Source organism: Rhodanobacter sp. OR87, from assembly GCF_000473345.1.
Classification (GTDB): Bacteria; Pseudomonadota; Gammaproteobacteria; order Xanthomonadales; family Rhodanobacteraceae; genus Rhodanobacter; species Rhodanobacter denitrificans.
This window is the reverse complement of record NZ_AXBJ01000005.1, coordinates 56701-172043: the sequence shown is the minus strand read 5'-3', so window position 1 is coordinate 172043 and position 115343 is coordinate 56701. Positions and strand designations below refer to the sequence as shown.

General features: G+C 67.5%; 93 protein-coding genes, 1 tRNA gene, 1 other RNA gene and 2 riboswitches (1 of these 97 running past the window's edge). Of the genes, 54 read left to right on the top strand and 41 right to left on the bottom strand.

Translation table 11 applies throughout. From position 1 onward, the window contains the following. Positions 1 to 48 precede the first annotated feature (48 nt). The 5 genes from RHOOR87_RS0106650 to RHOOR87_RS0106630 are packed head-to-tail and all read left to right on the top strand — an operon-like array spanning position 49 to position 3572. The gene (locus RHOOR87_RS0106650) at positions 49 to 885 is read left to right on the top strand and encodes an ATP-binding cassette domain-containing protein (RefSeq protein WP_007509543.1); all 837 of its coding nucleotides are present in this window, start codon (positions 49 to 51) and stop codon (positions 883 to 885) included. Further along, complete coding sequence (mlaE, locus tag RHOOR87_RS0106645) at positions 882 to 1658, top strand: lipid asymmetry maintenance ABC transporter permease subunit MlaE (RefSeq protein WP_007509541.1); 777 nt, start codon at positions 882 to 884, stop codon at positions 1656 to 1658. Before RHOOR87_RS0106650 ends, mlaE begins: the two co-directional genes overlap by 4 nt. Positions 1659 to 1692: 34 nt before the next feature. After that, positions 1693 to 2544, top strand: a complete 852-nt coding sequence (mlaD, locus tag RHOOR87_RS0106640; RefSeq protein ID WP_027484570.1) for an outer membrane lipid asymmetry maintenance protein MlaD — start codon at positions 1693 to 1695, stop codon at positions 2542 to 2544. Positions 2545 to 2595: 51 nt separating this feature from the next. Then, the gene (locus RHOOR87_RS0106635; RefSeq protein ID WP_027484569.1) at positions 2596 to 3270 is read left to right on the top strand and encodes an ABC transporter substrate-binding protein; all 675 of its coding nucleotides are present in this window, start codon (positions 2596 to 2598) and stop codon (positions 3268 to 3270) included. Then, a complete protein-coding gene (locus RHOOR87_RS0106630) occupies positions 3267 to 3572 on the top strand; it encodes an STAS domain-containing protein (protein WP_007509534.1) in 306 nt (101 codons plus the stop codon). Before RHOOR87_RS0106635 ends, RHOOR87_RS0106630 begins: the two co-directional genes overlap by 4 nt. A 73-nt stretch (positions 3573 to 3645) precedes the next feature. On the opposite strand, the gene RHOOR87_RS0106625 is transcribed toward RHOOR87_RS0106630, so the two are convergent. Continuing rightward, on the bottom strand, positions 3646 to 4476 hold the full coding sequence (locus tag RHOOR87_RS0106625; RefSeq protein WP_027484568.1) for a VacJ family lipoprotein: 831 nt from the start codon (positions 4474 to 4476) through the stop codon (positions 3646 to 3648). A gap of 199 nt (positions 4477 to 4675) precedes the next feature. Between RHOOR87_RS0106625 and rpoZ the strand changes: the two genes are divergently transcribed. The 7 genes from rpoZ to RHOOR87_RS0106590 all read left to right on the top strand — a co-directional run bounded on the left by rpoZ (position 4676) and on the right by RHOOR87_RS0106590 (position 12995). Next, positions 4676 to 4966: a DNA-directed RNA polymerase subunit omega gene (rpoZ, locus tag RHOOR87_RS0106620; RefSeq protein ID WP_007509529.1), complete on the top strand. Its 291-nt coding sequence runs from the start codon at positions 4676 to 4678 to the stop codon at positions 4964 to 4966. Positions 4967 to 5092: 126 nt separating this feature from the next. Next, positions 5093 to 7258 carry a bifunctional (p)ppGpp synthetase/guanosine-3',5'-bis(diphosphate) 3'-pyrophosphohydrolase gene (locus RHOOR87_RS0106615; protein ID WP_015448763.1) on the top strand — a complete coding sequence of 722 codons (2166 nt, stop codon included), beginning with the start codon at positions 5093 to 5095 and terminating at the stop codon, positions 7256 to 7258. Between the two features lie 102 nt (positions 7259 to 7360). Continuing rightward, entirely contained in the window at positions 7361 to 7744 is a 384-nt protein-coding gene (locus tag RHOOR87_RS0106610; RefSeq protein WP_007509521.1) for a RidA family protein, read from the top strand. An 82-nt stretch (positions 7745 to 7826) separates the two neighbouring features. Further along, a complete protein-coding gene (recG, locus tag RHOOR87_RS0106605) occupies positions 7827 to 9941 on the top strand; it encodes an ATP-dependent DNA helicase RecG (RefSeq protein WP_015448762.1) in 2115 nt (704 codons plus the stop codon). 222 nt (positions 9942 to 10163) lie between these two features. Next, positions 10164 to 11099 (top strand): nucleoside hydrolase, encoded by a 936-nt coding sequence (locus RHOOR87_RS0106600; RefSeq protein WP_015448761.1) that lies wholly within the window; start codon positions 10164 to 10166, stop codon positions 11097 to 11099. 70 nt (positions 11100 to 11169) lie between these two features. Continuing rightward, positions 11170 to 11424 (top strand): type B 50S ribosomal protein L31, encoded by a 255-nt coding sequence (locus tag RHOOR87_RS0106595; protein WP_007509511.1) that lies wholly within the window; start codon positions 11170 to 11172, stop codon positions 11422 to 11424. A gap of 275 nt (positions 11425 to 11699) precedes the next feature. Next, entirely contained in the window at positions 11700 to 12995 is a 1296-nt protein-coding gene (locus tag RHOOR87_RS0106590) for a citrate synthase (protein WP_015448760.1), read from the top strand. A 70-nt stretch (positions 12996 to 13065) separates the two neighbouring features. Here the strand turns inward: RHOOR87_RS0106590 and RHOOR87_RS0106585 are convergent, their stop codons facing one another. Continuing rightward, the gene (locus tag RHOOR87_RS0106585; protein WP_027484567.1) at positions 13066 to 13737 is read right to left on the bottom strand and encodes a hypothetical protein; all 672 of its coding nucleotides are present in this window, start codon (positions 13735 to 13737) and stop codon (positions 13066 to 13068) included. Positions 13738 to 13798: 61 nt separating this feature from the next. After that, positions 13799 to 16327, bottom strand: a complete 2529-nt coding sequence (locus tag RHOOR87_RS0106580) for a penicillin-binding protein 1A (protein WP_015448758.1) — start codon at positions 16325 to 16327, stop codon at positions 13799 to 13801. Between the two features lie 272 nt (positions 16328 to 16599). Here RHOOR87_RS0106580 and RHOOR87_RS0106575 point away from each other — a divergent pair, with 272 nt between their 5' ends. From RHOOR87_RS0106575 to RHOOR87_RS0106525, 11 genes are all read left to right on the top strand, one after another. Continuing rightward, positions 16600 to 17658 carry a pilus assembly protein PilM gene (locus tag RHOOR87_RS0106575; RefSeq protein ID WP_007509502.1) on the top strand — a complete coding sequence of 353 codons (1059 nt, stop codon included), beginning with the start codon at positions 16600 to 16602 and terminating at the stop codon, positions 17656 to 17658. Continuing rightward, positions 17658 to 18383 carry a PilN domain-containing protein gene (locus tag RHOOR87_RS0106570; RefSeq protein WP_015448757.1) on the top strand — a complete coding sequence of 242 codons (726 nt, stop codon included), beginning with the start codon at positions 17658 to 17660 and terminating at the stop codon, positions 18381 to 18383. Before RHOOR87_RS0106575 ends, RHOOR87_RS0106570 begins: the two co-directional genes overlap by 1 nt. Then, complete coding sequence (gene pilO, locus RHOOR87_RS0106565; RefSeq protein ID WP_007509498.1) at positions 18380 to 19033, top strand: type 4a pilus biogenesis protein PilO; 654 nt, start codon at positions 18380 to 18382, stop codon at positions 19031 to 19033. Before RHOOR87_RS0106570 ends, pilO begins: the two co-directional genes overlap by 4 nt. After that, positions 19033 to 19575 carry a pilus assembly protein PilP gene (locus RHOOR87_RS0106560; protein WP_007509495.1) on the top strand — a complete coding sequence of 181 codons (543 nt, stop codon included), beginning with the start codon at positions 19033 to 19035 and terminating at the stop codon, positions 19573 to 19575. Before pilO ends, RHOOR87_RS0106560 begins: the two co-directional genes overlap by 1 nt. A 55-nt stretch (positions 19576 to 19630) precedes the next feature. After that, positions 19631 to 21775, top strand: coding sequence for a type IV pilus secretin PilQ (locus RHOOR87_RS0106555; protein WP_027484566.1), 2145 nt, complete (start codon positions 19631 to 19633; stop codon positions 21773 to 21775). A 184-nt stretch (positions 21776 to 21959) separates the two neighbouring features. Then, the gene (locus tag RHOOR87_RS0106550) at positions 21960 to 22955 is read left to right on the top strand and encodes a MoxR family ATPase (protein ID WP_015448754.1); all 996 of its coding nucleotides are present in this window, start codon (positions 21960 to 21962) and stop codon (positions 22953 to 22955) included. Next, positions 22952 to 23887 carry a DUF58 domain-containing protein gene (locus tag RHOOR87_RS0106545; RefSeq protein ID WP_015448753.1) on the top strand — a complete coding sequence of 312 codons (936 nt, stop codon included), beginning with the start codon at positions 22952 to 22954 and terminating at the stop codon, positions 23885 to 23887. Before RHOOR87_RS0106550 ends, RHOOR87_RS0106545 begins: the two co-directional genes overlap by 4 nt. Then, entirely contained in the window at positions 23884 to 24411 is a 528-nt protein-coding gene (locus RHOOR87_RS0106540; RefSeq protein WP_015448752.1) for a DUF4381 domain-containing protein, read from the top strand. The genes RHOOR87_RS0106545 and RHOOR87_RS0106540 overlap by 4 nt, the downstream gene beginning before the upstream one ends. After that, the gene (locus RHOOR87_RS0106535; RefSeq protein WP_015448751.1) at positions 24404 to 25390 is read left to right on the top strand and encodes a VWA domain-containing protein; all 987 of its coding nucleotides are present in this window, start codon (positions 24404 to 24406) and stop codon (positions 25388 to 25390) included. Before RHOOR87_RS0106540 ends, RHOOR87_RS0106535 begins: the two co-directional genes overlap by 8 nt. Further along, positions 25387 to 27273: a VWA domain-containing protein gene (locus tag RHOOR87_RS0106530; RefSeq protein ID WP_015448750.1), complete on the top strand. Its 1887-nt coding sequence runs from the start codon at positions 25387 to 25389 to the stop codon at positions 27271 to 27273. The genes RHOOR87_RS0106535 and RHOOR87_RS0106530 overlap by 4 nt, the downstream gene beginning before the upstream one ends. Continuing rightward, a complete protein-coding gene (locus RHOOR87_RS0106525) occupies positions 27270 to 28961 on the top strand; it encodes a BatD family protein (RefSeq protein ID WP_015448749.1) in 1692 nt (563 codons plus the stop codon). Before RHOOR87_RS0106530 ends, RHOOR87_RS0106525 begins: the two co-directional genes overlap by 4 nt. A 50-nt stretch (positions 28962 to 29011) precedes the next feature. On the opposite strand, the gene RHOOR87_RS0106520 is transcribed toward RHOOR87_RS0106525, so the two are convergent. After that, positions 29012 to 29533: an O-acetyl-ADP-ribose deacetylase gene (locus tag RHOOR87_RS0106520; RefSeq protein ID WP_015448748.1), complete on the bottom strand. Its 522-nt coding sequence runs from the start codon at positions 29531 to 29533 to the stop codon at positions 29012 to 29014. Between the two features lie 60 nt (positions 29534 to 29593). Between RHOOR87_RS0106520 and RHOOR87_RS0106515 the strand changes: the two genes are divergently transcribed. The 4 genes from RHOOR87_RS0106515 to RHOOR87_RS0106500 all read left to right on the top strand — a co-directional run bounded on the left by RHOOR87_RS0106515 (position 29594) and on the right by RHOOR87_RS0106500 (position 34940). Continuing rightward, on the top strand, positions 29594 to 30046 hold the full coding sequence (locus RHOOR87_RS0106515) for a MarR family transcriptional regulator (protein ID WP_007509473.1): 453 nt from the start codon (positions 29594 to 29596) through the stop codon (positions 30044 to 30046). A gap of 218 nt (positions 30047 to 30264) precedes the next feature. After that, a complete protein-coding gene (locus tag RHOOR87_RS0106510) occupies positions 30265 to 31377 on the top strand; it encodes an efflux RND transporter periplasmic adaptor subunit (protein ID WP_015448747.1) in 1113 nt (370 codons plus the stop codon). Positions 31378 to 31381: 4 nt separating this feature from the next. Then, on the top strand, positions 31382 to 34489 hold the full coding sequence (locus RHOOR87_RS0106505; RefSeq protein ID WP_027484565.1) for an efflux RND transporter permease subunit: 3108 nt from the start codon (positions 31382 to 31384) through the stop codon (positions 34487 to 34489). Positions 34490 to 34547: 58 nt separating this feature from the next. Next, complete coding sequence (locus tag RHOOR87_RS0106500) at positions 34548 to 34940, top strand: hypothetical protein (RefSeq protein WP_015448745.1); 393 nt, start codon at positions 34548 to 34550, stop codon at positions 34938 to 34940. Positions 34941 to 35112: 172 nt separating this feature from the next. Here the strand turns inward: RHOOR87_RS0106500 and RHOOR87_RS0106495 are convergent, their stop codons facing one another. The 3 genes from RHOOR87_RS0106495 to RHOOR87_RS0106485 form a co-directional block, all read right to left on the bottom strand. After that, positions 35113 to 36546: a M20/M25/M40 family metallo-hydrolase gene (locus tag RHOOR87_RS0106495; RefSeq protein ID WP_027484564.1), complete on the bottom strand. Its 1434-nt coding sequence runs from the start codon at positions 36544 to 36546 to the stop codon at positions 35113 to 35115. 119 nt (positions 36547 to 36665) lie between these two features. Next, positions 36666 to 37076: a large-conductance mechanosensitive channel protein MscL gene (gene mscL / locus RHOOR87_RS0106490; protein ID WP_007509463.1), complete on the bottom strand. Its 411-nt coding sequence runs from the start codon at positions 37074 to 37076 to the stop codon at positions 36666 to 36668. Positions 37077 to 37165: 89 nt separating this feature from the next. Continuing rightward, positions 37166 to 37852, bottom strand: a complete 687-nt coding sequence (locus tag RHOOR87_RS0106485; RefSeq protein ID WP_027484563.1) for a fumarylacetoacetate hydrolase family protein — start codon at positions 37850 to 37852, stop codon at positions 37166 to 37168. Between the two features lie 211 nt (positions 37853 to 38063). On the opposite strand from RHOOR87_RS0106485, the gene RHOOR87_RS0106480 reads away from it, so the two are divergent. From RHOOR87_RS0106480 to RHOOR87_RS0106465, 4 genes are all read left to right on the top strand, one after another. Next, positions 38064 to 39305 carry an efflux RND transporter periplasmic adaptor subunit gene (locus RHOOR87_RS0106480; RefSeq protein ID WP_155950920.1) on the top strand — a complete coding sequence of 414 codons (1242 nt, stop codon included), beginning with the start codon at positions 38064 to 38066 and terminating at the stop codon, positions 39303 to 39305. Positions 39306 to 39450: 145 nt separating this feature from the next. Continuing rightward, the gene (locus tag RHOOR87_RS0106475; protein WP_007509457.1) at positions 39451 to 40137 is read left to right on the top strand and encodes an ABC transporter ATP-binding protein; all 687 of its coding nucleotides are present in this window, start codon (positions 39451 to 39453) and stop codon (positions 40135 to 40137) included. 10 nt (positions 40138 to 40147) lie between these two features. Next, the gene (locus RHOOR87_RS0106470) at positions 40148 to 41314 is read left to right on the top strand and encodes an ABC transporter permease (RefSeq protein WP_015448741.1); all 1167 of its coding nucleotides are present in this window, start codon (positions 40148 to 40150) and stop codon (positions 41312 to 41314) included. Between the two features lie 10 nt (positions 41315 to 41324). Then, positions 41325 to 42644 carry an ABC transporter permease gene (locus tag RHOOR87_RS0106465; RefSeq protein ID WP_027484562.1) on the top strand — a complete coding sequence of 440 codons (1320 nt, stop codon included), beginning with the start codon at positions 41325 to 41327 and terminating at the stop codon, positions 42642 to 42644. Positions 42645 to 42732: 88 nt separating this feature from the next. Here the strand turns inward: RHOOR87_RS0106465 and RHOOR87_RS0106455 are convergent, their stop codons facing one another. From RHOOR87_RS0106455 to RHOOR87_RS0106445, 3 genes are all read right to left on the bottom strand, one after another. Next, positions 42733 to 44121 (bottom strand): TIGR00366 family protein, encoded by a 1389-nt coding sequence (locus RHOOR87_RS0106455; protein ID WP_027484561.1) that lies wholly within the window; start codon positions 44119 to 44121, stop codon positions 42733 to 42735. Between the two features lie 179 nt (positions 44122 to 44300). Beyond that, the gene (gene yedA, locus RHOOR87_RS0106450) at positions 44301 to 45227 is read right to left on the bottom strand and encodes a drug/metabolite exporter YedA (RefSeq protein WP_027484560.1); all 927 of its coding nucleotides are present in this window, start codon (positions 45225 to 45227) and stop codon (positions 44301 to 44303) included. A gap of 42 nt (positions 45228 to 45269) precedes the next feature. Further along, positions 45270 to 45539 carry a hypothetical protein gene (locus RHOOR87_RS0106445; protein WP_027484559.1) on the bottom strand — a complete coding sequence of 90 codons (270 nt, stop codon included), beginning with the start codon at positions 45537 to 45539 and terminating at the stop codon, positions 45270 to 45272. A gap of 78 nt (positions 45540 to 45617) precedes the next feature. Between RHOOR87_RS0106445 and RHOOR87_RS0106440 the strand changes: the two genes are divergently transcribed. Continuing rightward, positions 45618 to 45986: a Rieske 2Fe-2S domain-containing protein gene (locus tag RHOOR87_RS0106440; RefSeq protein WP_050980815.1), complete on the top strand. Its 369-nt coding sequence runs from the start codon at positions 45618 to 45620 to the stop codon at positions 45984 to 45986. Positions 45987 to 46006: 20 nt separating this feature from the next. Here the strand turns inward: RHOOR87_RS0106440 and RHOOR87_RS0106435 are convergent, their stop codons facing one another. Next, entirely contained in the window at positions 46007 to 47275 is a 1269-nt protein-coding gene (locus tag RHOOR87_RS0106435; RefSeq protein WP_015448736.1) for a nucleotide sugar dehydrogenase, read from the bottom strand. 97 nt (positions 47276 to 47372) lie between these two features. After that, on the bottom strand, positions 47373 to 49214 hold the full coding sequence (locus tag RHOOR87_RS0106430) for an SLC13 family permease (protein ID WP_007509440.1): 1842 nt from the start codon (positions 49212 to 49214) through the stop codon (positions 47373 to 47375). A gap of 331 nt (positions 49215 to 49545) precedes the next feature. Here RHOOR87_RS0106430 and RHOOR87_RS0106425 point away from each other — a divergent pair, with 331 nt between their 5' ends. After that, positions 49546 to 49893 carry a DUF559 domain-containing protein gene (locus RHOOR87_RS0106425; RefSeq protein WP_015448735.1) on the top strand — a complete coding sequence of 116 codons (348 nt, stop codon included), beginning with the start codon at positions 49546 to 49548 and terminating at the stop codon, positions 49891 to 49893. A gap of 175 nt (positions 49894 to 50068) precedes the next feature. Here RHOOR87_RS0106425 and trmB read toward each other — a convergent pair whose 3' ends face one another. Together trmB and RHOOR87_RS0106415 are read right to left on the bottom strand one after the other, a co-directional pair. Then, positions 50069 to 50770, bottom strand: a complete 702-nt coding sequence (gene trmB / locus RHOOR87_RS0106420) for a tRNA (guanosine(46)-N7)-methyltransferase TrmB (RefSeq protein ID WP_015448734.1) — start codon at positions 50768 to 50770, stop codon at positions 50069 to 50071. A gap of 107 nt (positions 50771 to 50877) precedes the next feature. Further along, positions 50878 to 53139 carry a DUF6600 domain-containing protein gene (locus tag RHOOR87_RS0106415; protein WP_027484558.1) on the bottom strand — a complete coding sequence of 754 codons (2262 nt, stop codon included), beginning with the start codon at positions 53137 to 53139 and terminating at the stop codon, positions 50878 to 50880. Between the two features lie 251 nt (positions 53140 to 53390). Between RHOOR87_RS0106415 and RHOOR87_RS0106410 the strand changes: the two genes are divergently transcribed. Continuing rightward, positions 53391 to 53464, top strand: a tRNA-Gly gene (locus tag RHOOR87_RS0106410). A gap of 144 nt (positions 53465 to 53608) precedes the next feature. Next, on the top strand, positions 53609 to 55171 hold the full coding sequence (locus RHOOR87_RS19580) for a site-specific integrase (RefSeq protein WP_027484557.1): 1563 nt from the start codon (positions 53609 to 53611) through the stop codon (positions 55169 to 55171). Positions 55172 to 56480: 1309 nt separating this feature from the next. On the opposite strand, the gene RHOOR87_RS20590 is transcribed toward RHOOR87_RS19580, so the two are convergent. Both RHOOR87_RS20590 and mobV read right to left on the bottom strand, forming a co-directional pair. Further along, complete coding sequence (locus RHOOR87_RS20590; RefSeq protein ID WP_162129407.1) at positions 56481 to 56858, bottom strand: hypothetical protein; 378 nt, start codon at positions 56856 to 56858, stop codon at positions 56481 to 56483. Between the two features lie 133 nt (positions 56859 to 56991). After that, positions 56992 to 58119 (bottom strand): MobV family relaxase, encoded by a 1128-nt coding sequence (gene mobV, locus RHOOR87_RS19575; RefSeq protein WP_051357934.1) that lies wholly within the window; start codon positions 58117 to 58119, stop codon positions 56992 to 56994. 107 nt (positions 58120 to 58226) lie between these two features. Here mobV and RHOOR87_RS0106390 point away from each other — a divergent pair, with 107 nt between their 5' ends. Next, complete coding sequence (locus RHOOR87_RS0106390) at positions 58227 to 58514, top strand: hypothetical protein (protein ID WP_027484555.1); 288 nt, start codon at positions 58227 to 58229, stop codon at positions 58512 to 58514. A gap of 70 nt (positions 58515 to 58584) precedes the next feature. Here RHOOR87_RS0106390 and RHOOR87_RS20260 read toward each other — a convergent pair whose 3' ends face one another. Then, positions 58585 to 59388 (bottom strand): hypothetical protein, encoded by an 804-nt coding sequence (locus RHOOR87_RS20260; RefSeq protein WP_155950919.1) that lies wholly within the window; start codon positions 59386 to 59388, stop codon positions 58585 to 58587. Positions 59389 to 59723: 335 nt separating this feature from the next. Continuing rightward, positions 59724 to 60182, bottom strand: a complete 459-nt coding sequence (locus RHOOR87_RS20255; RefSeq protein WP_155950918.1) for a hypothetical protein — start codon at positions 60180 to 60182, stop codon at positions 59724 to 59726. 160 nt (positions 60183 to 60342) lie between these two features. On the opposite strand from RHOOR87_RS20255, the gene RHOOR87_RS0106385 reads away from it, so the two are divergent. From RHOOR87_RS0106385 to RHOOR87_RS0106365, 5 genes are all read left to right on the top strand, one after another. Then, positions 60343 to 60699, top strand: a complete 357-nt coding sequence (locus tag RHOOR87_RS0106385; RefSeq protein WP_007509422.1) for a helix-turn-helix transcriptional regulator — start codon at positions 60343 to 60345, stop codon at positions 60697 to 60699. Between the two features lie 289 nt (positions 60700 to 60988). Next, complete coding sequence (locus tag RHOOR87_RS0106380; protein ID WP_027484554.1) at positions 60989 to 61438, top strand: RimK/LysX family protein; 450 nt, start codon at positions 60989 to 60991, stop codon at positions 61436 to 61438. A 13-nt stretch (positions 61439 to 61451) separates the two neighbouring features. Next, complete coding sequence (rimK, locus tag RHOOR87_RS0106375; RefSeq protein ID WP_027484553.1) at positions 61452 to 62372, top strand: 30S ribosomal protein S6--L-glutamate ligase; 921 nt, start codon at positions 61452 to 61454, stop codon at positions 62370 to 62372. 329 nt (positions 62373 to 62701) lie between these two features. After that, a complete protein-coding gene (locus RHOOR87_RS0106370) occupies positions 62702 to 63388 on the top strand; it encodes a response regulator transcription factor (protein ID WP_007509416.1) in 687 nt (228 codons plus the stop codon). Further along, on the top strand, positions 63372 to 64655 hold the full coding sequence (locus tag RHOOR87_RS0106365) for a HAMP domain-containing sensor histidine kinase (protein ID WP_007509414.1): 1284 nt from the start codon (positions 63372 to 63374) through the stop codon (positions 64653 to 64655). The genes RHOOR87_RS0106370 and RHOOR87_RS0106365 overlap by 17 nt, the downstream gene beginning before the upstream one ends. Positions 64656 to 64765: 110 nt before the next feature. Here RHOOR87_RS0106365 and RHOOR87_RS0106360 read toward each other — a convergent pair whose 3' ends face one another. The 8 genes from RHOOR87_RS0106360 to dgcA form a co-directional block, all read right to left on the bottom strand. Continuing rightward, positions 64766 to 65683 carry a branched-chain amino acid transaminase gene (locus RHOOR87_RS0106360; protein ID WP_007509412.1) on the bottom strand — a complete coding sequence of 306 codons (918 nt, stop codon included), beginning with the start codon at positions 65681 to 65683 and terminating at the stop codon, positions 64766 to 64768. 65 nt (positions 65684 to 65748) lie between these two features. Beyond that, positions 65749 to 66327, bottom strand: a complete 579-nt coding sequence (locus RHOOR87_RS0106355; RefSeq protein ID WP_007509410.1) for a DUF4124 domain-containing protein — start codon at positions 66325 to 66327, stop codon at positions 65749 to 65751. A gap of 25 nt (positions 66328 to 66352) precedes the next feature. Further along, on the bottom strand, positions 66353 to 67177 hold the full coding sequence (gene metF / locus RHOOR87_RS0106350) for a methylenetetrahydrofolate reductase [NAD(P)H] (protein ID WP_007509407.1): 825 nt from the start codon (positions 67175 to 67177) through the stop codon (positions 66353 to 66355). A 203-nt stretch (positions 67178 to 67380) separates the two neighbouring features. Next, positions 67381 to 69081 (bottom strand): D-aminoacylase, encoded by a 1701-nt coding sequence (locus tag RHOOR87_RS0106345; protein ID WP_027484552.1) that lies wholly within the window; start codon positions 69079 to 69081, stop codon positions 67381 to 67383. A 116-nt stretch (positions 69082 to 69197) separates the two neighbouring features. Then, positions 69198 to 71738, bottom strand: a complete 2541-nt coding sequence (locus tag RHOOR87_RS0106340; RefSeq protein WP_007509403.1) for a TonB-dependent receptor — start codon at positions 71736 to 71738, stop codon at positions 69198 to 69200. Positions 71739 to 72044: 306 nt separating this feature from the next. Next, the gene (locus RHOOR87_RS0106335; protein ID WP_007509401.1) at positions 72045 to 73097 is read right to left on the bottom strand and encodes a DUF1611 domain-containing protein; all 1053 of its coding nucleotides are present in this window, start codon (positions 73095 to 73097) and stop codon (positions 72045 to 72047) included. 1 nt (position 73098) lies between these two features. Then, positions 73099 to 74613: a D-aminoacylase gene (locus RHOOR87_RS0106330; protein ID WP_007509399.1), complete on the bottom strand. Its 1515-nt coding sequence runs from the start codon at positions 74611 to 74613 to the stop codon at positions 73099 to 73101. Positions 74614 to 74642: 29 nt separating this feature from the next. Next, positions 74643 to 75632: an N-acetyl-D-Glu racemase DgcA gene (gene dgcA, locus RHOOR87_RS0106325; RefSeq protein WP_027484551.1), complete on the bottom strand. Its 990-nt coding sequence runs from the start codon at positions 75630 to 75632 to the stop codon at positions 74643 to 74645. Between the two features lie 71 nt (positions 75633 to 75703). On the opposite strand from dgcA, the gene RHOOR87_RS0106320 reads away from it, so the two are divergent. Further along, positions 75704 to 77143: an amino acid permease gene (locus RHOOR87_RS0106320; protein ID WP_231381738.1), complete on the top strand. Its 1440-nt coding sequence runs from the start codon at positions 75704 to 75706 to the stop codon at positions 77141 to 77143. A gap of 63 nt (positions 77144 to 77206) precedes the next feature. Here RHOOR87_RS0106320 and RHOOR87_RS0106315 read toward each other — a convergent pair whose 3' ends face one another. Together RHOOR87_RS0106315 and ahcY are read right to left on the bottom strand one after the other, a co-directional pair. Further along, positions 77207 to 78268, bottom strand: a complete 1062-nt coding sequence (locus RHOOR87_RS0106315) for a MurR/RpiR family transcriptional regulator (protein ID WP_231381737.1) — start codon at positions 78266 to 78268, stop codon at positions 77207 to 77209. 23 nt (positions 78269 to 78291) lie between these two features. Further along, on the bottom strand, positions 78292 to 79731 hold the full coding sequence (ahcY, locus tag RHOOR87_RS0106310; protein WP_027484548.1) for an adenosylhomocysteinase: 1440 nt from the start codon (positions 79729 to 79731) through the stop codon (positions 78292 to 78294). A gap of 73 nt (positions 79732 to 79804) precedes the next feature. Next, positions 79805 to 79898: riboswitch (S-adenosyl-L-homocysteine riboswitch) on the bottom strand. A gap of 112 nt (positions 79899 to 80010) precedes the next feature. Here ahcY and ppc point away from each other — a divergent pair. The 8 genes from ppc (at position 80011) to RHOOR87_RS0106270 (ending at position 95246) form a co-directional block, all read left to right on the top strand. Then, the gene (ppc, locus tag RHOOR87_RS0106305) at positions 80011 to 82713 is read left to right on the top strand and encodes a phosphoenolpyruvate carboxylase (protein ID WP_027484547.1); all 2703 of its coding nucleotides are present in this window, start codon (positions 80011 to 80013) and stop codon (positions 82711 to 82713) included. Between the two features lie 149 nt (positions 82714 to 82862). Continuing rightward, positions 82863 to 84116 (top strand): HlyD family efflux transporter periplasmic adaptor subunit, encoded by a 1254-nt coding sequence (locus tag RHOOR87_RS0106300; RefSeq protein ID WP_027484546.1) that lies wholly within the window; start codon positions 82863 to 82865, stop codon positions 84114 to 84116. Positions 84117 to 84266: 150 nt separating this feature from the next. Next, positions 84267 to 85031 carry an ABC transporter ATP-binding protein gene (locus tag RHOOR87_RS0106295; protein ID WP_027484545.1) on the top strand — a complete coding sequence of 255 codons (765 nt, stop codon included), beginning with the start codon at positions 84267 to 84269 and terminating at the stop codon, positions 85029 to 85031. Beyond that, positions 85028 to 87454, top strand: coding sequence for an ADOP family duplicated permease (locus RHOOR87_RS0106290; RefSeq protein WP_027484544.1), 2427 nt, complete (start codon positions 85028 to 85030; stop codon positions 87452 to 87454). Before RHOOR87_RS0106295 ends, RHOOR87_RS0106290 begins: the two co-directional genes overlap by 4 nt. A 51-nt stretch (positions 87455 to 87505) precedes the next feature. Further along, entirely contained in the window at positions 87506 to 89953 is a 2448-nt protein-coding gene (locus RHOOR87_RS0106285) for an ADOP family duplicated permease (RefSeq protein ID WP_027484543.1), read from the top strand. After that, positions 89954 to 92371 carry an ADOP family duplicated permease gene (locus tag RHOOR87_RS0106280; protein ID WP_231378354.1) on the top strand — a complete coding sequence of 806 codons (2418 nt, stop codon included), beginning with the start codon at positions 89954 to 89956 and terminating at the stop codon, positions 92369 to 92371. A 129-nt stretch (positions 92372 to 92500) separates the two neighbouring features. Beyond that, a complete protein-coding gene (locus RHOOR87_RS0106275) occupies positions 92501 to 93898 on the top strand; it encodes a sigma-54 dependent transcriptional regulator (protein ID WP_027484541.1) in 1398 nt (465 codons plus the stop codon). A gap of 37 nt (positions 93899 to 93935) precedes the next feature. Next, positions 93936 to 95246 carry an ATP-binding protein gene (locus tag RHOOR87_RS0106270; protein WP_027484540.1) on the top strand — a complete coding sequence of 437 codons (1311 nt, stop codon included), beginning with the start codon at positions 93936 to 93938 and terminating at the stop codon, positions 95244 to 95246. A gap of 9 nt (positions 95247 to 95255) precedes the next feature. Here the strand turns inward: RHOOR87_RS0106270 and RHOOR87_RS0106265 are convergent, their stop codons facing one another. The 13 genes from RHOOR87_RS0106265 to RHOOR87_RS0106205 form a co-directional block, all read right to left on the bottom strand. Next, complete coding sequence (locus RHOOR87_RS0106265) at positions 95256 to 95525, bottom strand: GIY-YIG nuclease family protein (RefSeq protein WP_027484539.1); 270 nt, start codon at positions 95523 to 95525, stop codon at positions 95256 to 95258. A 4-nt stretch (positions 95526 to 95529) separates the two neighbouring features. Further along, entirely contained in the window at positions 95530 to 96159 is a 630-nt protein-coding gene (locus RHOOR87_RS0106260; protein WP_027484538.1) for a glutathione S-transferase family protein, read from the bottom strand. A gap of 148 nt (positions 96160 to 96307) precedes the next feature. Further along, positions 96308 to 98170, bottom strand: a complete 1863-nt coding sequence (locus RHOOR87_RS0106255) for an ATP-binding cassette domain-containing protein (RefSeq protein WP_027484537.1) — start codon at positions 98168 to 98170, stop codon at positions 96308 to 96310. A gap of 101 nt (positions 98171 to 98271) precedes the next feature. Beyond that, entirely contained in the window at positions 98272 to 99471 is a 1200-nt protein-coding gene (metK, locus tag RHOOR87_RS0106250) for a methionine adenosyltransferase (protein ID WP_027484536.1), read from the bottom strand. 180 nt (positions 99472 to 99651) lie between these two features. Then, a complete protein-coding gene (gene metE / locus RHOOR87_RS0106245) occupies positions 99652 to 101946 on the bottom strand; it encodes a 5-methyltetrahydropteroyltriglutamate--homocysteine S-methyltransferase (protein ID WP_027484535.1) in 2295 nt (764 codons plus the stop codon). Between the two features lie 192 nt (positions 101947 to 102138). Next, a riboswitch (cobalamin riboswitch) is annotated at positions 102139 to 102349 on the bottom strand. 138 nt (positions 102350 to 102487) lie between these two features. Beyond that, a complete protein-coding gene (gene dusB / locus RHOOR87_RS0106240; RefSeq protein ID WP_027484534.1) occupies positions 102488 to 103474 on the bottom strand; it encodes a tRNA dihydrouridine synthase DusB in 987 nt (328 codons plus the stop codon). A 55-nt stretch (positions 103475 to 103529) separates the two neighbouring features. Next, the gene (locus tag RHOOR87_RS0106235) at positions 103530 to 104639 is read right to left on the bottom strand and encodes a PepSY-associated TM helix domain-containing protein (protein ID WP_027484533.1); all 1110 of its coding nucleotides are present in this window, start codon (positions 104637 to 104639) and stop codon (positions 103530 to 103532) included. A 1-nt stretch (position 104640) separates the two neighbouring features. Continuing rightward, entirely contained in the window at positions 104641 to 106755 is a 2115-nt protein-coding gene (locus RHOOR87_RS0106230; protein WP_027484532.1) for a TonB-dependent receptor, read from the bottom strand. A gap of 80 nt (positions 106756 to 106835) precedes the next feature. Next, positions 106836 to 108116, bottom strand: coding sequence for a nucleoside permease (locus RHOOR87_RS0106225; protein WP_027484531.1), 1281 nt, complete (start codon positions 108114 to 108116; stop codon positions 106836 to 106838). A 107-nt stretch (positions 108117 to 108223) separates the two neighbouring features. Next, on the bottom strand, positions 108224 to 108808 hold the full coding sequence (locus tag RHOOR87_RS0106220) for a uracil-DNA glycosylase family protein (protein ID WP_007509368.1): 585 nt from the start codon (positions 108806 to 108808) through the stop codon (positions 108224 to 108226). Between the two features lie 62 nt (positions 108809 to 108870). Further along, positions 108871 to 110244 (bottom strand): FAD-linked oxidase C-terminal domain-containing protein, encoded by a 1374-nt coding sequence (locus RHOOR87_RS0106215; RefSeq protein WP_027484530.1) that lies wholly within the window; start codon positions 110242 to 110244, stop codon positions 108871 to 108873. A 73-nt stretch (positions 110245 to 110317) separates the two neighbouring features. Further along, positions 110318 to 110674, bottom strand: a complete 357-nt coding sequence (locus RHOOR87_RS0106210; RefSeq protein ID WP_007509363.1) for a YraN family protein — start codon at positions 110672 to 110674, stop codon at positions 110318 to 110320. Further along, positions 110674 to 112608, bottom strand: coding sequence for a penicillin-binding protein activator (locus tag RHOOR87_RS0106205; protein WP_007509361.1), 1935 nt, complete (start codon positions 112606 to 112608; stop codon positions 110674 to 110676). Before RHOOR87_RS0106205 ends, RHOOR87_RS0106210 begins: the two co-directional genes overlap by 1 nt. 81 nt (positions 112609 to 112689) lie before the next feature. On the opposite strand from RHOOR87_RS0106205, the gene rsmI reads away from it, so the two are divergent. The 4 genes from rsmI to rsmH all read left to right on the top strand — a co-directional run. Beyond that, positions 112690 to 113514: a 16S rRNA (cytidine(1402)-2'-O)-methyltransferase gene (gene rsmI, locus RHOOR87_RS0106200; RefSeq protein ID WP_027484529.1), complete on the top strand. Its 825-nt coding sequence runs from the start codon at positions 112690 to 112692 to the stop codon at positions 113512 to 113514. Between the two features lie 70 nt (positions 113515 to 113584). Beyond that, positions 113585 to 113947, top strand: an RNA gene (rnpB, locus tag RHOOR87_RS19585) — RNase P RNA component class A. Between the two features lie 326 nt (positions 113948 to 114273). Beyond that, positions 114274 to 114720, top strand: coding sequence for a division/cell wall cluster transcriptional repressor MraZ (gene mraZ, locus RHOOR87_RS0106195; RefSeq protein ID WP_007509356.1), 447 nt, complete (start codon positions 114274 to 114276; stop codon positions 114718 to 114720). Positions 114721 to 114762: 42 nt separating this feature from the next. Then, positions 114763 to 115343 carry the 5' portion of a 16S rRNA (cytosine(1402)-N(4))-methyltransferase RsmH gene (rsmH, locus tag RHOOR87_RS0106190; RefSeq protein WP_027484528.1) on the top strand. It continues 361 nt past the right edge of the window, so 581 of the gene's 942 nt are visible here — the first part of the coding sequence; it begins with the start codon at positions 114763 to 114765; its stop codon lies off the right edge, out of view.

Genomic DNA, 115343 nt, shown 5'->3' with positions numbered 1-115343 from the left:
CCGACGCTTCCGCTACCTTGTCCGCTTCCCCTACCGTTGCTGTCGCCCATGAACGAAACCGCCCGCGCCACGCCTGACGACGCCATCCTGGTGCGCATCCGCGGCCTGACCACGGTGCTCAACGGCAAGACCATCTTCGACGCGCTGGATCTGGACATTCCGCGCGGCAAGATCACGTCGATCATGGGCCCCAGCGGCACCGGCAAGACTACCCTGCTCAAGCACATCACCGGACAGATGTACGCCGACGCCGGCAGCATTCACCTCGACGGCCGCGACGTGGCCGGGCTGTCGCGCGAGCAGCTGTACAAGCTGCGCGAAGGCGTGGGCTACCTGTTCCAGAACTCCGCGCTGTTGACGGACTTCGACGTGTTCGAGAACGTGGCGTTCCCGCTGCGCCAGCACACGAAGCTGCCCGAGGTGCTGATCCGCAACCTGGTGCTGATGAAGCTGCAGGCGGTGGGCCTGCGCGGCGCCGCGCGGCTGATGCCGAACGAACTGTCCGGCGGCATGGCGCGGCGGGTGGCGCTGGCGCGGGCGATCGTGTTCGACCCGCAGCTGATCCTGTACGACGAACCGTTCGTGGGGCTCGACCCGGTGGCGCTGAATCAGGTGCTGAAGCTGATCCAGACGTTGAACCAGACCCTCGGCATCACCAGTGTGCTGGTCTCGCACGAACTGCCCGCGGTGCAGCGCATCGCCCACCACGTGGCCCTGCTTTCCAACGGCAAGGTGGTGGCACAGGGCGACCCGGCGACGATCGCCGACGACGGCTCGCCGTGGACGCGGCAGTTCTTCGGCGGCGAGGCGGATGGGCCGATCCCGTTCCGCTACCCGGCCGCCGACTACGCCACCGAGCTGGGTTTTGCCGGAGCGGCGAAATGAACGCACGGGCGCCGCAAGGCAACAATGTGGTGACCCAGTCGCTGGCGCAGATCGGCGCCTGCGGCCTGTTCCTGCTGACCCTGCTGGGGGCGGTGCCGCGCAGCTTCCGCTACCTGCGCGAAACCGTCCGTCAGCTGTGGTTTGTCGGCGCGATGAGCCTGACCATCATCATGGTCTGCGGCCTGTTCGTCGGCATGGTGCTGATGCTGCAGCTGTACCACGTGCTGTCGATCTTCGGCGGCACCTCGGCCAGCGGCATGGTGGTGGCGCTGTCGGTGTACCGCGAGCTGGGGCCGGTGGTCACCGCGCTGCTGTTCGCCGGGCGCGCCGGCACCGCGATCACCGCCGAGATCGGCCTGATGCGCGCCACCGACCAGATTTCCGCGATGGAAATGATGGCGGTCGACCCGATCGCCTACGTCGCCACGCCGCGCTTCCTGGCCGGGCTGATCGCGATGCCGCTGCTGTGCTGCGTGTTCTGCGCCATGGCCATCTTCGGCGGCCACCTGGTCGGCGTGACCTGGCTCGGCATCGACAACGGCACGTTCTGGTCGAACATGACCGCCCAGGTCGACGTGCACACCGACATCGTCAACGGCGTGCTGCTGAAGAGCCTGGCGTTCGGCGCGGTGGTCTCGCTGATCGCGGTGTTCCAGGGTTTCACCACGCCACCGACCAGCGAGGGCGTGGCCTATGCCACCACCCGCACCGTGGTGGCGTCGTCGATCGCCATCCTGGCGCTCGATTTCGTCCTTACCGCCTTCCTGATGTGACTGCCATGACCTGTCGTTTTCCGAGGATCCTGCCGTGAGCCAACCGAGAAGTTCCTACGCCGTCGGCACCGGCCTGTTCATCGTGCTGGGCTTCGCCGCGCTGGCCTACCTGGCGACGCAAACCAGCTCGGTTGCCAACGTGCGCCAGGGCGACAGCTACGTCGTCGAGGCGCAGTTCACCAACATCGGCCAGCTGAAGGAGCGCGCGCCGGTGAAGATCGCCGGCGTGCGGGTCGGCCAGGTGCAGTCGATCGCGCTGAAGCCGGGCGGCGACGTGGCCGACGTGAAGCTGTCGATCGACAAGACCTACGACCGCATCCCGCAGGATTCGGTGGCGACGATCTTCACCAGCGGCCTGCTCGGCGACCAGTACGTGGGTATCGAGTACGGCAGCGCGAAGCAGGCGGTGGCTGCCGGCGGCACGCTGGCGCGGACCAGGTCGACCCAGCCGCTGGAGGAGATGCTCGGCAAGTTCTTCGGCGCCGGCGGCGTGGTCGACAATGTCGGCGGCAGCTATGCGGTCAAGGCGGCCTTCACCAACGTCGGCACGCTGTCGGCCGGCGCGCCGGTGAAGATGGCCGGCGTGGTGATCGGCAGCGTGCAGTCGGTGCATGCCGACCCGGTCAAGCTGAATGCCGAGGTGGTGCTGTCGATCGACAAGCGCTACGACGCGATTCCCGACGATTCGTCCGCCGCGGTGTTCACCAGCGGTTTGATCGGCAGCCAGTATGTTGCGATCCAGCCGGGCGGTTCGCCCGATGCGCTCAAGGACGGCGACGAGATGATCCTGACCCAGTCCGCGTTGCAGCTGGAGGACCTGATCGGCAAGTTCCTGGTCAACGGTTCGCCCGGCGACAAGAAAGATGCCGGCAACGGCAACAAATAGTCCGCCATTCCCCGCCGGCTCGCCGAGCCGGCTCTGCCCAAGGAGTTACCCATGTTGCGCAGTCTGGCTCTTGCCACCGCCATCGCATTCGGTGCCGTCATCGCGGCCCCGGCCTTCGCCCGGGCGGATGCCGTGGCCCCGGCCGCCGCACAGCAGGCTCCGGTGGCGGTCGTGCAGACCATCGCCGACCAGCTGGCCACGGCGATCGAGGGGCATCGCGACGAGTTGAAGAAGAACCAGGAGAAGCTCATCAGCGTCATCGATGAGGTGTTCCTGCCGCACTTCGACATCGACTACGCCTCGATCCTGGTGCTCGGCCAGCATGCCCGCGAAGCCAGCCCGGCACAGCGCGAGCGCTTCGCCCGGGCGTTCTACAACTCGATTACCCACCGTTACGCCGAAGGCCTGCTCAACTACACCCGCGGCCGGGTCAAGGTGCTGCCGTTCAAGGGCGACCTCAACGACAAGCGCACCGTGGTGCGCACCCAGGTGGTGCTGGACGACGGCAAGCTGGTGTCGGTCGACTATGCCTTCCGCAAGGGGCGCAACGGCGACTGGAAGGCCTACGACGTGATCATCGAGGGCATCTCCTACGTCACCAACTACCGCAACCAGGTGGACGCGGAGATCCGCAAGGTCGGTATCGAGCAGCTGATCAGCAATATCGAAAGCCTGGGCTCCAAGGCGCTGGACACGATGGCCAAGGACAACAAGGACAAGTCATGACGCAGACCGCCGCCGGTTTCCAGCTGGATACCGGCACGCCCGGCACGCTGGGCGTGCGCGGCGAGCTGAGCTTCGATACCGCGGCTGCCGCGTGGCAGGCGATCCGCTCCGCACTGGCGGGTGCTCCGGTGTCGCAGCTGGACCTGGCCGACGTGCGGCACAGCGACAGCGCCGGGCTGGCCTGCGTGCTGGCGATCGCGGCCGATGCGGCCCGGCGCGGGCAGACGCTGCGGGTCGTGCGCATGCCGGCCGGCATGCAGTCGCTGGCGCAAGTCTGCGAGGTCGACCGGCTGCTCGCCTGACCTAAGGCCCCGGGCCACGCAAGGAAAGAAGGGGCCGCAAGGCCCCTTCTTCATGTCCGCCGTGCGGTCGCGGTCACTGCTGCTTGCCGGTCTTGTCCGGGTGCTTGTTTTCCCACTGGTGCTGCTGGTCCAGCAGTTCTTCGGGGTCGAAGTTCTGCTCGTCCAGGCCCTGCATCCGCTGGATGATCTCCACCGGCGGGTTGCCATCGTAGATCTTGTACAGGCGCTGCTGCCGGTACGCGTCGCGAATGAACACGTACGGATCGTAGGCGGACTGCAGGAAGCTCTCCGCGTCGATGGCGCGCGAGCGCAAGGTCACCAGATACATAGCCTGCGGCAGGTACTGCAGGCCGTTGTAGTGATGGTTGTTGGCGTACAGGCTCAAGGGGTCGAAGAAGTAGCTGTCGACCGGCAGGCGCCAGACGTCGCGGGCGGTATTGGGACCGAAGAACGGCAACATCAGGAAGTCGCCTTCCGGGGCACCCCAGCGCGCCAGGGTGATGCCGAAGTCGTTGTCTTCGATCGGCAGGCCGAGCTGGCTGGCCGGGTCGAAGAAGCCGCCGATGCCCAGGGTCAGGTTCACCAGGAAGCGACCGGTGCTCTGCAGCGCCTGCTTCGGGCGCGCCTGCAGTACGTCGTTGGCGACCGTGACCGGCATGCGGATGTTGGTGAAGAAGTCGCTGAACGAGCGGCGCACCGGCGGATTGGTCACCTTGCGGTAGCCCAGTGCGACCGGACGGATCACCGCCTGGTCCACGGCGTCGTTGAATTTGTAGGCGCCGCGGTTGAATTTCTCCAGCGGATCGTCGGTGCGCGGCTTGGCAATGGTGCAGCCGGCCAGCAGCGCGATCGCGAGCACGGGCAACCAGCGGCTCAACTTGGGTAATCGAAGCGGTGAGTGCATCGGTGCGGGGATTCGCGTCGGGGAAGAGTAAGTGTACTGTCTGGTTTTATATCGTGCACGGCTTTCAGCTTGCTTCCATCGGCGGCATCCCGCGGTGCGGCCAGCCCGCCATGATACGCGTCGCGCGCATTGCCAGCAAAGCATCCGCTCCTCTACACTGTCAGGCCATATAAGTCATTTTATTCTCTAAGGATTTCGCATGGCACGCATTACCGTGGAAGACTGCCTCGAGGTGGTCGACAACCGTTTCGAACTGGTATTGATGGCGACCAAGCGCGCCCGCCAACTGGAAAAGGGCGCCGAGCCGGCCGTCAACCCGGACCATGACAAGCCGACCGTGCTGGCGCTGCGCGAGATCGCCGCCCGTCGCATCGACCAGGCCACGATCGACCAGATCGACAAGGCCGAGCGCGAGCGCGCCGAGCGCGAGGCGCTGGAATGGGCCGCGGCCGAGGTCGACGACGACCTGTCCAAGGGCGGCGACGACTGATGGACGGCGGCTGCTGTAGCAAGCGTCCCTGTCGCGCCGGCGCGTCCGGTGCGACGGTCGGCGCACGCCGCGCAGCCACCCGTTACACCTGCCGCGAGGTAGGCGCCTGAACAGGCGCCGGCACCGATGACTGCGGCCACCCCCTCCGCCACGGTCGACCTGTCCGCGCTGCCGCCTTACGCGCTGGCGCTGAAAGAACGCATCGCCTATCTGCCCGAAGCGCAGATCGATCGTGTGCTACGCGCGTTCCAGCTCGGCGCGCAGGCACACGCCGGGCAGGAGCGCAAGAGCGGCGAGCCGTACATCACCCACCCGGTGGCGGTGGCCGGCATCCTGGCCGAACTTGGGCTGGATGCCGAGACGATCATCGCGGCGATCCTGCACGACACCCTGGAAGACACCGAGCTCAGCCGCGAGACGCTAGCCACCGAGTTCGGCGAAGTGGTGGCCGAGCTGGTCGACGGCGTCACCAAGCTGGACAAGATGCGCTTCGGCAGCCGCCAGGAAGCCGATGCGGAAAGCTTCCGCAAGATGCTGCTGGCGATGGCGCGCGACATCCGGGTGATCCTGATCAAGCTGGCCGACCGCCTGCACAACATGCGCACGCTCGGCGCCAAGGACGCGCCCTCGCGTCGCCGCATCGCGCGCGAGACGCTGGAGATCTTCGCGCCGATCGCGCAGCGCCTGGGCATGAACAAATTCAAGGCGGAGCTGCAGGACCTGGGCTTCCGCGCGCTGTACCCGGACCGCTACCGGGTGATCAGCGAACGCATCCGCGCCGCGCTGGGCAACCGGCGCGAGGCGATGGGCAAGATCGAGGCGGCGCTGTCCGCGCGGCTGGCCGCCGACCACCTGCCGGCGCGCGTGGTCGGCCGGATCAAGTCGCCGTGGAGCATCTATTCGAAGATGCGCAACGACCACAAGAGTTTCGCCCAGCTGATGGACGTCTACGGCTTCCGCGTGGTGGTGGACAGCGCGATGAGCTGCTACATGGCGCTCGGCGTGGTGCATGCGCTGTACAAGCCGGTCGACCGCCGCTTCAAGGACTTCATCGCGATCCCCAAGGCGAACGGCTACCAGTCGTTGCACACCGTGCTGCTGGGGCCGTTCGGCGCGCCGATCGAGGTGCAGATCCGCACCGCCGAGATGGATTCGGTGGCCGAGCGCGGCGTCGCCGCGCACTGGGCCTACAAGACCGATTCGGGGCCGGCCAACAGCGCGCAGGCGCGCGCGCGCGAATGGCTGTCCTCGCTGGTCGACAGCTCGGCGAGCACGGTGTCGTCGTCGGAATTCATCGAGAACGTCAAGATCGACCTGTTCCCCGACGAGGTCTACCTGTTCACCCCGCGCGGCGACATCCTGTCGCTGCCGCGCAACGCCACCGCGCTGGATTTCGCCTACGCCGTGCATACCGACGTGGGCGACCACGCGGTGGCCGCGCGCGTGGACAAGAAGCTGCTGCCGCTGCGCGCGAAGCTGGAGTCCGGCCAGCTGGTGGAGATCATCACCGCGCCGTCGGCGGTACCGAACCCGGCGTGGCTGGAAGTGGTCGTCACCGGCAAGGCGCGCACCGCGATCCGCCAGTACCTGAAACACCTGCAGCACGAGGACGCGGTGGATTTCGGCCACCGCATGCTCGACCGCGCGCTGGACGCGCAGGGCAGCAGCCTGGACGGCATCCCGCCGGCGGTGCTGGACCGGTTCCTGGATACCTCCAAGCTGAAACGGCTGGAGGAGTTGCTGTCCGACATCGCGCTGGGCAACCGCATGCCCGACGTGGTCGCCAGCCAGCTGCTGGCGTCGCGCGGGCGGAAAGCCGGCAAGCCGCAGGCGTCGGCGCACGCACACGAGAAGATCCGCATCACCGGCGCCGAGCGCGGCGTGCTCAGCTTCGCCAATTGCTGCCATCCGCTGCCGGGCGACGAGATCATCGGCTACCTGTCCTCGGGCAAGGGCATCGTGGTGCATCGCGAGGAGTGCCCGAACGTGGTCGAGCTGCGCAAGTCGCCCGAACGCTGCGTGGCGATCGAGTGGGACCGCGACGTGCAGGGCGACTACCGCGCCGAGCTGCGCATCGAGGTGATCAACCGCCCCGGCGTGCTGGCCACCGTGGCCGCCGCGATCGCCGCCGCCGACTCGAACATCGAGAACGTGGAATACGTCGAGCGCGATGCCGCCGCGGCGACGCTGCTGTTCGCGATGGAAGTGAAGAGCCGCAAGCATCTGGCCGACGTGATCCGCCGCGTGCGCCGCACCGGCGTGGTCAGCGGCGCCTATCGCTACCCGCTGTAGCAGCGCACCGCGTGCGCGAAAGCCGGCAGGCGATTGAACCCGGCCTTTCCGCGCACAGGGCGCGCTCCTACAATCATGTCCATCTTCACTCGAGGCAAGCCCATGTCCCGCAGCATCATCTCCACCGAGCAAGCCCCCGCCGCGATCGGCCCGTATTCGCAGGCCGTGCGTGCCGGCCAGACCGTGTACTTCTCCGGCCAGATCCCGCTGGACCCGGCCACCGGCGCGCTGGTCGACGGCGACATCAGTGCGCAGACGCGGCGCGTGTTCGACAACCTCACCGCGGTGGCGGCGGCGGCCGGCGGCTCGCTGGCGCAGATCGTGCGCGTCGGTATCTACGTTACCGACCTGGCGAACTTCGCCGCGGTCAATGCGGTGATGGCCGAGTACTTCCAGCAGCCGTACCCGGCGCGTTCCACCATCGAGGTGTCCGGTCTGCCGAAGGCGGCGCAGGTCGAGGTCGATGCGGTGATGGTGCTGGACTGAACCCGGTCGGCGCCCGGCGCCGACACTCATTGTCGGCGTGCGGCTTACGACAGGAGACGGTGCTCGGTTAGGCTTGCAGGCCATGGCCACCCGCCCCGTTCGTCCCGCTCCCGCTATCGGTACCGACCCGGGCATCACGTCTGTCGGTGCGCTGCCGGGCGTCGGACCGGCGCTGGTGGCGTCACTGGCGCGGCTCGGGCTGGAGCGGGTGCAGGACCTGTGGTTCCACCTGCCGCTGCGCTACGAGGACAAGACCCGGATCAGCACGATCGCCGACCTGCGCGCGGGCGATCGCGCGCAGGTCGAGGGTGTGGTCGAGGCGGTCGAGCGCGGCTTTCGTTATCGCCCGCAGCTGAAGGTGGCGATCGGCGACGCCAGTGGGCAGACTCTGCTGCTGCGCTTCTTCCACTTCAACCGCGCACAGGCCGAACAGCTGCTGCCGGGCACGCGATTGCTCTGCTACGGCGAGGTACGCCATGCCGCGCAGGGCCTGGAGATGGTGCACCCGAACTATCGGCGCCTGGACGGGGCGACGGTCGCCGCCGTCGACGAGTCGCTCAGCCCGGTCTATCCGACCACCGAGGGGCTCGGCCCGAAGCGGCTGGCCGGGGTGATCGGCAAGGCGCTGGCGCTGCTGCCGCCAGCGGCGCAACTGGAGCTGATCCCGCCCGAGCTGTGCGCGAAGCACGGGCTCACCTCGTTGCGCGACGCGTTGCTGTACGTGCACCGTCCGCCGCCGGATGCGCATCTGGGCCAGTTGATGCTGGGCCGGCATCCGGCGCAGCAGCGCCTGGCGTTCGAGGAACTGTTGACCCAGCACCTGAGCCTGAAGCGCATGCGCGCGGCGGTGCGGCGGCGGCGCGCGCCGGAACTGGGCGGCACGGGCGAGTTGCGCCGGCTGCTGCTGCAGGGGTTGCCGTTCCGGCTGACTGCGGCCCAGCAGCGCGTCGGCGAAGAGGTGGCGCGCGACCTGGTCCGGCCGCAGCCAATGCTGCGGCTGGTGCAGGGCGATGTCGGATCCGGCAAGACCGTAGTTGCCGCGCTGGCGGCGCTGGCGGCGGTGGAATCGGGGCACCAGGTCGCGCTGATGGCACCGACCGAACTGCTGGCCGAACAGCACCTGCACAATTTCCGGCATTGGCTGCAGCCGCTCGGCATCGAGGTGGAGTGGCTGGCCGGCAAGGTCACCGGCAAGGCACGCAAGCAGGTATTGGCGCGGGTGGCCGCCGGCGCGCCGGTGGTGGTCGGCACGCATGCGCTGATGCAGGAAGGCGTGGCGTTCGCGCGGCTCGGCCTGGTGATCGTCGACGAGCAGCACCGCTTCGGCGTGCAGCAGCGGCTGGCGCTGCGCGACAAGGGCAGGGACGGCGAACGGGTGCCGCACCAGCTGGTGCTGACCGCCACGCCGATCCCGCGCACGCTGGCGATGAGCGCCTATGCCGACCTGGACGTGTCCTCGATCGACGAGCTGCCGCCCGGGCGCACGCCGGTGCAGACCATCGCGATCTCCAACGCGCGGCGCAGCGAGGTGATCGAGCGCATCCATGCCGCTTGCGGCGAGGGTCGCCAGGCGTACTGGGTGTGCACGCTGATCGAGGAATCCGAGCAGCTGCGCGCGCAGGCGGCCGAGGTGGCGCATGTGGAGTTGTCCGCCGCGCTGGCCGGCTTCCGGGTCGGCCTGATCCACGGCCGCATGAAACCGAAGGAAAAACAGGCGGTGATGGACGCGTTCAAGGCCGGCGAACTGGCCGTGCTGGTGGCGACCACGGTGATCGAGGTGGGCGTGGACGTGCCGAACGCCAGCCTGATGGTGATCGAGAACAGCGAACGGCTCGGCCTGGCCCAATTGCACCAGCTGCGCGGGCGGGTCGGCCGCGGTGCGGTGGCGTCGAACTGCGTGCTGCTGTACCAGCCGCCGTTGGGCCAGCTGGCACGTGAGCGGCTGCAGGTGATGCGCGACACCAACGACGGCTTCCGCATCGCCGAGAAGGATCTCGAACTGCGCGGCCCCGGCGAGGTGCTGGGCACCCGTCAGACCGGCCAGCTCAGCTTCCGTATCGCCGATCTCGCCCGCGACGCGCACCTGCTGCCGGCGGTGCAGCAGGTCGGGGAGCACATGCTGGCGGAGCACCCGCGGCAGACCACACAATTGATCGAGCGCTGGATCGGCGGCGCAGCACGCTACGCACATGCGTGATTTTTGCGATCATCCCTGATCGCGAAAAAATCGCCCGGAGCGATTTTTGACATCGCGCCAGCGATGGCCCCAAGGGCGGCCGCCAAGGATGGTGGCCGCAAGATCAAACGGGCGGCCATCCTTGGCCGCACTTTTCAATGTTTTTGCAATCATCCCTGATTGCGAAGATCAAACGGGCGGCCATCCTTGGCCGCACTTTTCAATTCCTGCGACTATCCATCCATGAGCAAGCCGCAACTCCTGATCGACACCGATCCCGGCGTGGACGACGCGCTGGCCATCCTGATGGCCTACGCCCACGCCGATATCGCCGGCCTCAGCATCGCCGCCGGCAACGTGGGCCTGGGCCATACCGTGCGCAACGCGCGCACCCTGGTTGACCTGGCCGGCGCGGCCACACCGGTGTTCGCCGGCTGCAGCACGCCGCTGGTGCGCGCGGCGGACGAGGATGCCGCGTTCGTGCATGGCCAGGACGGCTTCGGCGATATCGGCTTTGCCGAGCCGGCCGCCGCGCTGGCCGACGAGCCGGCCGCGCTGGCCCTGCTGCGGCTGACCCACGAACGGCCGGGCGAGCTGACCCTGGTGGCGCTGGGCCCGCTGACCAACCTGGCGCTGGCGCTGCGGCTCGACCCGGGCCTGCCCGGACGGGTGGCGCGGCTGGTGGTGATGGGCGGCGCGGTCACCGGCCACGGCAACACCGGCAAGGTACCGGCCGAGTTCAACGTCGGCTTCGACCCGGAGGCGGCGCACGTGGTGTTCGAGGCGTTCCCGGCGTTCGACCTGGTCGACTGGGAAGCCACCCTGCGGCATGCGTTCGACGATGCCGAGTTCGATCGCTGGCTGGCCGCCGGCGACCGGCGCGCGGCGTTCTTCGGCAAGATCATGGGCGCGGCGCGCCGCTACAACGCGAAGCACGATCGCCGTGGCGTGATCGCCGCCGATGCGCTGGCGATGGCGGTAGCGCTGGATCCCTCGATCGTGACCCGCCGCGAGACCCGGGCGGTGGCGGTGGAACTGGACGGTCGCCTGACCCGCGGCGCCACCGTGGTCGATTGGAGCGCACGCTTGGGCTGGCCGGCCCGGGCGAACATCGTGCTGGAAGTCGACCAGATCCGCTTTGCCGCGATGGTGCGGCGTGCGCTGGGCGTGCCGGGCTGACGCGGACTTGCGGGCACAGCCGCTTCCTCGTTACAATGCCGCTCTTTTCACCACCGCTTTAGAGCCAGCCATGAAGCCTGATATCCATCCGAACTACGTCCCGGTGGTGTTCCAGGACCTGTCGTCCGACTTCGCGTTCCTGACCAAGTCGACCATGTCCAGCAAGGAAACCATCAAGTGGGAAGACGGCAATGAGTACCCGCTGATCAAGGTGGATATCTCCAGCCATTCGCACCCGTTCTACACCGGCAAGCAGAAGACGCTGGACGTCGGCGGCCGCGTCGACAAGTTCCGTCGCCGCTACGCGGGTTCGGTCAAGGAATAAGTGACGGCGACGGCCGGCGCCTGGCGCCGGTCGTGCGGATCCCGTTCGGGACACGGGGCAGGCGCAGGCCTGCCCCGTGTCTTTTTGCGTTTGCCATTCGACCATTCGCCATCGAATGCAAACCTGACCTTGTGCGATAATGGTCGGTGAACTGGCGTTGCCACGCCGGTCGCATCGCGTGTTTCCCCGGCACGCCATGCCCCAAGCATTCCTTCGCCGGCCGGCGCCACCCTTGCGGTTGCCGGCGGCGACGACCCACATGTCAGGAGGTTTCCGTGTCCGATCCCAAGACCGTCAAGCTGGTGGATGAATCGAGCAAGCGCAGCAGCGAACTGCCGCTGGTCAGCGGCACGCTCGGTCCGGCGTGCATCGACATCGCCACGCTGTACAAGGACACCGGCCACTTCACCTACGACCCCGGCTTCGGCTCGACCGCCAGCACCAAGAGCGCGATCACCTACATCGACGGCGACCAGGGCGTGCTGCTGTATCGCGGCTATCCGATCGAGCAGCTGGCGGAGAGCTCCAGCTTCCTCGAGGTGGCCTACCTGCTGCTCAACGGCGAGCTGCCGAAGCCGGCCGAGTTCGCCACCTTCGAACACGACGTTGCGCACCACACGATGCTGCACGAGTCGCTGAAGAACTTCTTCCAGGGCTTCCACCACGACGCGCATCCGATGGCGATGCTGGCCGCCGCGGTGGCCTCGCTGTCGGCGTTCTACCACGACGACCTCAACGTGGACGACCCGGCCGACCGCAAGCTTGCCGCAATCCGCCTGATCGCCAAGATGCCGACGATCGCCGCCGCCTGCTACCGCTACTCGATCGGCTGGCCGATGCGCTATCCGCGCAACAACCTGGAATACGTCGACCGCTTCCTGCACATGATGTTCGAGGTGCCTAGCGAGCCGCTGCAGATGAATCCGGTCGCGGCCAAGGCGCTGGACCTGCTGTTCATCCTGCACGCCGACCACGAGCAGAACGCGTCCACCTCGACCGTGCGCCTGGTCGGCTCCACCGGCGCGAACCCGTACGCGTCGATCGCCGCCGGCATCACCGCGCTGTGGGGCCCCGCGCATGGCGGCGCCAACGAGGCCGTGCTCAAGCAGCTGCAGGAGATCGGCACGCCGGACAACGTCGAGTCGGCGATCCTGCGCGCGAAGGACAAGAACGACAGCTTCCGCCTGATGGGCTTCGGCCATCGCGTGTACAAGAACTTCGATCCGCGCGCGAAGATCATCCGCGAAATGTGCCACAAGGTGCTGGCCGAGCTGGGCGTCAACGATCCGCTGCTGGACGTGGCGATGAAGCTGGAGGAGGCGGCGCTGAAGGACGAGTACTTCGTCGAGCGCAAGCTGTACCCGAACGTCGACTTCTATTCCGGCATCATCTACAAGGCGCTGGGCATTCCCACCGAGATGTTCACCGTGATGTTCGCGATCGCGCGCACTGCCGGCTGGATCGCGCACTGGATCGAGCAGCATGAAACGCCCGGATCGCGCATCGGTCGCCCGCGCCAGGTCTATACCGGCGCCGACGTGCGCAACTACGTGCCGACCGCCAAGCGCTGATCGCCCGCGCCGTGCCAACAAAAAGCCCCGGCCTCAGCCGGGGCTTTTTTGTGCAGCAAGCCGGGCCGGCTCAGCGCAAGGCTGCGCTGAGCCGCTGCTCGAAGGTATCGTCGACGTCCTCGTCGAGCAGCATTTCCACCTGTGCCAGCGAGGCGCGCCGCATCGGCCGGTCGTCGGCGCGGTCCAGCGGGGCCTGGCGCAGCGCATCGCGCGGCAGCACGGTGAGGTCGAACGGCAGCTCGTCGGCGGCAAACAGCAGCACCGGATATTCGGGCTGCTCGTCGCGGCTGTAGCGCAGCCGGCGCACCTGGATCTCGATCGGCACGCCGCGCTCGCGCAGGTACAGCGTGACCGCCTCCGGGTCGTCGCTGTACACATGCAGGCAGACCGCCGAATGCGCGTCGGCGGTGCCTTCGAGCACGCTGCCGACCAGGCGCGGCTCGAACGCGGCCAGGAAACGCATCGCCTCGACCGCCGCCTCGCGGCGCTGGCGCAGCAGTTGCGGCTGGCTGTCGGCGAGGAACAGGCGCTGGTGTTCGCGCAAGGCCTGCTCGACCTCCAGGTTGCGCGGCAGCGCTTGGCTGTCGAGGATGCCCAGCCGCTCGGCGGCCTTCAGCTTGGCGTGGTGGAAGTCGCGGATGCCGTGTTCGCTCATCAGCCTTGCGGCTTCCTGGGCGACCCGCAGGCGGTTGCGCTGCAGGCGGTCGTGCGCGTGGATGCGGTGGTGGTCGCCTCGGGACATGGCGCGCTCCTCATCGATCGGTAACCGGCAGCTTCCTCTTGCCGGAAGCCGCGTCGAAGGCTCAGAAGATGTCGTAGGCGTGCTGCTGGTCCTGTTCCTTCTGCTGGGCGGCCTGGCTGCGCAGCCGGTCGACGTCTTCCACCTTGAACATCTCGTTGATGCCGTCCGGATCGTCCGACGAGGCGGGCAGGCCGCTGTCGCGGTTGATCCATACCGTACTGATTCCCGGCGGCATCGGCAACGTGCTCGACGGCTGTCCCTTCAGCACACTGCCCATGTAGGACATCCAGATCGGCAGCGCGGCCCTGGCGCCGAACTCGCCGCGGCCGAGCGAGTTGTAGTTGTCGAAGCCCACCCACACGGCGGTCGACAGCTCGCCGTCGAAACCGACGAACCAGGCGTCGCGGTGGTCGTTGGTGGAGCCGGTCTTGCCGGCCAGATCGTCGCGACCCAGCGCGCGTGCGGCCGAGCCGGTGCCACGCAGGATCACGTCCTTCATCAGCGAGGTCACCAGGTAGTCGTTGCGCGCCTCGATCACGTGCGGCGCGAGCACCGGCGGGTGCGCGCCGTCGCCGTGCGCGTCGGCAGGCAGTACCGCGTCGCCGACGCCATCGATGCTGCTGGATTCAGCGGGTGCCGCAGACGAGGTGCTGGCGAGGTTGTTGGCCGGTGTGGGATTCATTCCGGCCGGTGGCGGCCCGGGCGGCTGCGTGTCGAGCAGGCGCTCCTGGCAGTTGCGGCAGGCGCGCGCGGGGTTGGCCACGTAGACCGCCTGGCCGGTGCGGTCGTCGATTTCGTGGATGAAGTACGGCGTGACCAGGTAGCCGCCGTTGGCGAACACCGCGTAGCCGCGCGCCATGCCCATCGGTGACACCGAGGCGGTGCCCAGCGCCATCGACAGGTTGGCCGGCATCGCGTCCTGCGAGAAGCCGAAACGGGTGGCGTACTCGCGCATGTAGCGCACGCCGACGGCATCGAGCAGGCGCACCGAGACCAGGTTCTTCGACTGCACCAGCGCTTCGCGCAGGCGCATCGGCCCGGCGAACTTGTCGTCGTCGTTGGAGGGCGTCCAGATGCCGTTCGGGCGCGAGGGGTCGGGCAGGGCGAGCGGCGCATCGTTGATGATCGAGGCCGGGGTGAAGCCGCGCTCGAACGCTGCCGAGTACAGGTAGGGCTTGAAGCTGGAGCCGGGCTGGCGCGCCGCCATCACGGCCCGGTTGAACTTGCTGCGCACGAAGTTGAAGCCGCCCACCAGCGCCTGGATCGAGCCGTCCTCCGGCGCGATCGAGGCTAGCGCGGCCTGCGCCTCGGGGATCTGCGCCAGCTGCCACTCGCCCTTGTCGTCGCGCGCCAGCCGGATGATGTCGCCGCGCTTGAGCACGCCGTCGACGCGGGTCGGCGCCGCGCCGACACGGTCGTCGCTGATGTGCGGACGCGCCCAGCTGACGGCGGCCAGGTCGAGGATGACGCTCTCGCGGCTGGACAGGTAGACCGTGGCCTGCTTCGCGTCGCTGGCGGTGACGACGCCCGGCTGCATGCCGGAGACGCTGGCGTAGGCGGACAGCAGGCCGTCGAGGTCCGCCTCGCCGGCGCCGGCCGGCAGGTCCTGGTGGGCCTCCGGTCCGCGCCAGCCGTGCCGGCGGTCATAGGCGACCAGCCCGTCGCGCAGTGCTTCCACGGCGGCTTGCTGGCGGCTGCTCTGCAGCGTGGTCCTGACCACGTAACCCTCGGTCAGCGCATCGTTGCCGAAGCGGTCGAGCACCTGCCGGCGCACCATCTCGGCCAGGTAAGGGGCATCCACCTCGATCGGCTGCTCGTGCGGGTAGGCATGGTTCGGCTCGGCGATCGCCTGTTCGTACACGGCCCGGGTGATGTAGTCGTGGCGCAGCATTTCGCCCAGTACCCAGTTGCGCCGGGCCATCGCCCGCTTCGGGCTGTTGATCGGATTGACCGCCGAGGGCAGCTGGAAGGTCGAGGCGATCAGTGCGCATTCGGCCACGGTCAGCTGGTCCAGCGTCTTGCCGTAGTAATACTCGGCCGCCGCGGCCACGCCGTAGGAGCGGTGGCCGAGGAACATCTTGTTGAGATACAGCTCGAGGATCTGGTCCTTGCTCAGCTCATGCTCGATGCGCAGCGCGATGAAGATCTCGGTGAGCTTGCGCGAATACAGTTTTTCGGGGCTCAGGAAGAAGTTGCGGGCCACCTGCTGGGTGATGGTGGAGCCGCCGGGGCCCTTGTCGCCGCCGGTTACCAGCACATGCCAGCCGGCGCGCGCGATGCCGTGCCAGTCCACGCCGGGGTGGTGGTAGAAGTCCGCGTCCTCGGCCGACAGCACGGCGTGCTTGAGCCGGTCCGGCACGTTCCCGATATCCACCGGGATGCGCCGGGTCTCGCCGAAGCTGGCGATCAGCTTGCCGTCGGCGCTCAGCACGCGCAGCGGCACCTGCATCGGGTAGTTCTTCAGTTCGGCCACCGAGGGGAGCCTCGGGGCGATCAGCCAATACGCCACACCTACCGCGACAACTGCCAGGAGCAAACCGGAAAAGGCCAGGACCAGAGCCCAGCGCAGCAAGCGTTTGAAAATTTGCATGGTGTGGGGATAGCGAGACCTGAGTCAAAACATGACAGAGTATAGATGTAGGAGTATTCCCGGCATGAGGCGCGGTCGAGCAATTGCAAAGGCCGGTCCGCAAAGCAAGGGTCGAGCCAAGGGCGGGGTTCCCCCAAATGTGGCGAGGATCACGCCAATTACTTGAGAAAGTTCCCGTAGACCGTTGCTATTGCGTTATTTTTTCGATTTAATGCCACTGCGTACCCCGCCAGGATTCTGGCTACGGGCGTCAGCGGCAAGGGGGAAACACCGTGGGGCTCTTTACACCGAAGAAGCCGGCGCTGATTGGTGTCGACATCAGTTCGACTGCCGTCAAGCTGCTGCAGTTAAGTCAGGCGGGCGGCCGTTATCGCGTTGAGCATTACGCGGTCGAGCCGTTGCCGCCGAACGCCGTGGTCGAAAAGAACATCGTCGAGATCGAGGCGGTGGGCGATGCGATCCGCCGCGCGCTGGCACGCTCGGGCTCCAAGCTCAAGCACGCCGCCGCCGCGGTGGCCGGGTCGGCCGTGATCACGCGCATCATTCCGATGACCGGCGATCTTTCCGATGACGACCTGGAAGGCCAGATCCAGGTCGAGGCGAACCAGTACATTCCGTACCCGATCGACGAGGTCAGCCTCGACTACGAGGTGCTCGGTCCGGTCCGCGACAACCCCGACATGAACAACGTGCTGCTGGCCGCCTCGCGCACCGAGAACGTCGACATGCGCGTGGCCGCGCTGGACCTGGGCGGGCTCACCGCCGCGGTGATCGACGTCGAGGCGTTCGCGATGGAGAACGCTTTCGCGATGATCGCCGACCAGCTCAACGTGGGCCGTGACGCGTTGGTGGCGGTGGTCGACATCGGTGCCACCATGACCACGCTGTCGGTGCTGCGCAACCAGCGCACGATCTACTCGCGCGAACAGGTGTTCGGCGGCAAGCAGCTGACCGACGAGATCATGCGTCGCTTCGGGCTGTCCTACGAGGAAGCCGGCCGCGCCAAGCGCAAGGGCGGCCTGCCCGAGTCCTACGAGACCGAGGCGCTGGAGCCGTTCAAGGAATCGCTGATCCAGCAGATCAGCCGGCTGCTGCAGTTCTTCTTTGCCGGCAGCGAGTACAGCAAGGTCGACCAGGTGGTGCTGGCCGGCGGTTGTGCCTCGATCGAGGGGCTCGGCCAGATGCTGGAAGAGCAGCTCGGCGTGCCCTGCGTCGTCGCCAATCCGTTGGCCCGCATGTCGCTGTCGCCGCGGGTCCAGGCACAGTCGCTGGCGCAGGACGCCCCCGCGTTGATGATTGCGGTCGGCCTCGCCCTGAGGAGCTTCGACTGATGGCACACGTCAACCTACTTCCGTGGCGCGTCGCACGGCGCAAGCAACGTGAACGCGAGTTCTACATGCAGCTCGCCGCCGCCTTCGTGGCGGGGCTGGGTGTGCTGTTGCTGTGGGTGTTCTGGATGGATCAGCGCATCGACAACCAGAACGATCGCAACACCTACCTGCAGACCGAGATCAAGCAGCTCGACGTGCGCATCGCGAAGATCAAGGATCTGGAGAAGGTGCGCGAACACCTCTTGGCGCGCAAGCAGATCATCGAGCAGCTGCAGGCCGATCGCTCGCAGATGGTGCACCTGTTCGACGAGCTGGTGAAGACGATCCCCGCCAGTGCCCGGCTGAGCGGGCTGAAGCAGAACGGCCAGTCGATGTCGCTCGATGGCGTGGCGCAATCCAACGCCAGCGTTGCCGAATACATGCGCAACATCGAGGGCTCGCCGTGGATGGGGCACGCCGACCTGCGCAAGACCGAAAATACCCATAACGGCAGCCGCATGCCGTACGTGTTCGGCCTGAACGTGACGCTGAGCAAGCCGAAGGCCGACGAGGCCGACGGCAAGACCCCGGTGTTGCCGAACGCTGCCGGCACCGCTGCGGCTTCGACGGCGCCCGCTGCGGCAGCCAAGGCGGCGACCGCTTCGCCGGCGAAGCCCGCGGCAACGACCGCCCCGGAAGTCAAGCCGGTGAGTGCGCCAGCCGCCACGGGAGGTGCCCGGTCATGAGTTTCCTCCACGATATCCAGAACCTCGACCGCAACAACGTCGGTGGTTGGCCGCAAACGGTCAAGATTTTCTTCACCGCGCTGCTGTTCGGCTTCGTACTGCTGGTCGGCTGGTACTTCTTCGTCAGCGACCAGCAGGACAGCCTGAATTCGTTGGCCGGCAAGGAAAACCAGCTCAAGCAGGAGTTCTCCGCCAAGCAGGCCAAGTCGGTCAACCTGGAGGCGCTGCAGCAGCAACTCGACGAGATGCAGGACATGCTGCGCCAGCTGCTGCGCCAGCTGCCCAGCAAGACCGAGATGCCCGAGCTGCTGATCGACATCTCGCAGACCGCGCAGGCCGCCGGCCTGGAGAGCGACCTGTTCCAGCCCGGCCCGGAGACGCCGAAGGACTTCTACGCCGAGAAACCCATTGCGCTGCGCTTCACCGGCACCTACCACCAGTTCGGCACCTTCATCAGCGGCGTGGCCTCGCTGCCGCGGGTGGTGATCCTGACCCTGCACGACGTCTCGCTGACGCCGAAAGCAGCGGGCAAGGACGGCACCTCGGGCGGCCAGCTGGTCCTGCAAGGTACGGTGAAGACCTACCGCTACCTGGATGACGAGGAAAGCGCCGCCGCGAACAAGGGCAAGCCGGCCGGGGGGGCGAAGTGATGAAGAACCTTGCTGTCGTCAAACCCGCCAACGTCGCACGGCTGGTGCTGATGCTTGGCGCCGCGCTGGTGCTGGCCGGTTGCACCCGCGGCATGTCGGATCTGCGCACCTGGGTTGCCCAGGAAAAAGCCAAGAAGGGCGCACCGATCCAGCCGTTGCCTGTGATCAAGACCTTCGAGACCTTTACCTACAGCGACCAGGACCGGCGTGACCCGTTCAGCCCGAGCACGGCCGAGCTGGACAACAGCGTCGCCACCAGCGGCCCGCGGCCGGACGCCAATCGCGCCAAGCAGCCGCTGGAGCTGTTCGCGCTGGACAGCCTGAAGATGGTCGGCACAGTCGGTACCGGCGCGAGCATGGAAGTGCTGGTCAAGGACCCGGGTGGTGTGATCCATCGCGTCCATGTCAACGAATACATGGGCCAGAACTACGGGCACATCACGGCGATCAGCGAAGACCATATCGACCTGGTCGAGCTGGTATCCAACGGTAATGGTGGCTGGATGGAACGTCCGGCCAGCATCGCGCTCGACGCGAAATAGGTAGACAGGGGCTGATGCAATGACCAACCAAATCCAATCCGTCCGGGGCCGTGTCATGCGCCATGCGAGCCGTTACATGTTGATGGGCCTGCTGATCGCCGGCGCCACCTGGGCCAGCGCTGCGATGGCAGCCACCACCACGCTGAAGAACATCAGCTACGACGCACTGCCCGGCGGCAGCGTCGAGCTGCACATGGACTTCGGCGATGGCCCGGTGCCGCAGCCGAAGATCTTCACCACCGGCAATCCGCCGCGCATCGCGGTCGACTTCGCCGACACCGACAATGCGGCTCCGCGTCACCTGGACATCGGCAAGGGCTCGACCTCCGGCGTATCCGCCGTGGCCGCCGGCGGCCGCACCCGCGTGGTGGTCGAGCTGATGCGCGAGTCGAGTTACCGCTCGCGCGTCGAGGGCAACAGCCTGGTGCTGACGGTCAACAACGGCAGCACGGACCAGTCGGTGACCACCGCCTCCACGATCGACCCGACCAAGGCCTTGCCGTCGTCGTCGGCCGGTCCGGCCATCTCCAACATCGACTTTCGTCGTGGCCCGAACGGCGAAGGCCGCGTGCTGATCGACTTCAGCGGCAGCGGCGCGAATGCCGAAATGACCCGCAAGGGCGACAAGGTGCTGGTCACCATCGACCATGCCAACCTGCCGGCCAACCTCGCCCAGCGTCTGGATACGCTGGACTTCGCCACCCCGGTGCAATCCATCGTCACCCGCGCCGGCATGGGCGGCGGCGCGCGCATGGAGATCGCGGTCAAGGGCAACGTCGAGACCTCAGCCTACCAGACCGCCGACCAGTATGTGGTCGAAGTGGCGCCGAAGAAGGCCGACGCCAGCAAGGACGCCAAGCTGGCCCGGCTGGGCCAGGAGCCGAGCTACAACGGCAAGCGCGTCACCTTCAACTTCCAGGACATCCCGGTGCGCTCGGCGCTGCAGCTGATCGCCGACATCTCCGGGCTCAACCTGGTCGCCTCCGACAGCGTCGGCGGCAGCGTCACCCTGCGCCTGGTCAACGTACCGTGGGATCAGGCGCTGGACGTGATCCTGCGCGCCAAGAGCCTGGACAAGCGCCGCAACGGCAACGTGGTGTGGGTCGCGCCGCAGGCCGAGCTGGCCAAGTACGAGCAGGACCTCGCCGACGCCAAGCTGAAGGCGCAGGACACCGCCGAACTGATCACCGACTACGTGCCGATCAGCTACGGCAAGGCGTCCGACATCGCCAAGCTGCTGACCAGCGGCAGCATGCAGGGCGGCGGCGGCAGCAGCGGCGGCAACACCCAGCGCGGCTTCCTGTCGCCGCGCGGCAGCGTCTCGTTCGACGAGCGCACCAACACGCTGCTGCTCAACGACACGCCGGAGAAGATCAGGCAATTGCGTGAGCTGATCGCGGTGCTGGACAAGCCGGTGCAACAGGTGCTGATCGAGTCGCGCATCGTGGTCGCCAGCGACGACTTCACCCGCGAGCTGGGCGCGAAGTTCGGCGTCAACGGCCGCATCAATAACACCGAGTTCCAGAACGCCGCCGCCGCCACGCCGGCGCTGACCGCCGGCCTCGGCGGCGGCAACGTGACCTCGGGCGGCCTCAACGTGAATCTGCCGGCCAGCCCAGTAGCGGGCAGCTTCGGCCTGGCCATCCTCGGCGCGAACTACGCGATCGACCTGGAACTCTCCGCGGCGCAGACCGAGGGTCGTGGCGAAGTGATCTCCAGTCCGCGCGTGATCACCGCCAACCAGCAGGAAGCGGTGATCCGCCAGGGCCAGGAAATCGGCTACGTCACGTTCCAGAACAGCGCCGGCAGCGGCGCCGGCAGCGGCACCGCCACGGTGCAGTTCAAGGACGCCGTGCTGGAGCTGAAGGTGACCCCGACGATCACCGCCGACAACCGCGTCTACCTGATGATCAACGTCAAGAAAGATGCGCTGGCCGGCTACGTGGACGCCCCGGGTAGCGGCAAGATCCCGACCATCGACACCCGCGAGATCAACACCTCGGTGCTGGTCGACAACGGGCAGACCGTGGTGCTGGGCGGCATCTACGAGATCAACAAGGCCAATACCACGGTCAAGGTGCCCGGCTTGGGTGACATCCCCGGCGTCGGCGTGCTGTTCCGCAAGACCTCGCGGACCAACACCAAGGCCGAGCTGCTGATCTTCGTGACGCCGCGCATCCTCAGCGACACGCTGCAGTAAGCGCGCAAGCGTGCAGTGAAAGAGGCGGCTTCGGCCGCCTCTTTTTTTGTGCGCGCCGGCCAGGCTGCCGGAGGCCGATTAAACTTCCGGCGTTGCCGATGGTCTGTAGCACGCCATCCGGTCCGGCCTGCGCCCCGCCGCGTGTCGGGTCGCGCCGCTGTCACGTCAAGAACGGAACCCGCTCATGGATATGCCCGAAACTCCAGCACCAAGCCGCCTGCAACAGTCGTTCGCGCAGCTGCGCGACGACCTGCAGCAATGCATCATCGGCCAGCCGCACCTGATCGACTGCCTGCTGGTGGCCTTGCTGGCCGACGGCCACCTGCTGGTCGAGGGCGCCCCCGGCCTGGCCAAGACCACCGCGGTGAAGGCGCTGGCGGCGCGGATCGAGGCGGATTTCCACCGCGTGCAGTTCACCCCCGACCTGCTGCCGGCCGACCTCACCGGCACCGACGTGTTCCGCCCGCAGTCGGGCAGCTTCGAGTTCGAGCATGGCCCGCTGTTCCACAACATCGTCCTGGCCGACGAGATCAACCGTGCGCCGGCCAAGGTGCAGTCCGCGTTGCTGGAGGCGATGGCCGAGCAGCAGATCACCGTCGGCCGCCGCACTTGGCAGTTGCCCGAACTGTTCATGGTGATGGCGACGCAGAACCCGATCGAGCAGGAAGGCACGTTCGCCCTGCCGGAGGCCCAGCTCGACCGCTTTCTGATGCATGTGACGATCGGCTATCCGGATGCGGTCGCCGAACTGGCGATACTCAAGTTGGCGCGTGAGCAGGCCAGTCGTCGCGCGCATCCGGTTGCCGCGCCACCGGCGTTGCTCAGCCAGACCGACGTGTTCGCCGCGCGCGATGCGGCGATGGCGGTGCACATGGCGCCGGCGCTGGAGGAGTACCTGACCCAGCTGGTGCTGGCCACCCGCGATGCCGGCCGCTACGGGCCGGAACTGAAGCGCTGGATCGCCTGGGGTGGCAGCCCGCGCGCCACCATCGCGCTGGACCGCTGTTCGCGTGCGCACGCGTGGCTGGCCGGTCGCGATTACGTGCTGCCGGAAGACGTGCACGCGATCGCCCACGAAGTGCTGCGGCATCGCGTGCTGCTCAGCTACGAGGCGGAGGCCGAGGGCGTGCGGCCGGACCAGGTGATCGATCGCCTGCTGGATCTCGTGCCGCTGCCGTGAACGCCGTCGCTTCACATCACGCGGACGGCGACGGCCGCAGCCGGGTTGCGCTGGCCGAACTGATCGCGCTGCGTGCGCGGGTCGGCCGCGTGCGCATGGCGCCGCTGCTCAGCCGTGCCGCGCGCAGCGGTCAGCAGTCCAGCCGTCTATACGGCCGCGGCATGGACTACGCCGAGTCGCGCGTCTACCAGGCCGGCGACGACGTGCGTCGGCTCGACTGGCGGCTCACCGCGCGCAGCGGCAAGCTGCACACCAAACTGTTCCAGGAAGATCGCGAAGGCTGCCTGCTGATCCTGCTCGATACCCATGCCAGCATGCGTTTCGGCACGCGGGCGCGCTTCAAGTCGGTGCAGGCGGCGCGCGCCGCCGCCGCCGCCGCGTGGTACGCGGTGCGCGCCGGCGAGCGGGTCGGGGTGATGGCGTTTGGCCACGCCGATCAGTTGCTGCGGCCGCAGGCCGGGTCGCGCGGTGCCCTGGCGGTGTGCGGCGCGCTGGCCGAGTGGGATGCACAGGCCGCGTCCGATCGCCTCGAGCCGTTGTCCGATGCGCTGGCCCGTGCCAGTCGCGTGCTGCATGGTGCCAGCCGCGTGCTGCTGGTCAGCGACGGATTCAGCTGCGACGCATCGGCACGGCAGCGCTTGCTCGACCTGGGCCGGCATGCCGGGGTCAGCGTGCTGGTGGTGGCCGATGCGCTGGAACTGGCGCCGGCCCCACCGGGGCGCTACCCGCTGGAGCATGCCGGCGAGCGCTGCGAAGTGCTGCTGCAGTCCGAGCGTCAGCGCAGCGATTTCCAGCGTGCGCTGGGTGCCGGTCCGGCCCGGCTTGGTGAGCTGGCGCAATCGCTGGGCTTGCGCTGGAACAGCATCGACACCACCGCCGATGCGTTCGACGCGGTCAGCGGCCTGCTTGGCGCGCGGAGGCCGGCGCGATGATGCCGTCGTCCGCCCAGCCCGCGTCGTTGCCCGGTCCGCCATTGCGCGATATCCACCTGCCGCCCGAGCCGTTCTGGTGGCCGCCGGCGCCGGGCTGGTGGACGCTGGCCGTGCTACTGTTGGCGCTGCTGCTGGCCGGCGTCTGGTGGTGGCGACGGCAGCGCCGCACGCTTCGTCAACGCCGACAGGTGCTCGGCGAACTCGATCGACTCGCACAGCAGCATCGGCACGACGGCGATGGGCTTGCGTTGGCGAGTGCGCTGCACCAGTTGCTGCGCCGGGTGGCGCGCCAACATGATGCGCAGGCCACGCGACAACGCGGCGACGCCTGGCGGCAGACGCTGATGCGGGTGCCGGTCGATGCCGCCACGCTGCAGCAACTGCTGGCGCTGGACCAGCAGATCTATCGACCCCCCGCATCGTTCGACCATGCAGCCAGCGTGGCGGCCGTGCGGGCGTGGCTGCGGCTGGCGTTGAAGCCGGCGAGCTGGAAGCCGGCCGCGATGGAGCACGCCGATGGCTGAGTTCGCCTGGCCCTGGGTGATCGTGCTGCTGCCGCTGCCGTGGCTGCTGCGCCGCTGGCTGCGTCCGGCCGCGCCCGGGCAGGCGCTGCATCTGCCGCAGCCGGGTATGCGATTGGCTACCGTCGTCGGCAGCCGCGCGCATGGCACCACACCGTGGCTGCTGGCGCTGGCCTGGTTGTGCCTGCTGGCCGCGGCAGCGCGGCCGCAGTGGGTGGGGCCGCCGCAGGCGCAGCAGCGCAGCGGGCGTGCGCTGATGCTGGCGGTGGACCTGTCCGGCAGCATGCGCACCGGCGACATGCAGCTGGCCGGCCAGGACGTCAGCCGCTTCGGCGCGGTCGAGGCGATCGCCGGCGATTTCATCAGCCGTCGCAGCGGCGACGAGATGGGGCTGATCCTGTTCGGCAGCCAGGCCTTCCTGGTGACGCCGCTGACCTACGACCTCAGTGCAGTGCGCGCGCAGCTGCAGGGCGCGGCGGTGGGCCTGGCCGGCACCGAAACGGCGATCGGCGACGCCATCGCGGTGGCGGTGAAGCGGCTGGCCGCGCTGCCCGAGCAGGCGCGCGTGCTGGTGCTGCTCACCGACGGCGTCAACAACGCCGGCAGCATCGCGCCGCGCGATGCGGCGCGCGCGGCGAAGGCGGCCGGCGTGCGCATCTACACCATCGGCATCGGCGCCACGCGCATGCGCATCCCCGGTTTCTTCGGCAGCCAGCTGGTCAATCCCTCGGCCGACCTCGATGCGGACATGCTCACCGACATCGCCACGCAGACCGGCGGGCGCTTCTTCCGCGCCACCGACAGCGGCGAGCTGGCCGATGCGTATCGCGCGATCGACGCGCTGGAACCGATGCCGCAGCACGGCCCCAGCCTGCGTCCGCGGCATGAGCTGTTCCGCTGGCCGTTGCTGGCCGCGATCGCGCTGCTGTTGCTGGTGATCGTGCCGCGCCGCTTCACGCGCACGCGGAGGTTGCTCGCATGAGCGAGCTGCTGCAGCAATTCCATTTCCTGCGGCCGTGGTGGCTGGCTGCGCTGCTGTTGTTGCCGCTGCTGGGTTGGCTCGGCGTGCGCCGCAACGTGGCGCAGGTGGAGCTGTCGCGGCTGGTCGACGCCGAGTTGCTGCCGCATCTGTTGCGCGGGCGTGCTGGCAACCGCAGCCTGCCGCTGTGGCTGTTCGCGCTGGGCTGGACGCTGTGCGCGCTGGCGCTGGCCGGGCCGACCTGGAGCCGCGTCGAGCAGCCGCTGTACGCGAGCCGTGCGGCGCAGGTGGTGGCGATCTCGCTGTCGCAGCGCATGCTGGCGCGCGACGTGGCGCCGAGCCGACTCGACCGCGCGCGCTACAAGGCGCGCGACCTGCTGCACGCCAACCAGGATGGGCTCAACGCGCTGGTCGGCTACGCCGGCGAGGCCTTCGTGGTGGCGCCGCTGACCTCCGATGCGCACAGCCTCGACGACCTGCTCGAGGCGATGGCGCCGGACACCATGCCGGTGGACGGCGACAACGCGGCGGCGGCGATCGAGCGCGGCGTGGCGCTGATCCAAGGCGGCAAGGTCAGCGGCGGTTCGCTGGTGCTGATCACCGACCAGGCCGATGCCGCGGCCGAGGCTGCGGCGCGCAAGGCGAACGCCGCCGGTGTGCGGGTCTCGGTGCTTGGCGTAGGTACGCCGCAGGGCGGCCCGGTGCCGTTGCCCGATGGCGGCTTCCTGCGCGATGCGCAGGGCGGCATGCTGCTGGCCCGCCGCGACGATGCCGCGCTTGCAGCGCTGGCCGCGGCCGGCGGCGGCCGCTATGTGGCGATGAGCGCGGACCAGCGCGACGTCGACGCGCTGCATGCGCAACTGCGCAGCGCGAAGGCGACCTTGGCCGACGGGCAGGTCGGCGACGCCTGGCAGGATCGCGGCGCGTGGCTGCTGCTGCCGCTGCTGCCGCTGGTGGCGCTGGCGTTCCGCCGCGGCTGGCTGCTGGTGCTGCCACTGGTCGTGCTGCCGTTGTGGCCGGGAACGGCTGCGGCGACGACGTGGCAGGACTTGTGGCTGCGTCGCGACCAGCAGGCTGTGCAGGCCTTGCACGCGGGCGATGCGAAGCAGGCGCAACAGCTCGCGCGCGACCCGGCCTGGCGTGGCGCCGCGGCGTATCGCGCCGGCGACTATGCGGCCGCGGCGCAGGCCTTGCGGCAGGCGCCCGGCGGCGGCGCGGCGTACAACCTCGGCAACACGCTGGCGAAACAGGGCGCATACCAGCAGGCGCTCGCGGCCTACGACCATGCGCTGCAGCTCGACCCGGCCAACGCCGACGCGAAGGCGAACCGCCAGGCGGTCGAGGACTGGCTGCGCCAGCAGCAACAGCAGCCGTCGGACCAGAAGGAACACGAGGGTCACGGCGGCAAGCAGAATCAGTCGTCGCAGGGCGAGCAGGGCAAGAGCGGCAAGCAGGGTGCGAAGGATCAGTCGTCCGCAGCGGACGATGCCGAGCCATCCAGCCAGTCGGGCCAGGATGGCAAGTCGCAGGCGCAGGATCCGTCCGGCAAGAATGCATCGCAGCAGGGCAAGTCCGCGCAGGGCGGTGCCGATCAGCCCAAACCGCAGACCGCGCAGCAGCAGGCCGAGCAGCAGGCGCAGGTGGAACAGGCGCGGCAGGCGTTGAAGCAGCAGATGGACGCCGCGCTGGCGAAGCCGGGCGACGGCAACGCGGGGCACCAGCTCGGCGCGCTGGCCAAGGACGATCCGCAGGCGAAACTGCCGGCCGACCTGCGCCATGCCCTGCAGCGCGTGCCGGACGATCCCGGGGCCCTGCTGCGGCGCAAGTTCGAACTGGAATACCAGCAGCGCCACGGCGGCGCGCCGAGCGAGGATGGACAGCCGTGAAGTTCCGACATGTCGTGTGCAGCTGCCTGCTGATGCTGGCGTCGCTACCGGCGCTGGCCGCTGCCGCCGAGGTGACCGCCACGCTGGATCGCGACCACGTGCAACTGGGCGAGACGGTGACGCTCAACCTGCGCGTGCAAGGCGACGCTGGCGCCAGCGCGCCCGACCTGCGCGCGCTGAACCAGGATTTCCAGTTGCTCGGCACGTCGCAGAACAACAGCCTCAGCGTGATCAACGGCCAGGCCAGCTCCGAACTGACCTTCGGCGTGGCACTGCGTCCGCGCCACGTCGGCGTGCTGCAGATCCCCGCGCTGAGCGTGGCCGGCCAGCGCACGGCGCCGCTGCAGCTCACCGTGACGGCGCCGGATCCGGCCGCGGCCGCCGCCACGCAGCGCGACGTCTTCATGGAGTCGCAGGTTGAGCCGGCGCATGGCTACGTCGGCCAGCAGCTGACCTATGTGGTGCGGCTGTACTACGCCAACCGCATCGGTGGCGACGCGCCGCCGCCGCCGCAGGTCGACGGCGTGGAAGTCAGCGCGCTCGGCAAGGGCCTGAACTACGACGCCGAGCGCGGCGGGCGTACGTATCACGTGCTGGAACAACGCTACGCGCTGATTCCGCAGCACGCCGGACAGGTCGAGATTCCGCCGGTGGATTTCCAGGGCGAGGCCGCCGACCCGCGCGATCCCAACAGCTTCTTCGGCGCCACCGTGCCGGTCAGCGCCAGCGCACCGGCGCAGACGATCACGGTGAAACCGGCGCCGGCCGACTGGGGCGGCAGCGCGTGGCTGCCGGCGCGCCAGCTGAGCCTGAGCCTGGACGGCTGGCCCACCGCGCAGGATGCGCCGCCGCGGGTCGGCCAGCCGCTCAACCTCACCATGAACCTGCAGGCCAGCGGCCTGTCGTACGAGTCGCTGCCGGCGCTGAGCCTGCCGCCGCTGGACGGCGCCACGGTGTACCCGGACAAGCCGGTCACCGGCAACCGCCAGGACGGCGAGTGGATCATCGGCCGGCGCCAGCAGTCGTTCGCGATCGTGCCCGAACGCGCCGGCACGCTGACCATCCCCGCCACCACGCTGAAGTGGTGGAACGTGCTGACCGACAAGATGGAAGTGGCACAGATTCCGGCGCACAGCGTCAGCGTGCTGCCAGCGATCGGTGCGGCGGCCACGCCGCCGCCCGCCGCACCGGCGGCGGTGCACGGCGCCGCGGCCGCGCCAGCCGGCACCGCCGCCGCGCCAGCCTCCACGCCATGGCGCTGGATCGCGCTGGCCAGCCTCGGCCTGTGGCTGCTCAGCGCGCTGGCCTGGTGGCTGTGGCGGCGTCGCCGGCGCGCGTCGTCGGTGACGCCGGCGGCGGCGCGCACCTCGGTGCGCAGTGGCCAGCTGGCCTTCCTCGCCGCGGCGCGCGGCAGCGATCCGGCCGCGCAGGCGCGCAGCCTGCTGGCATGGGCGCGGGCGGAGCGGCCGGCGATCCAGCACCTGGGCGAACTGGCCACGGTACTGGACGACGCGGCGCAGCGCGCCGTCATCGACGCCTTGCAGCAGCGCCGCTACGCCGACACAGCGCCGCCGGACGCCGGGGCGAACCTGGCCGAGGCGTTCAAGCGCGGCTTCGCCTGGCGTGCCACGGCGGTGGCCAGCGAGGACTCCGGGTTGCCGCCGCTGTATCCGTTCAAGCTGCACTGAGCGGCTTGCGCTGCGGGGGCGCTGCCTCGCCTGGTCGGGGCGGTGTCCGCCTACGGCGCCAGCGCCTGCTGAAACACCGCGCGCATGGCGTCGCTGAAGCAGCACAGCGTCACCTCGATGTCGTCGTCCGCAGCAGCCAGCGCGTCGCGCAAGGTGGCCACCGCCACCGCGGCGGCCTGCGCGGCGGGGTAGCCGTAGACGCCGCAGCTGATCGCCGGAAACGCGATCGTGCGCAGCGCCCGTTCGCGCAGCAGGCGCAGCGCGTTGCGGTGGCAACGCGCCAGCAATTCGGCTTCGCCCTCGTCGCCGCCGTGCCAGACCGGACCCACCGTGTGGATCACCCAGCGCGCGGGCAGCGCGAAGCCGGGCGTGATGCGCGCCTCGCCGATGGGGCAGCGCACGCCGGTGGCGGATTCGGGCAGCGCGCGGCAAGCCTGCAGCAGGGCCGGGCCGGCGGCGCGGTGGATCGCGCCGTCCACGCCGCCGCCGCCGAGCAGGCCGGGGTTGGCCGCGTTGACGATGGCGTCCGGCGCCAGGCGGGTGATGTCGGCATGAACGACTTTGATGGGCATGGATCGACGGCTTACCTTATGCTTCGGGCAGGCATTGGCGCGGCGGAGCGGCAACGGATCATGGCGAAAACGGAAGACCTTTCCTTCGGCTACCTGCTCAGCGACGTGACCTTGCTGTTCCGCAAGCACTTCGACCGGCGCGCGGTGAAATTCGGCCTGACCCGCGCGCAGTGGCGTGCGACCAAGGTGTTGTACCACCGCGAAGGCCTGCGGCAAACCGAGCTGGCCGAGTTTCTGGAAATGGAGCCCATTGCGGTGGGCCGGGTGATCGACCGCCTGCAGGCGGCCGGCTTCGTCGAGCGCCGGCCGGATCCGAAAGACCGGCGCGCCTGGCGGCTGTACGTCACCGAGCAGGCGCGCGTGATCGTGGGCGACATGGAGATCATCGCGCGCGAGCTGCGCAAGGATGCCACCCGCGGCATCGACCACGACGAGCTGCAGCAGGCGCTGGCGGTGATCGGCCGGATCAAGGACAACCTGCTGGCGCTGGAGCAGGGCGACGGCACGTCCTGAGGCGCGCCTGCGGCGGTGCTGGCCAGTGCCATCGGTCGGGGGCCTGCGCAGCGGAAATCGCGGCATAGTGGCGCTTGGTGCGTCTCGCGCCGGGTCAACCCGAAGCCGCTGGGCGCGTTGTCACGGGCTTGGTGCGTGCTCATCCGCCTGGCGGTTCCCCGACCGCACCAACCCGCATCGCCACCGCGCGTGGCGCGAAGATCGAGAAGCTCTCGCGCATGTCCTGGAAAAAAATCGCCCTCGTCGTGGCCGCCTTGCTGGCGGTCGCCCTGGCCATGCACTTCAGCCGCGGCCGCGGCGACAGCAGCAAGGCCGCCAGGGCACCGGCCGCGGTGCCGGTCGAGGTGGCCAGCGCCACCCGGGGCGACGTCGAGCTGTCGCTGAAGCTGGTCGGCCGGGTCGAGGCCTGGTCGACGGTGAGCCTGCGCGCGCGGGTCTCCGGCCAGCTCCAGTCGCTGTCGTTCACGCCCGGCGCGCTGGTGCGCAAGGGCAGCATGCTGGCGCAGATCGACCCGCGGTTGCTGCGAGCGCAGCTGGACCAGGCACGCGGCAGCGTGGCGCGCGACCTGGCACTGCTGCAGAAGGCGCAGGCCGACCAGCGGCGCTACGCCGACATGCTGGGCAAGGGCTTCGTCTCGAAGGCGGACTACGACCTGTACCAAGCCAACCTGGCGGTGGCCCGCGCCACCCTGCAAAGCGACCGGGCCGCGCAGGAGCTGGCGCAGACTCAACTCGACTACGCGCGCATCGTCGCCCCGTTCGACGGCATCGCCGGGGCGCCGCTGGTCTGGCCGGGCGCGCAGATCAGTGCCGACAGCACCGACATCGTGGTGCTCAACCAGGTCGAGCCGGTGCGCGTGGCGTTCAACATTCCCGAGGACAGCCTGCCCGCCGTGCGCGCCGCGCTGGCCAGCGGCGCGGTCGCTGTGCAGGTGACCGTTTCCGGCGACAAGGGCACGCCGCTGGCCGGCACGCTGGAATTCATCGACAACGCGGTCGACGCCACCACCGGCACGATCGTGCTGAAGGCGCGCTTCGACAACGCCGGGCATCGGCTCACCCCCGGCCAGTTCGTGCAGGTGAGCCTGCCCACCACGCGCCTGGCCAACGTGGTCAGCGTGCCGGTGCATGCGCTGCAAAGTTCCAGCAGCGGCAGTTTCGTGTTCGTGCTCGGTGCCGACGGCAAGGTGCAGCAGCGCTACGTCACCCCCGGCCCGACCAGCGCCGGGCGTACCGTCATCGACAAGGGCCTGAAAGGCGGCGAGCAGGTGGTCACCGAAGGCCAGATGCTGCTGGTCGACGGCAGCGCCGCCGTCGTCCGGCCGGGTTGAGCCGATGAATATCCCCGAGCTCTGCATCCGCCGCCCGGTGATGACCACGCTGCTGATGACGGCGCTGCTGGTGTTCGGCATCGTCGCCTATCCGCAGCTGCCGGTGAACGAGCTGCCGAACGTCGATTTCCCCACCATCAGCATCAGCGCCAGCCTGCCCGGCGCCTCGCCGGAGACGATGGCATCGGCGGTGGCCACGCCGCTGGAAGGCCGGCTGTCGACCATCGCCGGGATCAGCTCGATGAGCTCGACCAGCGCGCTCGGCTCCACCTCGATCACGCTGAGCTTCGAGCTGGATCGCAACATCGACGCGGCGGCGCAGGACGTGCAGGCGGCGATTTCCTCGGCGCTGCGCCAGTTGCCGAAGGAGATGACCACGCCGCCCACGTTCCGCAAGGTCAACCCGGCCGACGCGGCGATCCTGTACCTGGCGATGAGCTCGTCGACGATGCCGCTGACCCAGGTCGACGAATACGCCGAGACCGAGCTGGCGCAGCAACTGTCGATGATCGACGGCGTGGCCCAGGTGAACGTGTACGGCTCGCAGAAATACGCGGTGCGGATCAGCGTGGACCCGGACCGGCTGGCCGCCAGCGGCATCGGCATCGACCAGGTGCAGAACGCGATCGCCGACGCCAACGTCAACCAGTCCACCGGCTCGCTGTACGGCAAGCGCCAGCAGCTGCCGATCCGCAGCGACGGCCAGCTGCTGCGCGCGGCCGCCTACAACGACGTGGTAGTGGCGTACCGCAACGGCGCGCCGGTGCATGTGGGCGACATCGGCCAGGCGCGCGACAGCGTGCAGGACGACCAGCGCGTCAGCTCGCACAACGGCAAGCAGGCGATCGTGCTGGCAATCCAGCGCCAGCCGGGTGCGAACACGGTGGCCACGGTGGACCGGATCAAAGCCGTGCTGCCCAGCTTCCGCGCCGGGCTGCCGCCTTCGATCACGCTGGACACGCTGTACGACCGCTCGCAGTCGATCCGCGATTCGGTCGACGACGTGCAGTTCACCCTGCTGCTGGCCGGCGCGCTGGTGGTGTTCGTGATCTACCTGTTCCTCGGCAACCTGTCCGCCACGCTGATCCCGGCGGTGGCGCTGCCGATCTCGGTGCTGGGCACGTTCGGCGTGATGTACGCGCTGGGCTACAGCCTGGACAATCTCTCGCTGCTGGCGCTGACTCTCGCGGTCGGCTTCGTGGTGGACGACGCGATCGTGATGCTGGAGAACATCGTGCGCCACATGGAAGCGGGCGTGCCGCCCTACGAGGCGGCGCTGCAGGGCGCCGCCGAGGTCGGCTTCACCATCTTCTCGATGACGCTGTCGCTGATCGCGGTGTTCATCCCGGTGATGTTCATGGGCGGCATCGTGGGTCGGCTGTTCCATGAATTCGCGGTGGTGATCAGCGTGGCGATCCTGATCTCCGGCATCGTCGCGATCACGCTGACGCCGATGCTGTGCAGCCGCTTCGTCAAGGCGCACGACCATGAGGACGGGTCTCACAAGAGCAGGAACTGGCTGATCGCCGGCTTCGATCGCGGCTTCGGTGCCGTGCAGCGCGGCTACGCGGGCAGCCTGCGCTGGTGCATGGAGCGTCCGCGGCTGGTGCTGGCGGCTTTCGGCGTGAGCCTGCTGGCCACCGCGCTGCTGTTCTATGCGACGCCGAAGGATTTCATCCCGGCCGGCGACAACGGCCAGTTGCGCATCAACACGGAAGGACCGGAGGACGTGTCGTTCGACGGCATGCTGGCGCGCCAGCAGCGGCTGGTCGAGATCGTGGCGCAGGACCCGAACATCGCCGGCTACATGTCCACCGTGGGCGCGGGCGGCCCGCGCAGCACGATCAACAACGGTTCGATCCTGCTGCTGCTGAAGCCGGCGCATCAGCGCAAGCTTGGCCCGGACGGCATCATTCAGGAGCTGCGGCCGAAGCTGGCGTCGGTGGCGGGCATCCGCAGCTATATCCAGAACACGCCGGCGATCCAGATCGGCGGGCGCCAGTCCAAGGCGCAGTACCAGTACACGCTGCAGTCGGTGAGCCTCGACCAGTTGTACGAGTGGAGCGGCAGGGTGACCCGCGCGTTCGCCGCGCTGCCGGGCTTCGAGGATGTCACCAACGACCTCGACCTCAACAGCCCGTCGATCATGGTCAAGGTCGACCGCGCCAAGCTGGCGCCGCTCGGCCTCACCATGGCGCAGGTGCAGACCGCGCTGGGCATCGGCTTCGGCCAGAACCAGGTTTCCACCATCTACGGTTCGGCCACGCAGTACTGGGTGATCCTGCAGGTCGAGCGCAAGCTGCAGGACGACCCGGCGGTGCTGTCGCAGCTGTACGTCACCTCGAACCGCGGCAGTCTGGTGCCGCTCAGCGCGGTGGCCAGCTTCGATCGCGAGCCGCAGGCGCTGACGGTGAACCACCAGGGCCAGCTGCCGGCGGTGACGGTATCGTTCAACCTGGCGCCCGGCGTGTCGCTCAGCGACGCGGTGGCGAGCATCGACGGCGCGATGGGCAAGCTAGGCCTGCCGGCGACCATCAGCGGCAGCGTGCAGGGCACCGCGCAGGCGTTCCAGCAGTCCATGCAGGGCATGGGCATGCTGTTGCTGCTGGCGGTGTTCGTGATCTACCTGGTGCTGGGCATCCTGTACGAGAGCTTCATCCACCCGCTGACCATCCTGTCCGGCCTGCCGGCGGCGGCGGTCGGCGCGCTGCTGACCCTGGCGATCTTCCACGCCTCGCTGGACCTGTTCGCCTTCGTCGGCATCGTGATGCTGATCGGCATCGTCAAGAAGAACGCGATCATGCTGATCGACTTCGCGCTGGAACGTCAGCGCGAGGAAGGCATGGCGCCGGCGCAGGCGATCGCCGAGGCCTGCCGCGTGCGCTTCCGCCCGATCATGATGACCACCATGGCCGCCTTCGCTGGCACCCTGCCGATCGCGCTGGGCATCGGTGCCGGCGCCGAGGTGCGCCGCTCGCTGGGCCTGGCCGTGGTCGGCGGTCTGGTGTTCTCGCAGATCCTCACGCTGTACCTGACGCCGGTGATCTACATCTACATGGACCAGCTGCAGCAACGCTTCGCGCGATCGGGCCGGGCATTGCCGGCGCGGTAGCTTGCAGCGTTCAGCCGTCCGCGACTAGGCTGGCCGCTCCGTCATCGAGGGAGCGGACATGCGCAGCCTGACATCGGTCGTCACTGTATTCGCCGCCGTCGCCGGCATGGCCATCGGCGCCACCGCCTGCGCCGGCACCCCCGCGCAGATGGACGCCGCCACCCTGCAGGCCTGGGCCGGCAAGCCGTGGGACAAGGCCACGCTGATGAACACCACGGTGGAATTGGGCCGCTACCGCAACGTGCCGGTGGTCGCCGAATTCCCCTGTTCGGACGTCTGCCCGCAATACACCGTGCGCATCATCCACTACCAGCTGCCGCCGGAAGCCTCGTGCGCCAGCGTGGGCGGCGTCGAGAAGGAAGTGCTGGTGCCGGTCGCGATCGCCGTGATGCCGAAGACGTTCTGCATCCCCGAACCGCTGGTGGCGTCGGGTGCGTACTACGCGAAGTGAGCGTCGCTGTGCTCCTCCCCCTGCAACGCAAGGGGAGGCAGGCGACCGGAGAAAGTCTTTCAGGTGAGGGGCTTTTGATCTTGCGGCGAAGAGCGACCCCACCCCAACCCTCCCCTGCGAGCAGGGGAGGGAGCAAGGCAGGGCTCCCTGCTTGCGGGAGAGGGAGGCGGGGTTACTCGCCGGCGCCGTCCTTGGCGAACGCGCCCGGCGCGGAGCCGAAGTCGCCGTGGGCCTGGGCGGCCATGTACGAGAACGCGGCGTACACCGCCACGTTCTGCGCCAGCTCGGCGGGATCGATCTTGTCCAGCGTGTCGTTCGGCGTGTGGTGCCAGTCGAAGTACTTCGTGCCGTCCTGGGTCAGCGACAGCGCGGCCATGCCCTTGGCATGCATCTGCGACAGGTCCGAGCCGCCGCCGCCGGGACGCGTGGCGTCGTAGGCCACGCCGACCGGCTCCAGCACCCTGGCGATCTGGCCGATCGCGTCGCGTGCCTCGGGCTTCACGCTGGCGCTCATGCGCCAGATCGGGCCGGCGCCGAAATCCGACTCGGTGCCGAGCTGGAACTTCGCCACTTCGCCCGCGTGCTTCTCGGCGTAGGCGCGGCCGCCCCACAGGCCCATCTCCTCGTTGGCGAACGCGATCACCCGAATGGTGCGGTCGGGGCGCTGCGGCAGGTCGTGGATCAGCTTGCCGGCGGCCATCGCGATCGCCACGCCGGCGCCGTCGTCGATCGCACCGGTGCCCAGGTCCCACGAGTCGAGGTGGCCGCCGATCGCCACCACCTGGTGGGGATGCTTGCGGCCGGTGATCTCGCCGATCACGTTGGCTCCGGTGTATTCGCCGACGATGCCGCAGTCGAGGTCGAGCTTCAGCGTGACCGGCTTGCCGTAGGCCAGGACGCGGGTGAGCTGGTCGGCGTCGGGGTTGGACAGCGCGGCGGCGGGGATCGCCTTGGCCGGATCGCGGAAGCCGGTGACGCCGGTGTGCGGCGCGCGCTCGTGCGCGTCGGTGCCGGCCGAGCGCAAGAGATAGCCGGCCGCGCCCTTCTCCGCGGCGAGCACCGGACCGGCCACGCGCACCGCCGAGCCCATGCCGTAGCCGTGGCCGTCCTTCGCGCGTTCCATGCGGTAGTCGACGTAGACGATCTTGCCCTTGATGGCGGCCGGATCGGCTGCCTTCAGCGCGTCGAGGCTGTCGAACCTCACCACCTCGGCGCGCAGCCCGCCCTTGGGCGTGGCGGGCGAATAGCCCAGCGCGGTCAGCGCCAGCGGCTGCGGGAACGGCGCCACGATCGCGGCGCGCTCGCTGCGGCGCACCCACAGCGGGTACGTGACCGGCTCGGTGTAGACCTTGTCGTAGCCCAGCTCCTTGAACTTCGCCACGGCCCAGTCGACCGCGCGGCGGTCGGCTTCGCTGCCGGCCAGGCGCGCGCCGACCTCGGTGGTCAGCGAGGCGGTGACCTGGTACGCGGTGTCGTCGTGCAGCGCACGGTCACGCAGCTGTTCGGCCGTCTTTACGGCCGTGGTGGGAATCGTGGTGGTGGCGGCACTGGCGATGCCGCTGGCCAGCAGGCCGGCGGCAAGCAGGGTGAGGGGTAGACGGCGCATCGGGGAACTCCGCGTGGGGGAACCCCGATTATGGCGTGCCTGCCGTTGGCCGCTTAGGCCAGAAGTCACGGATGGCCGAAGGCCGGCACAGGAGCGCACAAGGTGCGCTCCTGCACGGACTACGGCCGGTTCTTCAGCAGGTCGCGGATTTCGGTGAGCAGGGCCACGTCGGCCGGCGGCGCGGCGGGTGCTTCTTCCTGCTTGCGGCTGAGTTTGTTGATCGCCTTGACCACCATGAAGATCGCGAACGCGATGATGATGAACTGGATCAGCGTGTTGATGAAGGCGCCGTACTGGATCGCCACTTCGGCGATCTTGTGCTTCGGATCGCTGTCGTCGCCGGGCTTGAGCACCCACTTCATGGCGGAGAAGTCGATGCCGCCGGTGAGCCAGCCGATCGGCGGCATGATGATCTGGTCGACCAGGGAGGTGACGATCTTGCCGAACGCGCCGCCGATGACCACGCCGACCGCCAGGTCGATGACGTTGCCACGCATGGCGAAGGCCTTGAACTCGCTGATCATGCTCATGCTGCGGGTACTCCCTCTGATGGGCCGGATGGCGGGGCGACTTTAGCGCGCCAACGTAGACGCGCACAGATGAAGGTGGTGTGGAAGCGTCAGGCGATGCGCCCGTCCAGTGCCGCCACGCCGACCAGCTCGGCGTGGAAGCGGTCGCCGCGCTGTAGCGCTGCCACGCCGGCGGGGGTGCCGGTGAAGACCAGGTCGCCGGCCTTCAGCTCGAACAGCGTGGACAGCGCCGCGAGGATGTGCGGCACGTCGTGCACCATTTCGCCCAGCATGGCCCGCTGGCGCAGCTTGCCGTTCACGTGCAGCCGCAACACGGTCTGTGCGCCTACCGTCGCCGCGCCGACCGGGCGCAGCGCGGAGACCGGCGCGGAGTGGTCGAAGCCCTTGGCCACGTCCCACGGGTGGCCCTTCGCCTTGGCCTGCGCCTGCAGGTCGCGACGGGTCAGGTCCAGTCCCACGCCATAGCCCCACACCAGCGCCGCGGCCTGGTCGGGGCTGAGATCGCGGCCGCCGGCACCCAGCGCCACCACCATTTCCACTTCGTGATGCAGGTCGGCGGTGGCCTGCGGGTAGGGCACGTCGGCGCCGTCGGCGACCACCGCGTCGGCCGGCTTGCAGAAGAACATCGGCGCGGCCGGGTCCACGCTGGCGCCCATCTCCCGCGCGTGTTCGGCGTAGTTGCGGCCGATGCAAAATACCCGGCGGATCGGGAAGCGCTGGTCGGAGCCGGTGATCGGCAGGCTGGGGACGGCGGGCGGGACGAAGGCGTAGTTCATGGCCGCAAGCGTAGCAAAGCCGGGCCGGGTGCGGCGCCGGATGCCGTCCGCCGCGGCGTGTCGATCCGCGGCGCTCCCGTTCGTCGTGGGCAGGGGACGCCCGGCTGCGGGTGACAGCTGTCATCGGCGATGGTTGATGCCATGCTCTGGCAGCGCGCCGGCAGGGCGTCCATGATGTACCCATGCCTCGAACATGGCCGTTGAAGCGGGAGTGGATGTGGACAACGCGGAACTGTTGAAGGAACTGCGCATCGAGCGCCATCAGCGCGAGGACCATGGGCGCAATCCGGGTCGCTGGCTGTGGATCGGCGGCGCCGCGGTGGTGTTGCTGTTGCTGCTCGGCGGCCTTGCGCAGCTGTTTTTCGGCCAGCATGCGGTCACCGTGCAGACCGCCACCGCGGTGGCGCCCAGCGCCGGCGGCGAGGCCGGCGCGGTGCTGCAGGCCACCGGCTACGTTACCGCGCGGCGCAGGGCCACGGTGTCGGCGCAGATCACCGGCACGCTCACCGCGGTGCTGATCGAGGAAGGCGACCATGTGCAGCAGGGCCAGGTGCTGGCGCGGCTGGACGACCACGCCTGGCGCGCCGCGCTCGATGCCGCCAGGGCGCAGGCCGCCGCCGCCCACGCGCTGGTGGCGCAGTACCAGGCGCAGCTGGCACAGAACGAGCGCGACGCCGCGCGCCAGCAGGAACTGGCAGTGCGCGGACTGGTGCCGAAACAGGCGGCCGAACAGGCGCGCACCCTGCTCGACGGCACGCGCGCCCAGCTCGCCGCGCAGCAGAAGCAGGTGGCCGCCGCCGACGCGCAGGCCGCGGTGGCGCAGGTCAACTTCGACTATTGCGTGGTGCGCGCGCCGTTCAGCGGCGTGGTCACCACCAAGGACGCGCAGGTCGGCGAGATCCTCTCGCCGCTGTCCGCCGGCGGCGGCTTCACCCGCACCGGCGTGGGCACCATCGTCGACATGGACTCGCTGGAGATCGACGTCGACGTCAACGAGGCCTACATCGGCCGGATCAAGCCCGACATGCCGGCCGAGGCGGTGCTGGACGCCTACCCGGACTGGAAGATTCCCGCCCACGTGGTCGCCATCGTGCCTACCGCCGACCGCGGCAAGGCCACCATCAAGGTGCGCGTGGCGCTGGAAAAGAAGGACGCCCGCGTGGTGCCGGACATGGGCGCGCGGGTGTCGTTCCTGGAACAGCAGCCGAAGGCCGCCGTCAGCGTGCCGCAGGGCGTGCTGGTGCCGGCCGCGGCGATCGTGCAGCGCAACGGCCACAGCGTGGTGTTCGTGCTCGATGGCAGCCGGGTGCGCCAGCGCACGGTGGCTCCCGCCACGCAGACCTATGGCGACTTGCGCCTGCTGCCGACCGCGGTGAAGCCGGGTGACAGCGTGGTGGTGTCGCCGCCGGCCGAGTTGAAAGATGGTTCGGACGTCCAGACCAAGAAACCGTAACTGCTTCACTCCATTCATGTAGGAGCCCGCTCGCCGGCGATGCTTTTGGAGCCGGGATTCGGGACTCTGGATTCGGGATTCGCAAAGGCGACAGCATCGCCCACGAGCGGGTTCCTGCGGCATCGCCATCATCGGAGAACCACCCATGTCCACGCTGATCGAGATCAAGGACCTTGCCAAGACCTACGAGCGCGGCAAGCAGAAAGTCGAAGTGCTGCACCACGTCAACCTGGACATTGCCGAAGGCGATTTCCTGGCGCTGATGGGGCCGTCCGGTTCGGGCAAGACCACCTTGCTCAACCTGATCGGCGGGCTCGATGCGCCGAGCGCCGGCAGCATCAGCGTGGGCGGCCAGCGCATCGACCAGTTGGGCGGCGGCGCGCTGGCGAAGTGGCGCGCGTCGAACGTCGGCTTCGTGTTCCAGTTCTACAACCTGATGCCGATGCTGTCGGCGCAGCGCAACGTGGAGCTGCCGCTGCTGCTGACGAAGCTGTCCGGTGCGCAGCGCCGGAAGAACGCCGCGATCGCATTGCAGTTGGTGGGACTGTCCGATCGTGCCGGCCACAAGCCGAGCGAATTGTCCGGTGGCCAGCAGCAGCGCGTGGCGATCGCCCGCGCGATCGTCTCCGATCCCGCCCTGCTGGTCTGCGACGAGCCCACCGGCGACCTCGACCGCCAGAGCGCCGAGGACGTGCTCGGCCTGCTGCAGCAGCTCAACCGCGAGCACGGCAAGACCATCGTGATGGTCACCCACGACCCGAAGGCCGCCGAGTACGCCAGCCATACGCTGCATCTGGACAAGGGCACGCTCGTCGAACAAGCCACGGCATGAGGACGGCGCCATGAAATATCTCCATCTGATCTGGGCCGCGTTGTTCCGGCGCAAGACCCGCACCTTCCTCACCCTGGTCTCGATCGTCGCCGCGTTCCTGCTGTTCGGCATGCTCGATGCAGTGCGCACCTCGTTCGACCAGGCCGGGCAGAGCGCGAACGGCGCCGAACGCCTGCAGACCGGCTCGCGGCTGTCCTTCATCCAGACCCTGCCGTCGTCGCTCGGTGCGCGGATCGCCCAGGTACCGGGCGTGCAGGCGGTCACCTCGGCGAACTGGTTCGGCGGCGCCTACCAGGACCCGCACAACCAGGTGTTCAGCTTCGCGGTGGAGCCGAACTATCTCGACCTCTATCCGGAGATCGCGGTGGATCCGGCCCAGCGCAAGGCCTTCGACGACACCCGCACCGGCGTGCTGGTGGGCGAGACGCTGGCGCAGCGCTTCCACTGGAAGGTGGGCGACAGGATTCCGCTGCAGTCCACCATCTTTCCGGACAAGAACGGCAACAAGACCTGGACCTTCGACATCGTCGGCATCATGCAATCGAAGGACAAGAAGTCGAACGGCTTTGCCGACCAGATGCTGCTGCTGCACTGGAAATACTTCGACGAGACCACGCCGTACAACCGCGGCACCGTAGGCTGGTACGTCACCCGCGTGGCCGACGTGAACCAGGCTGACCGCGTAGCCAAGGCCATCGACGCGCTCTCGGCCAACTCCGACCACGAGACGCGCACGCAGACCGAGGCGGCGGCTACCGCGAACTGGATGAAGCAACTGGCCGACATCGGCCTGATCGTGGGTTCGATCATGGGCGCGGTGTTCTTCACCCTGCTGCTGCTGTCGGGCAACACCATGATGCAGGCGGTACGCGAACGCACCGGCGAACTGGCGGTGCTCAAGACCATCGGCTTCACCAGCCGCAGCGTGCTGGCGCTGGTGCTGGCCGAGTCGGTGCTGTTGCTGCTGATCGGCGGCGTGCTCGGGCTGGGGTTGGCTGCGATGCTGATTCCGGTGGTCAGCGCCGGCAGCGGCGGCATGCTCAATCTGCCCACGGTAGGCGCCGGAAGCTGGGCCCTGGGCCTGGTGCTGATGGTGCTGATCGGCCTGCTGGTGGGTGCGCTGCCGGCGTTGCGCGCGATGCGCCTGAATATCGTCGACGCGCTGGCCGGGCGCTGAGGAGAAAACCATGAAGCGATTCCTGACCAACCTGCTGCTGTTGCTCGTGCTGGCCGTGGCGCTGGCGATCTGGGTGAAACTGCCGTGGCCGGGCGTGCTGGCGCTGGCGGTGCTGTTCGCGCTGTGGATGCTGGCCAGCCGCCGCGGCCGGCAGGCCGCCTCGGTCGCCGCCGTGGGCCTGAGCACGCTGCGCCAGCGGCTCGGTTCCGCGGCGGTGATCGTGATCGGCATCGCCGGCGTGGTTGCCGTGCTGGTGGCGCTGCTGGCGATGGGTGAGGGCTACAGCCAGACCCTGCGCAAGACCGGCAGCGCCGACACCGCCATCGTGATGCGCGGCGCTTCGGCGTCCGAGGTGATGTCGGTGCTCGACCACGACAGCGTGACCCAGGTCGTGCAGACGCCGGGCATCGTGCGCGATGCCAAGGGCCAGCCGCTGGCATCGCCGGAGCTGGTGGTCGCCGCCAACCTGCCGATAATCGGCGGCGGTGCGGACGACGAGGGCAGCGTGCAATTGCGCGGCGTGGGCGAGCAGGCCTGGGCGGTGCGGCCGCAGGTGAAGATCGTCTCCGGGCGCAGGTTCAACCCGGGCATGCGCGAACTGGACGTGGGCGTGGGCGCGGCCAGGCAGTTCGCCGGACTGGCGCCGGGCCGCGAGGTGCGCCTGGGCAGCCAGCTGTGGACGGTGGTCGGCGTGTTCGCCTCCGGCGACGCGCTGGACTCGGAAGTGTGGGGCGACGCCAACGTGGTCGCCGACACCTACCGCCGCGGCAGCAGCCGCGCCTCGGTGGTGGCGAAGCTCGCCGACCCGCAGGCGTTCGGCGCGTTCAAGGCTGCGCTGGAAGCGAACCCGCAACTCAAGATCGATGCGGACACCACGCGCGATTACTATGCCAAGCAGTCCGAGGGCATGAGCAAGGTGATCCGCGTCATGGGCATCACGGTGGGCCTGATCATGGCGATCGGCGCGATGTTCGGCGCACTCAACACCATGTTCGCCGCGGTGGCGGCACGTGCCCGCGAGATCGCCACGTTGCGCGCGATCGGCTTCCGCGGCCTGCCGGTGGTGGTGGCGGTGATGCTGGAGACCATGCTGCTGGCGCTGCTCGGCGGCGTCATCGGCGGAGCGCTGGCATGGCTGGTGTTCAATGGCTACGGCGCCTCGACGTTGGCCGCCGGCACGGTGGGCAAGCTCAGCTTCGAGCTGGCGGTCACCCCCGCGCTGCTGGGGACCGGGCTCAAGTGGGCGCTGGCGATCGGTTTCGTCGGCGGCCTGTTCCCGGCCGTGCGCGCGGCGCGGCTGCCGGTGACCACGGCGCTGCGCGAGTCGTAGGAGCGCATTCGGTGCACGATGCTCTTCTCGTGCGCGTCGGCGATGGGGCGGGCGAGGCCCGCCCGCCGTTCGCGCACAGGGTGCGCTTCTACGGCATCACCGGCGGCACGTAGCTCAGCGTCAGCCCCAGCAGCCACAGCATGCCCAGCACCAGCGGCACGTGCACCACCAGCTGGATGAAGGTGTAGCCGACCACGTCGCGCGCCTTCAGCCCCAGCACGCCGAGCAGCGGCAGCATCCAGAACGGGTTGATCAGGTTCGGCAGCGCCTCGGCCGCGTTGTAGACCTGCACCGCCCAGCCCAGGTGCACGTGCAGGTCGTTCGCCGCCTGCATCACGTACGGCGCCTCGACCAGCCACTTGCCGCCGCCGGAGGGCACGAAGAAGCCCAGGATCGCCGAGTACGCGCCCATCACCGCCGGAAAGCTCTCGGTGCCGGCGACGTGCACGAACAGGTTCGACAGCCGGTGCGCCAGGGTGGCGCCGTCGGCGCCTGGCACGTGGGTGAGCAGCGCGGCGATGCCGCCGTACAGCGGAAACTGGATCAGCACGCCGGACGTGCTCGGCACCGCGCGGCTCACTGCGTCGAGGAAGCTGCGTGGGCGCCAGTGCAGCAGGATGCCGAGGGTCAGGAACAGGAAGTTGTAGGTATTGAGGTTGGCGATCGCGGTGACCGCGCTCTTGCTGGCGAACTCGTGGCCGAGCCAGCCCAGGCCCAGCAAGCCGATCGCCATCGACAGCGCCGGGCTGTATTCCAGCCACTCGCCCGGGCGCGTGCGCGGCGGCAGCGCCGGCGTCGAGGTTTCGCCCACGTCGAAATCCCTTGAAGTGCGCGCGTTCGCGTCCGACGGCGCGGTAAACCAGCACACCAGCAGCGACACCACGATCAGCACCGCGGTCAGCACGATCGACTGCCACAGGAAAATCGTCTGGCTGAAGGGCAGCACGCCGGTGATCGCCAGCAGTCCCGGCGGCATGCTGGCCGGGTTCGCCTGCAGCTGCGCCGCCGACGAGGACAGGCCCATCGCCCAGATCGCGCCCAGACCGAGGTAGGCCGCGGCGCCGGCCGCGCGGTAGTCCATGTGCAGATCGCCGCGCCGCGCCAGTGCGCGCACCAAGAGGCCGCCGAACACCAGCGAGAAACCCCACGAGAGCAGCGAGGCCAGCATGCTGACCAGCGCGATGTACACGATCGCCCCGCGTCCCGTGCGTGGCGCGCGCGCCAGCACGTCGATGAAGCGCGCCACCACCGGCGCGGTGGCCAGCACATAGCCGCCGATCACCACGAACGCCATCTGCATGGTGAACGGGATCAGGCTCCAGAAGCCGTCGCCGAAGGCGGTGACCGTCGCCGTCGGCGTGGCGCCGAAACTGAAGGCGGCCAGCGCCACCACGACCACACCCAGTGCGGCAAACACCCAGGCATCGGGAAACCAGCGCTCCGCCCATGCCGCGCTGCGCAACGCCGCGCGCGCCATCCAGCCGTCCTGCGATGCGTTCATGCTGCTCTCCGCCGGTGAATTGCGCCATCGTCGCGCTGCGGCGGCCGCAGGGGCAAGCCGACCATGGTCGAGAACACCAGGCAGGAGCCCGCTCGCGGGCGATGCTTTGAAGGCCGGGATTCGCGAAAGCAAGAGCATCGCCCGCGAGAGGGCTCCTATGGCTTTGCCGTGTTTCCCTTGCTCTTTGCCAGCGTGATCACCGCCACGCCGGCCAGGATGATCGCCATGCCGGCCAGGTCGAACGGCCCCACGTGCTCGCCGGCCAGCAACACGCCGAACAGCACTGCCACCGGCGGGTTCACATAGGCGTAGCTGGTGGCCAGCGCCGGGCGCGCGTGCCTGAGCACGTACAGGTAGGCGCTGAACGCGATGATCGAACCGAACACCGCCAGGTAGAGGATCGCCAGCGTCGAACGCAGGCTGGGGTGCAGCGGCAGCCGTTCGCCGCTGAGCAGGGCGAAACCAAGCAGGGCGATGCTGCCGCAGATCATCTGCGCGGCGGTGTTCATCGGACCGGGCGGCATCACCTGGCGCCGGCTCCACACCGAGCCGAACGCCCATGCCGCCGCGGCCACCAGCAGGGCGACCGCACCGGTCGACGAGCCAGCCAGGCTGCTGCCCAGGTTCAGCACGATCACGCCGGCGAAGCCGATGGCCAGGCCGATCGATTCGCGCCGGTGCGGCCACTCGCCATACATGCCGGAAAACAACGCCGCAAACAACGGCATGCTGGCCACCGCCACCGCGGCGATGCCCGAGCTCACCCGCTGCTCCGCGAAGCACACCAAGCCGTTGCCCAAGCCGAGCAGCAGTAGGCCGGTGATCGCCGCGTTGCGCCACTGCAGTCGTGTCGGCGGGGCCATCCCGCGCCAGCGCAGGAAGCCGTACAGCGCCACGCCGGCTGCGAGGAAGCGAACGCCGGCGAGCAGGAACGGTGGCCAGCTTTCCAGCGCGAAACGGATGCCCAGGTAGGTCGAGCCCCAGATCACGTACAGCGCGAGCAGCGCCAGCGGGATCAGGAAGCGGGGATCGCTCGGGCTGCGCGGCGTTGCGGCCGCGACGGGGGCAGGGGTATCGGACATGAGGGGAATCGCGTGGGGGCGGCGCATTATCCGCCGGATGGCTCAGTGCGCGACGGGCCGGCCCTGACGGATCACCACGAACTCGCCTTCCAGCACGGTCGGCTGGGCGCCGGATGCCGTCGGCCTCGCCGGCGCGCGAGCCGCCTTCCACTGGCGCACGGCCAGCAGCACGAGGCCGCCGACCAGCAGCACGCCGGCCACCACCAGCCCGAACACCAGCAGCACGCCCAGCACCGCCACGCCCAGCAGCAACGACAGGGCGCGCGCCAACGGGTGGCGGGGACGACGAAGGGAAGGCAGGGCAAAGTACATGCGTTAAAAATCCGTGTGGTAAAATCAACGACTTGCGCGAGCAACCATGGGGCCATCCGGCCTGCGAGGCAAGTGCCGATGGATACATTCAGTCCCGTTCAATTGCCGGATCGGCAGGCGCTGTGCCGGCTGGACGAGATCCCCGACGGCGGCGCCACCGCGGTCGATGTGCGCCTGCCCGACGGCGAGGGCAGCCTGATCCTGTTGCGGCAGGGCACGCAGGTACGTGGCTATCTCAACGTCTGCCCGCACGCCGGTCGCCGCCTCGACTACGCCCCCGGCAAGTTCCTGCTGAAGAACGACACCCTGACCTGCGCCGTGCACGGCGCCACCTTCAGCCAGGGCGACGGCCTGTGCATCGGCGGACCGTGCCGCGGCGAACACCTGCGCGCAGTGGCGCTAAGCGTGGAGGCGGGCGAGGTGAGGTTGCTGCAGGACAAGGCCTGATCGGCGCGAGCGGAGAGCGTCTAGAGCCGACCGTCGACCGTGGTGGCCGGCAACAGGCTCTTGATGTCGAACAGTGCGCAGTGCTCGCGGCCGAAGCGGCGGATGCCCTCGCTGCCCAGGTCGAGGAAGGCCTGGTGCGCCACGGCCAGCACGATGGCGTCGTAACTGCCGGCAGCGGGGGCATCGATCGGGCGGATGCCGAGCTTTTCCTCCGCCTCGGCGGGATCGGCCCAGGGGTCGTACACGTCCACCCGGGCATGCGCGGTTTCGAGTTCGCGCACGATTTCCACCACGCGGGTATTGCGCAGATCCGGGCAGTTCTCCTTGAAGGTCAGGCCCAGCACCAGGATGCGCGAGTCGACCACGTGGATGCGCTTGTTCGCCATTAGCCGCATCACCCGGTGCGCCACGTGCAGGCCCATGCGGCTGTTGATGCGGCGCGCGGTGAGGATCAGTTCGGCGTTGTAGCCGAGGATGGTGGCCTTGTGGGTGAGGTAGTACGGGTCCACCCCGATGCAGTGGCCGCCGACCAGGCCGGGCTTGAACGGCAGGAAGTTCCATTTGGTGCCGGCGGCGTCGAGCACGTCCTGGGTATCGATGCCCATGGTGTTGAAGATCATCGCCAGCTCGTTGACCAGCGCGATGTTGACGTCGCGCTGGGTGTTCTCGATCACCTTGGCCGCCTCGGCCACCTTGATGCTGGACGCCTGGTGCGTGCCGGCGGTGATGATGCGCCGGTACAGCGCGTCGACGAAGTCGGCGGTCTCCGCGGTGGAGCCGGAGGTGATCTTCATGATCGTGGGCAGCCGGTGCAGCTTGTCGCCGGGGTTGATCCGCTCCGGGCTGTAGCCGCAGGTGAAATCGTGGTTGAAGCGCAGCCCGGAAGCCCGCTCCAGCACCGGCACGCAGATCTCCTCGGTGGTACCGGGGTAGACGGTGGATTCGTAGATCACCACGTCGCCACGCTTGAGCACGCTGCCGATGCTGGCGCTGGCGCTTTCCAGCGGGCGCATGTCCGGCCGGTTTGCCTCGTCGACCGGAGTCGGCACGGTGACGATGAAGACGTTGCACGGCGCGATGTCCTGCACGTCGGTGGTGAAGCGGAGCCGGTCCGCGGCGGCGAGCTCTTCGGCCGAGGTTTCGAGCGTGTGATCGCGGCCCCGGCACAGCTCGTCGACCCGGCCGACGCTGGTGTCGAAGCCGACGGTGTCGAGCAGTCGGCCGAACGCCACGGCAAGCGGCAGCCCGACGTAGCCGAGCCCGATGATGGCAATTCTGGGTTCGTTCAAGTGTGTATCCCTATGGCTGGCGGCGCGGCGAGCGATGCGCGATCCGGCGGAGAAAATACCAGCGATGCGGGTTGCTGTCGCCGCGCCTGGCGTGCGTTCAATGGAACAGCAGGTTGATCGCCACCAGGGTGGCGATCAGGACCAGCAAGGTCAGCGGCAGGCCCACGCGCAGGAAATCCTTGCCCTTGTAGCCGCCGGGGCCGGTGACCATCATCAGCGCGGGGTGGCCGGAGCTGAGCAGGAAGGTGTTGGAGGAGGACACCGCCACGATCAGTGCGTACGCCGAAGGGTTGCCGCCGGTGGCCACCGCCACGCTGATCGCGATCGGGACCATCATCACGGTGGCGCCCACGTTGGACATCACCTGCGAGAACAGCAGCGTGAGCACGGCCAGGCACAGCTGCAGAAGCCACGGCGACGCGCTGCCCAGGTGGTCCAGCACCACCTGGGCGATCCACGCGGCGGTACCGGTGGCGTCCATCGACCAGCCCAGCGGGATCAGGCAGGCGGTGACGAAGATCGTCTTCCAGTTGATCGCCTTGTAGGCCTCGTCCATGTTCAGCACGCCGGACAGCAGCATGCCGATCGCGCCGGTCATCATCGCCACCGACAGGTCGAGGTTGGTGAACAGCGCCAGGCACTTGGCCAGCACGAAGAAACCCACCGCCTGCCAGATCTTGCCGGGGCGCTGCTGCTCCTTCGGGATGTCGGTGACGACGACCAGGTCGCGGTCCTCCGCGGCGAGCGACAGGTCGCGCCAGTTGCTGTGCAGCACCACGGTGTCGCCGGCGCGCAGGCTGACCGCGCGCACATCGTCGCGGAATACCTGGTCGCCGCGGTTCACCGCCAGCACCGAGATGCCGAAGCGCTTGCGCAGGCGCAGCTCGCCCACGGTGTGCCTGATGAAGCGCGACACCGGCGGGATCACCACCTCGGAAATGCCGGCGCGGGTCGGGTTGAACAGCTCGCCGAGCTGGCGCATGCGGGTGGACAGCCGGCACAGCTGGTTGTTGGCGAACTGGTTCAGCTGCTCGCGCGGGCCGAGCACGCCGAGCACCGAGCCGACCCAGATCACGTGGTCGGCCGGCGGCGCCATGCGTGCGTCGTTGCCGCTCCTGATCGCCAGGATCAGCGGCGCGCCGTGCAATTGCTCGACCTCGCCGATGCTCATGCCGACCAGCGGGCTTTCCGCGGTGACGGTGAGCTCGGCGGTCTCGCCGACGATGCCGTAGGTCTCGGCGAAGTAGCTCTCGGTGCGCCCCGGCGTCACCTTCAGCCGCTCGTCCTCGTGCCCGGGCAGCAGCTTGCGGCCGAAGAAGTAGAAGTAGCCGACGCCCAGCAGCGCCAGGGTCAGGCCGATCGGGGTGACGCTGAACAGGCCGAACTTCGGGATCGTGTGCGCGCCCGGCGGCAGGTTCACGTTGGCGCTGGCGATCAGGTCGTTCAGCACGATCAGCGGCGAGTTCGCGATCAGCGTGGTGTTGGTGGCGGTGAGGATGCAGAACGCCATCGGCAGCAGCAGCCGCGACAGCGGCACGCCGGTGCGCGCGGCCAGCCGGCTCGACACCGGGATCATCAGCGCCGCCAGCGCCTGGCTGGGGATCACCGCGCTGAACAGGCTGGCGACCAGGTTGATCACCACGCCCAGGCGCGATTCCATGCCGCGCGCCATGCGCATCACGAAGTTCGCGGTGAGGTTGAGCACGCCGGCGCGGTCCAGCCCCTCGCCCATGATCATGATCGCGATGATCGCGATCACCGCGTTGCCGGCGAAGCCGTTGAACACGCGATCGGACGGGATCAGCCCGGTCAGCCCGATCACCACCACCACCAGCAGCGCCACCATGTCGGCGCGGATCCACTCCAGCACCAGCATCAGCATGGTGAAGCCCACCAGCCCGAGCACCAGGATCATTTCGGGGGTGAGCGAGAGTGCCATCAGCCGACGTCCCTGCGGCGCAGCGGCTTGCGTTGGATGCGGAGGGGCAGTGGAAGCTTCACGCTGCTGTCGATTCGTCCCTGGGCGGATGAGCGCGAGTATAAGCGGCGCGGCGCGGTTGCTGGTGAATCAAGAGCCAAGAGCGACCCCACCCCGGCCCTCCCCTGCGACGGAAGGAAGTCCCTTTGGGACAAGCAGGGGAGGGAGCACGGCGCTCGGCCCTCACCTTGAACGTAGTGGATGGAGTACGACGCTTTGCTCCTCCCCCTGCTCGCAGGGGGAGGTTGGGAGGGGGTAAAGCTCTTCCCTCAACCCCAGCGAAGGACTCGCCATGCACCTCAAGTGGATCCGCGCCCGCCAGCTCCGCAACGGAAGCACCGATGCCGAGCGTCGCCTGTGGTACTTCCTGCGCCGGCAGCAGCTGGGCGGGCACAAGTTCCGCCGCCAGTATCCGCTGGCTGGCTACATCGCGGACTTCGTCTGCGTGCCGGCGAGGCTGGTGGTCGAGCTGGATGGCGGGCAGCATCTCGATGCGCTGGCGTACGACCAGCGCCGCACCGCGGCCTTGCAGCGCGAAGGTTATCGCGTGCTGCGCTTCTGGAATGACGACGTGCTGCTGCGCACCGATGATGTGGTGGCGGAGATTTTTCGGGTGCTGGAGGAAAGATCAAAAGCTTGACCCCACCCCAGCCCTCCCCTACTGCGTAGGGGAGGGAGAACAGCTGGCATTGCTCCCTCCCCTGCTTGCAGGGAGAACAGCTGGCATTGCTCCCTCCTCTGCTTGCAGGGAGAAAAACTGACATCGCTCCCTCCCCTGCGCAGTAGGGGAGGGCCGGGGTGGGGTCGCTCTTCGCTCAAACCTTCCGGTACAACAAATCCCACACCCCATGCCCCAGCTTCAGTCCGCGCCGCTCGAAGTGGGTTTCGATGCGCCATTCCGGCTTTTCGGCGTACTGGCTGGGGCCGGTGGCGTTGCGCCAGCCCGGGGCGGCTTCCATCACCTCGAGCATGTGCTCGGCGTAGGGCAGCCAGTCGGTGGCCAGGTGCAGCAGGCCGTTCGGAACCATGCGCGAGGCGAGCAGGGCGACGAACTCGGGCTGGATCAGGCGGCGCTTGTTGTGGCGCTTCTTGTGCCACGGGTCGGGAAACCAGATGCGCGCCTCGGTCAGCGTGCCCGGAGCGATCTCGTGCTGCAGCACTTCCACCGCATCGTGCTTGTACAGCCGCACGTTGGTCGCGTCGCGCGCGGCCAGCGCGTTCATCAGCCGGCCCACGCCGGGGCCGTGCACTTCCACGCCGATGAAGTCGCGTGCCTGATCGTGCTCGCTGGCCCAGGCCAGCGCCTCGCCGTTGCCGAAGCCGATTTCCAGCACCCGCGGCGCGGCGCGACCGAAGCTTGCCGCGAAGTCGTGCGGGGCGCCGCGGTAGTCGATGCCGAAGCGCGACCACAGCGTGTCGAAGGCGCGCTGCTGCGCCGGCGTCATGCGTCCTTCGCGCAGTACGAAGCTGCGGATGCGGCGCATGTATTCGGGGGTGGTGTCGTCGGTCGTCGGCATCCGTGCATTGTAGAGCCTTGCCCCACTCCAGCCCGCCCCTGCAGCAGGGGCGGGCAACCGCTTCATGCGCGGCTTCTTCCGCACACGCAAGGGAGCGGCGGCCAGGCTCAGTGCTCTCCCTGGTTTTCACCCACCTGCCGCTTGCGGTTGGGCGCATCGCTGCGCTGCGGCTGCCGCGCCTCGGCGCGCGGCTCCGGCATCGCGCGCGGCTCCGGCATCGCGCGTGGCTCCTGCATGGCGCGCGGCTGCGGCATCACTTGTTGCGGCGGCTGGTAGCGCGGCATCGGTTCGCCGCGGTCCGGGGCGGGCAGCGGGCGCGGTGATTCGCGCATGGATTCGCGCGGCGCGGGTTCGGGCCGCTGGAAACGCGACGCGGCCGGTTCGCGCACCGTCGGCTCCATCGGCTGCGGTCGTTGCTGCTGCATGGCACGTTCGGACGGGTAGCGCTGGAAGCGGCCATCGTCCGCTGGCGTCGGCAGGCGGGATTCGGCGCGGCGGATCGGCGTCGGCTCCGACGGCAGCGGGCGGTTGTCCGGGATCGCACGCGGCCGCCCTTCGGCGGCGGGCGCGATGTAGCTGACGCCCGGGCGCGGCATCGCCTCGGGGCGGGTCGTGTCGTCGCGGCCACGCGGATGCGCGAAACGGGCCGAGCGCAATTCGGCAGCGTCGCGCGGCGGCTGCGGTCGGTCCCCGGGGCCGGCTGCGGTGATGCGCGGAGCCACCGGAAGCTGACCGGGCATGGTCGCCGGCCGGCGCGGGCCGGCGCCGTTGCGATCGGTCACCTCCAGCCGCTGGCTGCGCTCGGGCCGGTCCGCGCCGTCGAGCACGCGCACGTTGCTGCGCGGCGCGGCGTAGCGATTGTCGCCGCGGCCGGTGAAGGCTGCATCGCGGGCCGGCGCGGGTGGTGCGCGGCGCGCCACTACCTCGCGGTCGAAGCCGCCGGCGGGCAGGTCGCGCGCGTGCGCGCTGCGCGGCGGCCGGTTGGGGTTGTCCTGCGGACGCAGGCGGTCGATGCCGCGCACCGGCACCGGTGCGCTGGCGAGCTTGCGCGGATCGACATCGAGCCGGTCGCGTTGCACGCGGCGCCCTTCGGCGAAGCTCCTGCCGGGCACGGCGGTGAAGCCGCGCGGCGCCATGCGGTTGGCATAGCTGACGTCGCGGAGCGGTCGGCCCGTGCGGTAGTAGTTGTACTGGTGGTTGATGTTGTTGATCACCGTGGTGCGGTTGATCGTGTTGTGCACGTAGATGTTGGTGACGTTGACGCGCGTGTAGTAGCTGCGGTCGCAGCGGTACCACGGGTTGTAGACCTCGCCCGGGCCGAGCGGGAACCAGCCCACTGGCGCGCTGCCGATGCCGATCGACCAGCCGCCGCCACCGACGAAGGCCACCAGCGCCGGCGCGTAGACCGGGCGTACCTCGAGCGGGCCAGGGATCCAGCCCCAGCCGCCGCCGACCCAGGCCCAGCGGCCGTAGTGGTAGGGCGCGAAGCCCCACGGCGCGTCGTCCACCCAGGTCCAGCCCCAGGGCGCGATGTACGCCCAGTGGCCGCTGCGGTACGGCGCCCAGTCGACGCCGATGTCGGAGGGATACCACACCGCGCCGTACTCGCGGGTTTCCCGCCAGCTGCCATAGCGGTCGAGGTCCTGGTAGCCCACCACGTCCTCGGACACGTAGCGGCGGCTGGATGAGCGCGTGTAGCGGCGGTCGCGCTGGCTGGCCCAGTCGTCGAACGCGTCGCCGCCATCGACGTCGGTGATCGTCACCATCGCCAGGCTGGCGTCGGTGAAGCGGTAGCTGCGGCCGGGGTTGATCGGGCGCTGCGCATTGTTCTCGCCGAACACGGTGGCGCTGCCGTCGAGCGCGGTGACCCGGGTGCTGCCGTCGCGGTCGTCGACGTCGACGCGGAAGGTGCCGGGCTGGTCGGCCACCAGCGCCACCGTCGGGGTGTCGATCTCGTAGCTCTGGCCGTCGTCGAGGCGGCGTACGGTGAGGCTGAGCGTGCCCTGGGTCAACTCGATCTGGGCCAGGTTGTCGTCGAGGTCGAGCAGGCCGAGGTCGGTCCGCCCGTCGATGCGCAACGTGCCGCCGCCGAACTCCAGTTCGGCGCGCGCGCCGCGGGCGGTCGACAGCTTGTCGCCGCGGGTCAGCGGCCGGTTGATGTTGGCGTCGCTCCAGTCTTTCGCGCCGGCAGGCAGGAAACCGAGGTCGCCGGCGATGTACGACAGCCGCGCCACCCGGCTCGGCGGGGCGGCGCGGTCATCGGCGCCGGATTGAGCGTGGGCCAGTCCCGCCGCCATGCACAGCAGCACGAGCGCCAGTGCTCGCCAGCGGCGGCGCCACGAAACAGGGGACTCGGCAAACCTGGGCATGCGGCTCTCCTTCGGGCGTGCGTATGAGACTGGAGCGGGGCGGGTGTTCGTCATGGTGCGGTCAACGTGCATTGTCGGGCCGGCGATGACCATCGCCAGAGTATGCGCAGAGGGCTGTTCAGCACGCGTTGGGCGCCGCGCCGCAGTTCTGCGCCCGCCCCGGCATGGCAGGGGAGGGCCGGGGAGGGGTGCGCTTCGTTCCCGCGAGCTTTTCAACCACGCGAATCCCGGGTTACCATCCGCCGGCCAAGGCGGGTGTAGCTCAATGGTAGAGCTGTAGCTTCCCAAGCTACTGACGAGGGTTCGATTCCCTTCACCCGCTCCAGCTCAACACCAAAGCCAATCAAGTCATTGGTTTTGCTAAGAAAAGCAAGGCACCAGACGGGACTTTTTCCGTCTTGATACCAGTCTTGGTATCAACCTGCGTATCAAGCTGGCTATCAACGCCCAGCTTGGTCGGGTGTCCAGCATGAAGCCTTACATCTACTATCGGTCAGGCGTGGCTTACGCTCGCGTCTATGTACCGTTGCGCCTGAAGCATTGCTTCGGCGGTCGGTATCTCGTCCAGCGTCTTGGGTTCGTTTCCAAAAATGTCGCAAGGTTGAAAGCGGAAATTTTCGCCTATGCGGTTGAACAAGGGGGTTCCGTGTCCGATGTGAAATTAGGCGGTTTGATTGTGAAGGCTGGGGGCGTAACGCTTGACACGTCCCGTCCTGAAGACCTTCAAGACCTGAAAGACCTTGGCATCCACGATGCCTTCATGGGTGCAGTGAATTCGCGGTTGAAGCGGGAAACGGAACGCAAGAACTATGAAGCGGTCATGCGTACCCACGAACCGTATGCCCCTGAACATGTTTACCGTCTGGAGGAGGTCGTTGAAATCTACCTCCGCGAGAAATTAAGCGGGGTCGAAGCCGATCAGCATCAACGCTTGAAGTTCATCCTGACCACATTCCTGCCGTCGCTGGTGGACATGGCAACCCTGACAAACAAGCTCAACCCTCAACACATCAAGGAAGCCGTGTTGAAGCGGGTGGGAATGATGCCCTCCAACATCGATAAGTCTCCCGACTTCAGGCGTTACGTCGCGGGGGATAGACCGCTGGGTCTGGATCTGCTGTGGCTGGCTTTGGACGATGGGCAACACCACGGTTATAAGACCATCGCCGCTGGGACCAAAGATCGCTACATGGACACGCTCAAAGCGTTCTGGCGCTGGGCGGAAGGCTCCAAGATTTACAACATGCCTCCGTCGCCTTTCGCGTTGGTCAAGAAGTTCAAGAACCGCAAGGCCGTAGCGGCTGGCGAAGTCCTGCGGAAGCGTCCGTTTACCTTGGACGAACTACAGCGAATTTTCGCTGATAGCGTCATTGTCGGCCTTCCCGAAGAGTGCCGATTTTGGGTGATGATGATTGGCTTGTTCTGCGGTTGTCGGGTCAACGAAATTGCCAGCCTCCAGCTTGAAGACCTCCTCGAAGTTGAGGGGCTTATGTGTATCAAGGTGTCCGATGACCTGGACAGGCAAAGCGTCAAGAACGATGCATCCCGCCGTATGTTTCCCGTTCCACAAGTTCTGCTGAACTACGGCTTCGCGTCCTATGTGGAACGCATGAAAGGCACCGGCCAGCCCTATCTGTTCCCGCTGTTCTTCAGCGAGAACTACAAGTTCGGCAAGGAAGCATCAAGGCAATTCAATCGCCTTATCAGGACAAAGCGGGTTGGTGTCCTCGACCGCGAGGTAACCTTTCACAGCCTCCGCCATACGCTCATCAACGCCTTGCGTGATAGCGGGGCTGACGCCAAGACCATCGGCGATATTTCAGGGCACACTACGGAAGCCACCGACGACGTGCTCCATCGTACCTATCTGAAACCCGACAAGGCGGGGAAGCTCAAGGAGGCGCTGGATAAGGTCAGCTATGAAGGCTTGACTATCCTGAACCCGCACAAGGATGCTCCGGGCGTGGTCAAGCGCTGGCATGCCAAGGAACGGGCGTGGTTGAAAGCGAACAAGGGACGGCTTGAAGCGTGACGGTCTGATATGGAAAAATGCATACCTGAAAATTAAGCTGACCTTGAAGCCCTGCCATTGGTGGGGCTTTTCTTTATGTGGGTCATGCGGTCGCTCGTATTCGGCGTGCAATGCCCCCTGAAACGCTCTAAATCGCCCTGTAAGGCTCTCCCGCCCCTATCGGCCTACAACGCGCGACCGCGACCCCGGAACGCTCGCCACGGGGCTAAAAACGCGAAATTGGGTTTTTTCATATATTTGGCTTTAATTGTGCCAATCGGGGTTATTTGCCTCAATTGGGGATTTGGCTTGCGCATTTAGGGAAATAATCGATCTATTGGGAATAATTGGGATTCTTCCCTGCTTGGGCTTTATCCGTTCCTGCCTCCCTCGGGATAAATGGGGTTCTCCGATAACCATAATGGTGGCAATAGGTCGGGGTTGCCCAAACGGGGTTCCCGGCTGAGGGTGGGGCTTCGCCTTGCCCGCAGGGCCGGGCCAAGCATGCCCGTTTGGGCAATATATCTGATATGGGTGATTTCCTACGTGTAAATTAAAATCAAAAATAATCGCTACCATGTCGTCATAGATAACAAAAATCATGGTTTTGTATGGAATGCGATGTATATGGCGATCAGCTATTCAAAAATAATCTAGGTCTATTCTCTTACGCTGGCGACACGTTTGAACAGGGGATGTATAAATACCCGTTTGCTGAAGCCGTCGGTAAGCGATACCTCGACCCGAATAGCAGTAACAGGGTTTGGGCGATGGTGTTTGACATTGATCGTCCGCAGGCGTCTATGGCTTGGGATGACGCGATGCTGCCGGAACCCAACTGGACATGCCAGAACCCCGAGAACTCCCACGCCCATCTCGGGTATGCCTTGGCGGTTCCTGTTTCCAGAAGCATAAACTCCCTTCGAAAGCCCCAGGCGTTAATGGCACGCGTTGAACACGCCATGAGTACGGCGTTAGGTGCCGACCCAGCCTACGGCCACAGGTTCACTAAAAATCCCCTCCATCCAACATGGCGAACCTTCTACGGTCGCGGGAGTGGCTACGACTTCGAGGAGCTGCGGAGCTATCTGCCTGACCACCTCCCGTTAATCAGGAATCGCGGGGAAGCCATCGGGGAAGGTCGCAACGTGCTGTTGTTTACCGACCTTCGTAACTGGGCTTATCGGGCAAGGTTGCGGTTCCCCAGTCTCGACGCTTGGTTGAGGGGCTGCTTTGAAAAAGCGCAAGCCATGAACAGCCAGTTTCATGCTCCGCTGCCGTTGTCCGAAGTCAAGGCCACGGCCAAAAGCGTAGCAGCGTGGACATGGGATCACATGTCGCCGGAGAAGTTTGCCGCGATACAGGCGAGGCGTTCCGCAAAGGCTTCCGTTTTGCGCCAGTCCAACAAAATGGACCTTACCGCGCGAATGCTGGGAGCGAGCATATGAGAATTAACGAGCCAGTCCGAAAGCGTCACCCGAACATCACAGCCCGCGAGTTGGCCGCGAAGTTCGACGTGTGCCCCCGAACCGTTCGAAATCATGTTGCCGAAAGCAGGGAGGATTTCGAACGACGGGCCGCCGACCGCCGTAAGGCCGTCTTTGACATGCGGTTTCATCTGGGCATGTCTTATGACGAAATTGCCGTTGCGATGAATGCCACCAAGCCTGCTGTTACAAGGCTTTTCTTTGCTGCCAAGAAAGAGCATGCCCCCGACTTTCCTGCGGGCCGGAGGATAGCAACGCTTCGGCGTCCGCAATCCTGCGTTCAGTAAAAGGCCCCAAGAGGGTTCCAAGCCTTGCTGCTCCCTCGACAAAAGCCAGATTGCCTGGACGGCACCTTCAAGGACTGGGCTTGAATGAGGTGGCCTGCCTGCTTTTGACTTGGGCTCTTCGTCCGAAGGACCCCACTCTTTGCGCGAGCAAAGTGGAGTGGGTCCCCCAAGGGGCTAACGCCCCCTTGACCCCCACGCTTCGCTGTTTGCCTGCTGGCAACTTGGCGTCGGCAATGCGTGCTTGCTCCTGTGTAACCTTTGCGACGAGATCTGGCGAAAGACGCTTCGCGACATCGATAAACGAAAGCAGGCGGTCTGTCGTTTGTTGTCTTTGATCGAGTTCGTCTTGAAGATTAGCCGCGCGCGCCTCTGCTTGGTTGGTACGTTCACGGCTCGAACGGAGCGCCCGTTCTATCCGCTCTAGCTCTCGCTTCAGCCGATCAACCTGCACGCGTAGCGGCCGCACGACGTCGGCAATGTAGGCTCTGACCTTTGTTCGATATGAACGCAGACGGTCCAGTGTCTTGTCGACAGGAACGACTTTCCCCCGCTTGAAAACGCCAACCGTCATCGCGTCTCGCTCGATGTCAGGGCGGACCGGCATCCCGCTCAAAATGGCCGCTGGCGTGGCGTTCACTGCGGTATAAAATTGTTTGATGCTCTCGTGCCTCGCGGTGCTTCCACCCACCCCTCGTTCCAACCCGAGCAGGGCCATCCTGCTGGCGTACTGCGTCTGCCATTCCGCAAGGGCATCGCGAGCTCCGCCGAAGACGTTCTTGTGACTTAACCGCCCGTCCTTGACAGGAACCAAGATGCAATGGATATGCGGAGTCGTTTCGTCCATGTGAACCACGGCGCTTACTATGTTGGCCCCGAAGGTCTCAACCAGCCACCTTCGGTTCTCCGCAATCCATGACCCGAGTGCTCTTCCGTCCTCGAAGAACTCCGGGCTCGCGGTCAGGAGCACTTCGCTGGCGAGCACCGCATCTTTCCGCCACTTCTTGATACCGGCCTCGGCCAGTCGTGCCTTGACCGCCACCACCAAGTCCTGATCGCCGTCAATCAAGTTCACGTTGAGGTGCTTTCTCGCCGGGTCAGCATTTCGACACTCCCTGAGCCGCAGGTTGTGCTTCCCCGCCGCACTGATGTTGCCGAACGTCTTTAATTTTCCAATTCGTAAAATTGCATAAGCCATGAGATAACGATGCGTAGTTAATGTTATCTCATGGTACGGAATAGCTTTGAGTTATTAACTTGATCAAATGGTTACCATGTGTATATCAAAACCATGAGCAACCGATTATGTATGATGTCGAATATGAAAAACTACGCAAGGCAATTGGCGGCCATGTCACGGAGCTTGCTGCTCTGGACTTCGAAAACTTCAACGACTTCGCCAACGAGGATCTTGCGCTCAAAGGGCAGCTTGACGCGGTGATGAGAAACCTTTCCGACGCAACGACCGGCGTCAATCAAGTGCTCTTCGAAATTGGGCAATTTCTGGACAGGAAATACGGTTCGCCTGTAAAGCCGAAGTCTGTTCCGGTCTCCGCGAAGGCAACACCAAAGCCTTGGGAGCGTAAAGTTTGACAAGGAAGCATAGCAAGAAACCCGGCACGGTGGCCGGGCTTCTAGTGTGCTTCGGAAAATCGTCTACCCTTTAAAGATCAAAACTTGCGAGTGGAGTTGAGCCTTTGCTATACGGGAAAGATTTAGAAATCCCGACATTGTAGTGAGCATGGGTAGCTTGCAGGTTGATGAAGGAATCGTAATTGACAATTTTCGCATAAATCGTTCCGGTGAAACCTAAGCTGCCAGCACCGCTTAAATTTTGTCGTGCGCTCTCTATCTTTTCTGCCAATGATTTATCTGTAACTTTCAAATGGCAAATATTGGGATTCGCACTTTTTACCCACCGGATATTACCGGGGCTGCCGGTGTTAAGGCAAAGCGAACTGCTTAATTTAAAAGATTGGCTTGAAAAATCGTATCCATTGAAAATATTAGGAGGATCTGCCATCTCACCATCAGCCGTCACGTCAGAGAATTTTACATATTTAACACCCTTGAACTTTACAAACCCCTGCTTCAACGATGCCAAATCCTCTTCCATCATCTGATGCTTTTTGAATGCGTTTTGCTCTTGCTTGTAACTCGGCTCGAGCGTGTTCATGATGTCTTCGTCAGTGAAGCCTGTTCCGTTGGCAAAAAACCATTTTGAAGGCCATTGGTTATCGCCCGTCACGTCAAGATAGCTTGAGAGTGGTTCGTCGAGATCCTTCTTTGCCTCGGCTTCTTTTGTATTTGTGCTTGGTTGCGTGTTCGCGTTTTCTTGCGCATTTCCATTCGTTTTGGCATGGCTGTCGGCGGGGGTGGCTGAGTCGTTTTCGGATGCCTTTTTTGAGCACGCTGACAATGTCAAAAAGCCGCTCGCGACAACGATTAGCAAGAACTTCCATTTCACTGGACTGCCCTCTGTTTATAATGTTTGGCCTTATTACTGTCCCGATGGATCAACTTATCGGTGCATGTTCCTTACCCAGCCTGGCTTTCGATGAATTACGAAGGCTGCTAGCACGCCTGCAACGGCACCGACTATACAGCCAGGCACAGCGCCAGCCATGCCGTTGGCCATGAAGCCAAGGACGATACCGGCTATCCAGCCAATGAGCCCCATGCCCTTCCACTGCGAAGTCAACGGGCCGGACCGTTTCTCTGCGCCACAACGGCAAACGATTGCGCCACTAGGTAAATCATGTCCGCAAAATGGGCAGTGGTCACTCATGGTCGTTGCTTCCCTTAGTTGGAAAATAAGACAGGTGCGTCTTTGTTTTCTTGATCGGTGTTTTCATGTAGGCCTGCGACTGGCATCGCGTAATAATCCATTTCTTTGGTTTGTTCGTTTTTAACTTGGTAGATGGTGAGAAGCACTTTGTACTGCCGGGTGCCGTCACTAATTTCAACATGACAAAATTGCCAATTTTTAAAACGTTTTCCGTAGTTTTCTCGATCTGCAGCCGACATTTCCATCTGATCCATCATGTCGCTCGATTGAGGGAAGCATTTACCTACGGAAATATCTATCTTGCTGATTGGGATGCGGTTGTATCTCCCGTTCAAGTTAAAGGTCTGCAACAGCCACCTTTTCAAGCCTTCTTGAACGTTTTCAGGCGAAGGCTTGGACGAACATCCTGCAAGCATTGATGCCATCGCGATTCCGCACGCAAGCGAAAACGCGACAAAGAACGATCTCTTCATCGTCAAACTCCTTTGGTGATCTATGGGTTCCCTTGGACATCTTTGCCCCCTGTAGGCAGATGCTATTCAACTTACGAAGTTGAGTATCAACCTGTAGCGTCCTTCAGGTCAACGCCGCTGAGACTCAACCTTGCAAGTTGAGTCAGCGAGGGTTGTGGATGTGGACCAGAAGCGAGAGCGCGAGCTGGCGATACGGCTCGGTCAGGCCATCGCCAAGGAACGGGCAAGGTGCGGTCTGACGCAAGGCGAGGTGAGCGAGAGAATAGGCATCGGCACGGAGCAGGTTTCCCGGATTGAACGAGGGATGACCTTTCCATCGGTGCGCCGTCTCGTCGAGTTCGCGGAACTTTTCAATTGCTCTGTGGACACGCTTGTCCGGAGAGGCAGCGATCTGCTGCCCGACCAAGAGGCCATGTTCCACGACATTCTTGCCGGCATGAAGGACACGCGCGACCGGGAGTTCCTGCTATCCCTTGCCGAGCAGTTCTCGACACATATGGGCGGAAAGAAGCACTGAAGCGGGGCCTGCAGGGGACAATAGCCGAAGGCTTTGCTGTTGGGCGGAACGGTCGCGCTGGCTGCCTTTTCCCGTGGCTTGCCCGCCCTGTTTCGTGTGATAAAGTTGGTTCGGGTTTGGGTATCAAAGGTGATACCAAACGCCTGCAGATCACAACGTTCTGCAACAGTCAACCCCTGAAAGTCTCTTGTTTTTCATTGGGTTGGAATATTCGGGGATTGGTGGCGATTGATCCGGTCGTCTCCCTTCACCCGCTCCACTCCCGGCCCCCGAGTCATCCCGAATCCTCATGGCGGACCTGATCACCCTCGGTTGGCGGGAGCGGCTGGCGTTGCCGCAGCTGGGTATCGGCCTGCTCAAGGCCAAGCTCGATACCGGCGCGCGCAGCAGTTCGCTGCATGTGGACACCCTCGAGGAGTTCCAGCGCGACGGCGCGACCTGGCTGCGTTTCACCCTGCATGTCGGGCGGCGCCAGCCGGTGGAAACCCGTTGCGAGGCGCCGGTATGGGATCGCCGCACGGTCACCGACACCGGCGGCCGGCGCACCGAGCGCTGGTTCATCCGCAGTGAAGTACAACTGGCCGGGCAGCAGTTCAGCGTCGACATCAACCTGACCGATCGCCGGCATATGCTGTTTCCGCTGTTGCTGGGCCGCAGCGCGCTGAGCGGGCGCTTTGCGGTGGACCCGGCGCGTTCCTACACCCAGCCGCGGCCAGTGACGGCGGCCACGGACCTTTGATGACGGCCACTCCATGAAGATCGCGATCCTGTCGCGCAACACCCGACTCTATTCGACCAAGCGCCTGGTCGAGGCCGCGCGCGTGCGCGGACACGTGGTGCGCGTGTTCGATCCGCTGCGCTGCTACGTGCGCGTCGCGCCGGGCGCGTCGTCGATCCGCTACAAGGGCAAGGAGGTGCGCGACATCGACGCGGTGATCCCGCGCATCGGCACCACCAGCACGTTCTACGGCACCGCCGTGCTGCGCCAGCTGGAGATGATGGGCGTGTACACGCCGAATCCGTCCGACGCGGTGCTGCGTGCGCGCGACAAGCTGCGCTGCCTGCAGATCCTCGCCGCGCAGGGCATCGACATGCCGGTGACGGTGTTCGGCGACAACCCGGACGATGCCGACGACGTGCTGGCCCTGCTCGGCGACCCGCCGCACGTGATCAAGCTCAACGAGGGCAGCCAGGGCACCGGCGTGGTGCTGGCCGAGAAGCGCGCCGCGTCGCAGAGCGTGATCGAGGCGTTCCGCGGGCTGTACGCGAACTTCCTGGTGCAGGAGTTCGTGGCCGAGGCGAAGGGCAGCGACCTGCGCTGCTTCGTGGTCGGCAAGAAGGTGGTGGCGGCGATGCAGCGCGACGCCATACCGGGCGATTTCCGCGCAAACCTGCACCGCGGCGGTACCGCGCTGGCGGCCGTGTTGAGTGCCGAGGAGAAGCGCATCGCGGTACGTGCCGCCGGCGCGCTGGGGCTGGGCATCGCCGGCGTCGACCTGTTGCGCTCGAAGCGCGGCCCGCTGCTGCTGGAAGTGAATGCCTCGCCCGGGCTGGAAGGCATCGAGGCCGCCACCGGTGTGGACGTAGCCGGCGCGATCATGGGCCTGCTGGAGGCGCAGGCGCGCGAGGGGTCTGCGGAAACCCGTCCGCATCGCAGGCCGGTCAGGGCCTGAGCGGACCCGCGCGCCGCGGAAGCGGCTCTCCCATGGCGAGGCATCGCGGCGGGATGAGAACGGGTTAACCGCACCGTAACCCCGGACCCCCTATAAAGCAGCCACTGTTTTTTGCGGCACGGCGGCCGGCACGGCCTGGTGAGGCAGACAATGGTATCGGGGCAGTAGCTTGGGCCCAGGTGGCGACGGCAAGTCGTGCATCTGGGCCTTTTTCTTGCCTGCGCGGCGCCCCATTCAGTTTCACGGCGCGGCCGGCGCACCGGCTTCACCCAAGATTGTTAAGCTTGCAGCTCCAGCCGGCCCGTGCGCCGGCTGCGCAGGAGTAACCCATGCGCGTACTGGTGATCGAAGACAACAGCGATATCGCGACCAACATCGGCGATTATCTGGAGGACCGCGGCAACGTGGTCGATTTTGCGGGCGACGGCGTGACCGGCCTGCACCTGGCGGTGGTGCACGATTTCGACGTGATCGTGCTCGACCTCACGCTGCCCGGCATGGACGGCCTGGAAGTAGCGCGCAAGCTGCGCCACGAGGCGCACAAGCAGACCCCGATCCTGATGCTGACCGCGCGCGACGCGCTGGAACAGAAGCTGACCGGCTTCGAGTCCGGCGCCGACGACTACATGACCAAGCCGTTCGCGCTGCAGGAACTGGCTGCGCGGCTGGAAGTGCTGGCGCGCCGCGGCAAGGGCCCGCAGAGCCGCGTGCTGAAGGTGGCCGACCTCACCTTCAACCTCGACACGCTGACGGTGAACCGCGAGGGCAAGTCGATCCAGTTGAACCCGATCGGCCTGAAGCTGCTGCAGGCGCTGATGGAAGCGAGCCCGTCGGTGGTGACCCGGCAGGACCTGGAGCAGCGCGTGTGGGGCGAGGAGCTGCCGGACAGCGATTCGCTGCGCGTGCACATCCACGGCCTGCGCGCGGCGATCGACAAGCCGTTCGACAAGCCGCTGATCCACACGCGGCACGGCATTGGCTATCGGATGGTCGAGCCGGATGCAGTCCAGGCGTAAGCTGCGGTTCCGCCTCATCGTCTCGTTCGCGCTGTTCGGCTTCGGCCTCAGTGCGCTGTTCGCATTTGCGGCGTTGAACATCCGCACGCGGGTGGAGGATCAGCTGGTCAACGCCAGCCTGATGGACGACGCCAAATGGGCGAATCAGCAGGCGCGCGAGCATCCCGGTGCCCCCAGCGGCTCCCGCTTGCTCACCGGCACGGTGCTCAGTGATCGCACCTTGTACAAGGCACCGCTGACCTGGCAGAGCCTCGAAAACGGGGTGCACGACATTTTCGAACCGGGACCGGACGGCGAGGAACACCATTACAAGCTGGCCGTTTATCGCGAAGGCGGCATCATCAGCTTTCTGCAATACGACGTGTCGCGCGAAGAGCTCGGCAAGCAGCAACTGCTCTTCAGCGTCATCGGTGCAGTATTCCTGTTCGGCCTGCTCTCGCTGGCGATCGGCCTGTGGCTGTCGCGCAAGGTGCTCAAGCCGGTCAGCGAGCTGGCCAACCGCCTGCGCGATTTCCGCAAGGCCGGCAAGGCCGAGCCGCTGGCACCGCATTTCGCCGACGACGAGGTGGGCGAGCTGGCGCATGCGCTGGATGAGTATTCGGCGCGGCTCACCGCGATGGTCGAGCGCGACCGCGAGTTCAATTCCGACGTCAGCCACGAGCTGCGCACGCCGCTGGCGGTCATCGCCTCCACCACCGAATTGCTGCAGGGTTCGCCCGACCTCACCGAGAAACTGAGCGAGCGGCTGAAGCGCATCGAGCGCGCCTCGCGCCAGGCCACCGAGTTGATCGAGGCACTGCTGCTGCTGTCGCGCGCCGAGCGGCGCGGTCCCACCCGCGGCGAGACCACCGAGGTGGGCAAGGTCGCCGCCGACGTGATCGAGAGCCAGCGCCCGCAGATGCGCGGCAAGCCGCTGAGCATCGAGCTTGCCGTCAACGCACCGGTCAGCGTCAACGCGCCGGCCTCGGTGCTGTCGGTGGCGCTGACCAACCTGATCGGCAACGCGATCAAGTACACGCTCGAAGGCAGCGTGCGCGTCGAAGTGGGCGATGGCCGCATCGAGGTGATCGACACCGGCCCCGGGATCAAGCCGGAGGACGCCGAGCGGCTGTTCCAGCGCGGTGTGCGCGGCGAAGGCGCCGGCGGCAGCGGCGCCGGCCTTGGCCTGGCGATCGTGCGCCGCCTGTGCGAACTCTACGGCTGGGACGTCTCGATGCGCCCGCGCACCGATGCCAACGGCGCGATCGCCAGCATCAGGTTCAGCTGACACCTCTCCTTCCTGCTGCGCAAGGGAGAGAGAGCAAATCAAGGCGGGGCACAAACGAAAACGCCCCGCATCGCGGGGCGTTTTCGCCAATCAGTGCAGTTGCTCCCTGCTCACACCTGCTCCAGCCAGCCCCACTTGTCGTGGGTGCGGCCGTCGAACAGGCCGAAGAACAGTTCCTGCAGGCGCAGCGTGACGCGGCCCGCCTTGCCGGTGCCGACCTGCTTGCCGTCGATCGAGCGGATCGGGGTGATCTCGGCGGCGGTGCCGCACATCAGCACTTCCTCGGCGAGATAGAGGTATTCGCGCGGGATGTCGCGCTCGACCACCTCGATACCGTCCTCGCGGGCCAGCGTCATCAGCGTGTTGCGGGTGATGCCGGTAAGCAGCGAGGCGCTGGCCGGGGGCGTGTGCAGCACGCCGTCGAAGACCAGGAACAGGTTCTCGCCGGCGCCTTCGCTGAGCAGGCCGGTGGAGGCCAGCGCGATGCCTTCGCCGAAGCCCAGGCGGCGCGCCTCGCGCGCGATCAGCTGACCGGAGAGGTAGTTGCCGCCGGCCTTGGCGCCGGCCGGGATGGTGTTCGGCGCGAAGCGCTGCCAGCTCGATACGCAGGCGTCGATGCCGTTCTGCAGTGCCTCGGCACCGAGGTATGGGCCCATCGGCCAGGCGGCCACGGCCATGTCGATCGGGGTTTCGGCGGAGAGGCCGAAGCCGCCCAGACCGCGCCAGGCGACCGGGCGCAGGTAGGAAGCGCCCAGGCCGTTGCGGCGGATCACCTCGCGGCAGGCCGCGGCCAGTTCATCGACCGTGTACGGCAGTGCCATGTCGTAGATCTTGGCGGACATGTACAGCCGGTTCAGATGATCGGTGAGGCGGAAGATCGCCGCGCCGTCCGGCGTGACGTAGCTGCGGATGCCCTCGAACACCGACGAGCCGTAGTGCAGCGCGTGCGACATCACATGGGTGGTCGCCTCGGCCCAGGGCTTGATGCTGCCGTTCTGCCAGATCCACTCGGGGTATTGCTGGGCCATGTCGATTCTCCATTGGGGACCGCCCATGATAACTGCTGGCCGCCGGGTCGGCGTCAGTGGCTGCGTCAATTTGCGCTGCGCAGCCACAGGCAACCGGCCTGGCGCACGAGGTCGAAACGCAGTTCCCGCGGGCTGCCGCTGCCGTCGTTGCCGCTGGTGTGCAGCACCAGCTGTTGGCCGGGCGACGGTGTCGCCGGCGTGGCATCCATGGGGGGCGGGGCGGCGGCGCTGGCGGACGCGGCCGGCGCGTCGTCGCCTGGCACGTCCACGCCCAGCAGCGGCTGTTTCATCAGCTCGGCCAGCGAGCGGATGTCCGCGATGGCCGCGCCGCGGCCGTAGCCGTCCCACAGCATCAGGCCGGCCAGGCGGTTGGCGTCGCGGCTGGCGAAGGCGTCGATCACGCTCTGGCGCAGTTCACCGGCATTGGCGGCACACAGGATCGGCGGTGGTGCGGCCTGCGGGGAGGCCGGCGCGGACGGGGTGGTGCTCGGGCCGAGCGGCGCCGCCTGCAGCGCCATGCAGGGCTGGTCGGTGAACACCGCGCCGCCGTTCGCGCCGATGCAGCGATGGATCGGCGACTGCGCCGCGGCAGGTGCGGTACAGGCCAGCAGGATCAGGCACAGCGGGGCAGCCAACCGGTGCATCGCGTCAGCATACCCGCCGCGCCGATCAGGAAAGTTGCTGCAGTACCGCCTGCGTCGCCCTGGCCCGGTTCAGCGTGTAGAAGTGCAGGCCGGGCGCGCCGCCATCGAGCAGGCGCCGGCACAGCTGCGCCACCACCTCGGCGCCGAGCGCGCGGATCGAATCGGCGTCGTCGCCGTGCGCCTGCATGCGCTTGGCGATCCAGCGCGGGATCTCGGCGCCGCAGAGGTCGGAGAAGCGCTTCAACTGGCTGAAGTTCGCGATCGGCATGATGCCGGGGACGATCGGCACCTCGACGCCGAGCCGGCGCACGTCGTCGACGAAGCGGAAATAGGCGTCCGGGTTGAAGAAGTACTGGGTGATCGCGCCGTTCGCGCCGGCGTCGATCTTCGCCTTGAAATGCTGGAGGTCGCGCAGCGCATCGTCGGCCTGCGGATGGGTCTCCGGGTACGCCGCCACCTCGATGTGGAAGTGGTCGCCGCAGTGCTCGCGGATAAAGCCCACCAGCTCGGCGGCGTAGCGGAAGTCGCCTGCGCTGGCCATGCCCGAGGGCATGTCGCCGCGCAGCGCCACGATGCGCCGGTAGCCGGCGGCGCGGTAGCCGTCCAGCAGTGCGGCGATCTCCGCCCGGGTGCCGCCCATGCACGACAGGTGCGGCGCCACGTTCAGGCCATGCTGCGTGTGCAGCCGCGCCACGGTGTCGCCGGTGTAGCTGAGCGTGGAGCCGCCGGCACCGAAGGTGACCGAGGCGTATTCCGGCTGGTGCGCCTTCAACACCTGCGCGGCACGGTCCAGCTGCGCGCGCTGCTCGTCGGTCTTGGGCGGGAAGAATTCGAAGCTGATCGACGGCATCGCACGGGTTCCTGGTGGCGGTGCCGGCGAGTATATATCTTCGTTTCGCGATGAAGCGATAGATCAAGAACAGCCGCATCCCGGCCTTCCCCCGCAAGCAGGGGAGGGCGCGGCGCGCACGGCTCGGTTTTCGGTGGAAATCAACAGGCTGATCCCATTCGGGAACCCCGCAAGGCGCTACACCAGTTCCTGTCGGAATTCAGCTATTTGCCGGAGTAAGCCGGGCCGCGCAATACCGCCCCCGGCAGCGCGTCCGTCATCTTGCCGCCATCGATCACCGGTACCCCGTTGACCAGCACATATTGCATCCCGACCGACAGCTGGTTCGGGTCGGTGAAGGTGGCGACATCGCGGATCGTCTCCGGGTCGAACACGACGATGTCTGCCCACATGCCCTGCTTGAGCACGCCACGATCCGTCAGATGCTCACGCTGGGCCGCCAATGCGCTGAACTTGTGGATGGCGTCCGGAAGCGTGAGCAGCTTCTGCTCACGCACGTACTTGGCGAGAATGCGCGGAAAGGTGCCGTAGGCGCGCGGGTGCGGACGATCCTTGCCGAGCAGGCCATCCGGCGACGTTCCCTCATAGTCCGTGTCGATCGAAACCCACGACTGCTTCAGCGCCAGCTCGACATCAGACTCCTGCATGCCGAACACCACCGAACTGGTGGCGGCGTTGTCCTTGATCAGGAAGTCGCAGATCGTGTCGATCGGATCCTCGTGCCACTCCGCCGCAATCTCACTGACCCGCTTGCCGACGTACTTCTGCAACGCCTTGTTGTCGACACTGCCGATCATGATGCCGTGCGCCCGCTCGATGGCCGCGAGCCACTCGTTGTCCCAGGCATCGCTGGGAGTGAGCATGTCCTTGCGGATGCGCGCACGCGTGGCTGGATTCTTCAGGCGTTCGATCAGTTTCAGGTTGCCGCCGTCATGGGCCCAAGGCGGGATGAAGGCCGACAGATCATTCTGCCACGCGGTATAGGCGTAGGTGTCCGCCGCCACGTCGACGCCGCTGGCACGAGCCGCGTCGATGCGCGCGATCAACTGTGCCATCTTGCCCTTGAGATTGCCGGTGGCCTTGAGATGGAAAATCTCCACCGGAATATCCGCCTCGCGGCCGATCCGGAAGGTTTCGTCCAGCGCCGCCATCTCTGCGTCGCCCTCGTTGCGCATGTGGGTCGCGTAAATGCCGCCATGGCGTGCGGCAACCTTCGCCAGGGCGATCAATTCGTCGGTTCCGGCATAAGGCGCCGGCGTGTACTCCAGCGCAGTGGACAGCCCCAGCGCACCCTGCTTCATCGCGTCCGCGACCAGCATCTGCATCTGTTTCAACTCGTCCGGCGTGGGTGCGCGATTCTTGTAACCCATGACCATCTCGCGTACTGAAGTGGCGCCCACGTACGTGCCCACGTTGATGCCCATGCCTTGCTTTTGCAGGCGCGTGAAATATTGCTCGAACGTGCGCCAGTCCGGCGTTACCTGATAATGCGCGTAAGCCGCCTGGCGTTGCCTGATCATCTCGGCGTCGAGCGGCGCCACCGACTCACCTTCTCCGGTGATCTCGGTGGTGATGCCCTGGAAGATCTTCGACGGCACATGCGGATCGACCAGCAGGGTGATTTCTGATTGACCGAGCATGTCAATGAATCCCGGCGCCACAACCAGACCGTGGGCGTCGATCACCTGCCTGGCATGCGCGTCGGCGAGGTCGCCGATCGCGGCGATGCGACCGTCCTTCACGGCGACATCGGCCGCGTACCAGGGCGAACCCGTGCCGTCGATGATGTGACCGTTGCGGATGATCGTGTCGTACTCGACGCCGGCAGCCGAAGATGGCGTCGCTGTCAACAGCCCGATGGCCGCGACAATCCACATGCAGGCGGTGCGAATGAAGATGGGCATGAACCACTCCCGTCAAATGATCATCTGTCGGAGAGACGTTGCTCGCCATCAGGCGGGTAGCGAAAGGCCCTGGCTGACGCCAGGGCGCTCATCCGGTGCGGCAATCGACCGCTCGACTAGATATCCTGCGTGAAGGTGATGCCGAACGTGCGCGGCTGGCTGAAACCCGTGTACACCTGCCCATTCGGGTATTCCGGCACCACGCCGTGCGCACCACAAACCGTTACCGCACACTCGGAGAACTTGTACAGTGCGGCGCGCTTGTCGAACGCATTGTTGATGTAGACACTCACCGACCAGTTGCCCCCCTGGAGGCCGGCGGAGAGGTCGACCGAATTGTAGGCTGGCAGCCCGCCGTAAAGACTGCGATCGAGCAGGAGCAGGCTCGTCGTGCGGTTCCCCACATGCGTCAATGCGCCCTGGACGAAGCCACTCTTGTTGCCGACATCAAAGGTGTAACGCGCGATGAGGTTGCCCTTGAACCGTGGCGTAATGGGCAGGCGGGTGCCCGTGGGTGCCAGCGGTCCGTCCACCGTGTCGCCGGTTTGTGTATTGATCGAGCCGGCCGGACAGTCGGTGACGGGGCGGTTGTCGTTGCCGGTGAAGCCGCAGTAGTTGGCGGTCAACTTGGCGTCATACAACGCGATGCCGGCGCTCAGCTGCAGGTTGTAGGTCGCCTGCCAGTTCAGCTGCGCCTCCAGTCCGTTGATGCGGGCCGAATTGGCATTGAGGATTTCGGAAATGCCGTTCGGACCCGTGATGTCGAACTGGAAATTGTTCCAGGTCTCGCGAAACACGGCCCCGTTGAAGGTCAGCCGATGGTCGAACCATGAGGTTTTCCAGCCGAGTTCGACGTTGGTCAGGAAATCCGCCTGATAGGGCGGCAGCGACGCGTTGCGATTGATGCCACCCGGGCGATAGCCCTCAGACCGGGTGAAATAGACCATGGCTTGGGGCGTGACATGCCAGGTCAGGTTGACCTTGTTGAGCGACCCGCTTTGCTTCACCCGCTTGTTGAAGTCCAGACAGGGCGCGCCCTCGAATGGCTCGGGCGAGATGCAGCCGGCCTCGCCGTAACTGGAACCGGGGAAATAGCCCTCGCTGAAACCGAAAAAGCCGTAAAAGCTGCCGCTGTCGCGGTAATAGCGCTCACCGATCGTGCCGGTGAGGACGTCGGGGATGAAGTCCCAGGACAGTTCGCCGTACACCGACCGGTCACGGTCGTAGCGGATCTGCCGGCTCAGATAGAGCGTGTCCGGCCAGCCGGTAACCGTCAGCGAATCGGCCAGGCCGCTGATCTTGTACTGGTACTGGATGTCGTGTTTCAGCTTCTGCCAGAACGCGCCGGCGACCAGGCGCAGGCGATCGTCGCTGGGTGAGACAAGGCGCAGTTCGTGGCTGTTGTGGGTGTAGTGGTCGCGGAAGAACGGGTGCTGCGACGGATCGATCAGGCTTCCGCCGTTATCATAAAAATAGACACCGGAGCCGTTCAGCGTGTCGTACCAGAATGAGTAGTCCGTGTAGTCGGACTGCTGCTCCTGGTTGCGCTTGAGATGCGCATAGGCATAGGTCAGATCGAAATTGCCGACCTTGCCTTGCACGGTCAACGCGCCCTGCCACCAGCGATCGTTGTTGCGCTCGGGAAAGAAGTGCGTGACGGCGAGATCACCCACACTCGGATCGCTGGAAGACGAGCCATGGGAGATCGTCTGTTGCCCCATCAGGGTCGGGCTGATCGACCAGTTATCGTTCAGGTCCACTTTCAGCGCAGCGCGTGCGCCCTGGGTGTCGGCGTCGTTGTAGTGCTTGCGGGCGTGCCCGTGGCATTGCAGCAGCGCGCCGGGGGTGCAGTCGTCGGCGTTGCTGATGGTAATGCCGGAGGACGGGTAGGTACGCGTGCCGGGCTTGTTGTCGATGTAGCCCGCGTCGTGTTCGCGCCAACCCACGAGGCGAATCGCGGCACTCTTGCTGAGCGGGATATTGACCATGCCCTCGGCGGTGGAGCCGATGCCACCGTGTGCAACCTTGTTGACGCCAAGCGCGTAGTTTGCCGCGAAAGCGCCGGGGTCGGGCTTGTTGGTGATGATGCGCAACGCGCCGGCTTCGGCGCTGGCGCCATACAACGTGCCCTGGGGTCCTGCCAGCACCTCGATGCGGGCGATGTCGTACATGTGGATATCGACCGGCCCCTGGATCGTGGTGACCGGCTGGTTGTCGAGGTACACGCCGACGCTCGGCCGCGACCCGGTATAGTCCCCGCCGCTGCCGCTGCTGACACCGCGCATGTAGATGATGGCAAAGCCTTGCGCGCCATTGCCGCCACCGTTGTCCTGGAAGGACACGCTGGGCAGATACTTCACATAGTCCTTGAAGTTCTGCACGTGCAGGGCCTCAAGTTGATCCTGTGCCAGCACGTTGATGCTGATCGGCACCTTCTGCAGATCCTCGGTGCGCCTCTGCGCGGTCACCGTGACCGTACCCAGGGTCTTGACCTTTTGCGCTGTCGCAGAGGTCGTCGCGGCCGATGCGGGCTGTTCGGCAACATCCTGAGCGAACGCTGGTGCGGCCACGGCAAAACTGATCGCCGCCGCGAGCGGCAATCGCGCCAAAATCACCCGTTGCGCCTTGCCACCACACTTGAAATGACCTTTGGGCATGACCTGCTACCTCCCCACAGACCGTAACGGAGCAACCAAACCTGCCGAGCCTCTTCACGTGGAGCACGTAGCGGAAACCAGCCGATTTCAACGCTGCGTTTACACGCTGTCAGTGTCGCCATCTCAACGATGTCCGGGGATACGCTGGCCGTTCATCATGATATGGACGTCCATCCGACCCACCCCGAATCCATGCCACCTTCGCCGCCGTGCAACACCTCAACCCGATGAAATGACCCGTGAGCCCGGCAGGCGCGTCGCCATGGGAACAGGCCAGCACGGTGGTCATGGCCACAGTCTTGCGTTTCATGGGTGATCCCCCGGGGTGTGTGGACTGGCTTGCGGAAGCTCGCGCGCTTCCGCGAGCAGCGTGTCGACGACCGCGTCGGCACCGGTCGCGATTGGGTCGAAGACGACGAGGCCGGTTTCCCCGTGCGCGCGGGCGAACGCGTCCGCGCGTTGGCTTTCGCCCATGTCGCGCGTGTTGAGCGCGACGGCGATGCAGCGTGCGGCGCGGTTGGTCAGGCGCGCGGCCTGTTCGTTGGCGGCGATGCAGGCGGCGAGCGTCGGCAGCGGATAGTCCGGATAACCGTCGATGTGGGTGCGCCGCGGGTCGTGGCAGAGCACGAGTGCGTCCGGCTGCGAGCCGTGCAGCAGGGCGAGGCTGACGCCGGCATAGGCCGGGTGGAACAGCGAGCCCTGGCCTTCGATCACGTCCCAGTGCCCGGGCTCGTTGTCGGGCGACAGCGCTTCGGCCGCGCCGGCGGCGAAATCGGCGACGACCGCGTCGATCGCGATGCCGGCGCCGGCGATGAGGATGCCGGTCTGCCCGGTCGCGCGAAAATCGGCGGCCATGCCGCGGCGCGCGAAGGCGCGGTGAATGGCCAGCGCGGCGTACTTCTTGCCGACCGCGCAATCGACGCCGACCATCAGCATCCGGCGGCCGCTGCGCTTGCGGCCGGAGCCGACGTCGAAATGCGCGTTGGCGTGGCGCACGTCGAACAGGCGCACGCCGGCCTGGCGCGCGGCCGCGGCGATCCGCGGATTCTCGCCGAGGCGTGCATGCATGCCGCTGGCAATGTCGAGGCCGGCGTGGATCGCGGCCAGCAGAGTGTCGATCCACGCCTCGTCGAGCGCACCGCCGAAGGTGGCCACGCCGATCACCAGCGTGCGCACGCCGGCGGCGGCGGCGGCGGCCGGCGTCATGTCAGGCAGGCCGAGGTCGACCGTGCCGGCATCGAGCCGGCATTGCCCGGCGCACAGTTGCGGGCGCCAGTCGAGAATGCCGCTGGCCGTCTTGGCGTCGAGGCGGTGCGGGGTGTTGCCGAGGAAGAGCAGGTAGGGGGCGGCGATCTGCATGTCAACCTGCCTCCTGGCGGCGCAGCATCTGGCCCGGATGGGCGCCGGTCGCCTTGCCGTCGGCGAGGACCAGGGTGCCGTTGACCCATACCCGCGCGATGCCGACCGACAGCTCGTGCGGCTTCTCGTAGGTGGCGCGGTCGGCCACCGTACGCGGATCGAACAGGACGAGGTCGGCCGTCGCGCCGACACGGATCTGGCCGCGGTCGAGCAAGCCCACGTGCTGCGCGGCCAGTCCGGTCATCTTGTGCACGGCCTGCTCGAGCGTCAGCATCTTCTTCTCGCGCACGTAGATGCGCAGCACGCGCGGGAACGTGCCGTAGCCGCGCGGGTGCAGGCCGTCGAGGCTGCCGTCGGAACTGATGTTCGCCTGCGGCCAGGCGATGAACTTCGCGATGTCGCGCTCGTCCATGCTGCGGCTGATGACCTGCGCGGTGCTGTGGGCCGCTTCCGATTCGCGGATCAGGGCCATCACCGTATCCGCGTCGTCGGTGCCGCGCAGGTGCGCGATATCGGCCACGCTCTTGCCGACCAGGTCCGGTTCGGGCTTGAACTGCGACAGGCGCAGGCCGTCGGCCGGGGAGAGGTGCTTGAGCACGAATTCGGCGGTCGCGCGGTTCCCGAAGTCGCGCTCGGGCCACAGCACGATCAACTCGCTGTGCCAACTGTCGTAGGGATAGACGTCGAGCGTCGCGTCGACGCCTTCGGCGCGCGCCTTGTCGAGTATGCCCAGGAAGCGGTCGGCCTGGCCCCACCAGTCGGTCATCGCCAGCTTGGCGTGGCTGACCTGCACCGGGATCTTCGCCTCGCGGCCGATCGTCAGCAGTTCGTCGAGCGCGTCCCAGATCTTGCGGTCCTCGCTGCGCATGTGGCTGATGTAGCGGCCACCGTAGGGCGCGACGGCGTCGGCGAGCGCGAGTACCTCGGCGCGCGTGGAGTAGAGGCCCGAGTCGTATTCAAGGCCGGTCGACAGGCCGAGCGCGCCGGCCTTCATGTCGGCGGCGAGCAGGTGGCGCATCGCCTGCACCTGCGCTGGCGTCGCCGCGTGGCTGGCGTCGGCGCCCATCACCTCCGCGCGCAGCGAGTTGTGGCCCGCGTACGAGGCGATGTTGATCGCCGCCGGCCTGGCGCCGTAGCGGCGGAACAGGTCGGCAATCGGCTCCTGCGAGAAGCCGTCCTGGCCGATGACGATCGTGGTGACCCCCTGGCTGGTCACCGGCAGCGCGTCGAGCTGGCTGTCGAGGCCGCGGTCGTGGTGGCTGTGCGTGTCGATGAACCCCGGCGCGAGCACCAGCCCGCGGGCGTCGACCACCTGTTCGCCGCGCTGCGGTTCGAGTTCGCCGATGGCGGCGATGCGGCCGTCGGCGACGCGCACGTCGACGTGCTGCGCCGGGGCGCCGGTGCCGTCGACGACGACGGCATGGCGCACGATGAAATCGGCCGCCGCTGCATGGCCGGCTGGCAACACGACCAGCGGTGCGATCAGCAGCAGCGGGATCAGTGTTCGGCTCATCATGGAATCGGTTCTCCTGGAAAACATGCGGCTCAGCCCCACAGCGCCGCGCTGGGCGGCGAGACGAGGCCACGCTGGTAGTGCAGGCCCGGGTCGCGGTCGCGGCCGATGAGGAGCGGGCCATCGAGGTCGACAAAGCGTGCAGCGCCGGCGACGAGCGTCGCCGGCGCCATGCCGAGCGACGTCCCCTCCATGCAGCCCACCATCAACCCGAAGCCGAGCTGGCGCGCGCGGGCAGTCATGCGCAGCGCCTCGGTCAGGCCACCGGTCTTGTCCAGCTTCACGTTGACCAGGTCGTAGCGGCCGCGCAGCGCGTCGAGGTCTGCGCCGACGTGTGCCGATTCGTCGGCGCAGACCGGCACGCGGCGTTCGATCCGCGCCAGCGCGTCGTCCTTGCCCACGGGCAGCGGCTGCTCGACCATCGCGACATGCGCGGCCTGCAGCGCAGGCATGACGCCGTCGAGCAGCACCGGGTCCCAGGATTCATTCGCGTCGATGACCAGGGTCGCCGCCGGAGCGGCGTCGCGCACGGCCGCGACGCGGGCGACGATGTCGTGCGCATCGAGCTTCAGCTTGATCAGGGCGCCATCGCCGTCGGTGACGACGATCGCGCGCGCCTTGTCCGCCTGCTGCGCCGCGTCGCCCACGCTGATGGTCTGCGCGGTGCGCACCTGGCCCGGGGCGGGGACTCCGGCCAGTTCCCAGACACGCCGCTTCGCCAGTTTCGCGCGCAGATCCCAGCACGCACAGTCGACCGCGTTGCGCGCGGCGCCGGCCGGTATGTGATCGTGGATGCGGTCCCAGGACTCGCCGCGGGCGAGGCGGGCGAGCAGTTCGCGCACGGTCTCCATCACGCCGCCCACGCTCTCGCCGTAGAACGCCGTGGGCGTGCATTCGCCGCGGCCGACGGCACCATCGCACGACAGCGTTGCCACGATGACATCGGCATGCAGGTAGGTCTCGTGCGCGATGACGAATGGCGCGGCGAGCTCCCAGCGTTCGTGGCGAACCTCGGTCTGCATGCAAGCCGGCCTCTGGACGTGTATGCACAATTTATATCATAGTAACTCCTATGAAAGAAAACTTGCAACCAGTGAATGATGACGAACCCGGGCTGGCGCGCACGCTCGGCCCGCTCCAGTTGACGATGATCGGTGTCGGCTGCGTCATCGGCGCCGGCATCTTTGTCATGACCGGCACCGCGGCGGCGACCCATGCCGGGCCGGCGGTGGTGCTGTCGTTCGTGGTGGCGGCGATCGCCTGCGGATTCACCGCGTTCTGCTATGCCGAGCTTGCCGGCACGATGCCGTTGTCCGGTTCGAGCTATTCATATGCTCTGCTCACGTTTGGCCGCTTCACCGCGTGGTGCGCCGGCTGGCTGCTGCTGCTCGAGTACGGCATTGCCGCGGCGACTGTCGCGGTCGGCTTCGCCGGCTACGCGGTGGCGTTGCTCGACCAGTTCGGTCTGCACCTGCCGGCGTCGATCACCACGCCGATGCTCGACTTTCGCACCGATGGCGGCGCCAACCGCCTGCAGTTCGGCGGCGGCATCAACCTCGTCGCCGCCGGCGCGATCCTGGTGGTGACGGCTGTCCTGTTGCGCGGGGTGACGCAGTCGTTCGCGTTCAACACGGCCATCGTGCTGCTCAAGATTGCTGCGCTGGTCGCCTTCGTGCTGGTCGGCATCGCCTTCATCGACCCGGCCAACCTCACGCCGTTCGTGCCGCCGGCGCGGGGCGATTTCGAGTTCGGCTGGCCCGGCGTGCTGCGCGGCGCCTCGGCGATCTTCTTCGCCTACGTTGGCTTCGAGACCGTGTCCACGAGCGCAGCCGAGGCGCGCAACCCCCAGCGCGACCTGCCGATCGGCATCTTCATGACGCTGGCGGTCTGCACGGTGCTGTACATGGCCGTCGCCGCGGTGATGACCGGCATCGTGCCCTACACCCGGCTCGGCGTCGCCGACCCGATCGCCGTCGCCGTCGACGCGATGCAGTTGCCGATGTTCGGCATCGCAGTCAAGTCCGCCGCGGTGATCGGCCTGCTTTCGGTGCTGCTGACGTCGATCTACGGACAGACCCGCATCTTCTACGCGATGGCGCGCGATCGCATGCTGCCGCCGGTGTTCGCGCGGATCGACGGCAGAACGCGCACGCCGCAGGTCGGTACCATCTATACCGGCGTGGCCATGGCGTTGCTCGCGGCGTGCCTGCCGATCAGCCTGCTCGGCGACCTGATCAGCCTCGGCACGGCGGTCGCGTTCGCGATCGTTTGTGCGGCGGTCATGCGCCTGCGCGTGGTCGAGCCCGATCGCCCGCGTTCGTTCCGGGTGCCGCTGGGCGGCATCCGTGTAGGTGGCTGGTGGATCGGCATCATTCCGGCGCTCGGCATCGCTTTTGCCATGCTGATGGGCCTGCCGCTGCTGATCGACATGGTGCTGCGCGCAACGCGCGGCGACGTACTGCCGCTGGCGATCGTCGGCGGCTATTTCGCGGCCGGCCTGGTCATCTACGTGGTTTACGTGCGGTCGCGCTGAACGGGAGCGGCGATCATGGTTCCGCAGAAGCGTCGGGCCTCGGCCCGACGGTGCGCTGCGTGCTCAAGGCTCGATGTCGCCGCCCCTCTTGCGCTGCCCGCGTGCGGGTTTCCCGACGTGGCCGACGAATTCCTGGTAGAGGTCGGAGACGTGGGCGAGGCGTTGCTCCACGCGGTCGCCGAGCGCGAGAACCACGCCGTTGACCAGCAGCGCCAGCGCCGCGTGGATCGGAACGGTGGTGCCCCAGAAGATCCCGCTTTCCGTCGGCAATGCCAGGATGTGCGGCGTGTATTCGCCGGCCCAGTGGCAATATTTGTCGGTGATCATCACCAGCAGCAGCCCGCGTTGCCGGCAATGACGGGCGAGCAGTTGTGCCTGGCGCGAGTAGCGGCGCGTCTCCACGATCACGACGCAATCCTTGTCGGTACCGTCGAGCAGCACCTCCGAGAAGCTTCCGGTAGCCAGATCGGCCACCCGCACCCGCGGGCGCACGTATTGCAGGAAACTGGCGAAGTGGGCCGCAAGCCCGCGCTCGGTCTGGAATCCCACGATGTGCAGTGTCGAGCAGTGCGCCAGAAGCGCGACGATATCCTGCCATTCGCGCGTTTCCGCACGGCGGTAGACCTCGATGATGCCGGCGATGGTCAGGTCCAGGTCGCGTTGCAGCGCCGGTTCGCCGCCGCCGGTCTGCAGCATCGAGCGCAGGCCTTCGCCGATCGGCCATGGCGCGACGGCCACGTCGAACTTGAAAGCCGCCTTCAGCTCGCGGAAGTTCCGGTAGCCGAGGCGACGGCAGAACCGGCCCACCGTCGCGGCGCTGATGGCGAGCTTGGCGGCGAGCGAGTTGGCGGTCTCGAACGGCACCGCCTGCCGGTTGGTGAGCAGGAAGTTCGCGATCACCCGTTCGGACGCGGTCATCCGGTCCATTTCACTGCGAAGCTGGCTGAACAATCGCCGGTCGGCGCTGCTTGGCTTTGGCGACATCGACGCCGTCTCCCGTGGATTCGACCGTGTTGGATCGGTACGAAAGTATGATCCAGAGCAGCGCAGGCCGCACGGTGCACGCTGCCCGGTGGTGAGCCGGCGATAGCAGAACGGGCGCCTTGCGCGCCCGTTCTGCTGCAACCGACCGATGATCCGCTAGCGGCTCAGTAGCGGTAATGATCCGGCTTGTACGGGCCTTCCACCGGTACGCCGAGGTAGGCGGCCTGGGTCGGGGTGAGTGTGGTCAGCTTCACGCCGATCTTCTCCAGGTGCAGGCGGGCGACTTCCTCATCGAGCTTCTTCGGCAGGATGTAGACCTTCGCCTCGTAGCTGTCCTTGTTCGCCCACAGGTCGATCTGTGCCAGCGTCTGGTTGGAGAACGAGTTGGACATCACGAAGCTCGGGTGGCCGGTGGCGCAGCCCAGGTTGACCAGGCGGCCTTCGGCCAGCAGGAAGATCGAACGGCCGTCCTTGAAGGTGTACTTGTCCACCTGCGGCTTGATGTTGAGCTTGCTCACGCCGGCCATCGCATTCAGCGCATCGACCTGGATTTCGTTGTCGAAGTGGCCGATGTTGCAGACGATCGCCTGGTCCTTCATTGCCTTCAGGTGATCCAGCGTCAGCACGTCCTTGTTGCCGGTGGTGGTGACATAGATGTCGCCGCGGCCCAGCGTGCTCTCGACGGTGTTGACCTCGAAGCCTTCCATCGCCGCCTGCAGCGCGTTGATCGGGTCGATCTCGGTGACCACCACGCGTGCACCGTAGGCGCGCAGGCTGTGTGCGCAGCCCTTGCCCACGTCGCCATAGCCACACACCACGGCCACCTTGCCGGCCAGCATCACGTCCATCGCGCGCTTCAGGCCGTCGGCCAGCGACTCGCGGCAGCCGTACAGATTGTCGAACTTGCTCTTGGTCACCGAGTCGTTGACGTTGATCGCCGGCACCAGCAGCGACTTGGCCTCGGCCAGCTGGTACAGGCGATGCACGCCGGTGGTGGTTTCCTCGGAGACGCCCTTCCAGTCCCTGACCACGGTGTGCCAGTAGCCCGGGCGCTCGGCGTGCACGCGCTTGAGCAGGTTCTTGATCACCTGCTCCTCGTGCGAGGAGGCCTTCTCGTTGACCCAGTTCGAGCCGTTCTCCAGCTCGTAGCCCTTGTGGATCAGCAGCGTCACGTCGCCGCCGTCGTCGACCACCAGCTGCGGGCCGAGGAAGCCGCCCTTGCCGTCGGGGAAGGACAGCGCGTCCAGCGTGCAGTCCCAGTACTCCTCCAGCGTCTCGCCTTTCCAGGCGAACACCGGCGTGCCGGTGGCGGCGATCGCGGCGGCGGCGTGGTCCTGGGTCGAGAAGATATTGCACGAGGCCCAGCGCACGTCGGCGCCGATGTCCTTCAGCGTCTCGATCAGCACTGCGGTCTGGATCGTCATGTGCAGCGAGCCGGTCACGCGCACGCCTTTCAGCGGCTGCTGCGGCGCGTACTTGCGGCGGATCGACATCAGGCCCGGCATCTCGTGCTCGGCGATGTCCAGCTCCTTGCGGCCGAAGTCGGCCAGCGCGATATCGCGGACCTTGTAGTCGTGGCGGTTTTCTTTCAGTGCGGCGTTCATGGATATCTCCAGTTGGTGCGAGGCTCTTTCGAGGAGTCCGGCCATGGATGGCCGGTCTGCCGCGAAGGGACTCGCGTACTGAGCGCCGTTGTGGAACGTGCCGCGCCGAGCCTGGCCGGTTCCCGTGAAGTTCATTCACGGCAACGGTCGCAGCGCCCCTCGGCGGGCAGTGCAGAGGGGGGCATTGTAACGGCAGACATGAGCTTATGCCGCATGGTTGGGTGTCGCCCGCGTCGGGATTGGTTACGCTGGGGATCAGGCCTGCCGTGGAGTAGTTGCGTGGAACCCAGTCGCGAACCCGAGTTCCTGCCGCCCGACGGCCCGTTGCGCGAGGATGTCAGCCGCCTGGGCGCGATGGTCGGGCGAATGCTGGCCGAGCAGGGCGGCGACGCATTCTTCGTGCGGGTCGAACAGGTGCGCACGGCGGCGATCCGCCGTCGCCGCGAAGGTGCCTCGGTGGAGGAACTGGCCGCCTCGCTGGCCGGTCTCGACGCCGACGACGCCGAAGCGCTGGCGCGCGCGTTCGCCACCTATTTCCAGGCGGTGAACACCGCCGAACGGGTGCACCGCATCCGTCGTCGTCGCGACTACCAGCGCGAGGGCAGCGCGCCGCAGCCGGAATCGCTGCTCGACGTGCTGGGCCGGCTGAAGGCTGCGGGCGTGGGCGCCGACGAGCTGGTCGGCTGGCTTGATCGGCTGTGGATCGAGCCGGTGTTCACCGCGCACCCGACGGAGGCGGTGCGCCGCTCGCTGCTGGAGAAGGAGCAGGCGATCGTCGCCTCGCTGATCGACGGCTTCGACCGTGAGCGCACGCCGCAGGAGCGCCGGGAGGACGACGACCGCATCTACATGGCGCTGTCCGCCGGCTGGCAGACCGCCGAGGCCTCGCCGGTGCGGCCCAGCGTGCAGGACGAGCGCGAGCACGTGGACTTCTACCTGGCCCATCCGCTGTACCGCATCGTGCCGGCGCTGTACGAATCGCTGGCGCAGGCGCTGCAGACGACCTACGGCGTGGCGATCAAGCTGCCGCGGCTGCTGCGCTTCGCCAGCTGGGTCGGTGGCGACATGGACGGCAACCCCAACGTGGGCGCCGACACCATCGCCGACTGCCTCGACTCGCAGCGCGCATTGGTGCTGGAGCGCTACCGCGAGGACGTCGCCACGCTGGCGCGCCTGCTCAGCCAGACCGAGGGTCGCGTGGCAGCGTCCGCGGCGCTGCGCGCGCGGCTGGCGGACTATCGCGCCCGCTTCCCGGCCGCCGCGGCGCAGATCCGCCCGCGCCACGCCGACATGCCGTACCGCTGCCTGCTGCAGCTGGTCGGCGCGCGGCTGGCGCTGACCGGCGACGAATCTTCGGACGGCTATTCGTCCAGTGGCGAACTGCTGGACGACCTGCAGCTGATCGCCGACAGCCTGTTCCAGCACCGCGGCGTGCACGCCGGCGCCTACGCGGTGGAACGCCTGCTGTGCCGCGTGCGCAGCTTCGGCTTCCACCTGGCGCGGCTCGACGTGCGGCAGGATTCGCGCGTGCACGACGACGCGCTGGCCGCGCTGCTGGCCGACGATGGCTGGGCCGCGCGCCCGGCTGACGAGCGCGCGCGGCAATTGCGCGATTACGCCAGCGGCGGCGCACGCTTCGCGATCAGCCATGCCGAGGTGGTCGTCGCGCTGTACGACGTGTTCGCCACCCTCGGCAACACCCGCCGGCGTTACGGCGGCGAGGCGGTGGGGCTGTATATCATCAGCATGGCGCGCAGCGCCGCCGACGTGCTGGCGGTGCTGGCGCTGGCGCGCTACGGCGGGTTGGTGCAGGACGACAACGTGCCGCTCAACATCGCGCCGCTGTTCGAGACCGTCGACGACCTGAAGAATGCGCCGGCCACCTTGCGCGCCCTGCTCGACGACCCGGTCTACCGCCGCCACCTCGCGGCGCGCGGCGACCAGCAGTGGGTGATGCTGGGCTATTCCGACAGCGGCAAGGACGGCGGCACGCTGGCCTCGCGCTGGGGCCTGCAGCGCGCCCAGGTGGAATTGCTCGAGGTGGCGCATGCGGCCAGCATCCAGCTGGCGTTCTTCCACGGCCGCGGCGGCTCGGCCAGCCGCGGCGGCGCGCGCATCACGCCGGCACTGATGTCCTCGCCGCGCGGCGCGGTGGCCGGCGTGCTGCGGGTGACCGAGCAGGGCGAGGTGATCCATCGCAAGTACGGCATCCGTGCGCTGGCGCTGCGCAACCTGGAGCAGACCGTGGGTGCGGTGCTGCGCGCCAGCCTGCGTCCGCGAGTAGACGAGCCACGCGAAGCGCGCTGGCGCGAGCAGATGGACGCCTTGGCGGCCGCCAGCCGGAAGACCTACCGCGCGTTCGTCGAGCACGATGGCTTCGTCGACTACTTTCGCACTGCCACGCCGGTCGACGTGATCGAGCGGATGACCCTGGGCTCGCGCCCGGCCAGCCGCCGCAGCATGCGCGGCGTGCAGGACCTGCGCGCGATCCCGTGGGTGTTCGCGTGGACCCAGTGCCGCTCGATTCTGCCCGGCTGGTACGGCCTGGGCAGCGCGCTGGAGCAGGGCGTGCAGCAGTTCGGCGAAGCGGCGCTGGCGGAGATGGCGCGCGACTGGCCGTTCTTCTGCAACCTGCTCGACGACGTGGAAATGGTGCTGGCCAAGTGCGACCTGCCCATCGCCGAGGCGTTCTCGAAACTGTCCGGCCCGTTGCACGAGGAGTTCTTCGGACTGATCCGCGCCGAGTTCGCGCGCACCCGCCACTGGCTGCTGCGGCTCAAGGGCAGCGAGGTGCTGCTGCGTGATGAGCCGCGCCTGGCCGCCTCGATCCGCCTGCGCAACCCCTACGTCGATCCGATGAGCCTGCTGCAGGTGGACCTGCTGCAGCGTTGGCGCGCCAGCGAGCGCCAGGACGACGCCGTGCTGCAGGCCCTGGTCGCCTGCGTCAACGGCGTGGCGCAAGGGCTGCAGAACACCGGCTGATTGCCGCGGGCCATTTCTCCGGCAAGGGAGCGTGTACGCCAGCGGACGGCGGTGTCCGGGTATGCATCGCGGTCGGCCGACCGAAGTCGGTGCAAACGTTATGAAACAGGCGTTTGCATGCCTGGCATGGGCTTTGCTCAAGCAGACTCATGGATATTGCCAACCCCCTCGCCGCCCAACGTAAACGCCGACGCCGACGCATCGCCGTCGTTGCCGCGGCCCTGCTACTCGCCGCTCTGGCCATCGGCGCCATGAACCTCGGCCCGGCGCTGCCCGCGGTCGAGCGCTCGAGCCTGTGGATCGACACCGTGCAACGCGGCGACATGCTGCGCGAGGTGCGCGCGCCGGGCACCCTGGTACCGCGTGACATCCACTGGCTGGCGGCGGAAACCAGCGCGCAGGTGGCGAAGATCGAAGTGTGGCCCGGCACCCATGTCGAGGCGGATACCATCCTGCTGCGACTGGCCAGCCCGCAGGTGGAAAACGACTTGCGCAACGCGCAGGCCCAGGTTGTGGCGGCCGAGGCGCGGGTGGCGGCCAAGCACGCGGAACTGCAATCGCAGTTGCTGGACGAGCGCTCCTCGCTGGCGCAGGCGCAGGCCGAATACGCCTCGGCGCAGGTGAAGAGCGAGGCCGATGCGAAGGCGATGGCGAAGAACCTGATTCCGCGCGTGCAATACGAACAGGAGCAGATCGCGCTGAAGCAGTTGCAGCACCGCATCGAGGTCGAGCAGCAGCGGGTGCAGACCTTCGATGCCGGCATCAAGGCGCAGATGGCCGCCGTGCAGGCCGAGCTGCAACTGCAGCGCAGCAACCTGACCTTGCGCCAGCGCCAGTCTGACGCGCTCGACGTGCGCGCCGGCATCGCCGGCACGCTGCAGCAGATGGCCGTGCAGGAAGGCCAGCAGGTCGCCGCCGGCACCAATCTGGCACGGGTCGCGCGCGGCGACGTGCTGATCGCACGGCTGCGCGTGCCTGAGGTGCAGGCCAAGGACGTGGCGCAAGGCATGCCGGTTCAAGTGAATACCTATAACGGCATGATCGACGGCACCGTCACGCGAATCGATCCGGCCGTGGTCGACGGCAGCGTGCAAGTGGACGTGACCCCGACCGGGTCGCTGCCGGCCGGTGCCCGCCCCGACCTGTCGGTGGACGGCCGCATCCGCATCGCAAAACTCGACCAGGTGCTGTCGCTGGGCCGTCCCGCCCAGGTCGAGGCGAACAGCGAGGTGAGCCTGTTCCGTCTGGATGCTTCCGGTGCCACGGCCACCCGCATCAAGGTGCGCGTGGGCGCCATCTCGGTAGACCGCGTGCAACTGCTGCAGGGATTGCACCCGGGCGACCGCGTCATCCTTTCCGAGACCAGCCAATGGGATAAATATGACCGCCTGCGCCTGCGTTGATAAAAGCCCCTCTCCCACCGGGAGAGGGGTTGGGGTGAGGGTACGGTCGGAGCGGACTGCCACCGGCTTCACCGAGCCCTCATCCGGCCCTTCGGGCCACCCTCTCCCGAAGGGAGAAGGGAACAACCTGTTTCCCGCAAGGACAAACCCATGACCAACCCGACATCTGTCATCGCCCTCGGCGGTATCCGCAAGGTGTTCCAGACCGACGAGGTGGAGACCCATGCGCTGAGCGACGTGCATCTGGACATCCGCCGCGGCGAGTACGTCTCCATCTCCGGCCCGTCCGGTTGCGGCAAGACCACCTTGCTGTCGATCCTCGGCCTGCTCGACACCGCCAGCGCCGGCAGCTACGTGTTGAACGGCCACGACGTGGCCGCGCTCAACACCGCCGCGCGTGCCCGCATCCGCAATGCCGAGATCGGTTTCATCTTCCAGGCCTTCAACCTGATCGGCGACTTGAACGTGCAGGAGAACGTCGAACTGCCGCTGACCTATCGCAACGGCATCGGCGCCGGCGAACGGCGCGAGCGCGTGCAGGAAGCGCTGGAGCGCGTCGGCATGGCCCATCGCATGCGGCATTACCCGGCGCAGTTGTCCGGCGGCCAGCAGCAGCGCGTGGCGGTGGCGCGCGCCCTGGTCGGTAAGCCGGCGATCCTGCTCGCCGACGAACCTACCGGCAACCTCGACTCGCGCAATGGCGAAGCGGTGATGGCCCTGCTCGACGAACTGCACAAAGGCGGCGCCACTATCTGCATGGTCACCCACGACGCGCGCTACGCCGAACTGGCCCAGCGCAAGATCCGCCTGTTCGACGGCCGCGTGGTCGACGAGGAAACCTACGAGCGCCTGAGCCACGAAGATGAGCAGCGGCTCGACGGGCTGCTGGCGGCGCGGCTGGAGATGGGCGAGTGAGCGTGTGGCTGGCAGAGATCTGGCGCGCCTGGCGCGCAAGTCTGCGCCACCCGGGCTTCTTGCTGCTGGCCTCCGGCGTGCTGGTGCTTGGCGTCGGTTGCACCGCGGCGGTGTCCACGCTGATCGACCAGGTGCTGCTGAGGTCGCTGCTGGTGCCGCAGGCCTCGCGGTTGCTAGTGGCCGGTCCCTGGGATCGCGACCACGTCAGCGCGGTGTCGCCACAGCAGTACCAGCACATGCAGTCGCTGCGTGGCGTGCAATCCATCGGCTTGATACAGGACGGCCCGAAGTTGAACGTCGCCGGCGATGGTCAGCCGGAACTGGTGCCGGCGCTCTACGCTGACCGCGGCCTGTTGCCGACGGTCGGTTTGCCGATGCGGCTGGGTCGCGGCTTCAGCGTCGAGGAGGATCGGCCGTACGGGCCGCACGTGGTGATCCTTGGCCACGGTTTCTGGCAGCGTCGGTATGGCGGCGACGCCAGCGTGATCGGCCGCAGCGTCGAGGTGGAAGGCACGCCCCGCACCATCATCGGCGTGCTGCCGCAGGGCTTCGCCGCGCTGGGTTTCGATGGCGACATCATGTTGCCGACGGCGCTGCCGGTGAACAGTGTCAATGACGGCACTAACTACATGGCGCTGCTACGTCCGAACGAAGGCGTTGCCGCCGCCACGGTGGCCGCCGAGGTCAACACGCGCCTGCACGCGATGTACATCGCGATGGGCAACGACTACTGGAAGCGTGCCCACTTTGGCGTGCAGCAGTTCAGTGCGTGGCAGCGTGGCGATGCCAGGCACGTGCTGATGCTGTTTCTCACCAGCGCGCTGTTCGTGCTGCTGATCGCGTTGGTCAACCTGACCAACCTGATGCTGCTGCGCGCGCTGTCGCGCAGCCACGATGCCGCGGTGCGTGGTGCGCTGGGCGCACCGATGTTGCGGCTGGCGCTGCCGGCGTTGGCCGAAGGGTTGCTGGTTGGTATCTTCGGCGCCCTGGCTGGCATGCTGCTGGCAAGGGTTAGCCTGGGCGCGCTGCAAAGCCACATGCCGGCGGAGTGGCTGCCGGATAGTCAACTGCATTTCGGTGTCGCGACATGGTTGCTAGCGTTGCTGATCGGCCTGGGTGGTGCCCTGCTGGCTGCGGCGCTCGGCCTGTGGCGCGGCCGCCGGGCGACGGCGATCGACGAATTGCGCGAAGGCGGGCGCAGCGGACTCGGCCGGCACAGCGGACGGCTGGGCCGCGTGCTGGTGGTGGCGCAGGTGGCGCTGGCAACGGTGCTGCTCAGCTCCGCCGGCCTGTTCCTGCACACGCTGTACGACGCCGCGCGCACGCCGCTGGGTTTCACCAGCGGTGGCATCCTCACCTTCGAGTTGGCGCCGGTGCTTGCCGACTATCCCGATGCCGCGGCGGTGGACGGCCTGTCCACGCGAGTGCTGGAACGCCTGCGCGCCATTCCCGGCGTGACCGCCGTCACCTCCACCACCAATCTGCCGGCGGATCTGCGCAGCGGACAGTTCAACCTCGGTGGCCTGCACGTGCCCGGTAGCGGGGAAGAGTTCGGCACGCAGTATCACGGCGTCGGTCCCGATTTCTTCGCGTTGTTCGGCATTGCCATGCGCGAAGGACGCGCGTTCGACCGCAACGACATCCGCAGCGGCGAGACGGTGGCGATCGTCAACCGGGCGATGGCGAAGCAGCACTACGGCGGCCATGCTCTCGGCCAGACGATCCAGCGCGGCGACGGCACCGGCATGTGGTCGGCGCGCATCGTCGGTGTGGTCGGCGACACCAACCAGTACGGCCCGCTGGAAGAGCCGCCGGAAGTGTTGTACGTGCCACTGGCGCAGATGACCGACAACGCCATGGGAGTCTTCCGCAGCTTCGAACCGATGCGCTTCGCGCTGCGCGGACATGGCGACCCGAACGCCTGGCGCGACGCCCTGCGCGAAGCGGTGGCGGAGGTCGCGCCGAACCAGCCGATCGCCAACCTGCGCACCATGCAGGACATCGTGCGCAGCACCACTGCCGACATGCGCCTCAATCTGTTGCTGGTCGGCATTTTCGCCGCGCTGGCGCTGTTGCTTGCGGCCGCTGGCATGTACGCGGTGATGGCGGTGGCGGTAGCCGCGCGCGAACGCGAGTTCGGTGTGCGCAGCGCGCTCGGCGCCGCGCCGTCGCGATTGACGCGGCTGGTGCTGCGCAGTGGCCTGTGGCAAATCACGCTAGGTCTTGCGCTTGGCGTCGGCCTGGCGCTGGCACTGTCCGGTGTGTTGCGTGCGGTGTTGGAAGACATCGGCCGCAGTGCGGTCGACTCCGTGGCGCTTGTCGGCGTCTGCGTACTGCTGGCCATCGCCGGCCTGCTGGCCTGCCTGCTGCCGGCGCTGCGTGCCGGACGGGTCCATCCGATGCGCGCGTTGCGCGGGGAGTAGGTCGATGATCCTGCGTGAATGCCGCATGGTGTCGCGAGTGGAGGCGGGTGCATGAACGTGTGGCTGGCAGAAATCTGGCGCACCTGGCGGGCCAGCCTGCGCCGCCCCGGCTTCCTGGTGCTGGCGACCGGCGTGCTGGCGCTGGGCGTGGGCGCCAGCGTGGCGGTGTTCGCGCTGATCGACAGTACTTTGCTGCGGCCGTTGCCGGCGCCGGAGCCGTCGCGGCTGGTGGTAGTTGGGCGTATGCGTGGCAGCGACGTCGGCACGATTTCCCCGCATCAGTATCAGCAACTGGCCGCACTCAAGGGCGTGAAATCCATGGCGCTGAAGCAGGCCGGCTCGGTGGCAAACATTGTCAGCGACGGTGTGCCGGAGCAGGTGCCGAGGCTCTATGCGGACCGGCACCTGTTGCCCACGCTGGGATTGCAGCCGATCATCGGACGCAACTTCAACGAACAGGAAGATCGCCCGGGCGGGCCGCAGGCGGTCATGCTCAGCCATGGCTTCTGGCAACGCCGTTATGGCGGCGACGCGGGCGTCATCGGCCGCAGCATGCGGGTGGAAGGCACGGTGCGCAGCATTGTCGGCGTTTTGCCGGCCAGCTTTGACGAGCTGGCCGGGGCCGGCGACATTATGGTGCCGATGGCGTTGCCAGCGGCAAGCAACGACGATGGCGCCAATTACATGGTCGTTGCGCGGCTTGCTGACGGAGCCGGCATGGGCGCCGTGTCGGCGGAAGTCGATGGGCGCCTGCATGCGCTGGATCTGGCCACGGCGGGGAGCGGTGACACCATGGCGCGAACCCGTTATGGCGTTGAAAGCCTCCACGCGTGGCAACACCACGGTTCGCGGCCGATCCTGGTTCTGTTCCTGATCAGTGCGTTGCTCGTGTTGCTGATTGCGTTGGTCAACTTGACCAATCTGATGCTGCTGCGCACGTTGTCGCGCAGCCACGATGCCGCCGTTCGCAGTGCGCTGGGCGCGCCCTTGCTGCGGCTGATGTTGCCGGCGCTGGGTGAGGGGCTGCTGGTCGGGTTGGGCGGCGCCTTGCTGGGCATGGCGCTGGCGGCGGCGGGGTTGGGCCTGTTGCAGGCATTCATTCCGGCTAAGTGGCTGGTGGGTGGGCGCGTCCACGTGGGTGCATTCGCGTGGGGGCTGGCCTTGGCCATCGGCGTGTTGGCGGCACTGCTGGCTGCGGCGCTCGGTCTGTGGCGCAGTCGCACGGCGACCTCGGTGGATGAGCTACGCGAAGGTGGTCGCAGCGGCATCGGTCGTCATGCCGGTCGCCTCGGTCGCACCCTGGTGGTGGCGCAGGTAGCTTTGGCGGCCGTGCTGCTATGTGCGGCGGGCCTGTTCATGCATGCGCTTCATGACGCGTCGCGACTTCATCTGGGGTTTGTCGACGACAATGTTCTTGCCTTCGAACTGGCACCGGTCGAGGCGAGCTACCCGGACGTGACCGCGGTAAAGCACCTGACGCAGCGATTGGTGCAGCGACTGCGCGCCATACCTGGTGTTACCGATGCTGCTGTCACCACCAACCTGCCCACTAGCACGGACAGCATTGGCAGCTTTGGGCAGTTCAGCTCGGCCATGCATGTGCCGGGCGGCACGACGTTCAATGCGCAGTATCACGGCGTCGGTCCCGACTTCATGAAACTGCTGTCCATGACTATGCGTGAAGGCCGTCACTTCACCCGCCATGATGTGCGAGGTGGCGAGCCGGTGGCCATCGTCAGCCAGGATCTGGCAGATGCGAACTACGGCGGACGGGCACTGGGCAAGATCATCGAAGTGGAAAGCCGCGACAACGTCGTGTGGCCGGTGCGCATCGTCGGTGTGGTGGATGACACCTGGCAGAACGGTCCGTTGCAGCCGAAGCAACCCGTGCTGTACGTGCCGCTGGAGCAGATGCCCGAGCCCTTGCTGGCGGTTTTTCGCCGCTTTGAGCCCTTGCGTTTTGTCCTGCGCGGCCATGGCAGTTCGGACGACTGGCGCGCGGGGGTACGTGCGGCGGTAGCGGAGATGGCGCCTGATCAGCCCATTGCGAATCTGCGGACGATGAGCAGCATCGTGCATACGACCACGGCGGATGCACGCCTCAATCTGTTGTTGATCGGTGTATTCGCCTCGCTGGCATTGCTCCTTGCAGCAGCCGGCATATATGCGGTGATGGCCGTGGCGGTCGCTGCGCGCGAACGCGAATTCGGCGTGCGCATGGCATTGGGTGCTTCGCCGGCGCGGCTGGTGCGATGGGTGTTGCGCGGTGGTTTTTTTCAGATTGGGGTGGGGCTGATGCTTGGTGTTGGCGTCGTTGTAGCCGCATCGGGCGCGTTGAAACACTTGCTCATGTCTTTGCTTGGTCACACCGCCGTCCTGGATTCGGTCGCCCTGCTGGGCGCGTGCGTGATATTGGGCACGGTCGGGTTGCTGGCTTGTCTGGTGCCGGCGTGGCGTGCGAGCCGTGTGTCGCCGATGCGCGCGCTGCGAGGGGAGTAGATGATGTTGCTACGTGAATTGCGCCATGCGTGGCGGCGCCTGGCCCGGCCGCCGGGGTACGCGGCGCTGTCGGTGGGTGTGCTGGGGCTTGGGCTGGGGGTGGTGCTGTTCGTGTTCAGCCTGATCAATACGCTGATCCTGCAGCCGCTGCCGTATCCGCAGGCGGAGCGGTTGATGGCGATCGGCGCGCAGTCGAGCAACGGCTACGGCATCGGCGATCTCGACAGCGACCAGTATCTGCTGTTGCGGGGGCGCTTGCGCAACGTGGAGAAACTCGGCGCCTACGTCGACGGCGGGTTCAATGTCGACAGCGGCAACGGGGCGAGTTATCGGCGGGGCTCGTTGTTCACGGCGTCGATGATGGATCTGCTTGGAGTCAAACCGATCCTGGGGCGTGGCTTCAGTGCCGGTGACGACGCGCCCGGCGCGGCGCCGGTGCTGTTGCTGGGCGAGACGCTGTGGCGGAACGATTTTCAGGCCGATCCGCGGGTGATCGGTCGAGCCGTGCGGGTGGACGGTGCGTGGGCCACAGTGATCGGCGTGCTGCCAGCGGATTTCAGCTTTCCGCAGGTCAGTCAGCTGTGGATGCCGCTGCGTCTGGCCGAGGGCCAGCACCGCGGCCTGTCGGGGGTGGCGCGGTTGCGGCCCTTGACGGACGTGGCGCAGGCGCGGGCGGAACTGGCAGCGCGGGCAGACGACCTGCAACGCGTGCTTCCCGTCGGACAACCGGCCCGCCCGCTGACGATCAAGCCGCTGGCGCTGAGCTTCATCCCCGAGGACACGCGCAGTTGGGTCTGGATGATGTTCGCGGCCACGGCGCTGGTGATGCTGCTGGCCTGCGTCAATGTGGCGAACCTGCAACTGGTGCAGACCTTGAACCGCCGCCGTGAACTGGCACTACGCAGCGCGCTGGGTTGCAGCCGTGTTCGCCTGATGACCGGTGCCTTGATGGAGAGTCTGTTGTTGAGCGCGGGTGCGCTCGCTGCCGCCTGGCCGATCATGCAGTGGGGCAATCGCTGGCTGGTGGCAACCTTCATCGCCAACGGCGATCCGCCGAATGCGTTCTATCGGTTCGGTGCGCATGGCTGGGTACCGCTGTTCGCGGTCGGCATCGCCGTGCTCAGCACCGGCCTGGCCGGCTTGATTCCAGCGTGGCGCGCCGCGCGTGCCGACCTGCAGGACAGCTTGCGCGACGGCGGCAAGGGTTCCGGCGGCGGCTTCGTGAAGGTGACGAAGATCCTGGTGATCGCCGAGGTCGCCCTGACCGTGTTGTTGCTGGTCGGGGCCGGCACCTTCGTCCGAGCGCTGGGCGGCCTGCTGGATCAACGCTCCGCAGGCGCCGCCCACGCCGCGCATGTCCTCACCGCGTATGTGTCGCTGCCGCCCTTGTTGTACCCGCAGGATGAACAGCGCATCCGTTTCTTCGAGACCGCCGTCGAGCGCCTGCGCCACGAGCCGGGCGTGGTGGCGGCGACGGCGTCCAACACCATTCCCAGTGCGCGGCTCGGCAGTCACGAAGACGTGGCCTTGCCGGGCCAGCCGCGCCCGGCCGGGGGCTGGCCACGGGCGCAGGTGGGCATCGTCGATGCGAACTTTCTCGACACCTATGGCGTGCGTCTCACCGCGGGTCGTTTCTTCGACGCACGCGAGCGCGCCGACAGCGTCTCCGTGGCGGTCATCGACGCCAAGATGGCTACGGCGATGTGGCCGCACGACGATCCGCTCAACCGCACCCTGACCCTGTATCCCGGCAAATCGTGGGCGCGCACGGTGACGGTGATCGGGGTGATCGAGCCGTTGCAGCTCGATGGCCCGCTGGAGAGGGTGCTGCCGAGGCTGTTGATGCCCTTGCGGCAAGCGGCCGGGAATTCGCCTCTGCGAGGATTGCGACTGGCCGTACGCACGCATGCGGCAGCCGAAACCTATGCCCAACGACTGGCACAGGTGATACGCGGCGTTGACCCCGCGGCAGCCGTGACAGCGGTGTATAGCCAGACGAAGGCGATGGCGATGGAGCGCGTCAAGCTGATGGTGCTGACGCAGATATTCAGCGCGCTCGGCCTGATCGCGCTGCTGCTGGCGGCGGCCGGCCTGTATGGCGTGCTGGCCTTCTCCGTGGCGCAGCGCACACGCGAGATCGGCATCCGTCGCGCGATCGGCGCGGGCAACGGCGCGATCGTGCGCGAGGTGGGGCGGCAACTGTCGTGGCAGCTCGGCATCGGCCTGCTCGTCGGCACTGTCCTGGCATGGCCGTGGTCGCAACTGCTGGCCGATCCCGGTTTGCATACGCAGGCGCATGATCCGGCGGTGTTCGTGCCGGTACTGTTGCTGGTGCTTGGCATCGCGCTGCTGGCTGCGCTGGTGCCGCTGTACCGGGCGTTGCGCGTCGACCCGGCGATTGCCTTGAGATACGAGTAGGAGCCCGCTCGCGGGCGATGCTCTTGCTTTAATGGCTGGGTTTAGGGATTCAGATCAAACGCATCGCCCGCCAGCGGGCTCCTACAATGTGGCGCAGCCTGGCGAGGGCCATTGGATAAACGGAACGATATGACGCGCGAATCCCATCCCACCGTGCTGCTGGTCGACGACCAGGCCGATGTGCGCGAGGCCTTGCGCCTGCTGCTGAAATCTGAGGGCATCGCCAGCGTCGGCGTGAACGACCCGGTCGCGGCATTGGATGCCGTGCGTCAGCGCGATTTCAGTTGCGCGCTGATCGACCTCAACTACACCCGCGACACCACCTCGGGCGAGGAGGGCCTGGCCTTGCTCGATCAGTTGCGCCAGCACGCGCCGGAGTTGCCGGTGGTGGTGATGACGGCGTGGGGGAACGTGCCGCTGGTGGTGGATGCGCTGCGCCGCGGTGCCGGCGATTTCATCGAGAAGCCGTGGGACAACACGCGCCTGCTCAGCATCGTGCGCACACAGATCGCGCTGGGCGAAGGCGCGCGTCGGCAGCGCCGGCTGGAGGCGGAGAACGCGTTGCTGCGCGGCGGCAACGAGGCCTTGATCGCCGAGTCGCCGGCGATGCGGCGGGTGATGGAGCTGGTGGCGCGGGTCGCACCCAGCGACGCCAACGTGCTGGTGCTGGGCGAGAACGGCACCGGCAAGGGCGTCATCGCGCAGCAGTTGCATGCGCAGTCGCGCCGGGCGGCGCGGGCGCTGGTCAAGGTCAATATGGGCGGCATCGCCGAGAACGTGTTCGAGTCCGAGATGTTCGGCCACGTGCGCGGCGCGTACACCGATGCGAAGAGCGAGCGCATCGGCCGCTTCGAGCTGGCCGATGGCGGCACCCTGTTTCTCGATGAAGTCGGCAACGTGCCGCCGTCGCAGCAGCCGAAGTTGCTGCGTGTGCTGGAAGACGGTGAGTTCGAACGGCTCGGCTCCTCGCGCACGCAGAGCGTGGACGTGCGGCTGGTCTCGGCCACCAATGCCGATCTTGCCGTCGAGGTGGAAGCGGGCCGTTTCCGCAAGGATCTGCTGTACCGCCTCAACACGCTGGAGATCCGCCTGCCGCCGCTGCGCGAGCGCCGTGACGACATCCTGCCGCTGGCGCGCCGCTTTCTCGAACGCAGCGCGGCGCGCTACGGCCGCCATGGCCTGCGGCTGGCGCCGTCGGCCGAACGCGCACTGCTGGCGTGGCTCTGGCCGGGCAACGTGCGCGAGTTGGGTCACCTGATGGAGCGCGCCGCGCTGCTGGCCGAGCACGACCTGGTCAGCGATTCCGCACTTGCGTTTGGGCCTGGCCCGGCGGCAACGGCATCCGCGCAGGACATCGACGACATGACCATCGATCAGGCCGAGGCGCATCTGGTGCGGCGTGCGCTGGAGCGCTACGACGGCAACCTGCAGCACGCCGCCGACGCGCTCGGCATCACACGGCAGACGTTGTATCGACGGCTGGAGAAACATTCACTGCGCGACCCTTCGTCCGACGATGCCGATTGATTCCTCCACGCCACCTGCGCGTCGGCATCGTGCCCGGATGCCGGTGTTCGAGCGGCGCGTGCTGCTCGGCGGCTGGCTGGTGGCGCTGCCGGCGCTGCTCGGCGTCGTGGTTTTTCTGCTGACCGGCATTCCCGACCGCATGCTGTGCTGGAGCCTGCTCGTTGCCATCGTGGTGACCACCGCCCTGATCGCACGCTGGCAGCACCGCCGCGTGGTGCATCCGCTGTACACCCTGGCCGGTTTGCTGGAAGCGCTTCGCGAGGGCGACTACAGCATGCGCGGGGTGCAGGGCGGGGTGCTTGGTGACGCGATCTACGACGTCAATGCGCTGGCCGACCGGCTGCAGAAGGAGCGCCTGCAATTCGAGGATTCCGCACGCTTGCTCGGCAAGACGCTGGCCGCGCTGGACAGCGCCGTGCTGGTGTTTGATCACGACACGCGGCTGCGTCTGCTCAATCCGGCGGCACAGCGTCTGTTCGCCGGTGACCGGAGCAGCTTGATCGGTCGACAGGCCTGCGAGCTTGCGCTCGATGTACTGCTGGCAGCACCGCGCGCGCGCGTCATCAGGCACACGTTCCCCGGCCGCAGCGGCCGCTTCGACATCCGCCACGCCCCGCTGCGCAATGAGGGCCGCAGCGGTCGATTGCTGGTGATCAACGACGTCGGCCGCGTGCTGCGCGAGGAAGAACGCCAGGCCTGGCAGCGCCTGCTGCGTGTGCTCGGCCATGAGGTCAACAACTCGCTGGCCTCGATCCATTCGCTGGCCAACACGCTGGCCACCGTGATCGCGCGCGAGCCGTTGGCCGAGGACTGGCGCGAGGATGCGCGCGGCGGCTTGCAGGTGATCGGCAACCGTGCCGAATCGTTGACGCGCTTCCTCGCCGGCTACAGCCGACTCGCCGCGTTGCCGGCGCCGCAGAAACGCGAACTCGACCTGGCCGTACTGGTGCCGGCGGTGGCGCGGCTGGAGCAACGTGTGGCCGTGCAAGTGGAGGCGGGCACACCGCTGCCCGTGCAGGCCGATCCCGACCAACTCGAGCAGGCGTTGATCAACTTGCTGCGCAACGCTGTCGAAGCGAGCCTGCCCGGTGATGGCCATGTGCGGATGCGCTGGCGCAGCGAAGGTGAGCGTGCATTGATCGAGATTCTTGACGACGGCCCCGGCCTGCCCAGCAGCGACAACCTGTTCGTGCCGTTCTTCACCACCAAGCCGGGTGGGTCAGGCATCGGCCTCGCCCTGGTGCGGCAGATCGCCGAAGCCCATGAGGGCGGCGTTAGCCTGCTTGCCCGTGATGGTATGCCCGGTGCCATCGCACAACTGTGGTTGCCGCTGGATCCAGCCTTGTAGAGTGCGCTTCTACAATCTGAGGCTCGCGCGTAGCGCGACAATCCGTTCGTCGCGCGGCAGTCGCTTCCAGCTGATCTCCAGCTTGAGCGCCTCGCTGCGGCTGGCGACCCACACCCAGCCCAGCAACCGCCGCGGCGGGTTGGAACGGGTGAAGCGGGCGCCCTTGCCGCTGAGATGCTTGGCGTAGCGTTGCTCCGGGTCGCGGGCGATGCCGGTGTAGACGCGGCCGTCGGCGCATTCGAGCAGGTAGACGGCCCAGGCGCCGGCGCCGTCGCTCATGCGTTCAGGCCCACTCGACCAGGCCCTCGGCCGCGCACACCTGCTTCCACGATGGGCGCGCCTTCAGGCGCGTGGCCAGCGCTGCCAGCTGCGGCCATTCGGTGGCGGGCTTGGGCATGTTGCGCGACCAGCGCATCAGCATCAGCGCGTACAGGTCGACCACGCTGAAGTGGTCGCCGAGCAGGTACGGACCGTGGGCGGCGAGGTGCGCATCGACCTTCGTCCAGCATTTCTCGATGCCGGCGCGGGCGGCCTGCTTGATCGTGTCGGCGCCTTCGGGCAGGTGGTCGCCGGGGTAGAACCACTGCCGGAACAGCGGCTGCAGGTTGTTGGCCAGGTACAGCATCCACTGCAGGTAGTCTGCGCGCTCGGCACTCCCCGCGGCCGGCGTCAGCACCGCCTCGGGATGGCGTTCGGCCAGCAGCATCGCCAGCGCCGCGGCCTCGCCATGCGGCACGCCGTCGACCACCAGGGTCGGCACCACGCCGTTCGGGTTGATCGCCAGGTACTCCGCGCTGCGCTGCTCGCCCTTCTCGATGTCGATGCGCTTGAGCGTGTGCGGCGCGCCGATTTCCAGCAAGGCCAGGTGCACCAGCAGGTTGGCCGAGCCGGGAGCGTAGTAGAGCGTGTACATGGGTGGTTGTCCGCGGGGATGATCCACGAATGATACGCCGGGGCGTTGCAGCAGGAGTGCGAGGAGCGGAGTGGGAAGTGAGAGAAGGCAGGAGTGCGCCTGCTTTGGCTCCCTCTCGCTTCCCACTCCCCTCCACTCGCTCCTCTTCTCAGCCGTCCAGCTCCGACCAGCGCGCATACGCCGCATCCAGCTCCGCCTGCAGCGCCACCAGCGCCTCGTTCGCCTTGACGATGGCGGCGCTGTCCTGCTGGAAGAACGCGGGTTCGTTCATCGCCGCGGTGCGTGCGACGATGTCGCCTTCGAGTTGCTCGATGCGTTTTGGCAGCTGTTCCAGTTCGTGCTGCTCCTTGAAGCTGCGCTTGCGCTTCGGCGCGGCCGCCGCGGCCGGTGCCGGTGACGGCGTGGCAGGCTTGCCGGCGGTGGCCGTGCTGCGTGAAGCCGGCCGCTGGCGCAGCCAGTCGCTGTAGCCGCCCACGTATTCGCCGATGCGGCCTTCGCCTTCCAGCACCAGGGTGCTGGAGACCACATTGTCGAGGAAGGCGCGGTCGTGCGAGACCAGCAGCAGGGTGCCCTGGTAGTCGGTCAGCAGTTCTTCCAGCAGCTCCAGCGTCTCGACGTCGAGGTCGTTGGTCGGTTCGTCCATCACCAGCAGGTTCGACGGCTGTGCGAACAGCTTGGCCAGCAGCAGGCGGTTGCGCTCGCCGCCGGACAGCCGGGTGATCGGCGCACGCGCGCGCTCGGGCGAGAACAGGAAATCCTGCAGGTAGCCGATGATGTGCTTGCGCTGGCCGTTGAGCTCGATGTACTCGCGGCCTTCGGCCACGTTGTCCAGTGCATTCAAGTTGTCGTTGAGCTGCAGCCGGTGCTGGTCGAAGTAGGCGACCTGGATGCCGGTGCCCAGCTCCGCGCTGCCGCGCTGCGGCTTGAGCTCGCCCAGCATGATCTTCAAGAGCGTGCTCTTGCCGGCGCCGTTCGGGCCGATGATGCCGATGCGGTCGCCGCGCATCACGGTGGTGGTGAGGTCGTCGATCAGCACGCGGCCGTCGTAGGCGTGGTGCACGTGCTTGAGCTCGATCACCTTCTTGCCCGAAGCCTGCGCGTTGGCCGCCGTCATCCTCACGTTGCCGCCCAGTTCGCGGCGTTGCGCGCGCTCGTTGCGCAGCGCCTTGAGCGCGCGCACGCGGCCTTCGTTGCGGGTGCGCCGGGCCTTGATGCCCTGGCGGATCCACACTTCCTCCTGCGCCAGCTTCTTGTCGAACAGCGCGTTGGCCTGCGCCTCGGCGTGCAGGCGTTCCTCGCGCCGGCGCAGGTAGTTGTCGTAGTCGCCGGGCCAGTCGGTCAGCGCGCCGCGGTCGATCTCGACGATGCGCGTGGCCAGCGCGCGCAGGAAGCTGCGGTCGTGGGTGACGAACACGATGCTGCCGGGGAACTGCTTGAGGAAGCTTTCCAGCCAACCGATCGCTTCGATGTCGAGGTGGTTGGTCGGCTCGTCCAACAGCAGCACATCCGGCTTGCGCACCAGCGCCTGGGCCAGCAGCACGCGCCGCTTCATGCCGCCGGACAGCGCGGCGAAGTCGGTCTCGCCGGGCAGTTCCAGCTGGGTCAGCACGTCGCTGACGCGGCGGTCCAGGTCCCAGCCGTGCTGCGCCTCGATCTGGTGCTGCACGTCGCCGAGCGCGTCGAAGTCGCCTTCATTGAGCAGATGGTGGTAGCGCGCCAGCAGGCGGCCGAGATCGCCCAGCCCCTCGGCGACCACGTCGAACACGCTGCCTTCGGTGCCGTGCGGCACTTCCTGCGCCATCCGCGCGATTACCACGCCGTTCTGCACCCGCACCTCGCCGTCGTCGGCGTGCAGCTCGCCGGCGATCAGCTTCATCAGGGTGGACTTGCCTTCGCCGTTGCGGCCGACGATGCACACGCGCTCGTTCGCCTCGATCGACAGATCGACGTGCTCGAGCAGGAGCGGGCCGCCGATGCTGAAGTCGACGCGTTGCAGCTGGATCAGGGACATCCGCGCATTGTAGCGGCAGCAACGCTGCGACCCGCGTTGCCGTCCAAAAAGAAACGGGCCGCGCGAGGCGGCCCGATTCCGGTGCAGCGTGCGATGCCTGCCTACTTCAGCTTCGCATCCTTGCGCAGCGCCTCGGCGCGGTCGGTCTTTTCCCACGAGAAGGTGGTGAAGGCCTTGCCGTTGGTGTCCTTGAGCGTCTGCGGGGTGCGGCCGAAGTGGCCGTAGCTGGCGGTCTGCTGGTACATCGGGTGGATCAGGTCGAGCATCTGCAGGATGCCGTACGGGCGCAGGTCGAAGTGCTTGCGGATCAGCTTTTCGATCTTCTCGTCGCTGATCTTGCCGGTGCCGAAGGTGGTCACCGAGATCGAAGTCGGGTGCGCCACGCCGATCGCGTAGCTGACCTGCACCTCGCAGCGGTCGGCGATGCCGGCGGCCACGATGTTCTTGGCCACGTAGCGCGCGGCGTAGGCGGCCGAACGGTCGACCTTGGACGGATCCTTGCCGGAGAACGCGCCGCCACCGTGACGGGCCCAGCCGCCGTAGGTGTCCACGATGATCTTGCGGCCGGTCAGGCCGCAGTCGCCCACCGGGCCGCCGATCTCGAACTTGCCGGTCGGGTTGATGTGGAACTTGGTGCCCTTGTGCAGCAGCTTGGCGGGCAGCACCGGCTTCAGGATGTGCTCGCGCACGGCCTCGATCAGATCCTTCTGCTTCACGCCCGGGTCGTGCTGGGTCGACAGCACTACGGCGTCGATCGCGGTGGCCACGCCGTGCTCGTAGCGCAGGGTAACCTGGCTCTTGGCGTCCGGGCGCAGCCACGGCAGCGGCGAATTCTTCCTCTTGCGCACCTTCGCCTGCTGCTCGACCAGGCGGTGCGAGTAGTAGATCGCCGCCGGCATCATGTCCTTCGTCTCGTTCGTCGCGTAGCCGAACATCAGGCCCTGGTCGCCGGCGCCCTGGTCTTCCGGGTTCTTGCGGTCCACGCCCTGGTTGATGTCCGGCGACTGCTTGCCGATCAGGTTGATCACGCCGCAGGTGGCGCCGTCGAAGCCGACGTTGCTGGAGTCGTAGCCGATGTCGACGATCACCTTGCGGGTGATCGCTTCGAGGTCGATCCACGCGCTGGTGGTGATTTCGCCGGCGACGATCGCCACGCCGGTCTTGACCATGGTTTCGCAGGCCACGCGGGCGCGCGGATCCTGCGCGATGATCGCGTCGAGCACGGCGTCGGAGATCTGGTCGGCGACCTTGTCCGGATGGCCTTCGGAGACCGATTCGGAGGTGAACAGGTAGTTGGACATCGCGGTTTATATCCTTTCGTTCGGATAGAAAGATAAAAGAAGTCGGGCATGATACATCGCTGCCTCCGGTTTTGCAGCCCGCGGCGATTCCGGGTCCTGCGGGGTTGGTTCCGGGTTCAGCCGTTTGGACGGCCGCAGGACCGTCCGCTCCGGCGGGAGCGGACGATCGCCGGCGACGCGCTATCCGGGAATGGCTTCCAGCTCGGCGCGCAGCTGCCGCGCACCGTCGACCATATGGCGCAGGGCCTGCTCCACTTCGGGCCAGCCGCGGGTCTTCAGGCCGCAGTCGGGGTTGATCCACAGCTGCCCGGGCTGCAGCACGTCGAGCGCCTTGTGCAGCAGGTCGAGGATTTCCTCCTGCCCGGGCACGCGCGGGGAGTGGATGTCGTAAACGCCGGGACCGATGCCGTTCGGGTAGCGGAAGCGGGCGAAGGCGTCGAGCAGTTCCATCCGCGAACGGCTGGTCTCGATCGAGATCACGTCGGCATCCATCGCCGCCACCGCCTCGATGATGTCGTTGAACTCCGAATAGCACATGTGGGTGTGGATCTGGGTCGCATCGCGCACGCCGCCGGCGGCGATGCGGAAGCACTCCACCGCCCACGCCAGGTAGCCGGGCCAGTCGGCGCGACGTAGCGGCAGGCCTTCGCGCAGGGCCGGCTCGTCGATCTGGATCAGCCCGATGCCGGCCGCTTCCAGATCGTGCACCTCGTCGCGCAAGGCCAGCGCGATCTGCCGGCAGACGGTTTCGCGCGGCAGGTCGTCACGCACGAACGACCACTGCAGCATCGTCACCGGGCCGGTCAGCATGCCCTTCATCGGCTTGTCGGTGAGCGACTGCGCATAGCGCGACCAGCGCACCGTCATCGGTGCGGGCCGGGCCACGTCGCCCCAGATCACCGGCGGCTTCACGCAGCGCGAACCGTAGCTCTGCACCCAGCCGAGCCGGGTGAACAGGTAGCCGTCCAGCTGTTCGCCGAAGTACTCGACCATGTCGTTGCGCTCGGGCTCGCCATGCACCAGCACGTCCAGCCCGAGGCGCTCCTGGAAGCGCACCACGCGTTCGATTTCCGCCCGAAGCCGCTGCTCGTAGGCCTCGTCGTCGAGCTTGCCGGCGCGATGCGCGGCGCGTGCCTTGCGCAGGTCGTCGGTCTGCGGAAACGAGCCGATCGTGGTGGTGGGCAGCGGTGGCAGGTCGAGGACTTCGGCCTGGGACGCCCGGCGCACCGCGTGGGCGGATCGGCGCAGGCAGGCCTGCGGGCCGAGCGCGTGCAGGCGGCCACGCACGCCGGCAACGACCACGCCGGGCGCATTCGCCTGCGCGTCCAGCAGCCCCTGTTGCGCGGCGAGCGCGGCATCGGCTTCGGGCTGGCCGGCGAGGGCATCGGCGTACACGCGCAGCTCCTCGATCTTTTGCCGCGCGAACGCCATCGACGCGCGTCGCTGCGGGTCGAGCCCGGTTTCCGCCTCAAGGTCGATCGGCACATGCAGCAGCGAGCACGATGGCGCCAGCCACAGGCGTTCGTCGCCGATCCGCGCCCGTGCCTTGCGCAGCAACGGCAGCACGCGTCCGGGATGGCTGCGCCAGATATTGCGGCCGTCGACCACCCCGGCGCTGAGGATGCGGTCGGCGGGCAGCGCATCCAGCACGGCATCGAGTTGCTCCGGTGCGCGCACCAGGTCGACGTGCAGGCCATCGGCCGGCAACGCGGCGGCCATGGCCAGGTTGTCGCCCAGTGCGCCGAAATAGCTGGCCAGCAGCAACCGCGGCGTGCGCGCTGCGGCGAGTGTCGCGTATGCATGACGGTACGCCGCGCGGTCGACGTCCTCCAGGTCGAGTACCAGGCAGGGCTCGTCCAGTTGCACCCAGTCGGCGCCGGCGTCGGCCAGTTGCCCGAGCAGGTCGGCGTAGGGTGGCAACAGGGCATCGAGCAGGGCGAGCCGGTCGCTGCCGTCCACCGTCTTGGAGAGCAGCAGGAACGACACCGGACCGAGCAGCACCGGCCGCGCATGCAGGCCGAGCGACCTTGCCTCGCGGAATTCCGCCAGCGGCTTGTCGCCGTTGAGTGCAAAGCGCTGACCGGCCTGCAGCTCCGGCACCAGGTAGTGGTAGTTGGTGTCGAACCACTTGGTCATCTCCAGCGCGTGCAGGTCGTGGCCGCCACGCTTGTGGCCGCGGGCCATCGCGAAGTAGCCGTCCAGCGCGTTTTCCGCAAACACCAGCCGGTAGCGCTCGGGGATGGCGTCGAACAGCACGGCGGTATCGAGTACGTGGTCGTACAGGCTGAAGTCGTTGCACGGCACGACATCGGCGCCGGCAGCGTGTGCCAGTTGCCAGTGGCTAAGGCGCAGGGTGCGGGCGGTGTCCTTTAGGGCCCGTGCGTCGGTGCCGCCGCGCCAGTGCGCTTCGAGTGCACGCTTGAGTTCGCGTTTCAGGCCGATGCGCGGAAAGCCGGAATGGGTAACGAGTGGCATGGATATTCCTCCTGCAGGATGGGCAAAGAGGAACGAAGGAGATGGCCGGCAGGATCGCCGGGCCGTTGACCTTCGCCCCCGCGGGCGAACCGGCGTTGCCGCGGGCAGGCGAAGCCGGCGCGAGGCCCGGAGGGCAGCGACGCGCAAGCTTCGGTGTTCCCCGCGGAAACGCCAGGCCGGACGGAAACGCATGTGCGCGCTTCCGGCTGAGGCAGGTATTCGGGCTCGTGGACGTCTTGCGCGGCCTGCTATCCGTCGCTTCCCGGATGCATCGCACCCAGTGCCTGTGACGGAGGTCGTTTCCACATACCGCTGCGGGGCAGCGCCGGATTCGCACCGGCTTCCCTTGAATTCATCTCTTTATACGCATAGAAAGATGAATACCATCAGCGAGTCGCAAGTTAGCCGTATGGACGTCCAAAGTCAAATGACGAGGATCGTCCGTGGGAGCGGCTTCGGCCGCGATGTTCTTTGCAGATCGTGGAGCTGCCGCGGCTGAAGTCGCTTCAGAAGGGCTGCGCGCTCCTGCAGGAAGGGCCGATCAGGCGGCCAGGCGCTCGCCGCTGGCCAGCGCGGCGAAGTAGTCGCGGGTCAGGCGCAACTGCTCGCCGGCGGTTTCGGCGCGGTTGACCACCTGGCGGAACGCGGCGTTCTCGGGGCGGTCCTTCGCGTACCAGCCCAGGTGTTTGCGCGCGATACGCACGCCGGCTTGCTCGCCGTAGAACGCGTACAGGTGTTCGAGGTGGCCGAGCAGGATCGCGGCGACCTCGGCCGGTTCCGGTTTGGGCAGCAGTTCGCCGGTGGCGAGGTAGTGGGCGATCTCGCGGAAGATCCATGGCCGGCCCTGCGCGCCGCGGCCGATCATCACCGCATCGGCGCCGGTGATCGCGAGCACGTGCTTCGCCTGCTGCGGGGTGCAGACGTCGCCGTTGGCCAGCACCGGGATGCGCACGGCGGCTTTTACCGCGGCGATGGTGGCGTACTCGGCCTCGCCTTCGTACTTGTCGGCGCGGGTGCGGCCGTGCACGGCCAGCGCGGCGATGCCGGCATCCTCGGCGATGCGCGCGATGTTCAGCGCATTCCTGTTGTCGCGGTTCCAGCCGGTGCGGATCTTCAGCGTCACTGGTACGTCGACGGCATCGACCACCGCCTTGACGATGCGCGCCACCAGCGGCTCGTCCTGCAGCAGGGCCGAACCGGACCACACGTTGCACACCTTCTTGGCCGGGCAACCCATGTTGATATCGATGAGCTGCGCGCCGTTGGCGACGTTGAAGCGTGCCGCCTCGGCCAGCATCGCCGGATCGTAGCCGGCGATCTGCACGCTGACCGGTTCGGGTTCGCCGGCGTGGTCCATCCGGCGCAGCGACTTGCGCGTCTGCCACAGGCTCGGGTCGGCGCTGGTCATCTCGGACACGGCCAGGCCCGCGCCGAGCCGCTTGCACAGCAGGCGGAACGGCTTGTCGGTGACGCCCGCCATCGGGGCGAGCACCAGCGGCGGGTCGATCAGGTAAGGGCCGATTTGCATCCGCCCATTGTAAGTGAATCGCGGAAACTGCCGTGCCGACGGCCTCCGGGATCGCTTATCGGCGGTGGCGCCGTCGGCGCGCGCGCCAGAACAGGAACTCGGTCACCAGGAAGAATGGCGGCAGCAGGCCGCACAGCAGTACCAGCAACTTTCCGGCCAGGCCGCCCACGCTGCCGGCGTGCAGCGGATAAACCGCGTTGCTGAGGCGCGCGCCGGTGCCTTCGGCGGTGGCGTCGACGGCGCCCAGCACCTGGGCCCGGTAGGGATCGAGCCACACCTGGCTGCGTCCGACCGGATGCCATTCGCCCGGCGCCCGTGCGCGAATCGTCACGCGGCCGTCGTTGGCCGCGGGCAGCGCGATGCGGCGCAGTTCGGCGCCCGGCAGCGCGTGTTGCGCGGCGTCGAGCACCGCCGCCCAGTCGATCGCCTGTGGGCGCGGCGCGATGCGGGCCGGCGTCGGCGTGGCCGGCGCATCCGCGAACAGCGCCTGCAGGACGTGTCGGGTGCCCGCGCCGTAGACCATCCAGGTGCCGGTCAAGGTCACCAGCAGCAGCAACGGCAGGCTGATCGCCCCGACGCTGCGGTGCCAGCTGACCCAGCGCCGCACCGGTGGCTGCGTGTGGATGCGCAGGCTGCCGCGCAGGTTCCGCCGGCCCGGCCACCACAGCCACACGCCGGAAAGCAGCAGCCCCAGCATGAGCCAGCCGAGCACGCCCAGCACGGCCTCGCCGGTTTTCCCGGCGAGCAGGTGGGTGTGCCAGTCGCGCAAGGTCAGCAGCAGGTCGCTGCCGGGTGCGCGCGTCAGCAGCAGGTCGCCGTTGGAGGGATCGAGATAGCGCCGTGAGCCGTCGGAAAAATACAGCTGCCACACCGGTAGCCCGGCGGTCGGCAGATCGGCGCCGCGCAGTCCCCTGGACGGCCATTCGTGCGCGATGCGCGTCAGCACGGCCGTGCGCGCCGCCGCGTCGGGCAACGCGTGTGCGGCCAACGGCGGATGCATCAGCCGCAGCAGCGGACCCTGCAGCACCAGCACGCTGCCGCTGAGCACGATCAGTGCGTAGACCAGCCCCACGCTGAGGCCAACCCACAGGTGCAGGCGCTTGAGCCAGTGCCGCACGGCGCCGGCATGGTGCGCGGATGCGTCGACCGTGGTCGCGGCGGGCACTTCAGAAGGCCTGCTGCCAGGTCAGCGAGACCACGCGGCCGCGGCCGGCGAAGTACGAGTCATCGTCGCCGACGGTCTGCGAGACGTAGTTGATGAACTGCCGGTTGGCCAGGTTCTGCACGCCCAGCGTCCAGTCGCCGGCGCTGCCGCTGTGCCATTTCAGGTAGGCGTCGGCGGTGCTGTAGCCGTCGAAGCGCGCGCTGCGCCGGCCCAGCGTGGCGAAGTCGCGGCTGTAGGCGTGGCTCAACTGCAGGTAGCTCGACAGCGCGTCGTTCCAGCGCTGCGTCCACGACAGGTTGAGCCGGTTCGGCGCGATGTTGGCGCCGTCGAGGTCGGAGTCGACCTGGCCGTCGCCGTTGCGGTCCGAGCGGCCGCGGTTGATCGCGAAGGACGCGTCGAGGCGGGTGCCGTCGAACGGCTGCCAGTTCGCGCGTGCCTCCCAGCCGCTGATCGCAGTGCGCTGGCGCATCACGTTGTAGACTTGGTTCGGCGCGTCGAACACCAATACCGAGCCGAGCCGTGAGCGCGAGACGTAGTAGCTCACCCGCGCGCCCGCGCGGTCGCCGGCGTACTCGGCGCCGGCTTCGCGGTTGTCCGAGACCACCGGCTTCAAGTCGAGGAAATCGGCCACGTTCTGGCCCGGCTGGTTGATCGCGCGCAGCACGCGGCCCACGTCGGGCAGGGTGTAGCCCTCGGCGTAGCTGGCGAACAGGTTGAGCCGGCCGGTGAGGTACCAGACCGCGCCGACGTTCGGCAGCGTCTTGCTGAAACTGGTGGAGCCGCCCTGCACGGTGACGCCGTTGTAGGCTGCCAGCGTGCGGAAGGTGGGCACCTCCAGCGTGCCGTGCTCGTGGCGCAGGCCGCCGGACAGCGACAGCGACTCGAGCGGCCAGTATTCGGCCTGCAGGAACGGCGCCCAGCCGGTGTAGGTGCTGTCCGGCACCCAGTGGCGGCCGGTGTGGGTCAGCTCCTGGAAGGTGGTGTCGCGATAGCCGTCGGCGCCGGCCAGCAGGGTGAGCTTGTCGTCGAGCAGGCCGCGCCTGGCCCATGACAGCCGGGCGCCGTCCTTGGTCGACACGTTCTGCGACTGGTCGAAAACGTTCAGACCGTAGGCCGGGTCCTGGAAGGTGGCGAAACGTCCGCCGCCGAACAGTTCGCGGTTCTTCTGGTGATAGAGCTGCGCGCGCAGCTCGCCGCCGGCCAGCGCCGGGTCGCGGTAGTCGAGGCTGCTGGTCAGCACGCGGTTGCGCGGCGCGTCGCCGGGCTGCTTGCCGCGGATCGAGGTGGTCGGCAGGTTGCTTGCCATGTCGCCCGGTACGGCGGTGTAGTCGCCGTTGCCTTGCAGGTCGAAACGGTTGACCGTCAGCTGCAGCCGGCGCGCGCCGGCGAAGTCGTAGCCGAGCTTGGCGAAGCCGTCCGTGCTCACCGAATCCATCAGGTCGCCCTGGGTGCCGTCGACGCCGATCAGCCGTCCCTTCGCATCGGAGTACATGCCGCGCTTGCGCCACGACGCACCGGCGACCAGGTCGAACGCGCCGCTGCGCCAGCCCAGCAGGTACGCCGCGCCGTAGCCCAGGCCGTTCGCGCCGCGGGTCGGCGCGCTGGTGTTGACGGTGACTTCCTGGCGCACGCCATCCTGCTTCGGTGCCTGTTTGGTGATGATGTTGATGATGCCGCCGGCGGCGCCCAGGCCCTGCATCGCGTTGGAACCCTCGACGATCTCGATGCGCTCGATCATCGCCGGGTCGATCGTGTAGGCATCGCGCGAACCGTTGCGCAGCGGGCTCGATTGCGGCACGCCGTCGATCATGTACAGCGGGTTGCGTCCGCGCAGGGTCTGCCCGCGCGAGCTGAGCTTCTGCGTCGAGGGGGCAAACGAGGGCAGCAGGTTGCCGATGGCGTCGGAGAGATCCGGCGTGATCGCCAGCTGCTGGCGCAGGTCCTCGCGGGTGATCACCGTGATCGTGGTCGGCAGCGCGCCCTGGCTCTGCGGCATGCGCAGCGTGCTTTCGGAGACCTCGATGCGCCGGAGTTGGACCGCATCCTTCTGGTCGGCGGCATGGGCGACGCCGGCGAGCGCGAGGGCAAGAGCGAACGGACGAACGGCGAATGACATGGAGGCCTCCGGTTGGGGAGGTGCATGCTAAATGAAAATGATTCGCAATAACAAATGCCGCTACACCTGCCGCGCCCGGTTCAGTGCGTCGGCACGGCCCGCTGCGCGGCGGCCGAGTCGTGCCGGTGCTTGAACAGCGGCACGAACAGCAGCGCCATCACCAGTGCGTAGCCGGCGAAGGCCAGCCAGATGCCGTGCCAGTCCTTGCAGATCAGCACCGCGTCGTTGCACGCGTGGTTGGTGAAGAAGTGGTCGATCACGAAGCCGGCGATCAGGCTGCCGAGCACGGCGCCCACGCCGTTGGTCATCAGCATGAACAGGCCCTGCGCGCTGGCGCGGATCTTCGGGTCGGCCTGGCTCTCGACGAACAGCGAGCCGGAAATGTTGAAGAAGTCGAACGCCATGCCGTAGACGATGCACGAGAGCACGATCATCCACAGTCCACCGGCCGGATCGCCGAACGCGAACAGGCCGAAGCGCAGCACCCAGGCCAGCATGCTCATCGTCATCACCGCCTTGATGCCGAAGCGCTTCAGGAAGAACGGGATGGTGAGGATGAACGCGGTTTCGGAGAACTGCGAGATCGAGATGATGATGGTGGAGTACTTCACCGCCAGCAGGTTGGCGTATTCGGGCACCTTGACGAAGTCGCTGAGGAAGGCGTCGCCGTAGGCGTTGGTGAGCTGCAACGCCGCGCCGAGCAGCATCGCGAAGAGGAAGAACACCGCCATGTTGCGGTTCTTGAACAGCACAAATGAGGTGAGGCCGAGCCGGTCGACCAGGCTGCGACCCTGGGCGGCGCCCAGCTTGGGCGGGCACTTGGGCAGGGTGAAGGCATACAGGCCCAGCAGCAGCGAGGCGGTCGCGGCCACGTGGAACTGCGCGGGCGAGGCCTTGAAGCCGAGCAGGCTGGTGGTCCAGGTGGCGGCGATGAAGCCGATGGTGCCCCACACGCGGATCGGCGGATAGGTGTTCACCACGTCCAGGCCGTCCTGCTTGAGCGCGTTGTAGGCCACCGTGATCGCCAGCGAGATGGTCGGCATGTAGAAGCACATGTTCAGCAGCATCACCCAGAACATCTGCTCCGGGTCGCGCACGTGCGGGATCGCGAACAGCACCATCGCGCCGGCGATCTGCAGCATGCCGTACAGGCGCTCGGCGTTGATCCATTTGTCCGCCACGATGCCGACCAGTGAAGGCATGAACAGCGAGGCGATGCCCATGGTCGAGAAGATCGCGCCGAAGCTGGTGCCCGACCAGTGCTGGGTCTGGAACCACCAGGTGCCGATGGTCAGCAGCCAGGCGCCCCAGATGTAGTACTGGAAGAAATTGAGTACGGTAAGGCGGAGCTTGAGGCTCATGGACGAGGGTTCCCCTGCAAGGCCGGGGTCGGCCCCGTGGCCACGATGTCGTAGCGGGGCAGGTTAGACGACGCCGGCGCCAAGCGGCAAGGTGCGATGCGACAGGTTCAATCCGCGGCGGCAAGCGCGGAGGCCACCCGTTCGCGCAGTACCGGCAGCAGCTCGGCCTCGAACCACGGGTTGTGCAGCACCCAGGGCCGGTTGCGCGGGCTGGGGTGCGGCAGCGGCAGCACGCCACGGGCCAGGTGTGTGCGCCAGTCGCGCACCGTGTCGGTGAGCGTCGCCGCGCGTGCGCTGCCCAGCAGCCCCGCCTGCGCATACTGGCCGATGGCCAGGGTCAGACGCACGCGGGGCATCAGCGGAAACAGCTGCGGGTGCCAGATCGCCGCACATGCGGGGCGTGGCGGCAGGTCGCCGCTGCGACCCTTGCCGGGGTAGCAAAAATCCATCGGCACGATCGCCACGCGCGCGGCGTCGTAGAACGTGTCGCGACCGATCTGCAGCCAGTCCCGCAGCCGCTCGCCGCTGACGTCGTTGAACGGGATGCCGGTCTGCTCGACCTTGCGTCCCGGCGCCTGGCTGACGATCAGCAGTCGCGCCGTCGCCGACGCCTGCAGCACCGGACGCAGCCCCGGCGGGTTCTGCTGCGAGCAGGTGCGACAGCTGCGGATGTCGGCCAGCAGCTCGTCCATCCGGCGCGACAGTTGCGGCAGTTCCGTCGGCGATGGCTCGCGACGAGTGCGATGGGCGTCGTTCAAGGCAGCAACTTCCCCGGGTTCAGGATGCCGTCCGGGTCGAACGCGGCCTTGATGCCGCGCATCAAGCCCAGCGTCGCGCCCGACAGCGCCAGCGGCATGAACTCGCGTTTCACCGCGCCGATGCCGTGCTCGCCGGAGAGCGTGCCGTCCAGCGCGAGCACCCGTTCGAACAGCTCGGGCAGCGCGGCGTACGTGCGCTCGATCTCGTCCACGTCGCGCGGCAGGAAGTTCACGTGCAGGTTGCCGTTGCCGGCGTGGCCGAAGCTCACGATCGGCACGGCGTGCTTTTCCGACAGCGCGCGCACGCTGTCCACCAGCGCGGGCAGGCGCGAGACCGGCACCACCACGTCCTCGTTGATCTTGTGCTGGGTCACCGCGCGCTGGGCGAACGACAGGGCCTTGCGCGCGGCCCACAGCGCGCGGGTCTGCGCTTCGTCGCGCGCCACCTCCAGCTGCACCAGGCCGTCCACGCGGGCGGCGGCCTCGACCGCGGCGCAGGCCGCCTCCAGCGCATCGGGCGCGCCGTCCAGTTCGATCAGCAGCAGCGCCGCGGCCTCGGGCACGCCGGCCTCGGGCTGGTGTTCGCGCGCCAGCTTCAGCGCCAGCGCGTCCATGAACTCCAGCGCGCAGGGCGTGGCCGGCTGCGCCATGATGCGCGCCACCGCCTGCGCGGCGCTGGCGGCGTCGCGGTAGCTGGCGCGCAGGCTGCGCAGCGCCGCCGGCTTCGGCGTGAGTTTCAAGGTGGCCTCGGTAATCACCGCCAGCGTGCCTTCCGAGCCGATCAGCAGGCGGGTGAGGTCGTAGCCGATCGCGCTCTTGCTGGTCTGCGTGCCGCAGCGGAAGCTTTCGCCGGTGCCGGCCACGCCGGCCAGGCCCAGCACGTTGTCGCGGGTGGCGCCGTATTTCACCGCGTGCGGCCCGGCGGCATTGCAGGCGAGGTTGCCGCCCACCGTGCACCACGGCGCCGAGCCCGGGTCGGGCGCCCAGAAGAAGCCGTGCGGCGCCAGCGCCTGCTGCAAGGCCTCGTTGGTCGCGCCCGGCTCCACCACGGCGAGGCGGTCGTCCGGGGCGATGCGCAGGATGCGGTTCATGCGCATGAAGTTCGCCACCACGCCGCCCGCCAGCGGCACCGAGGCGCCGGTGGAGCTGGTACCGCCGCCGCGCGCGGTAAGCGGCACCTTGTGTTCTCGGCAGGCGCGCACCAGTGCCTCGACCTGCGCGTGAGTGGTGGGAAATACCACCGCGTCGGGCAGGTGTTCATGGCGGGAATTGTCGCGGGCGGCGGCGCGCCGTTGGTCGGCGGCCGTGGCGAGTGCATCGTCGGGGAAGATCTCGCGCAGGTAGGTGAGCAGTGCGTCAGGCAGCGGCATCTGCAAAGCGTAATCCACTCTGGGGGAGAATTTGCTGCGCCAGATCAGCCGGGCCGGAATCGGTCAGGCCAGATCAGCCGGCTTCGAATGCGCCGCGCAGCCATTCGCGCCGGATGGCATCGGATGGGCCGTCGTAGCTGACCACGTCGAAGCGGCAGCTGCGCCGCGCGTGTTGCGGGTGCGCGGCGAGCCAGTGTTGCGCGGCGAGGATCAGTTTCGCCTGCTTGGCCGCGGTGACCGAGGTGGCGGCGTCGCCGTGGCTGGCGCTCTTGCGGTAGCGCACTTCGACGAACACCACGGCGTCGCCATCGCGCATCACCAGATCCAGCTCGCCATGACGGGTGCTGTAGTTGCGCGCGAGCAGCGTGAGACCGGCGCGCAGCAGTTCGGTGCAGGCGCGCTGCTCGAAATCGTCGCCGGCGGCGCGCATCAGTCCGCCGCGGGCTGGAAGGTTCCGCTCGACGGCGAGCTCGACGGCGCCGGCTCGACGCTGGCGGGCGGCGCGTTCGAGGGTGCGTCGTCCAGCTGCAGGCTGCCGCCCAGCGGGCGCGCCAGGCCGTTCTGGAACTGCGCCCAGATCAGCACGCGGCGTACCCGGCCGAACTGGTCGGCGGCAAGCTGACCGCTGGCGCCGGGCACGTAGCTACCCGGGTGCGCGCGTAGCCACTCCAGGTAGGGCACCAGGTTCCATGCGTCCATGCCGAATGCGAACAGCCGCGCCGCGCCACCGCGGGCCGCCGGCAGGCGTGCGGCGATGCCGTCGCGGTTCGGCAGACCCGGCTGGGCGTCGAACAGCCACGGCGCGTCGCAGAATTCCACGCCGTCGAGGTCACGGTTCGCGGCGACGTCGTCGCTGCCCGCGTAGACGTGCGAGGTGGCGATCACCGGCAGGTTCACCTGCGCGATGCGCAATTGCGGCAGCAACAGGCGCGCCTGTTCCGGACGCATGCTGATGAAGATGCCGGCGTCGCTCACCGCGCCGCTGAGAGCGGCTGCTGCCGCGGTGCCGGCGGTCGCCGGTTCGACCGCCGCCGCTGGCGGCGCGTTGGTGCCGGTGGGAAGCTTCAGTCCGGCGATGAGGTCGGCGTAACTGGTGACGCCCGGCGGCAGGGTGACGGTGCCGGCGAGCTCGCCGCCGCGCGCCGCCAGCTCGGCCTTGAACGCGCCGGCGGCACGTTGCGCGAAATCGTCGGTGGAGACCATGGCATAGACCCGGCGCAGGCCGCGTTCGACCATGTGGTCGGCGGCCTGAGCGCCTTCGGTTTCCGGCAGCAGGCCGAATTCGCTGGCATCGCCGGCGGGCAGCTGCTTGTCGTCGGGGTGGTTCAGCGCCAGCAACGGCACCGGCAGTCGCGCCTGGCTGAACACCCCGGCGACTTCACCGCGGGTCAGCGGGCCGACCACCAGCCGCGCGCCGTCGCTGACCGCCTGCTGGTAGGCCTTGACCGCACCGTCGGCGGTGCCCTGGCTGTCGTAGACGCGCACCGAGGGACGTGGCGCGTGGTTGCGCCCGGCGTCGAGATAGGCCGCGAAGAAGCCTTCGCGGATCGCGGTGCTCGCCGCGGCGTAATTGCCGTCGCTGGGCAGCAGCAGGGCGACCTGGCTGGGTGCCTTGTAGCCCTCGCGCACGTTCGCGCCGGCGCCGGGCAGCAGGGTGCCGACCGGCTGCTGCAGGTCCGGCGGCGGCTGGGCCACGGCGACGCCGAGCTGGTTCAGCGCCTCGTTCACCCACGGCAGCATGCGGTCGCCGCGCTGCATCGCGGCGGCGCGCTGCTTGAGCGACTCGACGCCGACCTGGCCCAGCAGGTCGAGGATCTGCTGGCGGTTCTGGGTGTGGTCGTAGCCGCTCAATTGGCCGTCCATCTGCACGCGGGTGCGTGCGGCGCCCCAACGGTCGCCGCTGGCGGCCATCGCGCGGGCACGCCACTCCAGCAGGCGCAGCTGCAGCGCCTGCGGCACGGCGACGTTTGGCTGGGTGGTGAGCCGCAGCGCGGTGGCGGCGTCGTGGCGGTCGAGCGCGAGCTCGGCCTGCAGCAGGTCGAAGCGCAGCGGCTCATCGCCGCTCAGGCGCTGGCGCTTGATCTCGGCCAGCACCGGGGCGACGCGTTCGAGCCGGCCTTCCTCGCGCCATGCCTCGGCGGCCAGCAATCGGTAGCTGTCGGCGTGGCCGCGCGACTGCGCGGCGAGCGCCAGCCAGGCCTGCGCGGCCTGGTCGAACTGGCCCTGCCGGGACAGCGCCTCGGCGCTTTGCGCGGCGGCAAGTTCGGCCGGCGAGCGCGGCGTGTTCGCCGGCACGCAGGCGGCCAGCACCAGTGAAAACAGCAGTGCGATCGCGGCGACGCGCGAGAGGCGCATGAAGCGCATGGGAAATCCCTTGTTCGTCAGGGTCGTCAATGCGCGATCATAGCGGATCGACTTGCCGGCTTACGGCGCAGGAGTTTGCAGATGTCAGCACCATTAGGCTGCTTGTGGGTGGTCGCCACGCCGATCGGCCACCGCGACGACCTGTCCGCACGGGCGATCGAGGCCCTGCGCGCGGTGGCGGTGATCGCCGCCGAGGACACCCGCCACAGCCGGCCGCTGCTGCTGCATCACAACATCGACACGCCGCTGATCGCGCTGCACGAACACAACGAGCGCGACGCGGTGGAGGCGATCGTGCGCCGGATGCAGGGCGGCGAAGCGGTGGCGCTGATCTCCGACGCGGGCACGCCGCTGATCAGCGACCCGGGCTTCCGGCTGGTGCGCGCCGCGCGCGCGGCCGGCATCCGCTGCATCCCGGTGCCGGGCGCCTGCGCGGCGATCGCTGCGCTGTCGGTGGCCGGCCTGCCCAGCGACCGTTTCGTGTTCGAGGGTTTCCTGCCGCCGAAGGCAGCGGCACGGCGCAGCCGGCTGCAGGAGCTGGCGGGCGACGCGCGCACGCTCATCTTCTATGAGTCGTCGCACCGCGTCGCCGAAAGCCTGGCCGACATGCGCGACGTGTTCGGCGCCGAGCGCGAGGCGGTGCTGGCGCGCGAGCTGACCAAGCTGTTCGAGACCGTGCTGGGCGAGCCGCTGGGGTTGCTGGCGGCACGGGTCACCGCCGATCCCGACCAGCAGCGCGGCGAATGCGTGATCCTGGTCGCCGGCCGCGGCGAGGAGGCCGACGCGAAGCTCGCCGAGGGGCGGCGTGTGTTCGCGATCCTGCGCGAAGAACTGCCGCCGGCGAAGGCGGCGAAGCTGGCGGCGGCGATCAGCGGCGCGCCGCGCAGGGCGTTATATGAATCGTGAGGCTGGTTCCGGCGCGCTTTTCCGAATCCCGACTCCCCAATCCCGACTCCCGGCCATTACAATGGCTCCCGGAGTCGGCCGGACAGTCGCGTCGCGCGCAAGCGCATCGAGGAAAGTCCGGGCTCCATAGGGCAGAGTGCCAGGTAACTCCTGGGCAGCGTGAGCTGACGGCCAGTGCAACAGAGAGCAGACCGCCGATGGCCCGCAAGGGCACAGGCAAGGGTGAAAGGGTGCGGTAAGAGCGCACCGCGTACGGGGCCAACGCCGTACGGCACGGTAAACCCCACTCGGAGCAAGACCAAATAGGGGAACGATAACGCGGCCCGCGTTGTTCCCGGGTAGGTTGCTGGAGCCAGGCGGCGACGCCTGGCCGAGAGGAATGACTGTCGCGCCGCAAGGCGTACAGAACCCGGCTTACAGGCCGACTCCACCTCTTCATGCGTTCCTCACCGCTGCGGCCCGTCGCCGCGGCGGTGAGGGGCGTCCGTGTGTGTGAATGGCGATTCATCCCCGAGCGGCGTCACGGTGCCGATCCGGCCGGATTTCATCCGGTCTGGGCTCGCGGTGGTGCATTTGGATTTTTAAAAAATTCCCTGCTATCAAACACCTTGCAGGCGTTCCTGAGAATATGCTGCATGTACGGTCAGCATTCTGCCTTTACTCCTTGATTCACAAGCGAAATTGCCTTGACAGTCTCATAGGGCGAGATTATCGTGGGCTCCAGTGTGAAATCGTGGGTTTTAGTGGAGTCTGCTGACCGTGTTCCAGGGCGAAACCGCCATCACCATCGACGACAAGGGTCGCCTGACCATCCCCACCGCCTATCGGGAGCAGGTGGCGGGCGAGTGCGCGAACCGTCTGGTGCTCACCTACAACCCGTTCGAATCCGGCTGCCTGTGGCTGTTCCCGTACGCGGCGTGGGAGTTGGTGCGCGACCAGGTCAATGCGCTGTCCAAGGTGGTCAAGGCGCATCGCGACATGCAGATGAAGCTGGTCGGCGCAGCCGCCGTGGTCGAGCCCGATTCGGCGTCGCGGGTGTTGCTGCCGGCCAGCCAGCGTGCCACCACCGGCATCGAGAAGAAGGCGGTGCTGCTGGGCATGGGCGACAAGTTCGAGCTGTGGAGCGAGCAGGAGCACCTGAAGAAGATCCGCCAGACCATCGGCGAAGGCGAGATCACACAGGCAATGGCGGAATTGCGCCTGTAAGGCGCGATCGGCATGTGGGCGGGACGGGAACGGGAGTGCGGCATGGCCGAGCAGCAGTTGCGGCACATCCCGGTGATGCTGGGTGAAGCAGTGGAGGGACTCGCCGTGCATGCGGGCGGGCGCTATCTCGATGGAACCTTCGGTCGCGGCGGTCACGCCCGCGCGGTGCTGTCGCGCCTGGGTCCCGACGGCCGGCTGCTGCTGATGGACCGCGATCCCGCTGCGATTGCCGCCGCGCAGGCCGAATTCGCGGGCGATCCGCGCGTGGCGATTCGCCACGCGAATTTCTCCAGCCTGGCCGAGTGGGACGAGACCGCGGCCGGCCTCGACGGCGTGTTGCTCGACCTCGGCGTGTCCTCGCCGCAGCTGGACGAGGCCGCGCGCGGCTTCAGTTTCATGGCCGATGCGCCGCTGGACATGCGCATGGATCCCAGTCAGGGCGAGAGCGCGGCGGAGTTCCTGGCCCACGCCAGCGAGCGCGAGATCGCCGACGTGCTGTGGCACTTCGGCGAGGAGCGCCACAGCCGGCGCATCGCCCGCGCCATCGTGGCCGACCGCGAGGCCACCCCGTTCACCCGCACCGGCCAGCTGGCCGCGCTGATCGAGCGCGTGGTCGGGCGGCG

Coding starts and splice junctions, on each gene's coding strand:
- RHOOR87_RS0106650 (WP_007509543.1), top strand. CDS start 49: ATGAACGAAACCGCCCGCGCCACGCCTGACGACGCCATCCTGGTGCGC.
- mlaE (WP_007509541.1), top strand. CDS start 882: ATGAACGCACGGGCGCCGCAAGGCAACAATGTGGTGACCCAGTCGCTG.
- RHOOR87_RS0106635 (WP_027484569.1), top strand. CDS start 2,596: ATGTTGCGCAGTCTGGCTCTTGCCACCGCCATCGCATTCGGTGCCGTC.
- RHOOR87_RS0106630 (WP_007509534.1), top strand. CDS start 3,267: ATGACGCAGACCGCCGCCGGTTTCCAGCTGGATACCGGCACGCCCGGC.
- RHOOR87_RS0106625 (WP_027484568.1), bottom strand. CDS start 4,476: ATGCACTCACCGCTTCGATTACCCAAGTTGAGCCGCTGGTTGCCCGTG.
- rpoZ (WP_007509529.1), top strand. CDS start 4,676: ATGGCACGCATTACCGTGGAAGACTGCCTCGAGGTGGTCGACAACCGT.
- RHOOR87_RS0106615 (WP_015448763.1), top strand. CDS start 5,093: ATGACTGCGGCCACCCCCTCCGCCACGGTCGACCTGTCCGCGCTGCCG.
- RHOOR87_RS0106610 (WP_007509521.1), top strand. CDS start 7,361: ATGTCCCGCAGCATCATCTCCACCGAGCAAGCCCCCGCCGCGATCGGC.
- recG (WP_015448762.1), top strand. CDS start 7,827: ATGGCCACCCGCCCCGTTCGTCCCGCTCCCGCTATCGGTACCGACCCG.
- RHOOR87_RS0106600 (WP_015448761.1), top strand. CDS start 10,164: ATGAGCAAGCCGCAACTCCTGATCGACACCGATCCCGGCGTGGACGAC.
- RHOOR87_RS0106595 (WP_007509511.1), top strand. CDS start 11,170: ATGAAGCCTGATATCCATCCGAACTACGTCCCGGTGGTGTTCCAGGAC.
- RHOOR87_RS0106585 (WP_027484567.1), bottom strand. CDS start 13,737: ATGTCCCGAGGCGACCACCACCGCATCCACGCGCACGACCGCCTGCAG.
- RHOOR87_RS0106580 (WP_015448758.1), bottom strand. CDS start 16,327: ATGCAAATTTTCAAACGCTTGCTGCGCTGGGCTCTGGTCCTGGCCTTT.
- RHOOR87_RS0106570 (WP_015448757.1), top strand. CDS start 17,658: ATGGCACACGTCAACCTACTTCCGTGGCGCGTCGCACGGCGCAAGCAA.
- pilO (WP_007509498.1), top strand. CDS start 18,380: ATGAGTTTCCTCCACGATATCCAGAACCTCGACCGCAACAACGTCGGT.
- RHOOR87_RS0106560 (WP_007509495.1), top strand. CDS start 19,033: ATGAAGAACCTTGCTGTCGTCAAACCCGCCAACGTCGCACGGCTGGTG.
- RHOOR87_RS0106555 (WP_027484566.1), top strand. CDS start 19,631: ATGCGCCATGCGAGCCGTTACATGTTGATGGGCCTGCTGATCGCCGGC.
- RHOOR87_RS0106550 (WP_015448754.1), top strand. CDS start 21,960: ATGGATATGCCCGAAACTCCAGCACCAAGCCGCCTGCAACAGTCGTTC.
- RHOOR87_RS0106540 (WP_015448752.1), top strand. CDS start 23,884: ATGATGCCGTCGTCCGCCCAGCCCGCGTCGTTGCCCGGTCCGCCATTG.
- RHOOR87_RS0106535 (WP_015448751.1), top strand. CDS start 24,404: ATGGCTGAGTTCGCCTGGCCCTGGGTGATCGTGCTGCTGCCGCTGCCG.
- RHOOR87_RS0106530 (WP_015448750.1), top strand. CDS start 25,387: ATGAGCGAGCTGCTGCAGCAATTCCATTTCCTGCGGCCGTGGTGGCTG.
- RHOOR87_RS0106520 (WP_015448748.1), bottom strand. CDS start 29,533: ATGCCCATCAAAGTCGTTCATGCCGACATCACCCGCCTGGCGCCGGAC.
- RHOOR87_RS0106515 (WP_007509473.1), top strand. CDS start 29,594: ATGGCGAAAACGGAAGACCTTTCCTTCGGCTACCTGCTCAGCGACGTG.
- RHOOR87_RS0106510 (WP_015448747.1), top strand. CDS start 30,265: ATGTCCTGGAAAAAAATCGCCCTCGTCGTGGCCGCCTTGCTGGCGGTC.
- RHOOR87_RS0106505 (WP_027484565.1), top strand. CDS start 31,382: ATGAATATCCCCGAGCTCTGCATCCGCCGCCCGGTGATGACCACGCTG.
- RHOOR87_RS0106500 (WP_015448745.1), top strand. CDS start 34,548: ATGCGCAGCCTGACATCGGTCGTCACTGTATTCGCCGCCGTCGCCGGC.
- RHOOR87_RS0106495 (WP_027484564.1), bottom strand. CDS start 36,546: ATGCGCCGTCTACCCCTCACCCTGCTTGCCGCCGGCCTGCTGGCCAGC.
- mscL (WP_007509463.1), bottom strand. CDS start 37,076: ATGAGCATGATCAGCGAGTTCAAGGCCTTCGCCATGCGTGGCAACGTC.
- RHOOR87_RS0106485 (WP_027484563.1), bottom strand. CDS start 37,852: ATGAACTACGCCTTCGTCCCGCCCGCCGTCCCCAGCCTGCCGATCACC.
- RHOOR87_RS0106475 (WP_007509457.1), top strand. CDS start 39,451: ATGTCCACGCTGATCGAGATCAAGGACCTTGCCAAGACCTACGAGCGC.
- RHOOR87_RS0106470 (WP_015448741.1), top strand. CDS start 40,148: ATGAAATATCTCCATCTGATCTGGGCCGCGTTGTTCCGGCGCAAGACC.
- RHOOR87_RS0106465 (WP_027484562.1), top strand. CDS start 41,325: ATGAAGCGATTCCTGACCAACCTGCTGCTGTTGCTCGTGCTGGCCGTG.
- RHOOR87_RS0106455 (WP_027484561.1), bottom strand. CDS start 44,121: ATGGCGCGCGCGGCGTTGCGCAGCGCGGCATGGGCGGAGCGCTGGTTT.
- yedA (WP_027484560.1), bottom strand. CDS start 45,227: ATGTCCGATACCCCTGCCCCCGTCGCGGCCGCAACGCCGCGCAGCCCG.
- RHOOR87_RS0106445 (WP_027484559.1), bottom strand. CDS start 45,539: ATGTACTTTGCCCTGCCTTCCCTTCGTCGTCCCCGCCACCCGTTGGCG.
- RHOOR87_RS0106440 (WP_050980815.1), top strand. CDS start 45,618: ATGGATACATTCAGTCCCGTTCAATTGCCGGATCGGCAGGCGCTGTGC.
- RHOOR87_RS0106430 (WP_007509440.1), bottom strand. CDS start 49,214: ATGGCACTCTCGCTCACCCCCGAAATGATCCTGGTGCTCGGGCTGGTG.
- RHOOR87_RS0106425 (WP_015448735.1), top strand. CDS start 49,546: ATGCACCTCAAGTGGATCCGCGCCCGCCAGCTCCGCAACGGAAGCACC.
- trmB (WP_015448734.1), bottom strand. CDS start 50,770: ATGCCGACGACCGACGACACCACCCCCGAATACATGCGCCGCATCCGC.
- RHOOR87_RS0106415 (WP_027484558.1), bottom strand. CDS start 53,139: ATGCCCAGGTTTGCCGAGTCCCCTGTTTCGTGGCGCCGCCGCTGGCGA.
- RHOOR87_RS19580 (WP_027484557.1), top strand. CDS start 53,609: ATGAAGCCTTACATCTACTATCGGTCAGGCGTGGCTTACGCTCGCGTC.
- RHOOR87_RS20590 (WP_162129407.1), bottom strand. CDS start 56,858: ATGCTCTTTCTTGGCAGCAAAGAAAAGCCTTGTAACAGCAGGCTTGGT.
- mobV (WP_051357934.1), bottom strand. CDS start 58,119: ATGGCTTATGCAATTTTACGAATTGGAAAATTAAAGACGTTCGGCAAC.
- RHOOR87_RS0106390 (WP_027484555.1), top strand. CDS start 58,227: ATGTATGATGTCGAATATGAAAAACTACGCAAGGCAATTGGCGGCCAT.
- RHOOR87_RS20255 (WP_155950918.1), bottom strand. CDS start 60,182: ATGAAGAGATCGTTCTTTGTCGCGTTTTCGCTTGCGTGCGGAATCGCG.
- RHOOR87_RS0106380 (WP_027484554.1), top strand. CDS start 60,989: ATGGCGGACCTGATCACCCTCGGTTGGCGGGAGCGGCTGGCGTTGCCG.
- rimK (WP_027484553.1), top strand. CDS start 61,452: ATGAAGATCGCGATCCTGTCGCGCAACACCCGACTCTATTCGACCAAG.
- RHOOR87_RS0106370 (WP_007509416.1), top strand. CDS start 62,702: ATGCGCGTACTGGTGATCGAAGACAACAGCGATATCGCGACCAACATC.
- RHOOR87_RS0106365 (WP_007509414.1), top strand. CDS start 63,372: ATGCAGTCCAGGCGTAAGCTGCGGTTCCGCCTCATCGTCTCGTTCGCG.
- RHOOR87_RS0106360 (WP_007509412.1), bottom strand. CDS start 65,683: ATGGCCCAGCAATACCCCGAGTGGATCTGGCAGAACGGCAGCATCAAG.
- RHOOR87_RS0106355 (WP_007509410.1), bottom strand. CDS start 66,327: ATGCACCGGTTGGCTGCCCCGCTGTGCCTGATCCTGCTGGCCTGTACC.
- metF (WP_007509407.1), bottom strand. CDS start 67,177: ATGCCGTCGATCAGCTTCGAATTCTTCCCGCCCAAGACCGACGAGCAG.
- RHOOR87_RS0106345 (WP_027484552.1), bottom strand. CDS start 69,081: ATGCCCATCTTCATTCGCACCGCCTGCATGTGGATTGTCGCGGCCATC.
- RHOOR87_RS0106340 (WP_007509403.1), bottom strand. CDS start 71,738: ATGCCCAAAGGTCATTTCAAGTGTGGTGGCAAGGCGCAACGGGTGATT.
- RHOOR87_RS0106335 (WP_007509401.1), bottom strand. CDS start 73,097: ATGCAGATCGCCGCCCCCTACCTGCTCTTCCTCGGCAACACCCCGCAC.
- RHOOR87_RS0106330 (WP_007509399.1), bottom strand. CDS start 74,613: ATGATGAGCCGAACACTGATCCCGCTGCTGCTGATCGCACCGCTGGTC.
- dgcA (WP_027484551.1), bottom strand. CDS start 75,632: ATGCAGACCGAGGTTCGCCACGAACGCTGGGAGCTCGCCGCGCCATTC.
- ahcY (WP_027484548.1), bottom strand. CDS start 79,731: ATGAACGCCGCACTGAAAGAAAACCGCCACGACTACAAGGTCCGCGAT.
- RHOOR87_RS0106300 (WP_027484546.1), top strand. CDS start 82,863: ATGGATATTGCCAACCCCCTCGCCGCCCAACGTAAACGCCGACGCCGA.
- RHOOR87_RS0106295 (WP_027484545.1), top strand. CDS start 84,267: ATGACCAACCCGACATCTGTCATCGCCCTCGGCGGTATCCGCAAGGTG.
- RHOOR87_RS0106285 (WP_027484543.1), top strand. CDS start 87,506: ATGAACGTGTGGCTGGCAGAAATCTGGCGCACCTGGCGGGCCAGCCTG.
- RHOOR87_RS0106280 (WP_231378354.1), top strand. CDS start 89,954: ATGATGTTGCTACGTGAATTGCGCCATGCGTGGCGGCGCCTGGCCCGG.
- RHOOR87_RS0106275 (WP_027484541.1), top strand. CDS start 92,501: ATGACGCGCGAATCCCATCCCACCGTGCTGCTGGTCGACGACCAGGCC.
- RHOOR87_RS0106270 (WP_027484540.1), top strand. CDS start 93,936: ATGCCGGTGTTCGAGCGGCGCGTGCTGCTCGGCGGCTGGCTGGTGGCG.
- RHOOR87_RS0106265 (WP_027484539.1), bottom strand. CDS start 95,525: ATGAGCGACGGCGCCGGCGCCTGGGCCGTCTACCTGCTCGAATGCGCC.
- RHOOR87_RS0106260 (WP_027484538.1), bottom strand. CDS start 96,159: ATGTACACGCTCTACTACGCTCCCGGCTCGGCCAACCTGCTGGTGCAC.
- RHOOR87_RS0106255 (WP_027484537.1), bottom strand. CDS start 98,170: ATGTCCCTGATCCAGCTGCAACGCGTCGACTTCAGCATCGGCGGCCCG.
- metK (WP_027484536.1), bottom strand. CDS start 99,471: ATGTCCAACTACCTGTTCACCTCCGAATCGGTCTCCGAAGGCCATCCG.
- metE (WP_027484535.1), bottom strand. CDS start 101,946: ATGCCACTCGTTACCCATTCCGGCTTTCCGCGCATCGGCCTGAAACGC.
- dusB (WP_027484534.1), bottom strand. CDS start 103,474: ATGCAAATCGGCCCTTACCTGATCGACCCGCCGCTGGTGCTCGCCCCG.
- RHOOR87_RS0106230 (WP_027484532.1), bottom strand. CDS start 106,755: ATGTCATTCGCCGTTCGTCCGTTCGCTCTTGCCCTCGCGCTCGCCGGC.
- RHOOR87_RS0106225 (WP_027484531.1), bottom strand. CDS start 108,116: ATGAGCCTCAAGCTCCGCCTTACCGTACTCAATTTCTTCCAGTACTAC.
- RHOOR87_RS0106220 (WP_007509368.1), bottom strand. CDS start 108,808: ATGGACGAGCTGCTGGCCGACATCCGCAGCTGTCGCACCTGCTCGCAG.
- RHOOR87_RS0106215 (WP_027484530.1), bottom strand. CDS start 110,244: ATGCCGCTGCCTGACGCACTGCTCACCTACCTGCGCGAGATCTTCCCC.
- RHOOR87_RS0106210 (WP_007509363.1), bottom strand. CDS start 110,674: ATGCGCGCCGCCGGCGACGATTTCGAGCAGCGCGCCTGCACCGAACTG.
- RHOOR87_RS0106205 (WP_007509361.1), bottom strand. CDS start 112,608: ATGCGCTTCATGCGCCTCTCGCGCGTCGCCGCGATCGCACTGCTGTTT.
- rsmI (WP_027484529.1), top strand. CDS start 112,690: ATGTCAGCACCATTAGGCTGCTTGTGGGTGGTCGCCACGCCGATCGGC.